Origin of the sequence: Dickeya aquatica (assembly GCF_900095885.1) — a bacterium.
In the GTDB taxonomy this organism is placed as follows: Bacteria; Pseudomonadota; Gammaproteobacteria; order Enterobacterales; family Enterobacteriaceae; genus Dickeya; species Dickeya aquatica.
Genome location: NZ_LT615367.1, coordinates 922496 through 1037838, shown reverse-complemented (window position 1 = coordinate 1037838; position 115343 = coordinate 922496). Strand labels below are relative to the sequence as shown.

105 protein-coding genes, 14 tRNA genes, 4 rRNA genes and 1 other annotated feature (2 of these 124 running past the window's edge) are annotated in these 115343 nt (G+C 52.5%); of the genes, 45 read left to right on the top strand and 78 right to left on the bottom strand.

Annotated elements, in window-relative coordinates:
- Positions 1-530 carry the 5' portion of an RNA polymerase sigma factor RpoE gene (gene rpoE / locus DAQ1742_RS04775; protein ID WP_035343631.1) on the bottom strand. It extends 46 nt beyond the left edge of the window, so only the first 530 of its 576 coding nucleotides appear in the window; it begins with the start codon at positions 528-530; its stop codon lies off the left edge, out of view.
- 349 nt (positions 531-879) lie between these two features.
- On the opposite strand from rpoE, the gene nadB reads away from it, so the two are divergent.
- A complete protein-coding gene (gene nadB, locus DAQ1742_RS04770; protein WP_035346259.1) occupies positions 880-2484 on the top strand; it encodes an L-aspartate oxidase in 1605 nt (534 codons plus the stop codon).
- Between the two features lie 56 nt (positions 2485-2540).
- Here nadB and trmN read toward each other — a convergent pair whose 3' ends face one another.
- Positions 2541-3284 carry a tRNA(1)(Val) (adenine(37)-N(6))-methyltransferase TrmN gene (gene trmN / locus DAQ1742_RS04765; RefSeq protein ID WP_180706241.1) on the bottom strand — a complete coding sequence of 248 codons (744 nt, stop codon included), beginning with the start codon at positions 3282-3284 and terminating at the stop codon, positions 2541-2543.
- Positions 3285-3418: 134 nt separating this feature from the next.
- Between trmN and srmB the strand changes: the two genes are divergently transcribed.
- Positions 3419-4765 carry an ATP-dependent RNA helicase SrmB gene (srmB, locus tag DAQ1742_RS04760; protein WP_035343634.1) on the top strand — a complete coding sequence of 449 codons (1347 nt, stop codon included), beginning with the start codon at positions 3419-3421 and terminating at the stop codon, positions 4763-4765.
- Between the two features lie 178 nt (positions 4766-4943).
- Here the strand turns inward: srmB and grcA are convergent, their stop codons facing one another.
- Positions 4944-5327, bottom strand: coding sequence for an autonomous glycyl radical cofactor GrcA (grcA, locus tag DAQ1742_RS04755; protein WP_035343637.1), 384 nt, complete (start codon positions 5325-5327; stop codon positions 4944-4946).
- Positions 5328-5730: 403 nt separating this feature from the next.
- Here grcA and ung point away from each other — a divergent pair, with 403 nt between their 5' ends.
- Positions 5731-6417: a uracil-DNA glycosylase gene (ung, locus tag DAQ1742_RS04750; protein WP_035343639.1), complete on the top strand. Its 687-nt coding sequence runs from the start codon at positions 5731-5733 to the stop codon at positions 6415-6417.
- Between the two features lie 181 nt (positions 6418-6598).
- Here ung and DAQ1742_RS04745 read toward each other — a convergent pair.
- Together DAQ1742_RS04745 and DAQ1742_RS04740 are read right to left on the bottom strand one after the other, a co-directional pair.
- Positions 6599-6674, bottom strand: a tRNA-Ala gene (locus DAQ1742_RS04745).
- 45 nt (positions 6675-6719) lie between these two features.
- A tRNA-Ala gene (locus DAQ1742_RS04740) sits at positions 6720-6795 on the bottom strand.
- A gap of 365 nt (positions 6796-7160) precedes the next feature.
- On the opposite strand from DAQ1742_RS04740, the gene DAQ1742_RS04735 reads away from it, so the two are divergent.
- Complete coding sequence (locus DAQ1742_RS04735) at positions 7161-8429, top strand: O-acetylhomoserine aminocarboxypropyltransferase/cysteine synthase family protein (protein ID WP_035343641.1); 1269 nt, start codon at positions 7161-7163, stop codon at positions 8427-8429.
- An 81-nt stretch (positions 8430-8510) separates the two neighbouring features.
- Here the strand turns inward: DAQ1742_RS04735 and gltX are convergent, their stop codons facing one another.
- Positions 8511-9926, bottom strand: coding sequence for a glutamate--tRNA ligase (gene gltX / locus DAQ1742_RS04730; protein ID WP_035343643.1), 1416 nt, complete (start codon positions 9924-9926; stop codon positions 8511-8513).
- Between the two features lie 319 nt (positions 9927-10245).
- Between gltX and DAQ1742_RS04725 the strand changes: the two genes are divergently transcribed.
- The 5 genes from DAQ1742_RS04725 (at position 10246) to DAQ1742_RS04705 (ending at position 11421) form a co-directional block, all read left to right on the top strand.
- Positions 10246-10321, top strand: a tRNA-Val gene (locus DAQ1742_RS04725).
- 49 nt (positions 10322-10370) lie between these two features.
- A tRNA-Val gene (locus tag DAQ1742_RS04720) sits at positions 10371-10446 on the top strand.
- 43 nt (positions 10447-10489) lie between these two features.
- Positions 10490-10565 (top strand) — tRNA-Val (locus DAQ1742_RS04715).
- Positions 10566-10572: 7 nt separating this feature from the next.
- A tRNA-Lys gene (locus DAQ1742_RS04710) sits at positions 10573-10648 on the top strand.
- 338 nt (positions 10649-10986) lie between these two features.
- On the top strand, positions 10987-11421 hold the full coding sequence (locus DAQ1742_RS04705; protein ID WP_035343648.1) for a DoxX family protein: 435 nt from the start codon (positions 10987-10989) through the stop codon (positions 11419-11421).
- Positions 11422-11471: 50 nt separating this feature from the next.
- Here DAQ1742_RS04705 and DAQ1742_RS04700 read toward each other — a convergent pair whose 3' ends face one another.
- The 7 genes from DAQ1742_RS04700 to dgt all read right to left on the bottom strand — a co-directional run bounded on the left by DAQ1742_RS04700 (position 11472) and on the right by dgt (position 20062).
- Positions 11472-12464: a sulfate/molybdate ABC transporter ATP-binding protein gene (locus DAQ1742_RS04700; protein ID WP_035343650.1), complete on the bottom strand. Its 993-nt coding sequence runs from the start codon at positions 12462-12464 to the stop codon at positions 11472-11474.
- Positions 12454-13335 (bottom strand): sulfate ABC transporter permease subunit CysW, encoded by an 882-nt coding sequence (gene cysW / locus DAQ1742_RS04695; protein WP_035343652.1) that lies wholly within the window; start codon positions 13333-13335, stop codon positions 12454-12456. Before cysW ends, DAQ1742_RS04700 begins: the two co-directional genes overlap by 11 nt.
- Before the next feature lie 17 nt (positions 13336-13352).
- Complete coding sequence (gene cysT, locus DAQ1742_RS04690; RefSeq protein WP_035343654.1) at positions 13353-14165, bottom strand: sulfate ABC transporter permease subunit CysT; 813 nt, start codon at positions 14163-14165, stop codon at positions 13353-13355.
- A gap of 98 nt (positions 14166-14263) precedes the next feature.
- Entirely contained in the window at positions 14264-15268 is a 1005-nt protein-coding gene (locus tag DAQ1742_RS04685) for a sulfate ABC transporter substrate-binding protein (protein ID WP_304412295.1), read from the bottom strand.
- Between the two features lie 284 nt (positions 15269-15552).
- The gene (locus DAQ1742_RS04680) at positions 15553-16710 is read right to left on the bottom strand and encodes a CdaR family transcriptional regulator (protein WP_035346264.1); all 1158 of its coding nucleotides are present in this window, start codon (positions 16708-16710) and stop codon (positions 15553-15555) included.
- Positions 16711-16902: 192 nt separating this feature from the next.
- Entirely contained in the window at positions 16903-18354 is a 1452-nt protein-coding gene (gene degP, locus DAQ1742_RS04675) for a serine endoprotease DegP (protein ID WP_035346267.1), read from the bottom strand.
- 193 nt (positions 18355-18547) lie between these two features.
- Positions 18548-20062, bottom strand: a complete 1515-nt coding sequence (gene dgt / locus DAQ1742_RS04670; RefSeq protein ID WP_035343658.1) for a dGTPase — start codon at positions 20060-20062, stop codon at positions 18548-18550.
- Positions 20063-20201: 139 nt separating this feature from the next.
- Between dgt and mtnN the strand changes: the two genes are divergently transcribed.
- Both mtnN and btuF read left to right on the top strand, forming a co-directional pair.
- Positions 20202-20912 (top strand): 5'-methylthioadenosine/S-adenosylhomocysteine nucleosidase, encoded by a 711-nt coding sequence (gene mtnN, locus DAQ1742_RS04665; RefSeq protein WP_035343660.1) that lies wholly within the window; start codon positions 20202-20204, stop codon positions 20910-20912.
- Positions 20913-20924: 12 nt separating this feature from the next.
- Positions 20925-21794 (top strand): vitamin B12 ABC transporter substrate-binding protein BtuF, encoded by an 870-nt coding sequence (gene btuF / locus DAQ1742_RS04660; RefSeq protein WP_083961091.1) that lies wholly within the window; start codon positions 20925-20927, stop codon positions 21792-21794.
- Positions 21795-21875: 81 nt separating this feature from the next.
- On the opposite strand, the gene erpA is transcribed toward btuF, so the two are convergent.
- Entirely contained in the window at positions 21876-22220 is a 345-nt protein-coding gene (gene erpA, locus DAQ1742_RS04655) for an iron-sulfur cluster insertion protein ErpA (RefSeq protein WP_035343663.1), read from the bottom strand.
- Between the two features lie 239 nt (positions 22221-22459).
- Here erpA and hemL point away from each other — a divergent pair, with 239 nt between their 5' ends.
- Positions 22460-23740, top strand: coding sequence for a glutamate-1-semialdehyde 2,1-aminomutase (hemL, locus tag DAQ1742_RS04650; RefSeq protein ID WP_035343665.1), 1281 nt, complete (start codon positions 22460-22462; stop codon positions 23738-23740).
- 84 nt (positions 23741-23824) lie between these two features.
- On the opposite strand, the gene mrcB is transcribed toward hemL, so the two are convergent.
- From mrcB to DAQ1742_RS04635, 3 genes are all read right to left on the bottom strand, one after another.
- The gene (gene mrcB / locus DAQ1742_RS04645) at positions 23825-26359 is read right to left on the bottom strand and encodes a bifunctional glycosyl transferase/transpeptidase (protein ID WP_035343667.1); all 2535 of its coding nucleotides are present in this window, start codon (positions 26357-26359) and stop codon (positions 23825-23827) included.
- A 169-nt stretch (positions 26360-26528) separates the two neighbouring features.
- On the bottom strand, positions 26529-28970 hold the full coding sequence (gene hrpB, locus DAQ1742_RS04640; protein WP_035343669.1) for an ATP-dependent helicase HrpB: 2442 nt from the start codon (positions 28968-28970) through the stop codon (positions 26529-26531).
- Positions 28971-28981: 11 nt separating this feature from the next.
- Positions 28982-29194 (bottom strand): hypothetical protein, encoded by a 213-nt coding sequence (locus DAQ1742_RS04635; RefSeq protein ID WP_035343671.1) that lies wholly within the window; start codon positions 29192-29194, stop codon positions 28982-28984.
- Positions 29195-29209: 15 nt separating this feature from the next.
- Between DAQ1742_RS04635 and thpR the strand changes: the two genes are divergently transcribed.
- The 9 genes from thpR (at position 29210) to panD (ending at position 36336) form a co-directional block, all read left to right on the top strand.
- A complete protein-coding gene (gene thpR / locus DAQ1742_RS04630; protein ID WP_035343673.1) occupies positions 29210-29743 on the top strand; it encodes an RNA 2',3'-cyclic phosphodiesterase in 534 nt (177 codons plus the stop codon).
- A 12-nt stretch (positions 29744-29755) separates the two neighbouring features.
- Complete coding sequence (sfsA, locus tag DAQ1742_RS04625; RefSeq protein ID WP_035343675.1) at positions 29756-30475, top strand: DNA/RNA nuclease SfsA; 720 nt, start codon at positions 29756-29758, stop codon at positions 30473-30475.
- 168 nt (positions 30476-30643) lie between these two features.
- Positions 30644-31099, top strand: coding sequence for an RNA polymerase-binding protein DksA (gene dksA, locus DAQ1742_RS04620; RefSeq protein ID WP_022634507.1), 456 nt, complete (start codon positions 30644-30646; stop codon positions 31097-31099).
- A 108-nt stretch (positions 31100-31207) separates the two neighbouring features.
- Positions 31208-32119: a tRNA glutamyl-Q(34) synthetase GluQRS gene (gluQRS, locus tag DAQ1742_RS04615; protein ID WP_035343677.1), complete on the top strand. Its 912-nt coding sequence runs from the start codon at positions 31208-31210 to the stop codon at positions 32117-32119.
- Between the two features lie 68 nt (positions 32120-32187).
- Entirely contained in the window at positions 32188-33591 is a 1404-nt protein-coding gene (gene pcnB / locus DAQ1742_RS04610; RefSeq protein ID WP_071604105.1) for a polynucleotide adenylyltransferase PcnB, read from the top strand.
- Entirely contained in the window at positions 33588-34076 is a 489-nt protein-coding gene (gene folK, locus DAQ1742_RS04605) for a 2-amino-4-hydroxy-6-hydroxymethyldihydropteridine diphosphokinase (RefSeq protein ID WP_145916211.1), read from the top strand. The genes pcnB and folK overlap by 4 nt, the downstream gene beginning before the upstream one ends.
- Positions 34077-34266: 190 nt before the next feature.
- The gene (gene panB / locus DAQ1742_RS04600) at positions 34267-35061 is read left to right on the top strand and encodes a 3-methyl-2-oxobutanoate hydroxymethyltransferase (protein WP_035343683.1); all 795 of its coding nucleotides are present in this window, start codon (positions 34267-34269) and stop codon (positions 35059-35061) included.
- Positions 35062-35075: 14 nt separating this feature from the next.
- Positions 35076-35930, top strand: a complete 855-nt coding sequence (gene panC / locus DAQ1742_RS04595) for a pantoate--beta-alanine ligase (RefSeq protein WP_035343685.1) — start codon at positions 35076-35078, stop codon at positions 35928-35930.
- 25 nt (positions 35931-35955) lie between these two features.
- Complete coding sequence (gene panD, locus DAQ1742_RS04590; protein ID WP_035343687.1) at positions 35956-36336, top strand: aspartate 1-decarboxylase; 381 nt, start codon at positions 35956-35958, stop codon at positions 36334-36336.
- Positions 36337-36410: 74 nt separating this feature from the next.
- Here the strand turns inward: panD and DAQ1742_RS04585 are convergent, their stop codons facing one another.
- A complete protein-coding gene (locus DAQ1742_RS04585) occupies positions 36411-37181 on the bottom strand; it encodes an ABC transporter permease (protein WP_067487269.1) in 771 nt (256 codons plus the stop codon).
- Positions 37178-38101 (bottom strand): ABC transporter ATP-binding protein, encoded by a 924-nt coding sequence (locus DAQ1742_RS04580; protein ID WP_035343689.1) that lies wholly within the window; start codon positions 38099-38101, stop codon positions 37178-37180. The genes DAQ1742_RS04585 and DAQ1742_RS04580 overlap by 4 nt, the downstream gene beginning before the upstream one ends.
- 127 nt (positions 38102-38228) lie before the next feature.
- Here DAQ1742_RS04580 and can point away from each other — a divergent pair, with 127 nt between their 5' ends.
- Positions 38229-38870, top strand: a complete 642-nt coding sequence (can, locus tag DAQ1742_RS04575) for a carbonate dehydratase (protein WP_035343691.1) — start codon at positions 38229-38231, stop codon at positions 38868-38870.
- A gap of 100 nt (positions 38871-38970) precedes the next feature.
- Here can and hpt read toward each other — a convergent pair whose 3' ends face one another.
- Positions 38971-39504, bottom strand: coding sequence for a hypoxanthine phosphoribosyltransferase (gene hpt / locus DAQ1742_RS04570; protein WP_180706240.1), 534 nt, complete (start codon positions 39502-39504; stop codon positions 38971-38973).
- 139 nt (positions 39505-39643) lie between these two features.
- Here hpt and DAQ1742_RS04565 point away from each other — a divergent pair, with 139 nt between their 5' ends.
- Together DAQ1742_RS04565 and DAQ1742_RS04560 are read left to right on the top strand one after the other, a co-directional pair.
- Complete coding sequence (locus DAQ1742_RS04565; RefSeq protein WP_051124109.1) at positions 39644-40153, top strand: GNAT family N-acetyltransferase; 510 nt, start codon at positions 39644-39646, stop codon at positions 40151-40153.
- A 135-nt stretch (positions 40154-40288) separates the two neighbouring features.
- Positions 40289-40723: a hypothetical protein gene (locus tag DAQ1742_RS04560; RefSeq protein ID WP_232046589.1), complete on the top strand. Its 435-nt coding sequence runs from the start codon at positions 40289-40291 to the stop codon at positions 40721-40723.
- Positions 40724-40729: 6 nt separating this feature from the next.
- On the opposite strand, the gene DAQ1742_RS04555 is transcribed toward DAQ1742_RS04560, so the two are convergent.
- Positions 40730-41791, bottom strand: a complete 1062-nt coding sequence (locus DAQ1742_RS04555) for an ABC transporter ATP-binding protein (RefSeq protein ID WP_083961172.1) — start codon at positions 41789-41791, stop codon at positions 40730-40732.
- 7 nt (positions 41792-41798) lie between these two features.
- The gene (locus DAQ1742_RS04550) at positions 41799-43403 is read right to left on the bottom strand and encodes an ABC transporter permease (protein ID WP_035343697.1); all 1605 of its coding nucleotides are present in this window, start codon (positions 43401-43403) and stop codon (positions 41799-41801) included.
- Positions 43404-43627: 224 nt separating this feature from the next.
- Between DAQ1742_RS04550 and DAQ1742_RS04545 the strand changes: the two genes are divergently transcribed.
- The 3 genes from DAQ1742_RS04545 (at position 43628) to speD (ending at position 45771) form a co-directional block, all read left to right on the top strand.
- Positions 43628-43972, top strand: a complete 345-nt coding sequence (locus tag DAQ1742_RS04545) for a YacC family pilotin-like protein (RefSeq protein ID WP_035343699.1) — start codon at positions 43628-43630, stop codon at positions 43970-43972.
- A 111-nt stretch (positions 43973-44083) separates the two neighbouring features.
- Complete coding sequence (gene speE / locus DAQ1742_RS04540; RefSeq protein ID WP_035343701.1) at positions 44084-44947, top strand: polyamine aminopropyltransferase; 864 nt, start codon at positions 44084-44086, stop codon at positions 44945-44947.
- Positions 44948-44976: 29 nt separating this feature from the next.
- A complete protein-coding gene (gene speD / locus DAQ1742_RS04535) occupies positions 44977-45771 on the top strand; it encodes an adenosylmethionine decarboxylase (protein WP_035343703.1) in 795 nt (264 codons plus the stop codon).
- A 136-nt stretch (positions 45772-45907) separates the two neighbouring features.
- Here the strand turns inward: speD and DAQ1742_RS04530 are convergent.
- Together DAQ1742_RS04530 and dnaQ are read right to left on the bottom strand one after the other, a co-directional pair.
- Positions 45908-45984 (bottom strand) — tRNA-Asp (locus DAQ1742_RS04530).
- A 133-nt stretch (positions 45985-46117) separates the two neighbouring features.
- Positions 46118-46852, bottom strand: coding sequence for a DNA polymerase III subunit epsilon (gene dnaQ, locus DAQ1742_RS04525; protein ID WP_035343705.1), 735 nt, complete (start codon positions 46850-46852; stop codon positions 46118-46120).
- On the opposite strand from dnaQ, the gene rnhA reads away from it, so the two are divergent.
- A complete protein-coding gene (gene rnhA / locus DAQ1742_RS04520) occupies positions 46839-47366 on the top strand; it encodes a ribonuclease HI (RefSeq protein ID WP_180706313.1) in 528 nt (175 codons plus the stop codon). The two genes, dnaQ and rnhA, sit on opposite strands and share 14 nt — an antisense overlap.
- 27 nt (positions 47367-47393) lie before the next feature.
- Here the strand turns inward: rnhA and DAQ1742_RS04515 are convergent, their stop codons facing one another.
- The gene (locus tag DAQ1742_RS04515) at positions 47394-48119 is read right to left on the bottom strand and encodes a class I SAM-dependent methyltransferase (RefSeq protein ID WP_035343709.1); all 726 of its coding nucleotides are present in this window, start codon (positions 48117-48119) and stop codon (positions 47394-47396) included.
- Between the two features lie 54 nt (positions 48120-48173).
- On the opposite strand from DAQ1742_RS04515, the gene gloB reads away from it, so the two are divergent.
- Both gloB and mltD read left to right on the top strand, forming a co-directional pair.
- Positions 48174-48953, top strand: coding sequence for a hydroxyacylglutathione hydrolase (gene gloB / locus DAQ1742_RS04510; RefSeq protein WP_067487273.1), 780 nt, complete (start codon positions 48174-48176; stop codon positions 48951-48953).
- Positions 48954-49023: 70 nt separating this feature from the next.
- Positions 49024-50418 (top strand): murein transglycosylase D, encoded by a 1395-nt coding sequence (gene mltD, locus DAQ1742_RS04505; RefSeq protein ID WP_035343711.1) that lies wholly within the window; start codon positions 49024-49026, stop codon positions 50416-50418.
- 212 nt (positions 50419-50630) lie between these two features.
- On the opposite strand, the gene DAQ1742_RS04500 is transcribed toward mltD, so the two are convergent.
- From DAQ1742_RS04500 to rluD, 11 genes are all read right to left on the bottom strand, one after another.
- Positions 50631-51428 carry an endonuclease/exonuclease/phosphatase family protein gene (locus tag DAQ1742_RS04500; protein WP_071604106.1) on the bottom strand — a complete coding sequence of 266 codons (798 nt, stop codon included), beginning with the start codon at positions 51426-51428 and terminating at the stop codon, positions 50631-50633.
- A gap of 178 nt (positions 51429-51606) precedes the next feature.
- Positions 51607-51683: transfer RNA gene (locus DAQ1742_RS04495), tRNA-Asp, on the bottom strand.
- Between the two features lie 66 nt (positions 51684-51749).
- A 5S ribosomal RNA gene (gene rrf / locus DAQ1742_RS04490) occupies positions 51750-51865 on the bottom strand.
- Positions 51866-51905: 40 nt separating this feature from the next.
- Positions 51906-51981, bottom strand: a tRNA-Thr gene (locus tag DAQ1742_RS04485).
- 14 nt (positions 51982-51995) lie between these two features.
- Positions 51996-52111, bottom strand: a 5S ribosomal RNA gene (gene rrf, locus DAQ1742_RS04480).
- 118 nt (positions 52112-52229) lie between these two features.
- Positions 52230-55138 (bottom strand): 23S ribosomal RNA (locus DAQ1742_RS04475).
- A gap of 204 nt (positions 55139-55342) precedes the next feature.
- Positions 55343-55418: transfer RNA gene (locus tag DAQ1742_RS04470), tRNA-Glu, on the bottom strand.
- Positions 55419-55503: 85 nt separating this feature from the next.
- Positions 55504-57045 (bottom strand): 16S ribosomal RNA (locus tag DAQ1742_RS04465).
- The 16S, 23S and 5S rRNA genes sit together here with 3 tRNA genes alongside, the layout of an rRNA operon.
- Before the next feature lie 462 nt (positions 57046-57507).
- Entirely contained in the window at positions 57508-60081 is a 2574-nt protein-coding gene (gene clpB, locus DAQ1742_RS04460; RefSeq protein WP_180706239.1) for an ATP-dependent chaperone ClpB, read from the bottom strand.
- Between the two features lie 135 nt (positions 60082-60216).
- Positions 60217-60957, bottom strand: coding sequence for a purine nucleoside phosphorylase YfiH (gene yfiH / locus DAQ1742_RS04455; protein ID WP_035340214.1), 741 nt, complete (start codon positions 60955-60957; stop codon positions 60217-60219).
- Positions 60958-60961: 4 nt separating this feature from the next.
- The gene (gene rluD / locus DAQ1742_RS04450) at positions 60962-61939 is read right to left on the bottom strand and encodes a 23S rRNA pseudouridine(1911/1915/1917) synthase RluD (protein ID WP_035340213.1); all 978 of its coding nucleotides are present in this window, start codon (positions 61937-61939) and stop codon (positions 60962-60964) included.
- A gap of 133 nt (positions 61940-62072) precedes the next feature.
- Between rluD and bamD the strand changes: the two genes are divergently transcribed.
- The 3 genes from bamD to pheA all read left to right on the top strand — a co-directional run bounded on the left by bamD (position 62073) and on the right by pheA (position 64921).
- The gene (gene bamD, locus DAQ1742_RS04445; protein WP_035340211.1) at positions 62073-62804 is read left to right on the top strand and encodes an outer membrane protein assembly factor BamD; all 732 of its coding nucleotides are present in this window, start codon (positions 62073-62075) and stop codon (positions 62802-62804) included.
- 291 nt (positions 62805-63095) lie between these two features.
- Positions 63096-63431, top strand: a complete 336-nt coding sequence (gene raiA / locus DAQ1742_RS04440) for a ribosome-associated translation inhibitor RaiA (RefSeq protein WP_035340209.1) — start codon at positions 63096-63098, stop codon at positions 63429-63431.
- A gap of 182 nt (positions 63432-63613) precedes the next feature.
- Positions 63614-63740: a sequence feature (Phe leader region), on the top strand.
- 23 nt (positions 63741-63763) lie between these two features.
- Entirely contained in the window at positions 63764-64921 is a 1158-nt protein-coding gene (gene pheA / locus DAQ1742_RS04435; RefSeq protein WP_035340207.1) for a bifunctional chorismate mutase/prephenate dehydratase, read from the top strand.
- A 133-nt stretch (positions 64922-65054) separates the two neighbouring features.
- On the opposite strand, the gene tyrA is transcribed toward pheA, so the two are convergent.
- Complete coding sequence (gene tyrA, locus DAQ1742_RS04430; protein WP_035340205.1) at positions 65055-66176, bottom strand: bifunctional chorismate mutase/prephenate dehydrogenase; 1122 nt, start codon at positions 66174-66176, stop codon at positions 65055-65057.
- A 12-nt stretch (positions 66177-66188) separates the two neighbouring features.
- The gene (locus DAQ1742_RS04425; protein WP_035340203.1) at positions 66189-67253 is read right to left on the bottom strand and encodes a 3-deoxy-7-phosphoheptulonate synthase; all 1065 of its coding nucleotides are present in this window, start codon (positions 67251-67253) and stop codon (positions 66189-66191) included.
- A gap of 486 nt (positions 67254-67739) precedes the next feature.
- On the opposite strand from DAQ1742_RS04425, the gene DAQ1742_RS04420 reads away from it, so the two are divergent.
- Both DAQ1742_RS04420 and DAQ1742_RS04415 read left to right on the top strand, forming a co-directional pair.
- Positions 67740-68114 (top strand): DUF2799 domain-containing protein, encoded by a 375-nt coding sequence (locus DAQ1742_RS04420; protein WP_067486611.1) that lies wholly within the window; start codon positions 67740-67742, stop codon positions 68112-68114.
- A gap of 64 nt (positions 68115-68178) precedes the next feature.
- Complete coding sequence (locus tag DAQ1742_RS04415) at positions 68179-68550, top strand: hypothetical protein (RefSeq protein ID WP_035340199.1); 372 nt, start codon at positions 68179-68181, stop codon at positions 68548-68550.
- Positions 68551-68718: 168 nt separating this feature from the next.
- Here the strand turns inward: DAQ1742_RS04415 and rplS are convergent, their stop codons facing one another.
- From rplS to ffh, 5 genes are all read right to left on the bottom strand, one after another.
- The gene (rplS, locus tag DAQ1742_RS04410; protein ID WP_035340197.1) at positions 68719-69066 is read right to left on the bottom strand and encodes a 50S ribosomal protein L19; all 348 of its coding nucleotides are present in this window, start codon (positions 69064-69066) and stop codon (positions 68719-68721) included.
- A gap of 63 nt (positions 69067-69129) precedes the next feature.
- Positions 69130-69885: a tRNA (guanosine(37)-N1)-methyltransferase TrmD gene (trmD, locus tag DAQ1742_RS04405; RefSeq protein ID WP_035340195.1), complete on the bottom strand. Its 756-nt coding sequence runs from the start codon at positions 69883-69885 to the stop codon at positions 69130-69132.
- Between the two features lie 38 nt (positions 69886-69923).
- Entirely contained in the window at positions 69924-70472 is a 549-nt protein-coding gene (gene rimM, locus DAQ1742_RS04400) for a ribosome maturation factor RimM (protein ID WP_035340194.1), read from the bottom strand.
- Between the two features lie 18 nt (positions 70473-70490).
- A complete protein-coding gene (rpsP, locus tag DAQ1742_RS04395; protein WP_035340192.1) occupies positions 70491-70739 on the bottom strand; it encodes a 30S ribosomal protein S16 in 249 nt (82 codons plus the stop codon).
- Positions 70740-70895: 156 nt separating this feature from the next.
- Positions 70896-72257 carry a signal recognition particle protein gene (gene ffh, locus DAQ1742_RS04390; protein ID WP_035340190.1) on the bottom strand — a complete coding sequence of 454 codons (1362 nt, stop codon included), beginning with the start codon at positions 72255-72257 and terminating at the stop codon, positions 70896-70898.
- 171 nt (positions 72258-72428) lie between these two features.
- On the opposite strand from ffh, the gene DAQ1742_RS04385 reads away from it, so the two are divergent.
- Positions 72429-73223 carry a cytochrome C assembly family protein gene (locus tag DAQ1742_RS04385; RefSeq protein ID WP_035340188.1) on the top strand — a complete coding sequence of 265 codons (795 nt, stop codon included), beginning with the start codon at positions 72429-72431 and terminating at the stop codon, positions 73221-73223.
- A 709-nt stretch (positions 73224-73932) separates the two neighbouring features.
- On the opposite strand, the gene luxS is transcribed toward DAQ1742_RS04385, so the two are convergent.
- The 13 genes from luxS to pncC all read right to left on the bottom strand — a co-directional run bounded on the left by luxS (position 73933) and on the right by pncC (position 83860).
- Positions 73933-74448, bottom strand: coding sequence for an S-ribosylhomocysteine lyase (gene luxS / locus DAQ1742_RS04380; protein ID WP_035340186.1), 516 nt, complete (start codon positions 74446-74448; stop codon positions 73933-73935).
- 164 nt (positions 74449-74612) lie between these two features.
- Positions 74613-76196 carry a glutamate--cysteine ligase gene (gshA, locus tag DAQ1742_RS04375; protein ID WP_035340184.1) on the bottom strand — a complete coding sequence of 528 codons (1584 nt, stop codon included), beginning with the start codon at positions 76194-76196 and terminating at the stop codon, positions 74613-74615.
- 82 nt (positions 76197-76278) lie between these two features.
- Positions 76279-76701: a YqaA family protein gene (locus DAQ1742_RS04370; RefSeq protein ID WP_035340182.1), complete on the bottom strand. Its 423-nt coding sequence runs from the start codon at positions 76699-76701 to the stop codon at positions 76279-76281.
- Complete coding sequence (yqaB, locus tag DAQ1742_RS04365) at positions 76698-77264, bottom strand: fructose-1-phosphate/6-phosphogluconate phosphatase (RefSeq protein WP_035340180.1); 567 nt, start codon at positions 77262-77264, stop codon at positions 76698-76700. The genes DAQ1742_RS04370 and yqaB overlap by 4 nt, the downstream gene beginning before the upstream one ends.
- Positions 77265-77515: 251 nt before the next feature.
- A tRNA-Arg gene (locus DAQ1742_RS04360) sits at positions 77516-77592 on the bottom strand.
- A 45-nt stretch (positions 77593-77637) separates the two neighbouring features.
- Positions 77638-77714: transfer RNA gene (locus tag DAQ1742_RS04355), tRNA-Arg, on the bottom strand.
- 66 nt (positions 77715-77780) lie between these two features.
- Positions 77781-77857: transfer RNA gene (locus DAQ1742_RS04350), tRNA-Arg, on the bottom strand.
- Positions 77858-77865: 8 nt separating this feature from the next.
- A tRNA-Ser gene (locus DAQ1742_RS04345) sits at positions 77866-77958 on the bottom strand.
- 354 nt (positions 77959-78312) lie between these two features.
- A complete protein-coding gene (gene csrA / locus DAQ1742_RS04340; protein ID WP_005972168.1) occupies positions 78313-78498 on the bottom strand; it encodes a carbon storage regulator CsrA in 186 nt (61 codons plus the stop codon).
- Positions 78499-78817: 319 nt separating this feature from the next.
- Positions 78818-81445 carry an alanine--tRNA ligase gene (gene alaS, locus DAQ1742_RS04335; RefSeq protein WP_035340176.1) on the bottom strand — a complete coding sequence of 876 codons (2628 nt, stop codon included), beginning with the start codon at positions 81443-81445 and terminating at the stop codon, positions 78818-78820.
- A gap of 139 nt (positions 81446-81584) precedes the next feature.
- The gene (locus DAQ1742_RS04330) at positions 81585-82061 is read right to left on the bottom strand and encodes a regulatory protein RecX (RefSeq protein ID WP_035340174.1); all 477 of its coding nucleotides are present in this window, start codon (positions 82059-82061) and stop codon (positions 81585-81587) included.
- Between the two features lie 88 nt (positions 82062-82149).
- The gene (recA, locus tag DAQ1742_RS04325; protein WP_035340172.1) at positions 82150-83226 is read right to left on the bottom strand and encodes a recombinase RecA; all 1077 of its coding nucleotides are present in this window, start codon (positions 83224-83226) and stop codon (positions 82150-82152) included.
- 139 nt (positions 83227-83365) lie between these two features.
- Positions 83366-83860: a nicotinamide-nucleotide amidase gene (gene pncC / locus DAQ1742_RS04320; protein ID WP_035340170.1), complete on the bottom strand. Its 495-nt coding sequence runs from the start codon at positions 83858-83860 to the stop codon at positions 83366-83368.
- Between the two features lie 323 nt (positions 83861-84183).
- On the opposite strand from pncC, the gene DAQ1742_RS04315 reads away from it, so the two are divergent.
- Both DAQ1742_RS04315 and DAQ1742_RS04310 read left to right on the top strand, forming a co-directional pair.
- Positions 84184-84717: a GNAT family N-acetyltransferase gene (locus tag DAQ1742_RS04315; protein WP_035340168.1), complete on the top strand. Its 534-nt coding sequence runs from the start codon at positions 84184-84186 to the stop codon at positions 84715-84717.
- 864 nt (positions 84718-85581) lie between these two features.
- Positions 85582-86049 (top strand): SRPBCC family protein, encoded by a 468-nt coding sequence (locus DAQ1742_RS04310; RefSeq protein WP_035340166.1) that lies wholly within the window; start codon positions 85582-85584, stop codon positions 86047-86049.
- Between the two features lie 154 nt (positions 86050-86203).
- On the opposite strand, the gene cybB is transcribed toward DAQ1742_RS04310, so the two are convergent.
- The 3 genes from cybB to DAQ1742_RS04295 form a co-directional block, all read right to left on the bottom strand.
- The gene (cybB, locus tag DAQ1742_RS04305; RefSeq protein WP_035340164.1) at positions 86204-86737 is read right to left on the bottom strand and encodes a cytochrome b561; all 534 of its coding nucleotides are present in this window, start codon (positions 86735-86737) and stop codon (positions 86204-86206) included.
- A 442-nt stretch (positions 86738-87179) separates the two neighbouring features.
- Entirely contained in the window at positions 87180-87809 is a 630-nt protein-coding gene (locus DAQ1742_RS04300; RefSeq protein WP_035340162.1) for a LysE family translocator, read from the bottom strand.
- 18 nt (positions 87810-87827) lie between these two features.
- The gene (locus DAQ1742_RS04295; RefSeq protein ID WP_035340160.1) at positions 87828-88481 is read right to left on the bottom strand and encodes a hypothetical protein; all 654 of its coding nucleotides are present in this window, start codon (positions 88479-88481) and stop codon (positions 87828-87830) included.
- 413 nt (positions 88482-88894) lie between these two features.
- Here DAQ1742_RS04295 and DAQ1742_RS04290 point away from each other — a divergent pair, with 413 nt between their 5' ends.
- Positions 88895-89668 (top strand): (S)-acetoin forming diacetyl reductase, encoded by a 774-nt coding sequence (locus tag DAQ1742_RS04290; RefSeq protein ID WP_035340157.1) that lies wholly within the window; start codon positions 88895-88897, stop codon positions 89666-89668.
- 367 nt (positions 89669-90035) lie between these two features.
- Positions 90036-91526 (top strand): catalase KatB, encoded by a 1491-nt coding sequence (gene katB / locus DAQ1742_RS04285; RefSeq protein WP_197731768.1) that lies wholly within the window; start codon positions 90036-90038, stop codon positions 91524-91526.
- On the opposite strand, the gene DAQ1742_RS04280 is transcribed toward katB, so the two are convergent.
- Positions 91482-91649 carry a hypothetical protein gene (locus tag DAQ1742_RS04280; RefSeq protein ID WP_158513805.1) on the bottom strand — a complete coding sequence of 56 codons (168 nt, stop codon included), beginning with the start codon at positions 91647-91649 and terminating at the stop codon, positions 91482-91484. The two genes, katB and DAQ1742_RS04280, sit on opposite strands and share 45 nt — an antisense overlap.
- Position 91650: 1 nt before the next feature.
- Here DAQ1742_RS04280 and DAQ1742_RS04275 point away from each other — a divergent pair, with 1 nt between their 5' ends.
- On the top strand, positions 91651-92244 hold the full coding sequence (locus DAQ1742_RS04275; protein ID WP_035340152.1) for an ankyrin repeat domain-containing protein: 594 nt from the start codon (positions 91651-91653) through the stop codon (positions 92242-92244).
- 140 nt (positions 92245-92384) lie between these two features.
- Here the strand turns inward: DAQ1742_RS04275 and mgtS are convergent, their stop codons facing one another.
- Positions 92385-92480 carry a protein MgtS gene (mgtS, locus tag DAQ1742_RS04270; protein ID WP_145916157.1) on the bottom strand — a complete coding sequence of 32 codons (96 nt, stop codon included), beginning with the start codon at positions 92478-92480 and terminating at the stop codon, positions 92385-92387.
- A 190-nt stretch (positions 92481-92670) separates the two neighbouring features.
- Here mgtS and DAQ1742_RS20455 point away from each other — a divergent pair, with 190 nt between their 5' ends.
- Positions 92671-92844 carry a hypothetical protein gene (locus tag DAQ1742_RS20455; RefSeq protein WP_158513804.1) on the top strand — a complete coding sequence of 58 codons (174 nt, stop codon included), beginning with the start codon at positions 92671-92673 and terminating at the stop codon, positions 92842-92844.
- Between the two features lie 56 nt (positions 92845-92900).
- Here DAQ1742_RS20455 and DAQ1742_RS04265 read toward each other — a convergent pair whose 3' ends face one another.
- Positions 92901-93740: a helix-turn-helix transcriptional regulator gene (locus DAQ1742_RS04265; RefSeq protein ID WP_083960992.1), complete on the bottom strand. Its 840-nt coding sequence runs from the start codon at positions 93738-93740 to the stop codon at positions 92901-92903.
- 147 nt (positions 93741-93887) lie between these two features.
- Here DAQ1742_RS04265 and DAQ1742_RS04260 point away from each other — a divergent pair, with 147 nt between their 5' ends.
- The 3 genes from DAQ1742_RS04260 (at position 93888) to eutR (ending at position 97857) form a co-directional block, all read left to right on the top strand.
- Positions 93888-94466, top strand: coding sequence for a YbhB/YbcL family Raf kinase inhibitor-like protein (locus DAQ1742_RS04260; RefSeq protein WP_083960990.1), 579 nt, complete (start codon positions 93888-93890; stop codon positions 94464-94466).
- 685 nt (positions 94467-95151) lie between these two features.
- Positions 95152-96498 carry an aldehyde dehydrogenase family protein gene (locus DAQ1742_RS04255; protein ID WP_051124187.1) on the top strand — a complete coding sequence of 449 codons (1347 nt, stop codon included), beginning with the start codon at positions 95152-95154 and terminating at the stop codon, positions 96496-96498.
- 315 nt (positions 96499-96813) lie between these two features.
- On the top strand, positions 96814-97857 hold the full coding sequence (eutR, locus tag DAQ1742_RS04250) for an HTH-type transcriptional regulator EutR (protein ID WP_067486608.1): 1044 nt from the start codon (positions 96814-96816) through the stop codon (positions 97855-97857).
- Positions 97858-97943: 86 nt separating this feature from the next.
- Here the strand turns inward: eutR and DAQ1742_RS04245 are convergent, their stop codons facing one another.
- The 16 genes from DAQ1742_RS04245 to DAQ1742_RS04170 form a co-directional block, all read right to left on the bottom strand.
- The gene (locus tag DAQ1742_RS04245) at positions 97944-98390 is read right to left on the bottom strand and encodes a hypothetical protein (RefSeq protein WP_035340145.1); all 447 of its coding nucleotides are present in this window, start codon (positions 98388-98390) and stop codon (positions 97944-97946) included.
- A gap of 184 nt (positions 98391-98574) precedes the next feature.
- Positions 98575-99540 (bottom strand): GTPase, encoded by a 966-nt coding sequence (gene yjiA, locus DAQ1742_RS04240; RefSeq protein WP_035340143.1) that lies wholly within the window; start codon positions 99538-99540, stop codon positions 98575-98577.
- Between the two features lie 44 nt (positions 99541-99584).
- On the bottom strand, positions 99585-99788 hold the full coding sequence (locus DAQ1742_RS04235; protein WP_035340142.1) for a YbdD/YjiX family protein: 204 nt from the start codon (positions 99786-99788) through the stop codon (positions 99585-99587).
- Positions 99789-99856: 68 nt separating this feature from the next.
- Entirely contained in the window at positions 99857-102004 is a 2148-nt protein-coding gene (locus DAQ1742_RS04230; RefSeq protein WP_035340139.1) for a carbon starvation CstA family protein, read from the bottom strand.
- A 303-nt stretch (positions 102005-102307) separates the two neighbouring features.
- Positions 102308-103033: a two-component system response regulator BtsR gene (gene btsR, locus DAQ1742_RS04225; RefSeq protein ID WP_035340138.1), complete on the bottom strand. Its 726-nt coding sequence runs from the start codon at positions 103031-103033 to the stop codon at positions 102308-102310.
- Positions 103034-104725 (bottom strand): sensor histidine kinase, encoded by a 1692-nt coding sequence (locus DAQ1742_RS04220; RefSeq protein ID WP_035340136.1) that lies wholly within the window; start codon positions 104723-104725, stop codon positions 103034-103036.
- Between the two features lie 224 nt (positions 104726-104949).
- Complete coding sequence (locus DAQ1742_RS04215) at positions 104950-105513, bottom strand: tyrosine-type DNA invertase (RefSeq protein ID WP_035340134.1); 564 nt, start codon at positions 105511-105513, stop codon at positions 104950-104952.
- A gap of 682 nt (positions 105514-106195) precedes the next feature.
- Entirely contained in the window at positions 106196-107689 is a 1494-nt protein-coding gene (locus DAQ1742_RS04210; protein WP_145916155.1) for an EAL domain-containing protein, read from the bottom strand.
- 149 nt (positions 107690-107838) lie between these two features.
- Positions 107839-108768 carry a fimbrial protein gene (locus DAQ1742_RS04205; RefSeq protein ID WP_051124012.1) on the bottom strand — a complete coding sequence of 310 codons (930 nt, stop codon included), beginning with the start codon at positions 108766-108768 and terminating at the stop codon, positions 107839-107841.
- A 16-nt stretch (positions 108769-108784) separates the two neighbouring features.
- On the bottom strand, positions 108785-109285 hold the full coding sequence (fimG, locus tag DAQ1742_RS04200; RefSeq protein WP_035340130.1) for a type 1 fimbrial minor subunit FimG: 501 nt from the start codon (positions 109283-109285) through the stop codon (positions 108785-108787).
- 15 nt (positions 109286-109300) lie between these two features.
- Positions 109301-109834: a type 1 fimbrial adaptor subunit FimF gene (gene fimF, locus DAQ1742_RS04195; RefSeq protein WP_035340126.1), complete on the bottom strand. Its 534-nt coding sequence runs from the start codon at positions 109832-109834 to the stop codon at positions 109301-109303.
- Positions 109835-109845: 11 nt separating this feature from the next.
- A complete protein-coding gene (locus tag DAQ1742_RS04190; RefSeq protein ID WP_180706238.1) occupies positions 109846-112482 on the bottom strand; it encodes a fimbrial biogenesis usher protein in 2637 nt (878 codons plus the stop codon).
- A gap of 148 nt (positions 112483-112630) precedes the next feature.
- Positions 112631-113314 carry a fimbria/pilus periplasmic chaperone gene (locus DAQ1742_RS04185; RefSeq protein WP_051124011.1) on the bottom strand — a complete coding sequence of 228 codons (684 nt, stop codon included), beginning with the start codon at positions 113312-113314 and terminating at the stop codon, positions 112631-112633.
- Between the two features lie 94 nt (positions 113315-113408).
- Positions 113409-113948, bottom strand: a complete 540-nt coding sequence (locus DAQ1742_RS04180) for a fimbrial protein (protein ID WP_035340122.1) — start codon at positions 113946-113948, stop codon at positions 113409-113411.
- Between the two features lie 96 nt (positions 113949-114044).
- Complete coding sequence (fimA, locus tag DAQ1742_RS04175) at positions 114045-114620, bottom strand: type 1 fimbrial major subunit FimA (RefSeq protein ID WP_035340120.1); 576 nt, start codon at positions 114618-114620, stop codon at positions 114045-114047.
- Between the two features lie 523 nt (positions 114621-115143).
- A protein-coding gene (locus tag DAQ1742_RS04170) for a tyrosine-type DNA invertase (protein ID WP_035345762.1) crosses the window boundary here: on the bottom strand, positions 115144-115343 show its 3' portion. The gene runs 382 nt beyond the window's last position; the window shows 200 of its 582 coding nt (coding positions 383-582); its start codon lies off the right edge, out of view — the gene reads right to left on this strand; the stop codon is at positions 115144-115146.

The window sequence follows — 115343 nt, the reverse complement described above, 5'->3', positions numbered from 1 at the left end:
GCGCGGAATATTCGCGAACGGACAGTACCGACCGGGCAATCCATGATGTCGGCAATTTCCTCATAGCTCAACCCATCCAGTTCACGCAACGTGATTGCCAGGCGTAAATCTTCAGGCAATGACTCGATAGTATGGAAAACGATCCGTCGTAACTCTTCAGACAACATTAAATTCTCAGGGTTCGATATTTCTTTCAACGCGCTGGCATTTTCATAATTTTCAGCGTCGTTGGCATCCACATCGCTTGATGGCGGACGCCGCCCCTGAGCCACCAGATAATTTTTTGCCGTGTTGACCGCAATACGGTACAACCAGGTATAAAAAGCGCTCTCGCCACGAAAGGACTCCAGGGCGCGATAAGCTTTTATAAATGACTCCTGCACGACATCAGGTACGTCTCCTGCGGGGACGTAACGTGACACCAGGCTCGCCACTTTATGCTGGTAGCGGACGACCAGTAAATTAAATGCCTTGCTGTCGCCTTTTTGTACCCGCTCGACCAGCACCTGATCCGCTAACTGCTCGCTCATCCGAGATAATGTCTCCCCAAAACCGTGTTTCCACGCCTAAGCTAAGTACTGCCAGCCATATCTAAAATTGAGCAAGCACCGGCTTGGAGCGTTGTTATGCCCAAAAGTTCCATCGTAAAAGGTATGTTTTACATTTTATTGCGTCGTCAGCACACCTTTAAGGAAATGATTTTGCTGCCACAACAGTAAACCTGCCTATGCCAAAATCATACGTTAAAACCCCGAGGCTGACACCCCGTATCTGTTATTTCGCCACATTTCGTTTAACAAAATAAACAAAAAATGGAATAAAAACGCAAATTACGTGCTAAATTGATTTTCATTGTTTTATAAACTAAACATCATAATCATGAGTGACTCCTCCACAACGTACCACAGTGACGTCCTTATCATCGGCAGCGGTGCCGCTGGCCTCTCGCTCGCCCTGCAACTGGCCGCTCATGCCAGGGTTTTGGTATTGAGCAAAGGCCCGTTGAGTGAAAGTGCAACATTCTATGCACAAGGCGGTATTGCCGCTGTGTTTGATGAAACGGACAGCATCGAAGCCCACATTGAAGACACCCTGATTGCCGGTGACGGTTTATGCGATCGTAACGCGGTGTCGTTTATTGCCCGTAATGCCCGCCAATGCGTGCAGTGGCTTATCGACCAGGGCGTGTTGTTCGATACCGAAACCGCCGTGCACGGCGAGGCACGCTATCACCTGACGCGCGAAGGTGGCCATAGCCATCGCCGCATTCTCCACGCCGCGGATGCCACCGGCAAAGCGGTGGAAACCACGCTAGTCAGCAAAGCACGTCAGCACCCAAACATCACGTTGCTGGAACGGTGTAATGCCGTTGACCTGATCACGTCCAGCAAGCTCGGCCTGCCGGGCCATAAACGGGTGGTGGGAGCCTATCTCTGGAACCGTGAACGCGAGCGAGTTGAAACGTGCGCGGCCAAAACGGTGGTATTGGCCACCGGCGGAGCGTCCAAAGTCTATCAGTACACCACCAACCCTGACATTTCTTCAGGCGATGGCATCGCGATGGCCTGGCGCGCAGGATGCCGGGTCGCTAACATGGAATTTAATCAGTTTCACCCGACCTGCCTTTACCACCCGCAGGCCCGTAATTTCCTGCTGACGGAAGCGCTGCGCGGCGAAGGTGCACTCCTGAAAAGACCCGATGGCAGTCGCTTTATGCCCGAATTTGATGCTCGCGCTGAGCTAGCTCCACGCGATGTAGTGGCGCGGGCGATTGATCATGAAATGAAACGCCTCGGTGCTGACTGCATGTATCTGGATATCAGTCATAAACCGGCTGATTTCATCATGCAGCATTTTCCGACCATCTATGAAAAACTGCGCTCATTGGGCATTGATTTGACGCGTGAAGCGGTGCCTATCGTCCCGGCGGCACATTACACCTGTGGCGGTGTTGTCGTTGATGAACAAGGCCGTACCGATCTTGACGGGCTCTATGCCATTGGTGAAGTTAGCTATACCGGCTTACATGGCGCTAACCGCATGGCATCAAACTCACTGCTGGAATGCCTGGTCTATGGCTGGTCTGCCAGCGAAGATATCTTGCGCTGTTTAGCGGAAAAAACGGCCGTTACCTCGCTGCCAGGCTGGGATGAAAGCCAGGTAGAAGACTCGGATGAAAAAGTAGTTATTCAGCACAACTGGCACGAATTGCGGCTGTTTATGTGGGATTATGTCGGTATCGTGCGCACCACCAAACGGCTGGAGCGTGCATTACGGCGTATTTTGCTGTTACAGCAGGAAATTCATGAGTATTACGCCCACTTTCGCATTTCCAATAATTTGCTGGAACTGCGTAACCTGGCACAGGTCGCCGAGTTAATCGTTCGCTGCGCACTGGCGCGTAAAGAAAGCCGGGGCCTGCACTACACGCTGGACTACCCGGCGCAGGCAGAGAACCCGCAACCGACGATCCTTCACCCCTGATCCTTGACCTCAACGACTCGCCCGGCGTGTTGCCGGGCGCTCTTCGCGCACCATTATTACATCGACAGATAGAACCCCTGCGTCAAGGCGCGAAATGACGCAGAGTAATGTCGCTGCGCATCCCGAATCAATAACGTGCTGCGCGTTAACAGCACCGGTTGACGCGCGAGCGACAGCAGTACCCGGTTTACCGGGCGCGCTGGGTTATCAGCCACCTCAACCCATTGTTCAGCCTGCCAGCCCTGTTGTTGTGCCAGCACCAGGAAGGAGGATGCCACCTGTATCGGCAGCACCAGACAAAACCGCCCGTCAGACATCAGTAAGCATTCGGCAGCGTGCAGCAATGCCTGATGGGTTAACGTCGTGGTATAACGCGCTGCCGTACGTTGCTCATCAGCACAAGGCACGGCCGGGTGAAAAATAGGGGGATTGCTGACAATCAGCGAATAACGCCGCTCTGTTTCGTCAGCGTATTTCAGAACGTCCTGATGATGAATGCCTATCCGATACGCCCACGCGGACGCAGCAACATTTTCACACGCCTGCTGGCAGGCAGCCTCATCAAGCTCTACGCCCTCTATGGGCACATCACTGGCGCTGCGTTGCGCCAGCATCAGCGTCATCAGCCCTGAACCACAGCCAATATCCAATATCCGCGACTCATCACGCAAAGGAGCCCAGGCCCCTAACAGCACACCGTCCGTGCCCACTTTCATCGCACAGCGATCGTGGGCGACAAAAAACTGTTTGAAAGTAAATCCCCCGGCGCGGCGTGCCGGTGTATGCTGCGAGGACATCATTGTTACACCATAGATAACCAAACCGAGGGTAGCATAGGAGAAACCCCGGTCGGGGAAAAGCGGCTAATACCGCTGAAACAGATGAACAACCCCACTAATGCGTCTATAATCAGCGCCCCGAACAGAGGTAGACCATGACTGCGACCCATTTTTCCGAGTTTGATCTTGATGACAGCCTGCTTAACGCATTAAGCGATATGGGCTTTAGCCGCCCGACCGCGATTCAGGCTGCGGCCATTCCACCGGCGATGGAAGGGCGCGATGTTTTAGGCTCCGCGCCTACCGGAACCGGTAAAACCGCCGCCTATTTACTGCCGATGCTCCAGCATTTGCTCGATTTCCCGCGTAAAAAATCCGGCCCTCCGCGAATTCTCATCCTCACCCCGACCCGGGAACTGGCGATGCAGGTGGCAGATCAGGCCCGGGCGTTAGCCGCACATACGCATCTGGATATTGCGACTATTACCGGCGGTGTGGCTTATATGAACCACGCAGAGGTGTTCAGCGAGAATCAAGATGTGGTGGTCGCCACCACTGGTCGCCTGCTGCAATACATCAAAGAAGAGAATTTTGACTGCCGGGCCGTCGAAACGCTGATTCTGGATGAGGCCGACCGCATGCTCGATATGGGCTTTGCGCAAGATATCGAACACATCGCAGGAGAAACACGCTGGCGTAAACAAACCCTGCTGTTTTCTGCCACCCTGGAAGGCGACGCCATTAAAGATTTTGCCGAGCGCCTGCTCAATGACCCGGTAGAAGTCGAGGCTGACCCTTCACGGCGCGAGCGCAAGAAAATCCTGCAATGGTACTACCGTGCTGACACCATTGAGCACAAAACTGCACTTCTTGCCCATCTCCTTAAGCAACCTGATGTCACCCGTTCAATTGTGTTCGTGCGCAAACGTGAGCGTGTCCATGAACTGGTGGGCTGGTTGCGTTCGGCAGGTATCGAACCCTGCTATCTGGAAGGCGAAATGGTGCAGGCCAAACGCAATGAGGCCATCAAACGTCTCAGCGAAGGCCGGGTTAACGTGCTGGTGGCAACTGATGTCGCTGCTCGCGGGCTGGATATCGCTGATGTCAGTCATGTTTTTAACTTCGACTTGCCTCGCACAGCGGATACCTATTTGCACCGTATTGGGCGTACCGGTCGTGCGGGCCGTAAAGGCTGTGCGATTTCACTGGTAGAAGCTCATGACCATCTGCTGCTGGAAAAAATCGGCCGTTACCTTAACGAGCCGCTCAAAGCACGCGTGATTGATGAACTACGCCCGACTACGCGAGCCCCCAGCGCCAGGACGACCGGTAAACCCTCGAAAAAAGTGCTGGCGAAACGTAAAGAGCAGAAGCAGAAAGAACAAGAAAAACAAAAAGCGAAAGTAAAAGTACGTCACCGCGACAGTAAAAACATCGGCAAACGACGCCAGCCCAGCACTAAAGCTGATGCTGTGCAGGAAAAAACGCAGCCCAAGCAATGACAGAAGCCTGGGAGCCACCGTTTTAAAACGACAAAGGGGGAATCAGCCCCCTTTTTTGCACGGCAACATACTCTTTCACCTAAAAAAAATCATGCCAGCCATATCTAATGGCTGGCATGACGATCGCCGCTAACGGCACAACTACCACGTATTATCTGCTGTTATGACAGCGCAACCTTTACAGACTTTCAGTAAAGGTACGAGCAATCACATCACGCTGCTGCTCTGAGGTCAGCGAGTTAAAGCGCACGGCATAGCCAGAGACACGAATAGTCAGCTGCGGATATTTTTCCGGGTTTTTCACCGCGTCTTCCAGGGTTTCGCGACGCAGCACATTAACATTCAGGTGCTGACCACCTTCAACACGCACCTCAGGTTTCACTTCCAGCGGCACTTCACGGTACTCGAACTGGCCCAGTTCGCTGATAGCAACGACCTGATCTTCATTGAAATCGGACTTGGCGCAAACACAACGCGCCTGCGATTTTTCCTCATCCAACAACCAGAAAGAATTAACCAGGGCATTGTTGTTTGCTTTGGTGATTTGAATACCTGTAACCATGATTACCTCCATTAAGCGGAGTCATAATGACCCGAACAAAAAACGACGGTTGGTAACAAATAGCTCATGGCATTAACGCTAACGCAAAACCAACCGAATCTGGCTACCTGTATACCAGCCATTCAGGCCATCATCATTGATGCAAATCAATTTTTGCCACCAGTCATTTGACTGCTATTTTATAATCTTTTGTTTTACATCAATTTACCGCATTCCCTGATTGCAATTTTTTTTGTAAATTTTAAAAAAAACAAGTAATGATTGGTTTATGGATGAAAGAAAAAGGGGGGAAGGATTTTCCCTGTAACAGGTTTGACGGTAAGCTTAGGCTTTGAACTGCAAATCAGGCTGCCGGGCAATAACAACCGGAATAACGCCATTGACTGGATTAGGCTCACATCTTATGACCACTTCCCTGACCTGGCACGATGTGCTGGCACAAGAGAAAGAACAACCCTATTTTGCAAACACACTGTCATTCGTTCATCAGGAGCGGGCGGCAGGAAAAGTGATTTACCCGCCACAAAAAGATGTCTTTAACGCATTTCGCTTTACCGAATTTCACGCTGTAAACGTAGTAATACTCGGCCAGGATCCCTATCACGGCCCGAATCAGGCACACGGGCTGTCATTCTCTGTCAGGCCAGGGATACCCGCGCCCCCCTCACTGGTGAATATTTATAAAGAGCTCGCCCACGATATTCCCGGTTTTAGTATTCCTGCGCATGGTTTTTTACAAAGCTGGGCGGAACAGGGAGTGTTACTGCTTAACACGGTGCTTACCGTCGAAGCGGGCAAAGCCCACTCTCATGCCAATTTAGGGTGGGAAACCTTCACGGATAAGGTGATTGATGCGCTCAATACACACCGTGAAGGAATTGTCTTTTTGTTGTGGGGATCACATGCACAGAAAAAAGGCAGCCTTATCGATACACAACGGCATCACGTACTGAAAGCCCCTCACCCGTCGCCACTTTCTGCCCACCGTGGATTTCTCGGCTGCCACCATTTTTCTATGACAAATCAATTATTAGCGCAACAGGGCAAACCACCCATTAACTGGATGCCGCAATTGCCGGACAATACCTAGTCATGAGCGCCATTGTCCTGCACAGCCAGAGAGAGTGGCGCTCTTTAGCTTGACAACAGAAGAGTGGAAATCAATGGGCAGACGGGCAAGGGTCATTGCACTCAGGCATCAACCAGGCAGGCGTGTAACTCATTGAATATGGTGTGATGTATTTGATAAATGGAATACGGAAGAGGGAATTTGGTGGAGCTAAGCGGGATCGAACCGCTGACCTCTTGCATGCCATGCAAGCGCTCTCCCAGCTGAGCTATAGCCCCACAACGCTGATACAGTACCTGCCAAATCGACGCGGGATGAAGATTTGGTGGAGCTAAGCGGGATCGAACCGCTGACCTCTTGCATGCCATGCAAGCGCTCTCCCAGCTGAGCTATAGCCCCATATCCGACACTGTATCGTGTGAACGGGTCGCATCATATGCAACCCCCTAAACCCTGTCAACGCTAAAATCTATTTATCTGACCAACCGCTGAAAAAGCCGCCAAACCATGCGGACGACATCATCACAACCCCCTGTGTTATTTGGCAGTGACACACAAAAATGTCTTTCGTCGAGGTTAATTTAGCAATTAGCTTATGACAAAAAAGTTTTTCTCACTTTTGACAAAAAACCCAACAATGCATCATCCACGATCAGACCGTTACATCGACTCGGGCAAAGCAATATCTGGTGCTGTTCGGTCGCTGACTGGCAAATATGATGCAATGAGTTTCCCTTTAATTTACCCATGGAGTGCCTAAGAGTATGAAAGACGCGACGATTGCCCTGCACCACGGTTTTAAGTCTGACCCGGTAACGAAAGCGGTAGCCGTGCCTATCTACCAAAATGTCGCCTTTGAATTTGATAATGCCCAGCATGGTGCCGACCTGTTCAATCTGGACGTCCCTGGGAATATCTACACCCGCATCATGAATCCAACCAACGACATTCTGGAGCAACGCCTTGCTGCACTCGAGGGCGGTATTGCTGCGCTGGTGGTATCAGCCGGTAGCGCAGCCATCACCTATGCGATTCAAACCCTCACCCGGCAAGGCGACAATATTGTTTCCACGCCACAGCTCTATGGCGGCACCTATACATTGTTTGCCCACATGCTGCCGAGTTTCGGGGTTGAGGTACGTTTTGCCAGCGATGACTCCCCCGAAGCGATTGCCGAACTGATTGATGATAAAACCCGGTTGGTATACTGCGAAAGTATCGGCAACCCGGCGGGTAACATTGTCGATATTGAAGGGCTGGCAAATGTTGCCCACCAGCGCGGCGTTCCACTGGTGGTCGATAATACCGTTGCCTCGCCGGTACTGTGCAAACCCATTTCATTTGGTGCTGACATCGTCGTGCACTCCATCACGAAATATGTTGGCGGCCACGGTAATTCGCTGGGTGGCGTGATTGTTGATGGCGGCACCTTCGCCTGGCATCAATACCCGGAAAAATTCCCTGGGTTGAATCAACCTGAACCGGCCTACCACGGCGTGGTGTATACCGAGACGTTTGGCCCGGCCGCCTTTATTGCCCGGGCTCGTACCGTACCATTGCGTAATACAGGGGCGGCGTTGTCTCCTATGAACGCCTTTTTACTGTTACAAGGGCTGGAAACTTTGTCGCTGCGTATGGAGCGCCATGTGGAGAATGCGCTGAAGGTGGCACACTATCTGCAAAATCACCCGAAAGTTGCGTGGGTGAGCTATGCCGGGTTGCCGGAGCATCCGCATTACGCACTGGCGCAGAAGTATATGAAAGGGACACCTTCGGCCATTTTGTCGTTTGGATTGAAAGAGGGCTACGAGGCGGGAGTTCGTTTTTATGATGCTCTGGCAATATTCAAACGGCTGGTCAATATTGGTGATGCCAAGTCACTGGCCTGCCATCCGGCATCAACCACTCACCGCCAGATGACGCCTGAAGAGCAGGCCAAAGCAGGTGTCAAACCTGAGATGATCCGTTTATCTGTCGGTATTGAGGCCATAGAAGATTTACTCGCAGATCTGGAACAGGCGTTAGGTGCGTGAGCCACGATCAAAGCAGATAAAAAACCCTGGGAAACCAGGGTTTTTTATTGAAGACCACACGGGTAATAACTGAATCAGGAATTATTGCTGGGCTTCACGCTCGCTGATAAACGCCAGTGCCCGGTCAATACGCGCCAGCGTGCGAGACTGACCAATGGCATGAACCGTCACATCGACACCCGGCGACTGGCCTGCGCCGGTCACGGCAACACGCAACGGCATGCCGACTTTCCCCATCCCTTGTTGCAGCTCATCAGCCGTACCCTGAATGGCGTGATGAATTGCTTCTGGTGTCCAGCCAGCGATAGCAGCCAGTTTGCTGCGAACCAATTCCAGCGGCTGACGGGCCACCGGGCGCAGGTGTTTCTTCGCGGCATCGGCATCAAATTCGGCAAACTCTTCATAGAAGTAGCGGCAAGCGCCCGCCATTTCTTTCAGTGTCTTGCAACGCTCGCCAAGCAATGTCACCAGCTCACTCAATTGCGGGCCGGTACGGGTATCAATACCGGCTTGCTCGATATGCCAGGACAAATGCGTTGCCACATATTCCGGCGGCAGGTGATTAATATAGTGGTGGTTCAGCCATTGCAATTTCTCGGTGTTGAATGCGCTGGCCGATTTACTGACGGCATCCAGTGAGAACAGCTGTTTCATCTCATCAATCGAGAAAATTTCCTGATCGCCGTGTGACCAACCCAAACGCACTAAATAGTTCAGCAGTGCTTCCGGCAGGTAGCCGTCATCGCGGTACTGCATGACACCGACTGCGCCATGACGTTTAGACAGTTTCTTACCATCATCGCCCAGAATCATTGATACATGAGCATATTCTGGCACGGGCGCACCCAAGGCCTTGAGGATGTTTATCTGACGTGGTGTGTTGTTGATATGATCTTCACCACGAATGACATGGGTAATTTCCATATCCCAGTCATCGATAACCACACAGAAGTTGTAAGTCGGTGAGCCATCGGTACGGCGGATAATCAAATCATCCAGCTCAAGGTTGCTAAATTCGATCGGGCCACGAATGTTGTCATTAAAGATAACCGAACCGTCCTGCGGGTTACGAAAACGCACAACATGGGGCTCATCGTGAGCATGATGCTGCTGAGAATCGCGGCAGCAACCGTCATAGCGCGGTTTCTCGCCATTTGCCATCTGCTGCTCACGCAGTGTTTCCAGCCGCTCTTTGGAGCAATAGCATTTATAAGCCGAGCCATTCTCCAGCATCTCATCAATTACCGCGTTATAGCGATCAAAGCGCTTGGTCTGGTAATACGGGCCTTCATCCCAGCCCAGATTCAGCCAGTTCATGCCATCCATGATGGCGTCAATCGCCTCTTTGGTCGAACGCTCCAAATCGGTATCTTCAATACGCAGCACGAACTCGCCGCCAAGATGGCGGGCAAACAACCAGGAATACAGCGCGGTGCGGGCACCACCTACGTGAAGATAGCCAGTCGGGCTGGGCGCAAAGCGGGTTTTGATTTTCATTGAGATTACGGCCTTCATTAGACAGCAACGGTCAGTCAATACTGACCCGGATTCCGGGCTGTGCTCCGCCATTAAGGATGAGCGCTATCAGTGCACAACACAGCCTGCATTAAAGTGGGCAATATTCTATCACTCCCCTTCGATTCCTCAACGCCATAACCGCGCCACACCGGCGTTAACACCCGTAAAATATGCAGGTAAGCGACGATAACGCCCAGAAACACGGCATATCGCCTAATTTTACAACGAACAGATGTTTTCGTTTTAAAAAGCGTTGACTCACATTCAACTATCCCTATAATGCGACTCCACACAGCGGGGGTGATTAGCTCAGCTGGGAGAGCACCTCCCTTACAAGGAGGGGGTCGGCGGTTCGATCCCGTCATCACCCACCACTCTTTAACCAAGAGTTGCTCGCTGTGTGAAGTAAGAAGAATTGAGATTGGGTGATTAGCTCAGCTGGGAGAGCACCTCCCTTACAAGGAGGGGGTCGGCGGTTCGATCCCGTCATCACCCACCAATCTCATACCAGCTGTCTTCTTACAGCAATGAAGTACAGAAGTGGGTGATTAGCTCAGCTGGGAGAGCACCTCCCTTACAAGGAGGGGGTCGGCGGTTCGATCCCGTCATCACCCACCACTTCTGCGGGTCGTTAGCTCAGTCGGTAGAGCAGTTGACTTTTAATCAATTGGTCGCAGGTTCGAATCCTGCACGACCCACCAATTACCTCGACCAACCCGGTCAATAACACCATAAGCTACGGCATACCGCCAGTATGCTTTTCTTTTTGTGAAACCTTCCTATTATTGCCCTGAATCTCCTTGCTTTTACCACTGCTAAGCTCATTTCCCCTATCTTGTTAAATTAATCGGTCGATCAACAACGCCAGCCAGCGGCCAGATGTCTTTATCTTATCCTGCACCGCACGCCTCCTTACAATACCGATTCGCCATCACGCAAAATTTTTGATAAGGAACGTCAAATGTATTGGTTTTTTATTCCGTTGCCAAAAGATGACACTAGAGCCCTAATAACATGTATTCCTAATAAGGGTAAGACGATGATAGCAAAAGCCAATAAAATTTTTATCGGTTTAACCGACCACCAGGATGGCGGCAAACTGTTGTTGCGTTTGACTGTCGGTATTCTGTTGCTATTCCACGGCGTGGCCAAAATCGAAAACGGCGTAGGCTGGATCTCAGGAATGCTGGCACAGCATGGCTTACCCGGTTTTATTGCCTACGGTGCCTACATTGGCGAAGTGTTGGCTCCCGTTTTGATTATTCTCGGCGTATTGACCCGTATTTCTGCTGCGGTGGTTGCATTTAACCTGTTGATTGCAACGCTGCTGGTTACGCTTGGCAAATTGTTCACCATCACCAATGTGGGTGCATGGGGGCTGGAAGGAGAGGCGTTCTATTTCCTGTGCAGTCTGGTTATCGTGCTGCTGGGCAGTGGCCGTTACTCTGTGGTGTCGAATGAAGACTACCGTTAACTGAGGCGTATGCCTGGAAAAAACGCCCTGACGGGCGTTTTTTTTTATGGTCAGATTTCCCAATCGTAGTTATAACGTTTCGGCTTAAACTGCACCACATCACCACGGTGCAAATCAGCCAACACCGCATCATCATGTGCGATTTCAGCTTCAATCAGTTCATTATTCCCATCGACCTTCAGCACCAGTCGTGTCAGGGCACCCAGCGGGCGAATATCCTTTACCACTACCGGCTGGTAATCATGCTGAGCCTGTTTGGATAACGACACTTCGTGCGGACGAAACTGAACGACTTTATCCTGCCCGGCCAACTTCAGCCGGTTGCTGTCGCCAAGGAAGTTATAGACAAACTCGGTTGCCGGGCGGTTATACACTTCATCCGGCGTCCCAATCTGTTCAATCACACCTTTATTCATCAGCACAATTCTGTCTGCCACTTCCATGGCTTCTTCCTGGTCATGGGTGACAAACACAGACGTGAGGTTGATCTCCTCATGCAAACGAGACAGCCAGCGGCGTAACTCTTTGCGCACCTTGGCATCCAGTGCGCCAAACGGCTCATCAAGCAGCAGAATGCGCGGCTCGACAATCAGCGCTCTGGCCAGCGCAATGCGCTGACGCTGCCCGCCGGACAACTGTTCCGGGTAACGATCCGCCAGCCAGTCCAATTGCACCATGTTCAGCAATTCATGCACTTTGCTTTCAATTTCACGCTTTGACGGGCGAATGGCTTTCGGTTTCATGCGCAGGCCAAAAGCCACATTGTCAAACACCGTCATATGGCGGAACAGCGCGTAATGCTGGAAGACAAAACCGACATGCCGGTCACGTACATCCTGCCCGGAGACATCTTCACCGTGAAATACGATGTTGCCGCTGTCTGGCGTCTCCAGCCCGGCGATAATGCGCAGTAACGTGGTTTTGCCACAACCCGATGGCCCCAGCAGGGCGACCAATTCACCGCTCTGAATCGACAGGTTTATCTGGTTGAGCGCACGGAACTGACCAAACTGCTTGTTAACGTTTTGAACCTCAATGCTCATTTCCGCTCAACTCCTGCTGTTTCTCGATTTGTTTCGTCAAATGCGCTTCGCTCCACTGGCGAAGCAGCAGCACCACCAGCGACATGATGAGCAACAAGATGGCGACACTAAACGCCGCCACAATATTGTATTCGTTATAGAGAATTTCGATATGCAGCGGCAACGTATTGGTCAGGCCACGAATATGGCCAGACACAACCGATACCGCGCCAAATTCCCCCATGGCACGCGCTGTACACAGCACCACCCCATATACCAACGCCCATTTCACATTCGGCAAGGTAATATACCGGAACATCTGCCAGCCATTTGCCCCCAGCAAACGTGCCGCCTCTTCTTCCTGGCTGCCTTGCTGTTCCATCAACGGGATAAGCTCACGAGCGACATACGGCAAGGTGACAAACATCGTTGCCAGCACAATGCCCGGCACCGCATAGACGATTTCCAGATGATGCTCGGTCAGAAAAGGGTATAGCTTGCTTTGTGCGCCAAACAGCAGCACATACATCAGGCCGGTCACCACCGGCGAAACGGAAAACGGTAAATCCAGTAGCGCCAGCAACAGCGATTTACCGCGAAACTCGAATTTGGTCACGCACCAGGCGATAGCAAGGCCAAATAACATATTGAGTGGCACGGAAATGACGGTCGCCAACAGCGTCAGTTTAAGTGCAGATAATGCATCCGGCTCGCTGATAGCCCGCCAGAACGCACCCAGACCATTGTGCAATCCTTGCGCAACCACCATGATAAGCGGCAGTACCAAAATCAGCACAAACACCAGCCACGCCAGCGATGTCAGCACATAAAAGGCTATCGGACGCTGTGCCGAGTCGGGGCGCACCGATGACACGGAAAGACTCTGATCCATAGACATCCTTTAAACGCCTATAACTTAGGTTGAATACGACGCTGCAACAGATTAATCAGTAACAGCATGATAAATGACACCACCAGCATGAATACCCCGATGCCGGTTGCCCCTTTGTAATCGTACTGATCGAGTTTCGAGACAATCAGCAGCGGCAAAATTTCGGTCTTAAACGGAATGTTACCGGCAATGAACACCACCGAACCGTACTCCCCCACACCACGGGCAAACGCTAACGCAAACCCGGTCAGCCAGGCAGGCAGAATCGCCGGCAACAGCACATGGCGGAAGGTTTGCGACGGGCTGGCCCCCAGACAAGCGGAGGCTTCTTCAATTTCTTTGGGAATATCGGCCAGTACCGGTTGTAGTGTTCGCACCACAAACGGCAAGGTGACAAAAATCAACGCCAGCGTAATACCAAGCCCGGTATAGGCGATGCGAAACGGAAACAGTGAACCGACCAAGCCGTGAGGGGCATACAATGACGTCAAAGCGATGCCCGCCACCGCTGTCGGCAACGCAAATGGCATATCGATCATCGCATCAATAATTTTGCGACCGGGAAAGGTGTAGCGCACCAGCACCCACGCCAACAGCGTGCCCAGCACGCCATTGACAAAAGCTGCCAATAACGCCGTGCCAAAAGACAAACGCAGCGAAAACAGTACCTGGCGGCTGGTAATGAGCTCCCAAAACTGAGGAAGCGTCAGTTGGCTGGCGTATAAAAACATCGCCCCTAACGGAATGAGCACAATCAGCCCCAGATAGCTAAGGCTGAACCCCAGAGTAAGACCAAAACCGGGCATCACCGGTGAAGCACGTCGTGACATAACAAGCCTTTCAATCAAGAAACACCAGTTGCCACACAGGCAACCTACGTGGCAAAACCGCCCCGAAGTGGTGGCGGTTTTGCTGATTAACTCGTTGTTTATTTATTAATTTGCTTAAAGATAGTATCGAAAACACCACCGTCATCGAAGAACTTCGGTTGCGCACTTTTCCAGCCGCCAAACTCGCCATCAATCGTCACCAGTTTGACCGGCGCAAACTGCGATTTAAACTCTTCGGCAATTTTGGCATTACGTGGGCGGTAGAAATTCTGCGCGATGATCCGTTGCCCTTCATCGCTGTACAGATAATTCAAATAAGCATCAGCCTGTTTACGGGTGCCTTTGCGCTCGGCAATTTTGTCTACCACCGCCACCGGGGGTTCCGCCAGAATCGACAGTGAAGGCGTCACGATTTCCAGTTGGTCGCCACCTTGCTCTTTCAGCGACAGATAGGCTTCGTTTTCCCAGGCTATCAGCACATCGCCCAACTGGCGCTGGACAAAGCTAATAGTGGCACCACGGGCACCGGTATCAAGCACCGGCGCATGTTTGTAAAGCTCTGTGACGAATTTCTGTGCGCTTTCATCCGTTCCACCCGGCAAATGGCGGGCATAAGCCCAGGCTGCCAGGAAGTTCCAGCGCGCCCCACCAGAGGTTTTCGGGTTTGGCGTAATGACTTGCACATCCGGTTTTATCAGGTCATCCCAGTCTTTGATATGTTTCGGATTGCCTTTACGTACCAGAAATACAATGGTGGAAGTATAAGGTGTGCTGTTGTCTGGCAGTCTGGCCTGCCATTGCGGGTCAATCAGTTGCTGGTTGAGGTTCAATGCATCAATGTCACCGGCTAATGCCAGCGTCACCACATCAGCCTGCAACCCGTCAATCACCGAACGCGCCTGTTTACCGGAACCACCGTGCGAATTCTTAATACTCAGTTCCTCGCCCGTGGTCTGTTTCCAGTGTTTGATGAAGGCGGCATTATATTGCTGATAAAATTCACGGGTTGGATCATAAGAGACGTTCAACAATTCGGTAGCAGCAGAGGCGGCCCCTGCAAACAATAATGCTGCGCTAGCCAGCGATAATCCCAGACGACGCATTGACATACTTATCACTCCCCTCAAAGTCATTTGCCCGTTGTATCGTCGGGCGAATATGGCACCAGAACCAGCGGCCAGCAATTGTATACCCTGATAATGCAGGTGACCCCATGTTTGGTACCACACATCAGGTTTTATCTCTGAGGCTGACAATAGAGGATAAGGGAGGAGTAAAAAAATACTGTTTCGAGATAATTTATATTATCAGGTTATATTATTTATCACTTATCATCGCATTTGAATCTAAGATGACCGGCAGGCAATAGCGTAGCCGGTCAGCACCATTAATGATCTTCATCAAGTTGCAACGCGACATACAGCAGCAGGCGATCGTCAAAGTTTGCCAGATCCAGGCCGGTCAACTCAGAAATACGATTCAACCGATATTCCAGCGTATTACGATGAACAAACAGCGCTTTGGCTGTCGCTCCGGGCTGTACATTGTGACGAAACCAGGCATGAAGGGTACGACGCAGCAAACCATTGCTGTCCATCGCCTTCAAACGGGCCAGCGGGCGCACCAGCTCATTGGCTTGCCAGCCGCCGCGCAGGCTGTCGAGCAGTACAGGCAACATCAAGTCCTGATAAAAATAGCTGCGCTGTGATGGCATACGCTGTTTACCGACACTCATGGTGGTTCGCGCGGTACGATAAGAGCGGGCAATACTACCCGGGCCGGTAAAATAGTTGCCAAGCGCAACGCGCACCCGTAATCGACTGCTCTCCTCCATACGCGATAACAGGCTGTCAATGCGCCGGCGATGCTCTTCAGCATCCCAGCGGCCGTGGCTATTGAGCGCTGGTTTTAACACCACCATTTCGGTCAGTGACACAATGGCAATCAGGTTGTTACGCTCCGGTGTTGTCAGCAATGTTTGCAGTTGCTGTAACTCGGCCATCGCACTATCAACACCGAGCTGGCCGCTATCCACTTCCACGACGGCAACAACACGCGGCTGATTAAGATCAATCCCCAGGCGTTGCGCCCATTCCATTAATGCCGCTGGTAACTCGTCGGTGCGAATCAGGTTCAGCACCAGTTCCTCACGTAACCGGCTATCCTGCGCCAGCATGTGCAACAGACGAGCCTGCTCCAGCATCATCTCTGCGGTCATGCAGACCAGTTCACCGTATTGGCGCAATTGGCCGGGGTTGCCTGTCAGGCCGATGACCCCGACAATATCACCATCAATCTTTAACGGTAAATTGACCCCTGGCCGCACGCCGTGCAGATGGCGCGCCACGGCATCGTCAATGTCCACCACCCGACCTTGCGATAGCACCAGCAGCGCCCCTTCGTGCAACTCACCAATACGCTCACGATCGCCGCTACCGATAATTCGGCCGCGAGCATCCATCACATTGATATTACTATCAATAATCTTCATGGTACGCGCGACAATTTCCTGCGCCAGCTTGTCATTCAGGTGGTATGACGCCATTTCAACCTCAGAGGATAGTGACAACCGCACCAGCATAACGCGGGATATTGCCTTAGACATTGTGCAATTGAACTAAAATCCGGCTCTCTCACCGGATATGCGGAAGAACTCACAAAAATGGCAGAACGCACCAGACCGGGTGTAAGACCGTATCCAGCCTGGTGCTCAGGCGTCTGTTCTACAAGCAATAGGTTACTGAATCAACAGATAAAGATCGCTATCACCCCGGCGAATATTCAGTGCCATTACCGGGGGCTTACTGTCGATAATTTTGCGCAGTTCCCCCAGATTCTCTATCGGTTGTTGATTTACCCCCAGAATGATATCACCCGGTTTAAGGCCGATGCTCGCTGCGGCAGAATCCGGTTTGACGTTATCGACTTTCACGCCCTTGTGGCCATTTACCTCGGTATTACTCAACCCGGCTCCGGCAATCGCGGAATTAAGGTTGCCTGAGGCCACAGGTGACGGGCTGTTTTGCGCCAGCGTCACCTCAACGGATAACGGTTTCCCTTCACGAATCAGCCCCAGCGTCAATTTACTGCCCACTGGTAAAGAACCAATCTGAGCCCGTAATGCAGAGAAACTGCCTACCGATTTACCATTCATCGACACAATGACGTCACCGGCTTTAATACCGGCTTTTGCCGCAGCAGACTCGGGCCGTATCTGGCTGACAAACGCGCCACGCTGGGCGTCCACTTTCATGGCGCGGGCGAGATCGGAATTCAGTTCCGTGCCCATAATGCCAAGCTCACCACGTTTCACTTCGCCAAATTCCACCATCTGGCTGGTCAGATTTTTCACAATATTGCTGGGGATCGCGAAACCGATACCAATGTTGCCACCGCCCGGTGCCAGAATGGCGGTATTCAGGCCAATTAACTCGCCACTTAAATTCACCAGCGCACCACCGGAGTTGCCGCGGTTAATGGCGGCATCGGTCTGAATGAAGTCTTCGTAGTTTTCGATATTAAGGCCACTGCGACCCAATGCCGAGATGATGCCGGAGGTAGCGGTTTCGCCCAAGCCGTAAGGATTGCCGATGGCAACGGCGTAATCGCCTACCCGGAGTTGATCGGAGTCGGCCAGTTTCATTTCCGTCAAATTGCCGAAATCCTGCAATTGGATCAGCGCCACATCGGAGCGCGGATCTTTACCGATTATCTTTGCCTCATACTTGCGGCCATCGCTCAAACGCACCTGAATCTTATCGGCGTTGTCCACCACATGGTTGTTGGTGACAACATAACCTTTGGCAGCATTGATGATGACCCCGGCCCCCAGCGCCTGAAAGGTCTGCTGTGGCGCACTCCCAGCGGCATCGTCCTGTGTCTCATCATCCTCTGCACCCTGGCACATCGGCGAAGACTGGAAAGGCGACCCTTCCTGACAAAACGGAGAGTTCTCACCCGAAAGCGGCGGTAATGGTGGCTGTGCATGCGCTTGCGAAGACGCTGCATGGCCTTCAACAGAGATATTGACCACCGAGGGCATCACTTTTTCCAGCATCGGAGCCAGGCTCGGCAATTGAGAAGAGGACGACGAAACGGTTTGTGCCGCAACTGCCACACCGGGCACGCTGCCTGCCGCTATCGCCAGACTGAGTGCCAGTGCACTGAGCATCAAGGGTTTTCTTTTCATCGTAATATTCATCGCAAAGTGTCTCACATTCAGTGAATCTCAGAGTCTCAACCGGCCGGTGCTGACCACCGCGTGCGGCCATCAGCCCGTATTGACTCACTATGCTCAACAGCACCGACTTCGCGCAATACGGTGAAGAGTAAGGAAATATTGAGCCTGTTTACAAAACACAGGCCCATACTTACCCGGTAAATCAGTTGACTGCCATCAACCGACGGTACTCATCATAGGCATACAAATCGGTCATTCCACTGATGTAATCGAGTATCAGGCGGGCGCGATAATAGTATTCCCAGATAGCCTGTTCAGCCCCGGACAACGCAGACAAGGTGCGAGTTGCCTCACGATAAGCGTGGCAATGCTTGCTGGAAAGTTTGTGGTATAAGCGCGTTTCAATCGGGTAGCGCGGGTGGGTGTCATCGGCAACCAGTTGGCAGAAATCGGCATACGGCATGTGCAACAACGGGCTGTAAATATCCAGTAATCCGCTGATAATGCGGTCACCCTGCAACTCCAGTTGCTCCACCTCATGGTGGTTAAAAACGAACTTTCTGGCGACATCTTTAAAAATCTTTAATAATCGCCCGTAGTCATCTTTGTTCTCTTCTAACAGCGAATGATTGAAACTGCCGTCATACAGGGCGGGCAGATGTTCAATAAAACGCCGGGTGACATACCCCACCAATGTGTTGACCACGTTCACCCGCAGTTTCATAAAAAACTGGTCGCTGTCACTGCGCCCTTGCATGTGCTGGCGCTCGGCATAGGCCCGTTCAATGGTGCGGCTAAAGACATCTTTTTCCGAGCGAGCGCCCCAGGCCTGCTCCAGCCGCTCATACAATTGCGGATAGGTCACGATTTTCTTCTCTACCGCATCTTCCAGATCGGCAATGCAGTACGAGATATCATCCGCCGCCTCCATAATGTACGTCAGCGGGTGGCGATGAAACTCCCCCATTCCCAGTTCGCGGCGCAGCTGGTTTACAAACACTTCCTCTGAAAGATAGAAACCCGGCTTTTTCATCAGGTAGCTGTACTGTTCCGGTACAGGCTGTGCCCAATAGGCCGGACGGGTGTATTTCAGGATGCAGGCAACCTGCGCGTAAGTCAGGTTCAGTTTCAGCAACGAATGCACCAGCCGAATGGCCTGTGCGTTACCTTCAAAATGGCTTAAGTCGTGGCGAATCTGGCTGCGCAGTGCATTTAACGGGTCTTGCGCATCATCGCACCGCAGGCAGTCCACCTGGCAGCCGTCCTTTCGCCCCGATAACAATGCATTTTCAGGAACCAGTCGCTGACGAAACCACTTGTTAATCGCTGCTTCGCCAAAATGCCCGAACGGCGGGTTGCCGATGTCATGCATCAGGCACGCCATCTCTATCAGGCTCTCAAACGGTGACTCCAGGCCGCTTAACCCTAGCGCCTCAAGCCTGCCGCTTTTGCGCAGTTGCCCTAAAACCTCTTTAGCGATATAGCGCCCGACCTGTTGCACCTCCATCGAGTGTGTCAGACGTGAGCGCACTGCTGCATTGCGCTCTAGCGGGAACACCTGCGTTTTTTGCTGTAAGCGGCGAATGGCCGCTGAATTGATAATGCGCCCGCGGTCGCTTTCAAACTCCCGCTCAATGGCACTGGCCTCGGTTTTTTCTTTCGGCTTACTAAACGGCCGTTGAAAACGGATTTTTTTCGCGAAATCGATATCAGGCATACTGCTCTCCCTGTTATGCCCCGATTAAGGCGGGAAGCCTCAGTGATAGCATGTCGCCATCGCAGGCACAATCGCCGCTCACCCCAAGCCATGCTAGACTGGATGTTTGTTACTGTTCATCTATTCGGTGGGGAATTCTATGAAAGTTGGCATTATTGGCGCAATGGAGCAAGAGGTAACGCTGTTAAGAGAGCAAATCCAGCACCGCCAGACGCTTCAACGCGCAGGGTGTGAAATCTACAGCGGCCAGTTGCATGGCGTTGAGGTCGCGCTGCTGAAATCCGGTATCGGCAAAGTGTCTGCTGCGCTTGGTACAACTCTGCTGCTTGAACACTGCCAGCCGGACGTGGTTATCAATACCGGCTCTGCCGGAGGCCTTGCCGCGTCACTGCGTGTTGGCGATATCGTTGTCTCTGATGAAGTGCGCTATCACGATGCCGATGTCACCGCTTTCGGCTACGAACCCGGCCAGATGGCCGGCTGCCCGGCGGCCTTTAGCGCAGATGAAAAACTCATCACGCTGGCGCAAAACGCCATTGCGCATTTACAGCTTAATGCGGTACGCGGGCTGGTGGTAAGCGGGGATGCCTTTATCAACGGTAAAGAGCCGCTGGCACGCATCCGCCAGACCTTCCCACAGGCTATCGCCGTTGAGATGGAAGCCACTGCTATCGGCCATGTTTGCCACCAGTTTGGCGTGCCGTTTGTGGTGGTACGCGCCATTTCCGACGTGGCGGATCAAGCATCTCATTTGAGCTTCGATGAGTTTCTGGCAACGGCGGCACAACAATCCTCTCGTATGGTGGAAACGATGCTGCAAGCGCTGGCACAACCGCACACCGCTGGCTGATAAGCGTACATCATGTGGCAAAAGCCGTCCCGGCAACAACCCGGTATTATCTCTGCGCTCTTGTTTGCGGTGCTGGTGTTATGCCAGAGCGCCGCACACGCACAATTCATTGCACAGCGGGTGGTAAGCCTGGCCCCTCATGCGACAGAAATGGCGTTCGCCGCCGGGCTGGGGGAGCAGTTAGTCGGCGTCAGCGCCTGGTCGGATTATCCTGCCGCAGCAGCGAATATTGAACAGATCGCAAACTGGCAAGGGATTAATCTGGAACGCATTGTGGCACTCAAGCCTGATTTGGTGCTGGCATGGCGTGAAGGTAACGCGCGGCGGCCGCTGGAGCAGTTGGCCGCCCAGGGCATCACCATCCGCTATCTTGACCCGGTTACGCTTGACGATATTCCCCGCGAACTTGAAGAACTGGCACAATACAGCGCCCACCCTGAGCAGGCCAGACAAGCCGCACAGCGCTTTCGTGAACAGCAGCAAATGCTGGCACAGCGTTATCAAAACAGGCAAAACGGTACAGCCGCTGAACCGCTAAGGGTGTTCCTGCAATTTGGCAGCCAGCCACTGTTTACCTCGTCTGGCGCAACGCTGCAAAGCCAACTGGTCAGCCTGTGTGGTGGCCGCAATATTTTTGCAGACAGCCCGGTCGCCTGGCCGCAGGTCAGCCGTGAGCAGGTCATCCGCCGTCAGCCACAGGCGATTATCGTCAGCGGCACGCCGGAGATGGCCGCTCAGGTCCGCACCTTCTGGCAACCGCAATTGAACGCCCGTCTGGTCGCTGTTAATCAGGATTGGTTTAGCCGCACCGGCCCAAGGCTGATGCTGGCCGCCGCCGACCTGTGCTCGCAGTTAGCGGCATTATCGCCCTCTTCGCCATAAAGCGACCAAAGACAAAATTCATCCAATAAAAAACCCGTGCAGCCAAGGCACGGGTTTTCTCCACGTCAACGGGGTGGCGAGTCAGATACTGAATGAAGAGCCACAGCCGCAGGTGGTTTTCGCATTCGGGTTACTCACCACGAAGCGGGAGCCTTCCAGCCCTTCGGTATAATCCACCGAGCCACCAATCAGATATTGCAGGCTCATGGGGTCAACCACCAGAGACACACCTTGTTTCTCGATGGTCATATCCCCGTCATTCACCTTGTCGTCAAAAGTGAAGCCGTACTGAAAACCGCTGCAACCGCCGCCGGTGATATAAACCCGCAGTTTCAGTTCAGGATTTTCTTCATCGGCAATCAGGAGTTTCACCTTATTCGCCGCCGCTTCGGTAAATTGCAGAGGCAGTGCTACGTCATCGCTCATCTTCTTACTCCCAATTATCAGGCGCGGTTTAGCGCCCTGGTTATCGGTTTATTATCCAACAGCACCCGACAACGTTCAAGATTTGATCCCAATGCCAGCGGAAACTGGATGACCCGACACCAGCGAGCACCGTTATCATCCACCGCAACAGGCATAATGTCTGCACAGCGATTTCACAACCGTTGCCAGATGATTAGAATGAACGCCTTTCGCTATGCCCATCGAATCAGGAAGCTGCAATGAACAAATCAGAACGTCTGTATGCCGAAGCCCGGCAGGTTATCCCCGGCGGCGTGAACTCGCCGGTGCGTGCGTTTAACGGTGTCGGCGGCGTGCCGCTGTTCATCGAACGGGCCGAAGGGGCCAGACTCTACGATGCAGACGGCAACGCCTATATCGACTATGTTGGCTCGTGGGGGCCGATGATCCTCGGGCATAATCATCCGGCGATTCGTGATGCGGTAGTGGCCGCCGCCGAACGCGGCCTGAGCTTCGGTGCACCAACCGAAATGGAAGTGAAAATGGCGCAATTGGTGACATCGCTGATGCCTGGCATGGACATGGTACGCATGGTGAACTCCGGTACTGAAGCCACCATGAGCGCCATCCGTCTGGCGCGCGGGTTTACCGGGCGCGATAAAATCATCAAATTCGAAGGCTGTTACCACGGCCATGCCGACTGCCTGCTGGTCAAAGCCGGTTCCGGCGCGCTGACGCTTGGCCAGCCCAACTCACCGGGCGTTCCGGCGGATTTCGCCCGTCACACGCTCACCTGCGTCTACAACGATCTGGATTCCGTGCGCGCCGCCTTTGAGCAGTACCCGAAAGAGGTCGCCGCCATCATCGTCGAACCGGTGGCCGGTAACATGAATTGCATTCCGCCACTACCGGCGTTTCTGCCGGGGTTACGTGCGCTGTGCGATGAGTTCGGTGCGCTGCTGATCATCGATGAAGTGATGACCGGTTTTCGCGTCGCGTTAAACGGCGCGCAGGGGCATTATGGCGTGCAGCCGGATCTCACCTGTCTGGGTAAAATCATCGGCGGCGGCATGCCGGTTGGCGCATTTGGCGGCCGCCGGGATGTGATGCAAGCGCTGGCACCGACAGGGCCGGTCTATCAGGCCGGTACGCTCTCCGGCAACCCGGTTGCCATGGCCGCCGGGTTTGCCTGCCTGAGCGAAGTGGCCAAACCGGGTGTGCATCAGCAGTTGACGGCGCTGACCACCCGGCTTGCCGAAGGGTTGCTGGCCGCTGCGCGCGAGCAGCACATTGCGCTGGTGGTGAACCATGTCGGCGGCATGTTCGGTATTTTCTTTACCGATTCCGCCAGCGTGACCTGCTATCAGGACGTGCTGAAATGCGATGTGGAACGCTTTAAACGCTTCTTCCATCTGATGCTGGCAGAAGGCGTCTACCTCGCACCGTCTGCTTTTGAAGCCGGGTTTATGTCACTTGCGCACAGTACACAAGACATTGATGCCACCATTGAAGCGGCCCGCCGCTGTTTTGCCCAACTCTAATTCGCACATCAGCAATAAAAAAACGCCCGGCGAATCGCCCGGGCGTTTATCTGGCACAACACAGGAAAATACGGAAAACCGGCGTTATTTGCCAAACATCTTCCTGATCCAGTCCGGTACGCTGTCGCTGTCTTGCGGCGTCTCCTGATGATTATCCTGCGGCGTTTCCTGCATCGTTTCCGGCGTTTCCTGCCACTGCCCGTCGGACATCGGCGTCGGTGCTGGCGCAGGCTGGCTGGCCTGACACAAGGCTTGCGGATTATCAGCCCATACCGGCAAGGCACGGCCCGCGCTGCCGTTACAGATAACATTGCCGCTGCCATCCACCGTCATGGTGGTGATGCCCTCTGGCGGCGTTAACATCAGCGCCAGCGGCGTCTGGTTTTCCAGATAGCGGCGATACAGCGTCAGTGCGCCGTTAGCGCCGGTCAGCTTCGCCGGGCCGTTGTTATCACGCCCGACCCAGGTAATCACCACCTCTTTACCGTCCACACCAGCAAACCAGCTGTCACGCAAATCATTGGTGGTACCGGTTTTTCCCGCCAGATGGTATTTGCCGAATTTCGCCATCAGCGAGCGCGACGTACCACGTTCAACCACCTGCTGCATACCATATAACGTCAGGTAGGCCGCCTGAGCGGGAACGGCGCGTTGTGCCTGCGGAAAGCTCTGAAACAGCGCTTTGCCATCTTCGGCAATCACCGAACGCAGCGCAGACAGCGACGCCCGGTTGCCGCCGCTGGCAATGGTCTGATATTCCTGTGCGACCTCCATCGGCGTCAGGCTAATGGCACCGAGCAGCATCGAGGGAACCGGCTGAATCTGGTTTGCGGGGATCCCGAGCTTTTGTAAGGTATCGCTGACCTGATCCAGCCCAACCGCCAGCCCTAAATTCACCGTCGGCACGTTAAGTGAATTTGCCAGTGCATCCACCAGCATCACCCGACCACGAAACTCGCGATCGTAGTTTTTCGGCTCCCACACGCTGCCGTTAGCTTGTTTGAGCGCAATCGGCTCATCGGCCAGCAGGGTATTAAGGCGATAGCGATCCGGCATACTGAGCGCCGTCAGGTATGTGGGCGGTTTTGCCAGCGAGCCCACCGAGCGCCGCGCCTGCATCGCGCGGTTAAACCCGGCAAACTGAGAATCAGAGCCGCCGACCATCGCCCGCACTTCGCCACTGAAGCGATCAACGATAACCATTGCCGATTCCAAATCGTTCACCCCACGCGCCGTCCGCAGCGCGGGAATCCCCTCTTCCACCGCTTTTTCTGCCGCATCCTGCGAAACCGGGTCCAGGGTGGTGAAGATCTTCACGCCAGACAAATCGCTGGCTTTCTCACCCAGACGCTGTTGCAGTTCCTGACGCACCATCTGCATAAACGCCGGTTGCGGGCTTATCACGCCGCCTTTCGGCTGCACGCCAAGCGGACGGGCACTCAGCATGTTATAGAGATCGTCGTCAATCACCTGCTGGTTTTGCAGCAGTTTCAGCACCAGATTACGCCGCTCCAGCGTGACCTGTGGGTTACGCCACGGGTTATAGAGCGACGCGCCTTTCACCATGCCGACCAGCATCGCCTGTTGATCCAGACTCAGTTCATTCACCGGACGACCAAAATAGTACAGGCTGGCCAGCGGGAAGCCCCGGATCTGATCGTTACCGCTCTGCCCGAGGTACACCTCGTTAAGGTACAGCTCCAGAATGCGATCTTTGCTGTAGCGGTAATCCATGATCAGCGCCATATAGGCTTCATTCGCTTTACGCCACAGCGATCGCTCATTGGTCAAAAACAGATTTTTCACCAATTGCTGGGTCAGGGTGCTGCCGCCCTGCACCGCACGGCCTGCCGTCAGGTTGGCAATCAGGGCACGCCCAATGGAATAAAAGCTAATACCATCATGCTCATAAAAATGACGATCTTCGGTCGCCACCAGGGTTTGTACCAGCAGATCGGGAAAGCCCGAGCGCTGAACAAACAGCCGCTGCTCCCCATTAGGGGACTGCAACATGGTAATCAGCTTCGGATCGAGCCGGAAAAAGCCAAAATTACGCTGGTTATCCATGTTCTGGATCTGCGATAGCCGGTCATTACTGAAGATCAGTTTGGCGTGGATCTGCCCTTCTTTGCCATCGGGAAAATCAAACGGCCGCCGCAGGATCTCAATACTGTTGGCTTGCAGCGTAAACTCGCCCGGCCGGGTAATGCGGCTCACTTCGCGGTACTGCATCCCCTCAAGCAAGCTCGCCATCTCTTTTTTGCTATAGGGCATACCGGGTTCAAGGTTGACCATGCGGCCATAAACAGCCGCTGGCAGTTGCCACACCTTTCCGTCAATGCGGCTGCGAATTTCGCCATCCAGGTAAACGCCGTAAATTGACATCACCACGGCAAAAATCAAAAACAGGCGAATAAACAGCCCCAGCCAGCGCCGCTTTTTGCGCGGCCGTTTGCTCATGGCTTTATCCTCATCCGGTGTGTCATCGTCATGTTCATACTCTTCATAATCGTCGTAGTCATCTTCCTCCCTGCGACGGCGTGCCGCCGGCCTGCGAGGGGGAGCAGGGCGCAACGCGTTGCGTTTACGCCCAATAGGTTCGCGGTCATCCCGAGACATTACAATGACATCTCCATCAGGTTACTGACAGCCGTCGGCACCCCTGCCTGGCCATCTACTGTGTGTTTCCCCCGCATGACAAAGAAGAGGGAAACGTCTGAAAAACCGAGTGCTGATATGACGCACACCGGAGGGGTGGCGGCGTTCACCGCTCACCGGCTTTATCCCTTCAGGTGTTTTGATATTTCCGGGTACGTCGGGTCGGCTGGGCGCAGGCCGGGTCATCCGGCCAGACATGCTTGGGATAGCGCCCTTTCATCTCTTTTTGCACCTCGCGATACGCGCCTTGCCAGAACGCCGACAGATCGCGCGTGATTTGCAATGGCCGCATTGCGGGTGACAGCAACTCCAGCACCAGCGCCACCCGCCCTTCGGCCAGCATCGGGCTGGCTTGCTCGCCAAACATTTCCTGCAAGCGCACCGCCAGTACCGGCGCGCTATCCTCGGCATAACGAATCGGCAAGCGGCTGCCCCCCGGTGCGGTGTAATGGCTGGGCAATGCGCTGTCCAGACGCTGGCGTAACGGCCAGTCCAGCAGACGCGCCAGTGCCTCACTCAGGTTGATTTGATGCAGCGAGCGGCGATCGCGCACGCCGCTCAGCGAAGGCAGCAGCCACTGTTCCAGCGACGCTAACAGCGCGTCATCATCCACCGAAGGCCAGTCCACTTCCGGCAGCCACTGCCGGGCGCACAGCAAACGCTGGCGTAGCTGCACCGCAGGTTCATCCCAGTTCAGTACCGATAGCCCCTGCTCACGCAGCCAATTGAGCATCGCCTGCAATAAGACCTCATCAGACGGTTTGGCCAGCGGGCGGGAGGTCAGCGTCAGGCAGCCTATCTGCGTACGCTGACTGGCGCGCAGGGTACCTTTTTCTTCGTCCCAGTGCATCAGATTCTGTTGCGTCACCAGGTGCGGGCACTGCCTGACCAGTTCGTCTATCTCCAGCGGCAAGGCCAGCAAAATACGGGCATCGGCGCTATTTGGGCTTTGCATTAATACCGGAGCCAACAGCCATGGCGCAGCAGTTAATGCCTCTTCCGGCGGCAGGCTGGCACCGCTGCCGTTCGCCAGTTGATAGCGTCCATCCTGCGCGCGCTGGCGAGCCAGCCTGTCGCCAAAGCCAGCCACCAGCAGTTTTGCTGCAACGCGCTCGTCCACATTCCCGGCACGTTGCCCCAGACGGCGCACCAGTTGCTGTGCGCGCTGTTGCCACTGCGCCGTCGGGCGATGTAATGCCAGCAGCAGATTGACCGGGCCATGACGCGGCGGCTCTTCGATGATGGCCGCCAGCAGCGCCGCCGTCGCTACCGCCGATGCGTCGTGCCCGGCTGCGTGTAATATGGCGGCAATCCGAGGCTCGCAGCCGAGTGCGGCCATTTTCCGGCCTTCCGGTGTCAGTTGTTGTTGGGCATCGCTGATGCCCAGAGTATTCAGTAAGCGACACGCCGCCAGCCTGGCCGGTTTCGGCGGTGCATCAAGCCAGTTGAGTTGCGTGGCATCACGGCAGCCCCATTGCAGCAAATCGAGCCACAGCCCGGACAGGTCACTGTGCAGAATTTCAGGCTCGCTCTGCGCCGCCGCTCGCTCGGCCTGCTCGCGGGAAAACAGGTGCCAGCACACGCCCGGCTCCAGCCGCCCGGCGCGTCCGGCACGCTGCGTCATCGACGCCTGGCTGATGCGTTGCGTCGTCAGGCGCGTCAGGCCGGTTTTGACATCAAACAGCGCCACCCGCTCAAGCCCGGCATCAATCACCACCCGAATGCCTTCAATGGTCAGGCTGGTTTCGGCAATATTGGTCGCCAGCACCACTTTGCGCAGGCCCGGCGCGGGCGCAACTATCGCCTGCTGTTGTGCACTGAGCGTCAGTGCGCCATACAGCGGGCAAACCGCCACCTCAGTTGGCACATTTCCTTCCAGCAACGCCTGCACCCGCTTGATTTCCGCTACACCCGGCAAGAACACCAGCAGCGAGCCGTGCTCTTGTTGCAGCACGCGCCCCACCAGCCGCGCCAGTGCCTCCTCTAGCCGCTCTTGTGCGCCAACCGGCAGGTAGTGACGCTCAACCGGCCAACTGCGCCCCTGCGACGACACGCTTATCGCTTGCGGCAATAAAGAAGACAATCGTGTGTCATCCAGCGTGGCGGACATAATCAGCAGTTTCAAATCCTCACGCAGCCCCTGCTGTACATCCAGCAAGAGCGCGAGCGCCAGGTCAGCCTGCAAACTACGCTCATGAAATTCATCGAGAATCACCAGCGACACACCCGTCAGTTCCGGGTCATGCTGCAACATACGGGTCAATATCCCTTCAGTGACCACTTCAAGCCGGGTATGAGCACTCACCCGGCTTTCCGAACGCATGCGGTAGCCCACCGTCTGCCCCGGCGTTTCACCCAGCCATTCGGCCAGCCGAAAGGCCACCGTTTTCGCCGCCAGCCGACGCGGTTCCAGCATAATAATACGACCGGGCCATGCGCCCCGTTGCAACAGTTGCAACGGCAACCAGGTGGATTTCCCGGCACCGGTTGGCGCATGTAACAGCACCTGTGGCGCAGCAACCAGTGAACGAATCACCTCATCGAGTACAACACTGACGGGCGGTAAACTCACACAACACTCCATCACTCAGGCCAGAGTGGCACGGCACACCACGACACTCTGGCAATCAATACATCAATCGGATAACCATAAAATAGCGCAAAGACATCCCCCGCCAGCGCAGAGCCAGAGGAATGACTCGGCTGGTGGGCTGCACGCAGGCCTGATTGTGCCTTAACTTTATCTGGCGGGCATTGTAGCATCAGGGGCGATGCAACCGTAGCGCCCACCTGCATAATAAGAGAGCCATCATGCCTGCCACCCGCCGCCTGTTTTTTGCCCTACCTCTGCCTGAATCGATTAGCGAGCAGATAGTGCAATGGCGCGCAGCCTATTTTCCAGCGCATATCGGGCGTCCGGTATTGGGGGCTAACCTGCACCTGACACTGGCATTTTTGGGTGAGGTGAGCGACCAGAAAGCGCAAGTGCTACAAACACTCGCCGGTCGTATCCGCCAGCCCGCATTTACCCTCACACTTAATGATGCCGGTCACTGGCCCCGTCCCGGTGTGGTGTGGCTGGGTTGTCGCCAGGCCCCACGGGGGTTATTGCAATTGGCCAACATGCTGCGTTCACAGGCTGCGCGTAACGGTTGCTACCAGAGCCCACAGCCGTTTCATCCGCATATCACGTTGCTGCGTGGCGTGGATAGCCCATTGGCGCTGCCTGCCGCTACATTTCGCTGGACGGTGCAGGCCGAGCAATTCCTGCTTTATGAATCACACACCGGTGCCGGTCGCACCCGGTATCACCCGATAGCCTGCTGGCCGTTACTGACCGCCTGAGAGACATTATTCATGCAATTTTCACCGCCCCTGCAACCCGCCACGCTCATAAAACGCTATAAACGGTTCCTGGCCGATGTGGTCACGCCCCACGGTGAAACACTGACATTGCATTGCCCGAATACCGGAGCGATGACCGGGTGTGGTGCGCCGGGCGACACCATCTGGTATTCCACCTCTGATAATCCCCGGCGCAAATACCCGCATACCTGGGAACTGACCCATACCGCGCAGGGGCACTGGATAGCGGTTAATACGCTACGCGCGAACCCACTGGTAACAGAAGCGTTGCAGGCGCACAGGATTCGAGAATGTCTGGGATACAGTAATATTCGTACCGAAGTGCGATACGGCTCGGAAAACAGCAGGATAGATCTTCTGTTACAGGCCAGCGACCGGGTTGACTGCTATATTGAAGTTAAATCCGTCACATTATTGCAACATGAGTGTGGTTATTTTCCCGATGCCGTGACGCTCAGGGGGCAAAAACACCTGCGTGAACTGCAACAGGTTGCCGCACAAGGCCATCGCGCTATCTTGTGCTTTGCTGTTTTGCATTCGGGTATCCATGAGGTTTGTGTCGCGCAACATATTGACCGACATTACGCCGAATTATTACAACGCGCACAGCAGAATGGGGTTGAAATTCTGTGTTACGGTACCCATATAACGCCTGATGGCATGATATTGGGGCAGCGGCTGGCATTTAAGAACGTGACGACAGCGAGCTAATTTTGCCAGCTGTTCTGTATTATTTGATGGAATTATACCGTTCCTCACACTTTGTCAGGCCAGTGTCAGGAATCATTGCCAACCCAACCTCCATCTGTTATTTATAGCGGCCTGTTTTTCCCCCCTGTGGGGTCGATACTGCGTGTCGTGTTATGTAGGAGAAGCAACATGCAAGAAGGGCAAAACCGTAAGACATCCTCTCTGAGCATTCTCGCAATTGCCGGAGTGGAGCCGTACCAGGAGAAGCCGGGCGAAGAATACATGAACGACGCTCAGCTGGCTCATTTCAGACGTATTCTGGAAGCATGGCGCAATCAGCTCAGGGACGAAGTCGATCGCACCGTATCACATATGCAAGATGAAGCCGCTAACTTCCCCGATCCGGTAGACCGTGCCGCACAGGAAGAGGAGTTCAGCCTTGAACTGCGTAACCGCGATCGCGAGCGTAAGCTGATTAAGAAAATTGCCAAGACATTGCAGAAAATTGAGGACGAGGACTTTGGTTACTGCGATTCCTGTGGTGTGGAAATCGGTATCCGCCGTCTGGAAGCGCGTCCCACCGCCGATTTGTGCATTGATTGTAAAACGCTGGCTGAAATCCGCGAAAAGCAGATGGCTGGCTAAACGCCCCCGGCGGGAAAGCGCCTTGCCCTACCGCCGGGCTTTCGCTTGTGCATAAATAAACACCTCGCTACCTTATCGCCTAACCAACATTCATTTGCCCTCAACCTTATGTCTGGATCACGCCCTTACGTCGGACGTTTTGCACCGTCTCCGTCTGGCGATTTACATTTTGGTTCACTGATTGCCGCGCTCGGCAGTTACCTTCAGGCACGCGCCTGTCGCGGTCGCTGGCTGGTTCGTATCGAAGACATTGACCCTCCGCGCGAAGTCCCCGGTGCCGCAAGCCGTATTTTGCGCCAGCTTGAGTATTATGGCCTGTGCTGGGACGGCGAGGTGATGTATCAATCCCGGCGTCATGCGCGTTATCGGGAGGTGCTGGAACAGTTGCAACAGCAAGGGGATTGCTATTACTGCACCTGTACGCGCCAGCGTATCCAGCAACTCGGCGGGCACTATGACGGCCATTGCCGTGACAGCCACCTGCCGCCAGAGAATGCCGCACGCCGGTTGCGTCAGCGCCATCCGGTGCCCGGCTTCCATGACCGGTTACACGGCTGGATAAGCGCTGACCCGGCACTGGCACAAGAAGATTTTATTATTCACCGCCGTGACGGGCTGTTTGCCTACAATCTGGCCGTGGTGGTCGATGATAACGATCAGGGCGTCACGGAAATCGTGCGCGGTGCTGATTTAATTGAACCGACGGTGCGTCAGCTAGCGTTGTACTGCATGTTAGGCTACGCTGCGCCCGCTTACGCGCATTTACCTCTGGCGCTTGACCCGCACGGCAATAAGCTCTCCAAACAAAATCACGCCCCTGCTCTGCCCGAGGGTGACCCACGCCTGACACTGGCACAGGCACTCACATTTTTACACCAGCCATTGCCGCCCGAATGGCGGTCATTCTCGCGTGATGACTTGCTGTGCTGGGCCATCACGCACTGGTCACTCACAAAAATTCCCTCAGTTGCCACCGCTATCTCACTGTCGGAAATAACATCAGCATTCTCAAAGGGCTGAGGGTGAGCTATGATTAGCCGCTATTTTTTGTTGTGCTGTTAATTCTCCAATGATTATCGAGGTGTATTATCTTTACCCGGGTAGCTAATTTTTGCCGCAAGGTACTGAATCGCGAGCATGAACCCGCCAGGGCGGATAGTCCGTCACAGGCGATGACGGTCATTCCCCGTGACCAGCATTCTATTTCACGCAGCGACATCAGTGAGAATGCGCTGAAAGTGCTCTATCGCCTGAATAAAGCAGGCTATGAGGCTTATCTGGTTGGCGGCGGTGTGCGCGATCTCCTGTTGGGCAAAAAACCCAAAGACTTCGATATCACCACCAACGCCACACCGGAGCAGGTACGTAAACTGTTTCGTAATTGCCGACTGGTGGGACGCCGGTTTCGTCTGGCGCATGTGATGTTTGGCCCGGAAGTCATCGAAGTGGCCACCTTCCGTGGGCATCACGAACAGCATCAGGAGCAGGAAACCAAACAGGCCGCCCAGCAAGGGCAAAATGGCATGCTGTTGCGCGACAATATTTTCGGCACCATCGAAGAAGACGCCCAGCGACGTGACTTCTCTATCAATAGCCTGTATTACAGCATCGCTGACTTTACCGTGCGTGATTACACCGAAGGTCTGGCCGACTTGCGTCAAGGCGTTATCCGCATGATTGGTGAGCCTGAAACCCGTTACCGTGAAGATCCGGTGCGCATGCTGCGCGCGGTTCGATTCGCCGCCAAGCTGGATATGCGCATCAGCCCGGAAACGGCTGAGCCTATTCCTCGTCTGGCTTCACTGCTGCACGATATCCCGCCCGCGCGCCTGTTTGAAGAGTCGCTAAAACTGTTGCAAGCCGGCTACGGCTGCCCAACCTATCGGCTGTTATGTGAATACCAGTTGTTCCAACCGCTGTTTCCGCTTATCAGCCGCTACTTTACGGCGTCAGGTGAAACGACAATGGAGCGGATGATTGTTCAGGTGCTGAAAAACACCGATCAACGCATCCATAACGATATGCGGGTCAACCCGGCGTTTCTGTTTTCTGCCATGCTGTGGTATCCGTTAGTCGAGCACGCCCAGAAACTGACGCAGGAAAGCGGGCTGGCCTATTTTGAGGCGTTTGCGCTGGCAATGAACGACGTGCTGGATGAACAGTGCCGTTCACTGGCCATTCCCAAGCGCATTACATCGCTGATTCGCGACATCTGGCAACTTCAGTTACGCCTGTCTCGCCGGCAAGGGAAACGGGCGTTCAAACTGATGGAGCACCCGAAATTCCGCGCTGCCTATGACCTGCTGGCTCTGCGTGCCGAAATCGAGAATCATCACGAATTATTACGTCTGGCTCAATGGTGGGGAGAATTTCAGGTCGCTCCGCCCCCTCGCCAGCAGGCCATGCTCAACACCCTGGATGATGGCCCGACACCTCACCGACGCTCACGCCGCCCGCGTAAGCGCCCGCAACCACGGGACAATGCACGGTGATGCGCGTTTATCTGGCGCTGGGCAGCAATTTAGCCCAGCCGCTTACGCAAGTACAAACGGCGCTGGCAGCCCTTGATGACATTGCTGACACCCGCCTGGTGCGCTGTTCGTCGTTTTATCGCAGCCGCCCGCTTGGCCCGCAAGATCAACCCGATTACCTTAACGCCGTGGCGGAACTGGAAACCACATTACCTGCGCACTCGCTGCTGGAGAACACCCAGCGCATTGAACTAGAGCACGGTCGGGAGCGAAAAGCCGAGCGCTGGGGGCCACGCACGCTCGATCTGGATATTTTGCTTTTTGGTCATCAGGTGATAAATACCGAGCGCCTGACGGTGCCTCATTACGATATGAAAAACCGCGAATTCATGCTCTATCCGCTGGCAGAGATTGCCCCTGAGCTGATCTTTCCTGATGGAGAACCCCTTCGTGAACGTTTACAGCTCATTCCACGAAATGGCCTGAGCCTGTGGGATACTCCTTAGCGTTACGCACCATGCGGTCTGGCCACATTCCCCCTGATGCACAAAAATCGCGCAGCCGAGCTTCACTCGGCTACACCATCCTTTCAACACTTTGTTTTTAAATAAAAAACAGAGTGCTGTTCCTGACGCTTTGCATCCATTAGAATGGCTTTCCCTTAACTGCCCTTGACGTTGAATCAGGAAGGTTGCCATGAAAGCGACTACCATTTCTCATCTGCGCCAGTGGAAACAGGAACAGAAAAAGTTCGCCACGATCACCGCATATGACGCCAGTTTTGCCCGTTTGTTCTACGAGCAGGGTATTCATGTCATGCTGGTGGGCGATTCGCTGGGTATGACCGTACAGGGGCAAGATTCCACCTTGCCCGTCACGCTGGATGATATGGTCTACCATACCCGCTGTGTACGACGCGGAGCTCCCCATTGCCTGCTGCTCTCCGACCTGCCCTTTATGGGCTGCGCCACGCCTGAACAGGCTTGCTTACAGGCCGCAGACCTGATGCGCGCCGGAGCCAATATGGTCAAAATCGAAGGCGGGAGCTGGCTTGCTCCCACCGTGCGAATGTTGACAGAGCGGGCCGTCCCCGTTTGTGGCCATCTGGGGCTCACGCCTCAGTCGGTCAATATTTTCGGCGGTTATAAAGTACAGGGGCGTGACGAAGCCGCCGCGGCCCAATTACTCGATGATGCGCTGGCACTGCAACACGCCGGGGCCCAGTTACTGGTACTGGAATGTGTGCCGGTGTCTCTGGCGCAGCGTGTCACCGAAGCGCTGGATATCCCGGTCATCGGCATCGGTGCTGGCAACGTCACCGACGGGCAAATTCTGGTGATGCACGATGCGCTTGGCGTGACTGGCGGCCATACCCCTAAATTTGCCCGCAATTTCATGGCGCAGGCCACCGACATCCGTGCGGCAATCCGTCTGTATGTGCAGGAAGTCGAGCAAGGCAAATTCCCTGATGCGCAATACAGCTTTGTTTAACACAGGAGATACGAGTGTTAATTATTGAAACACCAATACTGCTGCGCCGTGAACTGCGCCGCTGGCGTCAGGAAGGACTGCGTATTGCGCTGATCCCCACCATGGGAAACTTGCATGACGGGCATATGACGCTGGTTGATGAGGCCAGAGCGCGAGCCGACCGGGTGGTGGTCAGTATCTTCGTCAATCCGTTGCAATTTGAGCGTGCCGATGACCTGAAGCGCTACCCGCGCACGCTTCAGGAAGATTGCGAAAAACTGACGCGTCGCGGCGTTGACGTGGTGTTTGCGCCGTCGCCTGAAACCTTCTATCCCAACGGTTTGCAGCAGCAAACATTCGTCGAAGTCCCAGAGTTATCGCAGATGCTCGAAGGAGCAAGCCGCCCCGGCCATTTCCGCGGCGTGGCTACCGTGGTCAGTAAATTGTTCAATCTGGTACAACCGGATATCGCCTGCTTTGGCGAGAAAGACTATCAGCAACTGGCGCTGATTCGCCGCCTGGTGTCTGACATGAATTATGACATCAGTATCATTGGTGTACCGACGGTGCGTGCGCAAGACAACCTGGCCCTCAGTTCACGTAACGGCTATTTGAGTGCTGAGGAGCGCCAGCAGGCACCGCAGCTTTATCGCATCATGAATGAGGTGGTGGCGCAATTATCCAACGGCGACCGCCAGATTGATGATATGCTCGCCCGGGCGTCAGAGGCTTTGCGTGAAGCGGGCTTCACGCCGGATGAGCTGTTTATTCGCGATGCCGACAGCCTGGCACCACTGACTACCGATAGCACCCGCGCGGTGGTACTGATGGCCGCCTGGCTTGGCAAGGCACGTTTGATTGATAACCAACAGGTAGATTTAACCTGCTGATTTTTCTAACCAGAGTGACAGACCGATGATTCGAACCATGCTGCAAGGTAAGCTGCACCGGGTAAAAGTGACCCAGGCAGATTTGCATTACGAAGGCTCCTGCGCCATCGATCAAGACTTTATGGATGCCGCCGGTATTCTGGAATACGAGGCGATTGATATTTATAACGTGGACAACGGCCACCGTTTTTCCACCTACGCGATAGCTGCCGAACGCGGCTCACGCATTATTTCCGTCAACGGTGCTGCCGCACGTTGCGCCTGTGTTGGTGATAAGCTCATCATCTGCTCCTACGTACAGATGCCTGATGAGCAAGCCCGTTCACACCATCCGAAAGTGGCCTATTTTGGCGAGAATAATCAGTTACAACGCACCGCCAAAGCGATTCCGGTACAGATAGCCTGACAGGGGCAAAAAATAAGGCGGAGCACCCGCCTTATTTTTCCAGGTTGTCACACCTGCCACACGGTTCACCGCGTTTAACTGCGCAGCCCGCGCCCACGCTCAATCAGCCACCAGCTCAGGGCGTAAAACACCACAATAAATGCCAGCAGCACGCTCATGGTAAACGCCAGCGGCACATCGTGAATGCCGAGAAAACCGAAACGAAAACCGCTTATCATATAAACGATAGGATTCAGTTTCGACACCCACTGCCAGAAGGGTGGCAGCAGCGAGAGCGAGTAAAACACGCCACCGAGATAGGTCAGCGGCGTGAGCACAAAGGTCGGGATTAGGCTGATGTCGTCAAAGGTTTTGGCAAACACGGCGTTGATCAGCCCGGCCAGAGAAAACAGCATGGCGGTGAGCAACAGCGTGATAACCACCATCCACCAGGCATGAACCTGTAGCGGCACGAAAAACAGCGACACCGCCGTCACCAACACCCCGACACAGATGCCGCGCGCCATGCCACCGCCAATATAACCGGCGATAATGATGTGTGTAGGCACCGGTGCAACCAGCAGCTCTTCAATGTTGCGCTGGAACTTGGCGCTAAAAAAGGAAGAAGCCACATTGGCATAGGAGTTGGTGATAACCGACATCATGATGAGGCCCGGTACAATAAACTGCATGTAAGTAAAGCCGTTCATCTCGCCAATACGGTTGCCGATGAGGTTGCCGAAGATAATAAAATAGAGCGACATGGTGATAACCGGCGGCAACAACGTTTGTATCCAGATACGGGCAAAACGGTTGATCTCTTTAATCCAGATACTTTGTAACGCTACCCAATACAGCCCGATCATGCTTTATCTCCGTGATTATTCAGAAGTGTGACAAACAACTCCTCCAGACGATTCGCCTTATTGCGCATACTGAGCACCTGAATACCCTGCGCACTGAGCTGACTAAAAATTCCGTTTAGCCCCTGCTCACGTTTGACATCCACTTCCAGTGTTGAGGTGTCTACCAGCCGATGTTGATAGCCTTCGAGCCTCGGTAAGGCACTTTTCGCTGCCAAATCAAAAATAAAGGTTTCCGATTGCAATTTGGCCAGCAGCGCCTTCATTGAGGTGTTTTCCACCAACTGCCCGGACTGGATAATGCCGATATTACGGCACAGCATTTCGGCTTCTTCGAGATAGTGGGTAGTGAGAATAATGGTGGTGCCCTGGCTATTAAGTTCTTTTAAGAACCCCCACATGGAGCGGCGCAGCTCAATATCCACCCCAGCCGTCGGCTCATCCAGAATTAATAATCTGGGTTCATGCATCAGGGCGCGCGCTATCATCAACCGGCGTTTCATGCCGCCGGAAAGCATCCGGGCACGTTCGTTACGTTTTCCCCACAAATCAAGCTGAGTGAGGTATTTCTCCGCGCGCTGTAACGCCTGCTGGCGGGGAACACCATAATAACCGGCCTGGTTCACTACAATTTGCATCACCGTCTCGAACGGATTGAAGTTAAACTCCTGCGGCACCAGCCCTAACTGCCGCTTGGCATTGACGATATCCCGGTCCAGATCATGACCGAACACCCGCACCTTGCCATCCGTTTTATTCACCAGTGAGCTGATGATACCGATGCTGGTTGATTTACCCGCACCATTCGGGCCAAGCAGTGCGTAGAAATCCCCGGCCTCGACGCACAGATCGATGCCGCGCAATGCGCGAACGCCGCCGGGATACGTTTTGGTTACATTCACCAATTCCAGTGCATATGTCATAGCTAAAAGTATGCCTTCTTGTGTGTTAAGCGGGCCCTGGTCGGACCCCGTTTTCGATTTCAAAACGCGTGTGATTGCTCTATATTACCCTGCACCGCCCTTTTGTTGTTACAGGTCATTTACTTTCATGAAAACGATAGAAACGCTGATCGCCAATAACCAGTTATGGTCTGAAACGATAGTCAAAGAAGACCCGGAATACTTTAAACGGCTGGCACTGGCCCAGCGCCCCCGCTTTTTGTGGATCGGGTGCGCCGATAGCCGGGTTCCGGCTGAAAGCCTCACCAGCCTCGAACCGGGAGAACTGTTCGTTCATCGTAATGTTGCCAACCTGGTGATTCACACCGATCTCAACTGCCTGTCCGTGGTGCAATACGCGGTGGAAGTGCTGGAAGTTGAGCACATCATCATCTGTGGTCACTATGGTTGCGGCGGGGTACAGGCGGCGGTAGAGAACCCGGAGCTGGGCCTTATCAATAACTGGCTGCTGCATATCCGTGATTTATGGTACAAGCATAGCTCAATGCTTGGCGAGTTACCGCCAGAAGAGAGAATTAACAAACTGTGTGAAATCAACGTGGTTGAACAGGTGTACAACCTGGGTCATTCGACCATCATGCAGTCAGCCTGGAAGCGCGGTCAGAAAGCGACCATTCACGGTTGGGTTTACGGCATTCAGGATGGCCGTCTGCGCGATCTGGAAGTCACCGCCACCAGCCGTGAAACGCTGGAACAACGCTACCGCCGTGCGGTGTCATCTCTGCTCTAATCACGCTTTTCACGCCCATAACCGTATGGGCGTGAAAGTGATCAAACCTGACCGGCAATCGCAGTACGCGCTATCCGGTTTGCCAGACCGTTAAATCGCGTTACTGCGCAATAACTTTGCCGATGAATGGCAGATGGCGATAATGTTGCGCATAATCAATGCCATACCCCACCACAAACTCATCAGGAATAGAAAAGCCCACCCATTCCACCGGAACCGGAACTTCACGGCGTGAAGGTTTGTCCAGCAGAGTACAGATAGCCAGTGATTTCGGCCCACGCAGTTGCAAAATCTCGCGCACTTTGCTGAGGGTATTGCCCGAATCGATAATATCCTCAACGATCAGCACATCTTTACCACGAATATCTTCATCGAGATCTTTGAGTATTTTCACATCGCGCGAGGAGTTCATGCTGCTGCCATAGCTCGAAGCTGTCATAAAATCGACCTCGTGGGACAGGTCGATTGAACGGCACAGATCGGCCATAAAGACAAAAGAACCGCGCAAGAGGCCCACTAATACCATGTCGCTGCCGCTGCTGCGGTAATGTTCGCTGATTTGACGTCCGAGTTCAGCCACCCGAGCCTTGATCTCCGTTTCAGGGATCATGACGTCCACCGTATGTTTCATCATACTGATAACTCATAGAAAAAAGACATTCAGTATCGGCCAGACAGGCCATACTCCAGTGCAGACACACCATCAGGATGGTGTCGCAATTCATCACGGCACGCAGTATAACAGAAGCCCCCCCACCCATATCGGAGAAAACATGGTGGCCTTATCCTCTGCAACGGCTGATGCTCTTATTACCTACCACGTCAATCACGCCATCACCGTCGAGCAGTTTATTCACCTGCTCAAACGCACTTCATTAGGCCCTCGCCGCCCGCTAGACAGACGTGACACGCTGGCGGGCATGCTAAATGAGGCTGACCTGTTGGTCAGCGCATGGCATGACGATACGCTGGTGGGCGTCGCTCGCAGCGTGACGGACTACCACTACTGCTGCTATCTGTCTGACCTGGCGGTGGACGAAACGTATCAACATCGCGGTATTGGCCACGCGCTGATTGCGCATACCGCACAGCAACTCAAACCGGAATGCCGCCTGATTTTAATTGCTGCGCCACAGGCCGTCGGCTATTACCCGAAAATCGGCTTTGAAGCACACCCCAGCGCCTGGCATAGGCTCGCGGGCGACATCAACGTGCCAGCGAGCGGAAAAGATACATTCAGCGGCGAAAATAGCAACAATCAGGATAGTGTTAATGACGCATAGATTCTGTTAACGACGCGCAGATAGTGTCATCAGCGAATAAAAGAGGGTAAAGCGCATTGCACCAACGCAGTACAAGGTTTTTCATATGACGTGAACACCCCATTACGTCATGAACAACCTATGGAGAGGTGCAACATGAAGAGATTACGCAACGTCTGTACTACCGCGGCGCTCGTCGCCGGAATATCGCTTCTTTCAGCTATCTCGCTGGCATCAGCGCATCCCGAAGGGGCAGAACCACCGGCGTTCGGTAAGCAAGGGGCTTTTGCACCACCTCCGGGCTTCCCGCCGCCAGTCCCGGCGCTGTACCATGCTTCACTGCAAGCCACCGACCCGATACAAGCCGTGAACAAGCTGGTCGCAAATGTGCCGCAAGGCAATGGCAAAACCTATGAAGTGAGTATCACCGTGCGTGAAATCCCCCGGCAATCCAGCCAGATCTACACACGCCAAACACCGCAAAGTAACACATTCACCACCATCTGTGCCCGCCACCACGGCACAGACATCAGGACTGAACAAGGCCGAGTGCTGATACCCGGCGAATACCACGCAAGCCAGCGGGCCTGACGCCCGCTAGTTTGTTTCGTTCACCGGTTCAGTGGCAAACAGTACGGGTTGATCGGTACGAATGCTCAGTCTCACCGGTTGACCCGGCTCAAACCAGTTGCCGCTTTGCACCTGCAATTCCCATTCATTCACATGTACGCGGTAGCTGTGGCTATTGCCCATAAAAAGCCTGTCTGCAATGATGCCTGGGCCTTCTTCATCCAGCGCCAGAGCAATTTCCTGCGGCCTGACCAGCCAGTCATAACGTGCACCGTGCGCCAGCTTCAATGCCCGGGTTGCCTGATGCTCGCCAAGAAAACTCTGCCACTGCCTGTCACCGCTAATCTTCACCGGGAGATAGTTCGCATTTCCCATAAAATTGGCCACGTAACGGTTTACCGGCCGGTAATACAAATCCGCAGAGAACCCCTGCTGCACCACGCCACCCTCGTGGATCAAAATCAAATGATCGGCAAAGGCGAATGCATCTTCCCTGTCAGAGGTCGCAAACAGCGCCGCAATCTGACGCTGGCGTAAAATATGGCGCAGTTCACTGATCAGGCGATAACGAATTTGGCTATCCACATTCGCAAACGGCTCATCGAGCAGCAGTAACTTAGGCTGACCGGCCAGTGAACGGGCAATCGCCGCACGCTGATGCTGCTCTCTGGATAATTCATGGGGGTAACAGCGGGTCACCACTTCCAGTTTCATTAGCGCCACGGCATCCATTGCCATGGTGCTTATCTCTTCTGCCGATTTGCCACGCAGCCCGAAGGTAATGTTCTCCATTACCGTCAAATGCGGGAACAGAACATCATCCTGAAACACCATGCCTACTGGCCGAGGCGAGGTATCCTGCTGCGCGGGGAGCGCACTGATTCGCTGCCCGGCAATGGTGACATTGCCCTTATCCAGCGGCAATAACCCCGCTATCGATTTCAGTAGCGTGGTTTTACCATCGCCACTGGCTCCCAGCAAGCAGACCATTTCCCCGGCGTGGATCGAAAAGCTCACATTGTCCAGCACGTCATGTTGCGGATAACGGCAACTGAGCGAAGCAACGCTCAGGATCTCTGGCGTCGTCATCATTTCCCTAGCCCTCCATTCTCATCAATCGGGTTATCCCAAACAGCGGGATCATGCCCACGCCAACCAGCATCAGTGCCGGTGTGGCGACGAGTGGCAATCGCTCGTCCATGATGAAGCGAAATACATAGGTCGCCATGGTTTCGACTTCAAAAGGCTGCAACAACAGCGACACATTTAGCTCACGCAGGCTTTCAGTAAAGACCAGAAATACCCCGACAATCAGGCAGTAGCGAACCTGTGGCAGATAGACCCACAAGACCTGCTGCAAGCGGGTATACCCCATCGACTGGCTAACGTGGTTCATGGCTAACGGCAGCCTGGACAGATGAATTTGCAACCGGTCTAACAGCAGAGCCCCAAAACGCATACAGTAGGCCAGAATCAGCACCCATATTGAACCGGCCCAGGGTTCATCATTGACCCCACCTGACGATGCTCGCCAGGCATCCAACCCCAGAAAAGGGAGCAGCAGCCCCATCCCCAACAGCGTTGGCGGCAACAAGCGATTCAGGTTAAGCCAGCGCAACGGATTACGGTAGGCCGGGTTGCCAACTGCTTGCAGATCAAACACGCACACCAGTGCCAGACCAATAACCAGCAACGTGGCGCTGGAAGACGCCAATACGCTACTGATAAATGCCAGCAGAAAAGGCAGGCTCCAGGTTGGTGCTTCAGACACCACCGCCCAACCGATTAATCGCCCGACAGGCACCACAAACGCCACCATCACCGGCACCATGCCGCAGCATAACGCCGCCAGACGCGGCCAACCGTGCAGCTCGGGTAAACTGCTCGATGACACACTGCCAGTCTGATAGCGCAATTGGCGTTCACGGCTATGACGCCCCTGCCACCAGAGAAGCAGGCTCAATGGCATCAGCAATGACATCAGTAGTGCAGCGCTGGCATGCTGCGCTTTATCGCGCCACAAATCCAAACCAGCCGTGGTGACAGAACGTAAAGAGAAATACGAAGAAATGCCATAGTCGCCCAAGGCCTCTGCCGTCATCAGTACCACACCGAGCGCTATTGCCGGACGCGCCATCGGAAACACGACCCGCCAAAACACCTGAATGCGGGAATGGTTCATCAGATGAGCGGCATGTTTAAAGCCAATCGGTTGTGACATCAATGCCGTACGCGCCAGCAAATAGACATAGGGAAACAGCACCAACGCCAGGCACAGGCTGGCACAGGCAACCCTGACCCCCTGTTGCCAGGGCATTTGTGGTATGGTTTCAACATCAAACGACAACGCATAAAGCGTTTGTTTCACCGGGCCTTCATACCCAAGGACATCACCGTATACCGCAGCCAGCACATACCCAGGAACAGCCAACGGTAGTAACAACGCCCGATGCAGCCATCGCTGACCGGAAAAGCGGTAATTCGACATCAGCCAGGCCAGCGGCAGCGCCAACAACAGGCTAAACAGCACGCAACCGGACACCAGCATCAATGATGTCATGCTATAGATGGGCAACGTGCGCCACATTACCGCGATAGCATCGCCTGGCGCACTAAACGCCATCCCGACTATTGCCACCACCGGGAACAAGAGTATTCCCGCCAACAGCACACTGCTGATGCGCCAGATACCTGAAGTCATTGGAATATCGGTACGTTAAATTTAAACTCCACTATTAATATCAAAGCCGGATGCCGACGTCATGACATCAAGCGCTGATAAATAGCCGGTAATTAAGCCATTGGCACAAAAAGCGCACCCGTTGCCCCGCTTCTTCTGTTGATACACGCTGATTCAATAAAACTTGAAATATCGGCTGGTAACTGTAATAACGTCAGCTAATGGAAGATGAAACAGGTTGAATTATGAAACACTCCGCGCTGGTGCTGCTCTTGCTCTCGCTGTTGGGCTTCTCCTCCGCCAGTCAGGCATTGAATGATTTTGAGGCTGAAGACTTGGCTGACCTGACTGCTATTTTTGTCTATCTGAAAAACAACTGCGGCTATAAAGATCTTCCCAACGATCAAATTCGCCATGCGCTGGTCGGTTTTGCCCAGCAAAATCGCTGGGATTTAAGTAACTATAGCCAATTTGACATGATAGCGCTGGGCGAAGCCAGCTACCGGGACTTAAGCGGTATCGCGATTGCCACGCCGAAAAAATGTCAGTCACTGGCGCGCAACTCACTGAGTCTGCTCGCAACCCCGTAATAAAGCGAAAAATCCTCCGTGCTGCCTGAAATTTGACCGTGCAAGCCCCCTGAGAGTTAGCTATCATAGCGCGCCAATTTTCATGGCTGTTATCGCGGAGGAAGCCCTAACATGGCCCGAAAAGAAATTTGGTATGAAACCCTGCATGCCAACTTTGGTCAGTATTTCTCAATAGACCAGGTGCTCTATCACGAAAAGACCGACCATCAGGATCTGATCATTTTCGACAATGCAGCGCTTGGCCGGGTGATGGCGTTAGACGGCGTGGTGCAGACCACGGAACGTGACGAATTTATCTATCACGAGATGATGACCCATGTGCCAATACTGGCGCACGGCAATGCCAAACGCGTGCTGATTATCGGTGGCGGAGATGGCGGCATGTTGCGTGAAGTCTGCCGCCACCAGAGCATTGAACAGATAACAATGGTTGAAATTGATGCCAGCGTAGTTGGATTCTGCCGCCAATATCTGCCCAATCATAGTGCTGGCGCTTACGACGACCCACGTTTGCAGCTCGTCATTGATGATGGTGTCAATTTTGTTAATGCCTGTCAGGAAAAATTTGACGTTATTATTTCTGATTGCACCGATCCGATTGGCCCCGGTGAAAGCCTGTTTACGTCAGATTTCTATCAAGGCTGCGCGCGTTGCCTGAATGAAGATGGCATTTTCGTCGCTCAAAACGGCGTTTGCTTTCTGCAACAAGATGAGGCCGTCAACAGTCACCAGAAACTGACGTCATATTTCAGCGACGTAAGCTTCTACCAAACGGCTATTCCAACCTACTATGGCGGTATAATGACCTTTGCCTGGGCCAGTCATCACCCAGCGCTTCGCGCCATTGAGCCACATACGCTGCAACAGCGTTTTAACGCCGCAGGCATCACATGCCGTTATTATAATCCGGCCATTCATATCGGCAGCTTTGCTCTGCCACAATATCTACTGAATGCCCTGTCAGCCGAGTGCTGATGACTGGCATCATAAGGGGGTGAGTTAAATTGCAAAAGCTGAAGCTACACGGCTTTAACAACCTGACCAAAAGCCTGAGTTTTTGTATCTACGATATCTGCTACGCAAAAACGCCTGCTGACCGCGATGGCTATATTGCGTACATTGATGAGCAGTACAACGCCAACCGTCTGACCGAAATTCTCAGTGAAACCTGCTCGATTATCGGTGCCAATATTTTAAATATTGCCCGTCAAGACTATGAACCGCAGGGAGCCAGCGTCACCATACTGGTCAGCGAAGAACCGATGGACCCGCGTGATGTGGATACATCCGAGCATCCCGGCCCATTACCCAGTGCTGTGGTGGCCCATCTCGACAAAAGCCACATCTGTGTACACACCTATCCAGAAAGCCACCCCGGCGGTGGACTGTGTACATTCCGTGCGGACATTGAAGTGTCTACCTGTGGTGTCATCTCCCCGCTTAAAGCGCTTAACTATCTGATTCATCAGTTAGAGTCAGATATTGTCACCATAGACTACCGGGTACGCGGCTTTACCCGTGATATCAATGGCATCAAACATTTCATCGACCATAAAATCAACTCTATTCAAAACTTTATGTCGGATGATATGAAATCGCTCTATCACTTAATGGACGTCAATGTTTACCAGGAAAACATGTTCCACACCAAAATGTTGCTGAAAGATTTTGATCTCAGGCACTACCTGTTTAACGTCAATCCAGAAGAACTGAGCCCGCAAGAGCGTAAGCGCATTACCGATTTGCTCTATCGCGAAATGCAGGAAATCTACTACGGCAGAAATATCGCTACGGTTTGACATCGTTATCGCCTGGGGCCCACCCAGGCATCTCACATCCCAGCACTGCACCGCAGAGCGACTGTCAGGCAGGGATTAACGATGAACGCCAAAAAGACGAAGCCCCGAATCTTTCGATTCAGGGCTTCTGAATAGTTGGCGGTGCGGACGGGACTCGAACCCGCGACCCCCGGCGTGACAGGCCGGTATTCTAACCGACTGAACTACCGCACCGCGCTGTGCTCTGTGAGAGCGAGATGGATATTACGGGTGGCTATCGTTTGCGTCAACGTTTTTTATCACTAACTGCTTCTGTTTGCTTACATTTTCAGCATGGCATTATCCCATTGGCGTGATGCCATACCGATTAACTACGCCACAGGCAGCTTCCACTTTTTTTCATGATCAAATCCAGCCGCTGCTCATGGGCTATCAGTTCCTCATCACCGGCATACACAACCGTCAGTGATGAGGCTGGGCGAGTAATTCGCTGAATACTTTCACTTTGCGCCACCTGTTGCTGGTTTTCCCCTTCGCTGGAGAAGGCAAGAGATGTTTGCCCACCGGTCATCGCCAGATAGACTTCAGCCAGTATTTCGGCATCAAGCAATGCGCCGTGCAGCGTACGCTTGCTGTTATCTATCAGGTAACGGTCACACAACGCATCAAGGTTGTTACGCTTGCCGGGAAACAGGCGGCGCGCCATCAACAGGCTATCAGTGATAGTGCAGAAAGTTTCTGTTTTCGGAATATCGCGTCCCAGCAACCGGAACTCGTAATCCATGAAACCGATATCAAAGGTCGCGTTATGAATGACTAACTCAGCGCCGCGAATGAAGGCGAGAAAATCATCCGCAACCTCGGCATAGGTCGGTTTGTCAACCAGAAACTCATCGCTGATACCATGAACATTATACGCTTCAGGATCAACCAACCGGTCTGGCTTAAGGTAAACATGGAAGTGACGACCAGTCAGGCGGCGATTGACCACCTCAACTGCACCAATTTCAATGATCTTATGTCCTTCATAGTGCACCCCCAGTTTGTTCATACCGGTGGTTTCTGTATCAAGAACGATTTGACGTGTAATTCCAGTGCTCATCGGTTTCGTTTATGTCAGACTTGTGCTTTTGAACAAGAGTCTACCAGAGATGCGAAAACAGGTAGAGATTTTCACCGATGGTTCTTGCCTCGGAAATCCTGGCCCCGGTGGTTATGGAGCCTTGCTGCGTTACAAACAGCATGAAAAAGCCTTGAGCGCGGGCTATCACCTGACAACCAATAACCGTATGGAGTTAATGGCGGCCATCGTCGCGCTCGAGACACTCACTACCCCCTGTGATGTCACACTCAGCACCGATAGCCAATATGTACGCCAGGGGATTACCCAGTGGATCCATAACTGGAAAAAGCGTGGCTGGAAAACCACAGAGAAAAAACCCGTAAAGAATGTGGATCTCTGGCAACGCCTGGACGATGCCATTCAACGTCACACCCTGAACTGGCTATGGGTCAAAGGCCATGCTGGTCACCCGGAAAATGAACGCTGCGATGAACTGGCTCGCCAGGCGGCAGGTGCACCAACACTTGATGACACAGGATATCAGCCAGAATGAGGACAACCGGCATCAAACCGCCGTTTGTCACTTATCCTGACGCGGATGGTAACTCTTCATCACGCCCAAGGGGCGATGTAATGATGACTGACGCAATCGGGCTTTCATGGGCGTCATCGTCAACGGAATAGTGCGTTTGCGAGCGACAATCAAGCTCAGGCATCCCAGAAAGGGTAACGTGTTATTCCACTGCCCCTGATCAGGCACTCGCCACGGTAGCACCTGTAAGCTGCCGTGATACAACACTTCATAATTGAGCAAACTTAGCCAATCCATCACTCGCATCTGGCTAAACATCCGGCTGCAATAAGGCTGGCGCTTGCGTATTCCCGGTAGCAAGCGCCCGAGCCCAATCAGGCTGACTGGGTTAAATCCACTCAAAATCATCCACCCATCGTTAATCAATATGCGATCAACCTCGCGGATAACACGATGTGGGTCTGATGAATACGACAAAACATGGGCAAGCAGGCAGGCATCGACTGATTTTTCGGCAAACGGAAGCTGACAGGGACTGGCAATAACATGAGCATCATGAAGCATCTGGCCAACATTAATTTGATGTGGGATCGTACACATCTGACTATCAACCGCATAACTCAATGCGCCAATCTTCAACAAGTGAAAACCGAAGATCTTACTCCACCATGGGACCAGCGACTCGTTTAAGGTATGCCGATAGTGCTCTCCCCAGGGAATATGTTCCCATGAATCGGGCGTCACTATTTTTTGAGATATTTGTGCTGGTTTCATGTTCTGGTATCTTCCTCGGCTAAGTGCAAAGACATGCAAGAATGAGGATGCATCATGAATCTTATCAGCGTTTCTGCCTTTCAGGACAATTACATCTGGCTGCTGGTCAATGATGACCCGGCTGAGCGCCGCTCAGGGCAAAAACCTTGTGTGATTGTAGACCCGGGTGACGCCGCACCGGTGCTACATGCGTTGAAACAGCATCAGTTATTTCCATGCGCCATTTTATTGACTCATCATCATCACGATCACACCGGTGGTGTTCAGCAGTTAGCCACGCATTATCCTGACAGCAAAATTTATGGCCCGCAGGAAACTCAACGCTGTGGCGCAACACATATCATACAGGAGGGGGATATCATCAGCGTGGCTGGACTGAAATTTTCTATTTTTTCTATTCCAGGACACACGGCTGGCCATGTTGCCTACTATAGCGCCCCTTACCTATTCTGTGGCGATACGCTATTTTCTGCCGGGTGTGGTCGCATTTTTGAAGGCACAGCACAGCAGATGTTCGAATCGTTACTCCGTCTGGCGGATTTACCCGATGAAACCCAGATATGCTGTGCTCATGAATACACATTATCCAATCTGGAGTTCGCTCATCACGTTTGGCCTGAAAACACTGAAATTCACGATTATCTACTAAAAATCAGGCAATTACGTACAAAAGGAGAAACATCACTTCCCTCAACACTGGGGCTGGAACGAAAAATAAATATTTTTTTACGTTACCATGACACTGATTTAAAAAGAAAATTGTCCATTAACTCAGAAACCAAGGGCGATTGGCAAATTTTTGCACACTTACGCACAATGAAAGACCTCTTCTGACGGTTTTTGTTGTACTGAATGGCCAATCAAAGTATTATTGTCTGTCTTTTAAGCAACTATTGACACAGATATGAAGACTAAAGCGATTATCGTCGCCTCGGTCTTGCTGTCCGGTTGCCAGGTGGCTAACGACACCTCACAATCCAAACAGCATGCACAGAGTCTGTCTTCGGCAGGTCAAGGTGAAGCAGGAAAGTACACAGATGGTCGAGAGACCGGCGCGCGGTGGTTGGATGACGACAGCATCGCGCAACGAGATCTGTGGAACTTCATTGGCGACGAGCTGAAGATGGAGGTTCCGGAAAACACCCGGATCCGCGAGCAAAAACAGCGTTACCTGAAAAATAAGAGCTATCTCCACGATGTAACATTACGGGCAGAGCCGTACATGTACTGGATAGTCGAGCAGATTAAAGCACGTAAGATGCCGATGGAACTAGTACTACTACCCATAGTGGAGAGCGCTTTTGACCCAAACGCCAGATCGTCTGCCAATGCCGTAGGGCTTTGGCAAATCGTTCCTGGCACCGGGCGTAATTATGGGTTGAAACATACCCAATGGTATGACGGGCGTCGTGATGTGGTTGCATCTACGACGGCTGCATTGGACATCATGCAGCGCCTGAACCGCATGTTTGATGGCGATTGGTTACTCACGATCGCAGCATACAATGGGGGTGAAGGCCGGATCATGCAGGCTGTTAAAGCGAATAAAGCAAAAGGTCGCCCCACCAATTACTGGGCACTGGCGCTACCTTATGAGACGTCAACGTATGTTCCTAAAATGTTGGCCCTCAGCGATATTCTAAAAAACAGCAAAAAATACGGTATTGATCTGCCCAAATCAAATGAAGGTCGTGCTCTGGCGCGGGTTGATTTAGGTCAGCAGATGGAGTTAACTCAGGCCGCAGAGCTGGCAGGCTTGTCTGTTACCAGGCTCAAGAGCTACAACTCGGGTTATACCCGTAATGTGACAGATCCAAATGGTCCACATTACATTATGGTACCCAAGTCTCATGTGGGACAGTTGAAAGGCTCTTTGGCTGAAACTGACATAGCAGACATTCAACCAGCTAAAACGGTACAACCCAAAACGGCCGTTCGCGCTACAGAATATAAGGTACGTGTGGGTGATACGTTGTCCAGTATTGCAAAGCGCATGAATGTTCGTGCTCAAGACTTACAAAACTGGAACCATCTTAAAGGTAGTGCACTGAAAGTAGGGCAGACGTTACAAGTTGCTAAATCCATTACACCGGCACTTCCCGGTATAGCGGGTAGTAACAAACAGAACCCGATTGTTTATCAGGTTCGCAAGGGCGACTCGCTTGCCAGTATTGCAAAACGTCATGGCGTAAACATCAATGACGTAATGCGCTGGAATACAGTGATGAAGGATAACAATATCCAGCCAGGCGATCGATTGACGCTCTTCGTTACACGCAGAGAGTCTCCCGGCTCCTGATTAGCACAGTGAAAAATCACCGATAGTTTGTCACGGCAACGCATCAGACTATCGGTATACCCTGTCAGGGATTATCCTCGACAGGGTTCTCCTCCTGCCATCATGTTGTATCACATACCATCCCCCAACTTCTGGATTACGCGACTCGCCTGATAGCACAGAGCTATTTAGGTGAAGGGATACGCTGCGTACTCATGGCAAAAAGCATTTGCCTAAAGTGAGGACATATCAAATTCAACCAACAAGGGGTTATGATCTGAAGCCTCCGTAGCGAATACGGATGCACCAGCCACATCCAGTTCCCTGTAGAAGACAAAATCCAGTGGACGACCAAATGTTCGTCGTCTCTGGTCATCAGAAAACATCACCTCTTTCAGCGCCATGCAATGAGCAAATCGGTACAATGCACTCACCCGCTGTTGGCTCCAGGCATTAAAATCCCCAGCCATAATAACCGGGCCATGATGTTGAGCTAATTGTTCACCAACACGGCTAAGCTGCTTTTTATATGATTCAACACCCAGACTAAAATTCACCGCATGAATATTAACCACCATAAGCAAGCGTTTATCACTCAATGAATAAACAGTGATAAGTGCCGATTTTGACAACCGAATCAATGGCTCTCGCTCTCGCAATGGGAAACAGTACATCGGCTGCGCATTGGACAACGTCATCACCCCAGAAGGATGCTCGGGCAGAATAAAGGCTGGAACTTGCTCTGTTGAAAGATAATGTGTTGTTGCAAAACGAATCAGTTCGGGGGTGGATTGTGCTTCTTGTAACAAGACTAATTGAGCATTGTGACTGAATGCTTTCAATACAGAAAGCCAATTGGTTCGTTGTTGCTTAAAAATATTCCAAACCATAACCCGCAGTACATCGGCTGAGGGAATTAACGGAGTCAAAGAGAACGATGGCTGATTTAAATAGTGCATTGTCTGAGGTGGCAAGACTCTCTCTGCTGGTTGCCCGGCAACATACCTCATTGCATAGGTTTTTTTGCGCACATCATTCCCGCTATATCCAATGTCCTGTTCATGTTATAGGGATTTTTTTTGTAAGTTTCAAGATATTGCCACTATCAGAACAAGGGCATTGAGACAGAACGGGATAGAAAACCATTTCCCATGCACATTGATAACATATGCAAAAAAGCCCTGAGCTTATACTCAGGGCTTGATTAGTTGGCGGTGCGGACGGGACTCGAACCCGCGACCCCCGGCGTGACAGGCCGGTATTCTAACCGACTGAACTACCGCACCACCGATTCTGTATGTCATCAGAGAGGTCATTCTGATAACCGGTGCTTTCTTACACCACAATTTGATGCCTGGCAGTTCCCTACTCTCGCATGGGGAGACCCCACACTACCATCGGCGCTACGGTGTTTCACTTCTGAGTTCGGCATGGGGTCAGGTGGGACCACCGCGCTGTCGCCGCCAGGCAAATTCTTCTACTTCGCCGAACTTTAACCATAACTAGACTGGTGCTGATACCCAGAGTCGAACTGGGGACCTCACCCTTACCAAGGGTGCGCTCTACCAACTGAGCCATATCAGCACACACAATTTGATGCCTGGCAGTTCCCTACTCTCGCATGGGGAGACCCCACACTACCATCGGCGCTACGGCGTTTCACTTCTGAGTTCGGCATGGGGTCAGGTGGGACCACCGCGCTGTCGCCGCCAGGCAAATTCGTTTCATTCCGGCCGTCATGCTCCGCTTTCGCTTACACACAACCACCCGAACCAATCTCTGAACAAGCTGAATCTCTTCTTTCCGTCTCTCTAAAACACCTTCGGTGTTGTAAGGTTAAGCCTCTCGGGTCATTAGTACTGGTTAGCTCAACGCATCGCTGCGCTTACACACCCAGCCTATCAACGTCTTCGTCTTAAACGTCCCTTCAGGGGAATCAAGTTCCCAGGGAAGACTCATCTCGGGGCAAGTTTCCCGCTTAGATGCTTTCAGCGGTTATCTCTTCCGCACGTAGCTACCGGGCAGTGCCATTGGCATGACAACCCGAACACCAGTGGTGCGTTCACTCCGGTCCTCTCGTACTAGGAGCAACCCCCCTCAATCTTCCAACGCCCACGGCAGATAGGGACCGAACTGTCTCACGACGTTCTAAACCCAGCTCGCGTACCACTTTAAATGGCGAACAGCCATACCCTTGGGACCTACTTCAGCCCCAGGATGTGATGAGCCGACATCGAGGTGCCAAACACCGCCGTCGATATGAACTCTTGGGCGGTATCAGCCTGTTATCCCCGGAGTACCTTTTATCCGTTGAGCGATGGCCCTTCCATTCAGAACCACCGGATCACTAAGACCTGCTTTCGCACCTGCTCGAGCCGTCACTCTCGCAGTCAAGCTAGCTTATGCCTTTGCACTAACCTCCTGATGTCCGACCAGGATTAGCTAACCTTCGTGCTCCTCCGTTACTCTTTGGGAGGAGACCGCCCCAGTCAAACTACCCACCAGACACTGTCCCCAGTCCGGATTACGGACCCAGGTTAGAACATCAAACATTAAAGGGTGGTATTTCAAGGTCGGCTCCATGCAGACTGGCGTCCACACTTCAAAGCCTCCCACCTATCCTACACATCAAGGCTCAAGGTTCAGTGTCAAGCTATAGTAAAGGTTCACGGGGTCTTTCCGTCTTGCCGCGGGTACACTGCATCTTCACAGCGAGTTCAATTTCACTGAGTCTCGGGTGGAGACAGCCTGGCCATCATTACGCCATTCGTGCAGGTCGGAACTTACCCGACAAGGAATTTCGCTACCTTAGGACCGTTATAGTTACGGCCGCCGTTTACCGGGGCTTCGATCAAGAGCTTCGCCTTGCGGCTGACCCCATCAATTAACCTTCCGGCACCGGGCAGGCGTCACACCGTATACGTCCACTTTCGTGTTTGCACAGTGCTGTGTTTTTATTAAACAGTTGCAGCCAGCTGGTATCTGCGACTCCCGTCAGCTCCGTCCGCGAGGGACTTCACCCACAGGAGCGTGCCTTCTCCCGAAGTTACGGCACCATTTTGCCTAGTTCCTTCACCCGAGTTCTCTCAAGCGCCTGAGTATTCTCTACCTGACCACCTGTGTCGGTTTGGGGTACGATTTAATGTTACCTGATGCTTAGAGGCTTTTCCTGGAAGCAGGGCATCTGTCACTTCAGCACCGTAGTGCCTCGTCATCACGCCTCAGTGTTGACAGCAGACCGGATTTGCCTGGTCCACCCACCTTCACGCTTAAACCGGGACAACCGTCGCCCGGATGACATAGCCTTCTCCGTCCCCCCTTCGCAGTAACACCAAGTACAGGAATATTAACCTGTTTCCCATCGACTACGCTTTTCAGCCTCGCCTTAGGGGTCGACTCACCCTGCCCCGATTAACGTTGGACAGGAACCCTTGGTCTTCCGGCGTGCGGGTTTTTCACCCGCATTATCGTTACTTATGTCAGCATTCGCACTTCTGATACCTCCAGCAGCCCTCACAGGCCACCTTCACAGGCTTACAGAACGCTCCCCTACCCAACAACACATAGTGTCGCTGCCGCAGCTTCGGTGCATGGTTTTAGCCCCGTTACATCTTCCGCGCAGGCCGACTCGACCAGTGAGCTATTACGCTTTCTTTAAATGATGGCTGCTTCTAAGCCAACATCCTGGCTGTCTGGGCCTTCCCACATCGTTTCCCACTTAACCATGACTTTGGGACCTTAGCTGGCGGTCTGGGTTGTTTCCCTCTTCACGACGGACGTTAGCACCCGCCGTGTGTCTCCCGTGATAACATTCTTCGGTATTCGCAGTTTGCATCGGGTTGGTAAGCCGGGATGGCCCCCTAGCCGAAACAGTGCTCTACCCCCGAAGATGAATTCACGAGGCGCTACCTAAATAGCTTTCGGGGAGAACCAGCTATCTCCCGGTTTGATTGGCCTTTCACCCCCAGCCACAAGTCATCCGCTAATTTTTCAACATTAGTCGGTTCGGTCCTCCAGTTAGTGTTACCCAACCTTCAACCTGCCCATGGCTAGATCACCGGGTTTCGGGTCTATACCCTGCAACTTAACGCCCAGTTAAGACTCGGTTTCCCTGCGGCTCCCCTATTCGGTTAACCTTGCTACAGAATATAAGTCGCTGACCCATTATACAAAAGGTACGCAGTCACCCTGATAAATCAAGGCTCCCACTGCTTGTACGTACACGGTTTCAGGTTCTATTTCACTCCCCTCGCCGGGGTTCTTTTCGCCTTTCCCTCACGGTACTGGTTCACTATCGGTCAGTCAGGAGTATTTAGCCTTGGAGGATGGTCCCCCCATGTTCAGACAGGATACCACGTGTCCCGCCCTACTCGTCGAACTCACGGCCTGTGCATCTTCGTGTACGGGACTGTCACCCTGTACCGTGCGCCTTTCCAGACGCTTCCACTGACACACACGCCGATGATGGTTCTGGGCTCCTCCCCGTTCGCTCGCCGCTACTGGGGGAATCTCGGTTGATTTCTTTTCCTCGGGGTACTGAGATGTTTCAGTTCCCCCGGTTCGCCTCACACACCTATGAATTCAGTGTGTGATAGTGTGTCGAAACACACTGGGTTTCCCCATTCGGGTATCGTCGGGTATAACGGCTCATATCGCCTTGCCGACGCTTATCGCAGATTAGCACGCCCTTCATCGCCTCTGACTGCCTAGGCATCCACCGTGTACGCTTAGTCGCTTAACCTCACAACCCGAAGGTGTTTCGGGATGCAAGTTTTTGAGAGACTCGAACAACACATGCATTCTCATACACATGCTGTCGTTTCAATTTTTCAGCTTGTTCCAGATTGTTAAAGAGCAAGATAACGTAAACCTGACTATTGCTAATCAGCTTTAGGTTATCTTCGGGATATCCCTGACCGTGACTTTCACTCACCTGTCTTGTCATTGGCGTCCCCTAGGGGATTCGAACCCCTGTTACCGCCGTGAAAGGGCGGTGTCCTGGGCCTCTAGACGAAGGGGACATCTCTTGTCAGCTTCGCAAGACGCTTTTGACTCTTTTACTTCATCAGACAATCTGTGTGGACACCACGCAGGCTCTTCACTCGGTAAGGAGGTGATCCAACCGCAGGTTCCCCTACGGTTACCTTGTTACGACTTCACCCCAGTCATGAATCACAAAGTGGTAAGCGCCCTCCCGAAGGTTAAGCTACCTACTTCTTTTGCAACCCACTCCCATGGTGTGACGGGCGGTGTGTACAAGGCCCGGGAACGTATTCACCGTAGCATTCTGATCTACGATTACTAGCGATTCCGACTTCATGGAGTCGAGTTGCAGACTCCAATCCGGACTACGACGTACTTTATGAGGTCCGCTTGCTCTCGCGAGGTCGCTTCTCTTTGTATACGCCATTGTAGCACGTGTGTAGCCCTACTCGTAAGGGCCATGATGACTTGACGTCATCCCCACCTTCCTCCGGTTTATCACCGGCAGTCTCCCCTGAGTTCCCACCCGAAGTGCTGGCAACAGAGGATAAGGGTTGCGCTCGTTGCGGGACTTAACCCAACATTTCACAACACGAGCTGACGACAGCCATGCAGCACCTGTCTCAGCGTTCCCGAAGGCACCCTCGTATCTCTACAAGGTTCGCTGGATGTCAAGAGTAGGTAAGGTTCTTCGCGTTGCATCGAATTAAACCACATGCTCCACCGCTTGTGCGGGCCCCCGTCAATTCATTTGAGTTTTAACCTTGCGGCCGTACTCCCCAGGCGGTCGATTTAACGCGTTAGCTCCGGAAGCCACGCCTCAAGGGCACAACCTCCAAATCGACATCGTTTACAGCGTGGACTACCAGGGTATCTAATCCTGTTTGCTCCCCACGCTTTCGCACCTGAGCGTCAGTCTTCGTCCAGGGGGCCGCCTTCGCCACCGGTATTCCTCCAGATCTCTACGCATTTCACCGCTACACCTGGAATTCTACCCCCCTCTACGAGACTCTAGCCTGTCAGTTTTGAATGCAGTTCCCAGGTTAAGCCCGGGGATTTCACATCCAACTTAACAGACCGCCTGCGTGCGCTTTACGCCCAGTCATTCCGATTAACGCTTGCACCCTCCGTATTACCGCGGCTGCTGGCACGGAGTTAGCCGGTGCTTCTTCTGCGGGTAACGTCAATGAACAGACGTATTAAGCCTGTTCCCTTCCTCCCCGCTGAAAGTGCTTTACAACCCGAAGGCCTTCTTCACACACGCGGCATGGCTGCATCAGGCTTGCGCCCATTGTGCAATATTCCCCACTGCTGCCTCCCGTAGGAGTCTGGACCGTGTCTCAGTTCCAGTGTGGCTGGTCATCCTCTCAGACCAGCTAGGGATCGTCGCCTAGGTGAGCCTTTACCCCACCTACTAGCTAATCCCATCTGGGCACATCCGATGGCAAGAGGCCCGAAGGTCCCCCTCTTTGGTCCGAAGACGTTATGCGGTATTAGCTACCGTTTCCAGTAGTTATCCCCCTCCATCAGGCAGTTTCCCAGACATTACTCACCCGTCCGCCGCTCGTCACCCAGGGAGCAAGCTCCCTTGTGCTACCGCCCGACTTGCATGTGTTAGGCCTGCCGCCAGCGTTCAATCTGAGCCATGATCAAACTCTTCAATTTAAGTTTGATTGTGTTTTCCGAAGAAAACGGTGCTCAAAGAATTTACTGTTATTTCGTAATGAATTAACTGTTGTCACTCTTCAAGACTTTCACAAAAGTTTTTTGCGAAGTGTCCTGCGAGTGCCCACACAGATTGTCTGATTAATTGTTAAAGAGCAGTGCGACCGGCCTGAGCCTGCTGTCGCGAGGTGGCGTATACTACGCTTTCCTCATGAAGAGTCAACGCTTTTTTTCGTTTCTTCTTCGCTGACACCGCGTTGCGTTACCGCTGTTGCCGTGTCAGTGGAGGCGCATTATAGGGACTTCCTGCGGGCTGACAAGCCCTAATTGCAAAAAAAATCACAACAGCTCACTTATCATCCATAACCAGTAATTATCGATTAATAAACAAGCCGGTTGACTATAAAAAAACCGAAAGCCAGCGGTAGCTGGATTTCGGTTATCAGTAGAACTCACCTATATTCACTGGTGTGCAACGATATTATCGTGCTCGACTTCCAGTGTGATCGGTTTGCCGGGGAGTAAAATGCCTGACAAGATCTGCTGCGCCAGCGGGTTTTCTATCATCTGCTGGATAGCGCGCTTCAGTGGACGAGCACCATATACGGGGTCGAAACCTGACTTACCGAGCAACGCCAGAGCTGCATCAGAGATTGACAATGTATAACCACGCGCCTCCATTCTCTGGTAAAGACGCTGTAATTGGATCTGGGCAATGGATGCAATGTGACCTTGGCCTAATGGATGGAACACGACGACTTCATCAATACGGTTAATGAACTCTGGGCGGAAATGATGGCTGACAACATTCAACACTGTATCACGCATCTGGCTATAATTCATTTCACCAAACCGCTCTTGAATCAGGTCTGAACCCAGGTTAGACGTCATGATAACCACCGTATTGCGAAAATCCACCGTGCGGCCTTGCCCGTCAGTCAAGCGCCCGTCGTCCAACACCTGCAACAGAATGTTAAACACATCAGGGTGCGCTTTTTCTGCCTCATCCAGCAAGATGACAGAATAAGGACGACGACGCACCGCTTCCGTCAAATACCCCCCTTCTTCATAACCAACGTATCCCGGGGGGGCACCAACAAGACGGGAGACCGAATGTTTTTCCATAAACTCGGACATATCAATACGCACCATAGCTTCATCGCTGTCAAACAGGAATGAGGCCAGCGTTTTGCACAGTTCCGTTTTGCCAACCCCGGTAGGCCCCAAAAACAGAAATGACCCAATAGGGCGATTGGGATCAGAGAGCCCAGCCCGACTGCGACGAATAGAATTGGCAACAGCTTCCACGGCTTCATTCTGCCCAATGACGCGCTGGTGTAGCTCCTGCTCCATACGCAGCAATTTTTCCCGTTCGCTTTCCAGCATCCGTGACACCGGAATGCCGGTCCAGCGCGCAAGGACTTCGGCAATCTCAGCATCCGTTACCCGATTACGCAGAAGGTGCATGGTTTTGCCTTCAGTCTGTGTGGCAGCCGCGAGTTGTTTTTCCAGCTCAGGGATTTTGCCATACTGCAATTCCGACATTCGGCCTAAATCCCCTTGCCGCCGGGCCTGCTCCAGAGAGAGTTTTGCCTGTTCCAGTGCCGCTTTAATATTTTGCGTACCCGTCAGCGACGCTTTTTCTGCTTTCCACTCTTCTTCCAGTTTCGAGTATTCGCGTTCTTTCTGCTCCAGCTCAGTGTTCAGAATATCCAGACGTTTGAGACTGGCTTCATCCGACTCTTTCTTTAACGCCTGCTGTTCGAGTTTCAGTTGGATAATCCGGCGCTCAAGGCGGTCCAACGGTTCTGGTTTAGAATCGATCTGCATACGGATACTGGAGGCAGCTTCATCAATTAGATCAATGGCTTTGTCCGGTAGTTTGCGATCGGAAATATAGCGATGTGACAACATGGCTGCGGCAACAATTGCCGGATCGGTGATTTGCACATGATGATGCAGCTCGTAGCGCTCTTTCAGCCCACGCAGAATAGCAATGGTATCTTCAACGGTCGGTTCGGCGACAAACACTTTCTGAAAACGTCGCTCAAGGGCGGCATCTTTCTCAATATATTGCCGATACTCATCAAGCGTAGTTGCGCCTACACAATGTAACTCGCCGCGCGCCAATGCGGGCTTGAGCATATTCCCCGCATCCATCGCGCCATCAGCCTTACCGGCCCCCACCATCGTATGCAGTTCGTCGATAAAGAGAATGACATTGCCTTCCTGTTTGGAAAGGTCGTTCAGAACGCCTTTCAGGCGCTCTTCAAACTCACCGCGATATTTGGCACCTGCCACTAATGCTCCCATATCAAGCGCCAGCACACGTTTATTCTTGAGCCCTTCAGGAACTTCACCATTCACGATACGCTGTGCCAGCCCTTCGACAATCGCGGTTTTCCCAACGCCGGGCTCGCCAATCAAAACCGGATTGTTTTTGGTTCTGCGTTGCAATACCTGAATCGTACGGCGGATTTCTTCGTCACGACCAATAACCGGATCCAGCTTGCCTTGTTCAGCCCGCTCAGTCAGATCAATGGTGAATTTTTTCAGCGCCTGACGGCTATCTTCAGCACTCTGATCATTAACCTGCTGCCCGCCGCGAACTTGCTCAATAGCCTGAATGACGCTCTGCTGCGTAGCGCCTGCATTCTTTAACAAATCCGCCAGCGCACTGCGCGATTCAAATACCGCCAGCACAAATAATTCAGAAGAAATGAAAGTGTCGCCCTTTTTCTGCGCCAGTTTGTCGCAGAGATTAAGCATCCGCAGCAACTCGCTGGGAGGGCTGTACATCCCCCCCGTCCCTTCTACCTGAGGTAAGCGGCTAATAGCCTGATCAATTTCATGTTTAAGACGGCTAACATTCGCCCCGGCAGCCGTTAACAGCGGACGGACGGTGCCCCCTTCCTGACCCAAAAGAGAACTCATCAAATGAAGCGGTTCGATAAATTGATGGTCCCGGCCAAGGGCGAGAGATTGGGCATCAGCGAGAGCAAGCTGGAATTTGTGGGTAAGACGATCCAGACGCATAACTCCTCCCATACATACTGGTCAAAATTGCTACTGGAGATTAAATGAGGTCATCCCTCAAAAATTCAAGATTATTTTGCCAGTAATAATAGGAGGAAAAACGTTAATCCCTCCGGATCGCCTTAATTCAATAGGTTATATCAGCCAGATTAAAGTTGCCATACGTCCGGTCGTTCTATCTCGACGGTAAGAGAAAAAACGCTCGCGCTCACTGACCGTGCACGCATCACCACCAAACACGCGGCTAACCCCTGCTGCCTGTAAGCGCAGACGCGCTAACTGATAAATATCGGCGAGGAATTTACCATTATGCGCAACGAAAGCGCAATCCGCAGCGGGATCAACATGGATAAAAGCCTCCCGGACTTCAGCGCCTACCTCAAACTGCAATGGCCCGATAGCAGGCCCCATCCATGCCATAATATCTGCCGGGCTGGCACGAAAATGACATAACGTTTTCTCAAGCACGCCTGCCTGTAACCCGCGCCAGCCAGCATGTGCTGCGGCAACTTCCTTACCATCGGATGAGCAGAATAACACCGGTAAACAATCTGCGGTCATCACGGCACACACCTGACCTCTGCGACGGGTATAAACAGCATCACCTGTCAATGATTCAGGCGGCTCTGCGTCAAGATTGATGACCTGCGTGCCATGCACCTGATTAAGCCAGTAGGGCATCGCCGGTAATGCAGCTCTGCTGACCAGCAGTCGCCGGTTTTCCTGTACGCTTTCGGGATTATCACCCACATGAGCACCAAGATTGAACGCGTCATAAGGTGCATGACTGACACCGCCAATACGCGTGGTGCTACATGCCATCACTGTCTGTGGCGCGGGCCAATCAGGCGTTAACAGCGGGTTATCAAACGGCATAACATCACCAGTCAAGTTGATCTTTAAATGCCTCTGTATCCGCCTTGAGTGCATTAATCAGGCAGACCATATCCTGTGGCAGAGGCGCATGCCACTCCATTTGGATGCCACTGATAGGGTGATACAAGCGCAACATGGTGGCATGCAAGGCTTGTCGGTCAAAGTTGCGCAGCGCCTCGATAAATTCGGCGGACGCGCCTTTTGGCAAACGCGGGCGGCCACCATACAGAGGATCCCCCACCAAGGGATGGTTAATGTGCGCCATATGCACACGAATCTGATGCGTTCTGCCGGTTTCGAGCCGCAGGCGCAGGCGGGTGTGTGCACGGAAATGCTCCATGATGCGATAATGCGTAACGGCAGGCTTCCCCATTGGGTGCACCGACATATGCGTACGTTTGGTGGAATGACGCGCAATCGGCTCATCTACCGTACCACCGGCGGTCATGGTACCAATCGCGACCGCTTCATATTCGCGTGTAATCTCGCGTGCCTGCAATGCTTCCACCAATCGGGTCTGAGCGGGAACCGTTTTGGCAACCACCATCAACCCGGTGGTGTCTTTATCCAGGCGATGCACAATACCGGCGCGTGGCACATCGGCAATCGCCGGGTAATGATGCAACAGCGCGTTGAGTACCGTGCCATCCGGGTTGCCTGCTCCGGGGTGCACAACCAAATCACGCGGTTTGTTAATCACCAGGATATCGTCGTCTTCATACACAATATCCAGTTCAATATGCTGCGCTTCCCAGCGTTCTTCTTCTTCAATCAAGGCATCAATGGCGACAGATTCCCCGCCAAGCACTTTCTCTTTTGGTCTATCGACCATATTGCCGTTAATCTGTACGCGTTGATCCAGAATCCACGTTTTTATGCGAGAACGAGAATAATCAGGGAACAATTCGGCTAAAGCCTGATCTAAACGTTGTCCGAGCTGAGATTCGGCCACCGTCGCGGTGAGTTGTACTTGTTGGGACATAGTATGTTGCTTCTTATTAACGTTGGGTTTTAACGGCGACGCCGTTTAAAATAATGTACCATTGTAGCTGGTCTTAATCGGGAGCTTAACGGACAGTTTCCCGGAAACACACTCTGAGGATAATCAAATCGTCATGAAGCGTATGAAATACCTGGTGGCTGCTGCCACGTTGAGCCTGACGCTGGCTGGTTGCTCCAATTCCAAAGATGCGGTTCCCGACCGTCCACCATCAGAACTGTATGCCACTGCACAGCAAAAACTACAGGATGGCAACTTTAAGGCAGCCATCACGCAGTTGGAAGCACTGGATAACCGTTATCCGTTTGGGCCTTACGCCCAGCAGGTTCAGTTAGACCTTATCTATGCGTATTACAAATCCTCCGAGCTGCCGTTAGCTCAGGCATCCATTGACCGGTTTATACGCCTCAATCCAACGCATCCAAATGTCGATTACGTCCTGTATATGCGCGGGCTAACCAACATGGCGCAGGACGAAAGCGCATTACAAAATTTCTTTGGTGTTGACCGCTCAGACCGTGATCCCCAGTATTCACGCGCGGCTTTCAAAGCCTTTAGTCAGCTACTTCAGAGCTACCCGAACAGCCAGTACTCAACTGACGCCAGCAAGCGTCTGGCGTTCCTGAAAGAAAGACTGGCCAAGTATGAGCTTTCTGTCGCGCAGTATTATACGAAACGCGGTGCTTATGTTGCCGTGGTCAACCGTGTAGAGCAAATGTTGAAGGATTATCCTGACACCCAAGCGACGCGTGTTGCGCTACCGTTGATGGAAAGAGCCTATAAGGAACTCCAGTTAACCGCGCAGGCAGATAAGGTTGCCAAAATTATCGCGGCAAACCCTTCCTGATAAAGACCTCGGCGTTTTGACGTAAGACGGCAGCTTCGGTTGCCGTTTTTTTATGTCCCCGCTTTCTGTCTGCCACGGCTTTTGGTGCAATTTGTATCCAATACATCTGGTAGATAATGGCACAGCCATAACCAGGCGACAAGCCTAGGCTAGCGGTTCCCGAATACGCCTCACAAATCAATTCAGATGACGGAAAAGTGACCAGAAAAGGTGATCAAAATCACCCACTTTGTATCGACTCGGGGTATGCTGAAATCACCAAAGACGGAAAAGGCAGAGAGGTAAGTTTTTATGACTATCAACATTACCAGCAAGCAAATGGATATTACTCCCGCAATACGTCAGCATGTCGAAGACCGTCTCAGCAAACTGGATAAGTGGCAAGCCAATCTAATTAATCCGCACATAGTTCTGTCTAAGGAACCACAAGGGTTCGTTGTAGATGCAACCATTGGCACCCCCAATGGCCCGCTGGTGGCTACGGCAAAGCATGACGATATGTATGCCGCCGTTAATGAACTGATTGCCAAACTTGAGCGGCAGTTGAATAAAGTCCAGCATAAGGCTGAAGCACGCCGTGCTGATAGCGGCATTAAAGATGTGAACCTCCAGGCATCAGAAGAGTAAAAATCGATTAATAACCGACTCTGAGTGTTGCCTGAAACGCGCCGCAAGGCGCGTTTTCTATAAAACCCCCCACGGTATCTCTGCTATCAGACCATTTCGACCGGCAACGCACCGATTTTGTATTGACAGGGTGAAAAGGCAACAGTTACTTTAAATGGCCATCTGACAAGGAAACCCGCAAACATGGCGTTCAGAGTGTTTTTCTTCGTATTTTTCTTTACTCTCCCCAATGCGGGGGGCATTTTGTCGTGTGAGTAAAAATACAAAGACGAACAAAAAAAGCCCCCTCACTCAGGGGGCTTTTTTTATTGGACAGCCAACAGGTAGACATTATGACCGATAACCCATTACTGGCGTTGCGCGAACGTATTACTGCATTAGATATGCAACTCATCGAACTACTGGCGCAACGCCGCGCTTTAGCGCTGGATGTGGCTCATGCCAAACAGCACACACACCGCCCAATCCGTGATAAGGATCGCGAGCGGGATTTACTGTCCTATCTGGTCGAAGAGGGTAAAAAACATCATCTTGACGGCCATTATGTTACCCGCCTGTTCCAGTTGATTATTGAAGACTCCGTACTGACCCAACAGGCGCTGTTGCAGCACCACCTTAACCCCGGAGCGTCACATTCTGCCCGCATTGCCTTTCTTGGCCCCAAAGGTTCGTATTCCCATCTGGCCGCACGTCAGTATGCCGCGCGGCATTTTGAACAGATGGTTGAATGTGGTTGCCAGCGTTTTCAGGATATCGTCAATCTTGTGGAAACCGGCCAGGCTGACTATGCCGTGTTACCTATCGAAAACACCAGTTCCGGCTCTATTAATGAGGTTTATGACCTATTGCAACATACCAGTTTGTCACTTGTTGGCGAGCTGACCAACCCTATCGATCATTGTGTACTCGTTGCAGCAGACACCACGCTTGACCAAATCCAAACCGTTTATAGTCATCCGCAACCATTCCAGCAATGCAGCAATTTCATTAACCACTTCCCCCATTGGCGCATTGAATATTGTGAAAGCACCGCGGCGGCCATGGCAAAAGTCGCAGAGATTAACTCGCCCCATGCTGCCGCGCTAGGCAGTGAGGCAGGCGGCATGCTCTACCAGCTACAGGTACTGGAGCATAATCTGGCCAACCAGGCACAGAACATTACCCGCTTTATCGTGCTGGCCCGTAAACCGATTGATGTGACTGAGCAGGTTCCCGCCAAAACTACGCTGTTAATGGCAACCGGACAGCAATCCGGCGCACTGGTTGAAGCATTGCTGGTATTGCGTGAACACAACATCGTCATGACCAAGCTGGAGTCACGGCCAATACACGGAAATCCATGGGAAGAGATGTTTTATATTGATGTGCAGGCTAATCTGCGCAATGAAAATACCCGTAAAGCCATACAAGAACTGGCGGCTATCACCCGTTCTCTCAAAGTATTAGGTTGCTACCCTAGCGAAAATGTCATCCCGGTGAATCCCGAGTAAACTTTACCAGTAGCATCATGGTGTTGCACCAAAAACGCCATGATGCTAAACCCGCCAGTCTACCTTCAAGTGCAAACAACAAAAAAGCCACCGCGTATTACACAGGTGGCTTAGATCCGCTGATAGCAGTGAGTTACTGGCGAATATCGTTCGCCTGACGTAGCAACGTGCGGCTCTCAGCCATAAAGCGACGAGCATAATCACCAAACCAGTGCTCAACCTTTTTAAAGCTGCTGACAAACGCTGCCTTATCACCACTCTCCAGTAGCGAAATCGCTTCACCAAAACGCTGATAATAACGCTTAATTAATGCCAGATTATCCGCTGATGACATAATGATATCCGCGTAAAGCTGAGGGTCTTGTGCAAACAAGCGCCCAATCATCGCCAGCTCAAGCCGGTAGATGGGCGAAGAAAGCGCCAGCAATTGCTCCAGCTGTACATTTTCCTCAGCTAAATGAACGCCATAGGCAAACGTGGCAAAGTGACGCAACGCCTGAATAAATGCCATGTTCTGATCATGCTCAACGGCACTGGTGCGATGTAATCTCGCGCCCCAAACCTGAATCTGCTCCAGGAGCCACTGATAAGCCTCCGGCTGCCGACCATCACAATACACAACAACCTGCTTGGCAAGGCTGCCGATATCCGGGCCAAACATGGGATGCAAGCCTACAACAGGCCCATGATGCGCCGCCAGCATGGCCTGTAATGGGCCGTTCTTTACCGAAGCCAAGTCCACCAGAATGCAATCATCCGGCAGGCGGGGAAGACGGGCTATCACCTGTTCTGTGATATGAATCGGTACACTGACAATCACCATGCCGGCATCTGCCAGCAGCATTTCTGCCTGAGGCCAGTCTTCAGGCTCCAGAATACGTACCTGGTAACCCGATAACGTTAACATTCGGTCAAACAGTTTCCCCATCTGACCTCGGCCACCGACGATAACGACAGGGCGTAAAGACGGATATAACGTTTTAAACCCCTTGTCATTTTCACTGGCATACGACTCCCGCATCACGCGGCGCAGGACATCTTCTATCAAATCGGGAGGAACCCCCAGCGCCTGCGCCTCTTCGCGTCGTGAACTCAACATCGCAGCTTCCCGATCAGGCGCATAAATAGGCAGACCATAACGGCTTTTTACTTCACCGACCTCAGCCACCAGGCGTAACCGGCGCGACAACAAAGCCAGCAATGCCTTGTCTACCTCGTCAATCTGATCTCGCAATGCGGTCAGTTCAGCGACCATCGATTCTTCTCCTTACTGATTGGTGCTTAGTGCACTGAGTTCCTGATGAACTGAGCGCAGCAATGTCTCTGTACTTTCCCAACTGATGCAGGCGTCGGTCACCGATACCCCGTAGCGCATCTCAGAGCGTGGCTGCTCTGAAGATTGATTGCCCTCGTGGATGTGACTTTCCAGCATCAAGCCTATGATGGAACGGTTGCCTGCCTTAATTTGCTCAAGCGCAGACTCAACAACCAGCGGCTGCCGACGATAATCTTTGTTCGAATTACCGTGGCTACAATCTATCATTAGGGCCGGATTCAGTCCCGCATCACGCATCTGTTTTTCACATTCCGCGACATGCTCAGGGCCGTAGTTCGGTTTTTTACCGCCACGTAAAATGACGTGCCCGTCCGGGTTGCCCTGGGTTTGTAACAGGCAAACCTGACCACTCTGATTAATGCCAACAAAACGGTGTGGCATTGATGCCGCTTTCATTGCATTAATCGCCGTTCCCAGGCTGCCATCCGTACCATTTTTGAAACCGACCGGCATTGATAAACCAGATGCCATTTCGCGGTGCGTTTGCGACTCCGTGGTTCTGGCACCAATTGCCGACCAACTGAACAAGTCACCCAGATACTGCGGGCTATTAGGATCTAACGCTTCAGTCGCCAGCGGTAATCCCATATTGACCAGCTTGACCAGCAAGTCGCGGGCAATATGTAGCCCCGCTTCCACATCAAAGGAACCATCCATATAAGGATCATTAATCAGGCCTTTCCAGCCGACAGTGGTACGAGGTTTCTCAAAATAGACACGCATAACAATATATAGCCGGTCGCTCAACTCGGCAGACAAGGATTTCAGGCGACGCGCATACTCCAGTGCAGCATCGGTATCATGGATGGAGCACGGCCCGCACACCACCAGCAAGCGCCGGTCATTACCATGGATGATATCGGCAATGGTTTGACGCGATAACGCAATCGCCTGTTGTTCCGGCTCATTGAGTGGAAACTTGGCTTTCAATTCATCCGGGGTAATCAGTACCTGTTCGTCACTGATGTGAATGTTATTGAGCGTGTCTTTTTGCATGATGACAGTCCTGTATATTCCTTTGGTATGAGAGCGATGACGTCACATTGGGTGACAGCTTCACACCTTAACATAAGGCGTAAATTTATCAACCCACATATGTAAAGAAAAAACACCACTAACAGTATGCAAAACAGGGTGAAAAGCGCACGTAGAATGCCAAAAACCTCACACAAAAAACACTCCCGGAAGACAAGAATACAAATCTTTTTTAATAAAATCATTAAATTAAAAAAAACCCAAAAGTGAGTAGATGTTAGGTTGTCCTCTTCGCAAATAAGTAGTGTAAAATTAAATATACACCACGTATACCAGGCAACGAAATCCTTGTCTTCATGAACGCAAGTAGAGGCTCACGCTCAACAGAGGATCAGTGCGCTGTAGTTCATGATGAGTAAGAAGATTGAAATTATTAAAGAAAAATGGAATATCGCGTAATATCTGAAACCTTACGCCAATCAGTGATCGTTCCAGAAAGGAGCAACCATGACAAAGGTGATGGTTTTGACAGCATTGATATTATCACTTACAGGCTGCCAGACAGCCCCTGACATCACATGCAATAACGATGGCAACCGTTTCTGGTACGAAGCCGGTTACAACGATGCCACCAGCGGGGCTATCGTTAAAGATAATGAAACATTATCCGAATGGTCTGGCAGACCGGAAATTGATCGCCATGCTTACCTGGCAGGATATCGCGCCGGACAAATGGAGTTATGTCATACAGACACTTTGGCAAACTGGGGCAGTTCAGGAAAACCGTTCCCTTCGGGATGCGATAGCGTACAGGATACTGAAAAATTAAGGAAAATATGGCAATCTGCTATTGATCAAACGCATATATCAGCCAAAAGCTAATACGCTAAAATCACGCGCCCCTTGCTTTGTGATACACATTTTATTGATTAAGGAATAAACATAAATGAAAAAAACACTGGGACTGGCTACGCTGTTAATTATTCTTCCGCTGACTTCTCTGGCGGCTCCCGCCGGGTTTGTTGACCCATTAACGTTCAAAGGATCTGAAGCAGAAAAGGCCTCTGTCATTAAGTATATTCAGACGCGTGTTCAGAATGAAATGAAAGTGACCGGAATGAACAATGCCTCAACGGCCAGAATGATGGAAGAAAGCAACCTGCAAGCCTTTAAAACCCTCACCAGCGCGGAGAGTAAAGATACGCTTAAGAAGGTGATTGATAACTACTGCAACCGCATCGATATGTGTGGCTATGCAACACTGAAACTCATGTACGAGAAAGAGTTGAAAGACAGCAAAAAATCACTGAGCTGGTAATCTACTACACGCCGTAAAGACACTGACAGAGCCCTATGGCCGAACGATGTTAACCGTCAACAGACTCGTTGACGCTCACCACGATACTATTGGTTTTATTGCTCACAAAATAGTAAGGGGCGGCCAATGCCACCCCTTATTCGCTTTCGGATGTTGCGAAAGCCGCTATTAGTTAAGACGCTCTTTAATACGAGCAGCCTTACCAGTACGCTCACGCAGGTAGTACAGTTTGGCTTTACGTACAGCACCACGGCGCTTAACGGTAATGCTGTCCACTACCGGAGAGTGCGTCTGGAATACGCGCTCAACACCTTCGCCGTTAGAAATTTTGCGAACAGTGAATGCAGAGTGCAGACCGCGGTTACGAATTGCGATAACCACGCCCTCGAATGCCTGCAGACGTTTTTTGGAACCTTCAACGACCCATACCTTCACTTCCACGGTGTCACCCGGACGGAATGCAGGTACGTCTTGCTTCATCTGCTCTTGTTCAAGCTGCTTAATAATGTTGCTCATAATATGTCTCTTACCCTAGGTAAACTGATATTTGGGTTCGCACGGCATCGCCGTCACGTCCCCCTAATATTCATGTTGTTCAGACGGATATTCCTGCTGGAATTCAGCCAACAACGTTGCTTGCTCGTCAGTCAGAGCTAGGCTTTTCAGAAGTTCAGGTCTTCTAAGCCAGGTTCGGCCAAGCGACTGCTTCAAACGCCAGCGGCGTATTTGTGCATGATTGCCCGATAGCAACACTGCCGGAACATTCATGCCTTCCAACACTTCAGGACGGGTATAATGCGGACAATCCAGCAATCCATCGGCAAAGGAATCTTCCTCAGCCGAAGCTTCATGACCCAGCACACCAGGGATAAACCGGGATACTGAATCAATCAGCGTCATTGCAGGTAATTCACCGCCACTAAGAACGTAATCACCGATTGACCACTCTTCGTCAATTTCGGTTTTAATGACACGTTCATCAATGCCCTCGTACCTTCCGCAAACCAAAATCATCTTTTGATTTGCTGCGAGTTGACGTACGCCTTGCTGATCTAATTTGCGGCCCTGCGGTGACAGATAAATCACCCGGGCACCTTCGCCTGCCGCTGCTTTTGCTGCGTGGATAGCATCCCGCAAGGGTTGCACCATCATCAGCATACCGGGGCCACCGCCATAAGGGCGATCATCCACGGTACGATGCCGATCGTAAGCAAAGTCCCGAGGACTCCAATACTGTACGTTCAGCAGGCCTTTTTTAACTGCCCGGCCAGTGACTCCGTAATCAGTAATGGCGCGGAACATCTCAGGAAACAGGCTGATAACCCCAATCCACATAACACCGTTCCACTCATTAACTGCGTGTTTTACAGAGTTCAAAAACCAGGATCCCAGTCTACGTCAATACGATGAGTAGACAGGTCAACATGCTTGATAACCTGTTCGGTCAGAAACGGAATTAACCGTTCCTTCACCCCGTAAGCATCTTTCAGGTTGGCTCTCACGACCAGCACATCATTTGAACCGGTTTCCATCATGTCGATGACTTTACCCAGTTCATAGCCACCGACAGTGGTGACTGTGCAGCCGATAAGATCCTTCCAGTAGTAATCGCCCTCTTCCAGCTCAGGCAATTCGGCAGAATCCACCACAATTTCACAATTGGTGAATAAATTCGCCGCTTCCCGATCGTCAACATTTTTTATCTTGATGACCAGGTCCTGATTATGATGCCGCCAGCTCTCGATCTCGATCGATTGCCACTGGCCCTTGTTCTGGATAAACCAAGGTTGATAATCAAAAATACTTTCGGCGTCTTCGGTGGAGGAAAATACTCTGAGCCACCCTCTGATGCCGTACGTGGACCCCATTTTCCCCAATACAACCGGGTTTACCGGGATTTTCGGGCTGAGTTGCTTGCTCATTGCCACCACCGCAACAGATTACGCTGCTTTTTTAGCGTCTTTGATCAGCGCAGATACGCGATCAGAAACAGTTGCGCCCTGGCCAACCCAGTGCTCGATACGGTCAAGATCCAGACGCAGCTCTTCAGCCTTGCCTGTTGCGATCGGGTTGAAGAAACCTACGCGCTCAATGAAACGACCGTCGCGCGCATTGCGGCTATCGGTCACAACGACTTGATAGAACGGGCGTTTTTTAGCGCCGCCACGTGCCAAACGAATTGTTACCATAACATCCTCTTTAGTTAATAAAACAACCGGGCCCCATCGAGGAACGGGGCCCAGTGTCATATAAAAAGCCCGAAGATTTTACTCATTTTGGTGCAAAAAGCAATCTAAAACCCAGCCTTTGCGCCGTTACTTTCCCGGACCACTTCACATAAAGGCTCAACGCCCCGGAAAGCCCGGTGGCATCATCCCTTTCATACTGCGCATCATTTTAGCCAGACCGCCATTCTTCATCTTCTTCATCATGCGCTGCATATCATCAAACTGCTTCAGCAGACGGTTAACGTCCTGCACCTGCATGCCTGACCCCATCGCAATACGACGCTTACGAGAACCCTTGATAATCTCCGGTCTGGCACGCTCTTGCAGGGTCATTGAATGAATAATAGCCTCCATTCGTACCAGCACTTTGTCATCCATTTGTGACTTCACATTATCGGGAAGCTGTCCCACGCCGGGTAGCTTACTCATCATGCTGGCCATGCCGCCCATATTGCGCATTTGCTTGAGCTGATCGAGAAAATCGGTTAAATCAAACCCATCGCCTTTTTTCAGTTTTTTCGCCAGCTTTTCAGCCTGAGAGCGATCAACCTTACTCTCCAGCTCTTCGATAAGCGACAGCACATCGCCCATGCCAAGAATACGTGAGGCAATACGGTCAGGATAAAAGGGCTCCAGCGCATCGGTTTTTTCACCGACACCCAGGAACTTAATAGGTTTACCGGTAATGTGGCGAATAGACAGCGCTGCACCACCGCGGGCATCACCATCAATTTTGGTCAGGATAACCCCGGTCAGCGGTAGGGCTTCATTGAAAGCTTTGGCCGTATTCGCTGCATCCTGCCCTGTCATGGCATCAACCACAAACAGCGTTTCTACCGGGTTGATGGAAGCGTGCACCTGCTTGATTTCATCCATCATTGCGTCATCAACATGCAGACGCCCTGCGGTATCGACTAACAACACGTCATAGAATTTGAGTCTGGCATGTTGCAAGGCACGATTAACGATATCGATGGGCTTTTCATGCGCATCAGAAGGAAAAAAATCAACGTCAACGGTTTGTGCCAGCGTCTCTAACTGCTTGATTGCCGCTGGACGATACACGTCGGCAGAAACCACCAACACCTTTTTCTTCTGCTTCTCACGCAGGAATTTCCCAAGCTTAGCGACACTGGTGGTCTTACCGGCACCTTGCAAGCCCGCCATCAAGACGACCGCAGGCGGTTGCGCGGCCAAATTCAACGACTGGTTGACTTCGCCCATGGCGACTACCAGCTCATTTTGCACAATCTTGACGAACTCTTGCCCCGGCGTCAGGCTTTTATTGACTTCATGCCCCACCGCCTGCTCTTTCACGCGGCTGATGAAATCACGCACCACCGGCAACGCCACATCGGCTTCCAGCAGCGCCATGCGAACTTCACGCAGCGTCTCTTTAATATTGTCTTCCGTCAGCCGCCCACGGCCGCTGATATTGCGCAGAGTGCGCGATAGTCGATCGGTTAAATTTTCAAACATATCTCATGCTCAATGTGAAACGGGCCGCTACCGCGACGCAAACGGCAACAAGTATAACACGAAAGCCAGACCAATCTGCGTGCGCCAGCACGGATAACGGTTTGGTGCCACTGGCGACTAAGGCTATACTGGCCGTCAATTTTACTGAGTTGGTATGAATACCCTATCGCTATGTCTGCCTTCGCCATTGTCGCTTTAGCGGCCTATTTCCTCAGCCTTGGGCTTATTATTCCAAGTATCGTGAGGAAAAATGGGGCCTATCGTCGCCTTGCCGTGGTTTCTGCCACTGTTGCCCTGGCCTGCCATGCTGTGGCGTTGTATCAACGGATCTTCGATGTGCAAGTCGGTCAGAACCTCAGCCTGCTGAATATGGGCTCACTCATCAGCCTGATAATCTGTACGGTGATGACTATCGTGGCCTCACGTAATCGAGGCTGGTTTCTGCTACCTATCGTCTACACATTTGCATTGATCAATCTGGCTTTCGCCAGTTTCATGCCAGGCGAATTTATTACTCATCTTGAAGCCCTGCCGGGTTTGATGGTGCACATTGGGTTAGCGCTATTTGCCTATGCCACCCTGATGATAGCCGCATTGTATGCCTTGCAACTGGCGTTGTTGGATTACCTGCTCAAAACCAAGCGACTGGGTTTCACCGCTGATATGCCGCCTTTGCTCGGCATTGAGCGCAAGATGTTTCACATTACCCAGATAGGCGTCATTTTACTGACGTTAACCTTGTGCACAGGCCTGATTTACATGAATGACCTGCTCAGTAATAAGGATAACCTGCACAAAGCCCTGTTCTCTTTGCTGGCGTGGTTTGTCTATATCCTGCTGCTTTGGGGACACTACCATGAAGGGTGGCGAGGTCGTCGGGTGGTGCATTTTAATCTGATTGGCGCAATACTGCTGACACTGGCTTATTTTGGTAGCAGGGTTATCCAAAACTTTTTGGTTCAATAACCTGAGATGAAATGTGTTAGATGAAAAAAGAGAGCCCATGCTCTAATGCTTGTCAGTTAAGCCTTTGAAGGAGGCCGCAACGGATAACGTTGCGGCCTCTTTTTTACCGCTCTGGAGTAATGACGTGCTCTTCGTTCCGGCAGGACCGACCCTGGGGCCATTACCATTATCGCTTTCATTATTCACGGGATTTTTCCCGGTGCCACACCCGATAACAGGCTCAACTGACTTTTCGCTATCTGTGCCATCATGAACTTGTAGTGGTTTACAGAATCTGGCACACCATACGCAGTTGTGGCCACTCTGAGCATTTATCGGCATTGGAAGTGCGTCCGAAGGCGGCATCATTTTCTGGGTGTCGGGCGTTCACCATAGCGTGCCATCTACGGCCATCAGCGTCAGCCTGTTCCAGTGAGACAGGGGTGTTTTCTCAAACATTAACCGGACGACGTCTTCACCGGGTCGCTGGCCAATCAGTTCAGAAGAAAGGAGGTCTGAACGGGCCGCGAACGCCTTAGGAGTAAACGGGTGGATGGTGTCCAAAGCCTGACTGAGAAGCGTAAAAAATCCGTAATCCTTGAGAGATTACGGATTCTTGCAGAACTGCCGGATCGTTCAACCGATCATTTTTGTCTTAACCGATCGGCATTAGGCCCACGCTCTCTTTTTTATTGCAACACTGCGGCGATGACGATTGGATGCGAGAAAACTAAATGTGCAGTTCGGCCAGTTTTTCTTTTGGCAGAGCCAGATCATCGTTTTTATTGACAGCAACACCCAGCTCAAGAGTATGACGAGCAATATCTTGCGCCTCTTCCAGGGAGTGCATGGCATAAGTGCCACACTGGTATTCATTCAGCTCTGGAATTTTGCGCTGATCTGTCACTTTCAGCACATCTTCCATCGCTGCTTTCCAGGCCGCGGCAACGCGTGACTCTTCAGGTGTACCTATCAGGCTCATATAAAACCCTGTACGGCAGCCCATCGGAGAGATATCAATGATTTCCACGCCCTCACCATTGAGGTGATCGCGCATGAAACCAGCAAACAGGTGCTCCAGAGTATGGATACCGCGCTCCGGCATAATTTCGCTGTTAGGACGACAAAAGCGTAAATCAAATACGGTAATCGTATCCCCATGAGGGGTTGTCATGGTTTTAGCAACCCGCACAGCAGGGGCCGCCATACGTGTGTGATCGACAGTAAAACTATCTAGTAATGGCATATTGCCACCTCCTCATGAAAATTTATTTTTCGTTGTCAGGAAACTTTTCTTACAGCAACCGGTCATAACTAATGAAAGACGCGCATTTATTATCATCATCCCTATTATCAGAGATGTTCTTTTGGCCACCCACATATGGGGGTGGCCTTTTCTTTTTGCCTTGCTTATTCGCCAGAAGATGAGCGGTCGACAGCGAACTGTCTGGCAAGATAAGCATCAAAACTCAGCGAATCCTCTGCTTCAAGCTGGCGCTGGTGCTGCCAGGAGCGCTCACATTCAGAGACAAACTGGGTATCAGATAATATCTCTAACGGCTCTTGCAGCAGTTGCTCACGGTATTGTGCAGCCAAACGCAACCCAACGCCGCCACTGCCGCTTTCCAGCATCATAGACAGCACACGGGCAGAGAACGTCAGCTCTGGGTTATCAAATGCCTCAACCAGTTGGTCACAAACCTGTTGATAGGTGGGTTTCTCTTGTTCGCTATCCAGTAATTCTGCCACCCGGCGCAAGTCGGCAAATAATTCACGCCCGACCTCTGCAATAGTCTGACGTGTGGTATCGCACCCTATACCAACGGTTTGTCCGGGCTTACGTCCTTCCAGAATCACCCGGTTCCAGTTTTTACGCGTACAGAGCAGTTCTTCCTCGGTCATTTCGGGCGCATCAGCCAGCGCACACCAGATAAGGAACAGGTCAAGGAAATGCACCTGCTCGGCACTCACCCCGGTTGGAGAGAACGGGTTGATGTCCAGCGAGCGGACTTCAATGTACTCAATACCCCCACGCAACAATGCATCTGAAGGTGATTCACCAGGATGGGTCACCCGTTTCGGGCGAATCGGCGCATAGAGTTCATTTTCTATCTGCAACACATTCGTATTCAGTTGCAGATAATGCTCACCGCGCTTTAAACCGATGCGGGCATACTCTTGCGATGGCGTCTGAATCGCACGCTTAAGCGCTGCCACGTAAGTTTCAAGGTTGTTAAAGGTGATACCGAGATTACTTTGAGATTTATTGGTATAACCCAGATCGCTTAACCGCAGTGATGTGGCATAAGGCAAATAGAGCATGCCTTTTTGCGAGCGCTCAAATGGCAAGTGCGTCTCTTTGCCTTGCAAGAAAGAAGAACAGATGGCCGGAGAGGCACCAAACAAGTACGGGATCACCCAGCCAAAACGATAATAGTTCCGGATCAGTTGAAAATATCCGGCAGAAATAGCCTTTTTCCCCTCCATGGCATCGGTAATTCCCGTGCGCGCCTGCCAGAATGCCAGCGGCAAAGAGAAATTATAATGCACGCCGGAAATCGTCTGCATCAATGCGCCATAGCGGTTCTTTAACCCTTCGCGATATAGCGTTTTAAAACGCCCGATATTGGAAGAACCATACTGCGCCAACTCAATCGCTTCTTCAGCCTCAATAAAACAAGGCATACTCAGCGGCCACATCCGCTCATCACCAAGATGACGCGCTACATGGCGATGAATATCGCGCAAAAAAGCCAGTAACTGGTCAATGTCCTTGTGAACCGGAGTAATAAACTCCAGCAATGTTTCGGCAAAATCTGTCGTAATCCAGGGGTGGGTCAAGGCTGCGCCCAATGACTCTGGATGTCCCGATTTTGACAGATGGCCGTTTGCCATTACACGCAGTGTTTCACGCTCAATACCTCGCTGGATCCCTTTTATCGCTTGGGGATGCATTTCCAGCCAGGATAGCGCATGTGATACGTCAGGGATCAAATTGACCTCCCGCTATAAATAGATAGTCATGTTAATAAGAATAATGGAGGGTATATGGGGCCAACAACTGCAATTACAACGCTTACCCCATCCCCCATTTCAGAGTCAGGCCAACGACAACCAGATAACGCAGCACTTTTCCAATCAAGATACACAGTATCGTGCTCATCCAGGGCATTCTAAGCCACCCTGCCAGAACACATAGCACATCACCGATGACGGGAACCCAGCTCAGTAATAACGCAGCACAACCATAGCGCTGCAACCAGCGGCGGGCAGTATCCAGCCCCGTTTGCGGTTTTAACTCAGGCAACAGTCGACCTATCACGATATTGGTCAGTCCTCCAAGCGTATTGCCTGCTGACGCAACCACAATCAGCACCCAGGATTGAGCCTGGCTCCCTAATAGCAGCGCAATCAACACCACTTCAGAGCTCCCTGGCAGCAAGGTCGCGCTGAGAAAACTGCTCCAGAATAGGGAAAATGCCGCCCAAAAGTCAGTCACAGTGTTCTTACATCAATCACGTCCATGCCTGCGCGGCTGGCCGCCTGTAAACCGAAATCAGCATCTTCAAAGACAACACAATCAGCAGGATTAACCCGAAGTAACGTGGCGCAGCGTAAAAAGGTGTCAGGAAAAGGCTTGTGCTCTAGCACATCGTCTGCACCAACCACAGCAGTAAAATAGTCACGCAACCCCAAATGGCGAAGCAAGCGTTCTGCAAGATAACGGGTGCTGCCCGTCCCCACAGCCATAGGACGGCGACCATGGTAAGCTTTAACGACATCAATCAAAGGAAGAGGTTTTACCGTATCCATCAGCATCACATCAGCGAGTACCGCCTTTTCTGCCGCCAAACGCTGGGGATCCACATCAGACTGGTGATGCGCCACAATCGCCTGCGCAATTTTCCAGGTTGGCGCACCATTTAATGCGGCCATCGCCTCCCTGTCGTAACGCATTCCATATTTTGACAGCACTTGTTGCCAGGCCTGATTATGGGTTGGTTCGGTATCCAGAATCGTGCCATCCATATCAAAAATGAGGCCCTGATAGCGATCGTACATCATGACTCCATGCTTGCCGAAAGTAGGCAATTACTGTATCGCAAAGTCAAAAGGTTGTCGCTCACTCAATAACCCCATAAAAAACAGCTGAATAAGCTGTACTTTATCGGAGTACGTTAACATCATGATGAGAATCGATAGTATGAATTCACGCTATCTATAGGGCGTGAGGTGAATCATGGAGCGAATGATAGGACAGATGGAATGGGTGATTGTTCTGATCTGATGGGAAGTGAACAAGGAACGATTAATGGTGCATCCGGGAGGATTCGAACCTCCGACCGCTCGGTTCGTAGCCGAGTACTCTATCCAGCTGAGCTACGGATGCATTGATTAAATTTTTGGACTGAAAAGAGGATAAACAGCATTTTGATGGTGCATCCGGGAGGATTCGAACCTCCGACCGCTCGGTTCGTAGCCGAGTACTCTATCCAGCTGAGCTACGGATGCATTTCACGACGTACTGATAACTTCTTTTATAAAACATTTGTCTGTTACGCTTAGCATTGCATTAAATGGTGCATCCGGGAGGATTCGAACCTCCGACCGCTCGGTTCGTAGCCGAGTACTCTATCCAGCTGAGCTACGGATGCATATTTAATGGCGGTGAGGGAGGGATTCGAACCCTCGATGCAGCTTTTGACCGCATACTCCCTTAGCAGGGGAGCGCCTTCAGCCTCTCGGCCACCTCACCATCCTGACTTGTGGTTGCTAATCTTTTTCACTAGCGCTCACCTGTCTGCGTGGCGCACATATTACTTTCCCGGTCTTATAAGTCAAACAATTTTTCCGAGTTCGAACTCATTTGCACACTTCACACCCAACAAGAGTAGATTTACAGCAAAAAGCACATTTTACCATCAGTAAAACAATCAGTTATTTCTATAACACCGTGGAAATAAAATGCCGTGAAGATAATCACGAGAATAGAAACAACAGGAAAATATTGGGGGGATAGGCATATCAGACAAGGAAAAGAGAAATGCTTAAGCTCAGGCACAGTTGCCTGAATGGCAACAGCGCCTCGCCAATACGAGACGCCATTCAATCAATAAGACGTAGGCTGAGATTTTTCTGCCTGAATACGCTGGTAAATCTCTTCACGGTGTACAGAGACTTCTTTCGGTGCATTGACACCAATACGAACCTGATTGCCCTTTACTCCTAGTACGGTAACCGTAACCTCATCGCCAATCATGAGGGTTTCGCCAACTCGACGAGTCAAAATAAGCATTCTTTGCTCCTTGAAAGATTATAAAGAGTCAGGTCTCTGCGTTCTCCCATCATTATCCATCATGCCTGGGGAAAACGTAAACCTGGATGACAAAAACATCTCATCATCGCACTCATTGTTTGTTACTGATGTTCAGTTTAGTCGATATAAGACAGCTTGCGTTTTTTGTTATCACAACCTGGCTGCCATCATACAGCATCTTTGGGAAACCCAACGTATCAGCGGCGCAGCCTTGTTTACGGCATCCTTACCGCAGGCCAAAAACGCCAAAACCACTTACAGTCATGGCGTTTTTGCCGCGATAACATCTGTTAAGTATTTATAGCTTATCCGCGACCCAGGCTTCAATGCTGGCTAGTGCTGATGGCAACGCATCGACATCATTTCCACCTGCCTGCGCCATATCGGGACGGCCACCGCCCTTACCACCAACCTGGTTTGCGACAAAACCGATAAGCTCACCTGCTTTCACTCGGTCGGTCAATTCTTTGGTGACGCCAGCAATCAGGCTGACTTTATCATCAGCGATGGTTGAAAGCACAATGATAGCGGAACCCAGTTGATTCTTCAGGTCGTCGACCATCGTTCTCAATAGTTTAGGCTCGACATTGCTAAGTTGCGTCACTAATAATTTGACGCCTTTCACCTCTTTTGCCTTACCTGACAGAGAAGAGCTTTCCTGTGCAGCCTGCTGCTCTTTTAGCTGCTGTAACTCCTTCTCAAGGCCGCGCGCCCGCTCCAGCAACACGCGAACTTTCTCTGCTAATGTATGGCTGTCTCCTTTCACCAGTTGCGACACTTCCTGCAACACGTCACTCTGATGATGCAATGCTGCAATAGCCCCTTCACCGGTTACCGCTTCTATACGACGCACACCCGCAGCTGTACCCGACTCAGAGGTAATACGGAACAATCCGATATCACCAGTACGCTGAGCATGGGTGCCACCGCACAGTTCTATCGAAAACTCGCCCATCGACAGCACACGTACCCGGTCGTCATACTTTTCGCCAAAAAGCGCCATCGCGCCTTTTTCACGGGCGGCATCCAGAGCCATAACCTGCGTCTCTATCGGCAGGTTTTGACGGATCTGGGTGTTGACAATATCTTCAACCTGGCGAATCTGGACGGGCTTCATCGCTTCAGGATGAGAGAAGTCAAAACGAAGATAGTTGTCATTGACCAGCGAACCTTTCTGCGCGACATGTTCACCCAGCACCTGACGCAGCGCTGCGTGCAGCAGGTGTGTGGCTGAGTGATTAAGGCGAATGCGATCGCGACGAACCTGATCGACAACGGCATTCAGGCTATCCCCAACGCGCAGCACGCCTTGTTCTAGTTTACCGATATGCCCAACTGCCTGGCCATATTTTTGGGTATCTGTCACCGAAAAACGAACCGACGCCGACAACAACAGCCCCTGATCGCCTACCTGACCACCGGACTCACCATAAAATGGCGTCTCATTGAGGATGACGACAGCATCTTCACCCGCCAGGACTTCTTCAACCAACTCGCCCTGACGATAAAGCGCAACCACTTGCGATGCTTGCTCAGTACGTTCGTATCCTGAGAACGATGTTGAAGATTCAACGCGGATAAGGCTGTTGTAGTCGGCACCGAACCCACTGGCCTCGCGCGCACGCTGACGCTGCTCATCCATCGCACGCTCAAAACCGGCTTCATCAACCTTAAGATTGCGCTCGCGGCATACGTCGGCTGTCAAATCCACCGGGAAACCATAGGTATCATAGAGACGGAAAGCCGCTTCACCACTCAGTGTATCGCCTTTAAGTTGCTTGATTTCTTCATCCAGCAACAACAGACCACGTTCCAGAGTCCGGGCAAACTGCTCTTCTTCATTTTTAAGCGCTTGCTCAACCTGAGTCTGCTGGCGTTTAAGTTCTTCCGCAGCAGGCCCCATCACCTCTATCAGGGTTTCAACCAGTTTGTAGAAGAACGTATCCTTCGCTCCCAGCATGTTCCCATGACGGATAGCACGGCGAATAATACGACGCAGTACATAGCCACGGTTCTCGTTCGATGGCATCACGCCATCGGCAATCAGAAAAGCACAAGAACGAATATGGTCGGCAATCACTCGCAACGATTTATTATTCAGGTCATCGGTGCCGACAACCCTGGCTGCCTGAGCGATAAGCGTCTTGAACAGGTCAATTTCATAGTTGGAGTTCACATGCTGTAAGACAGCTGAAATACGTTCCAGCCCCATCCCCGTGTCTACCGAAGGCTTCGGTAGCGGCAACAGCGTTCCGTCAGCCTGACGGTTGAACTGCATGAACACCAGGTTCCAGATTTCGATATAACGATCGCCATCTTCCTCCGGACTTCCTGGCGGCCCACCCCAAATGTGATCGCCGTGATCGTAGAAAATCTCAGAGCAAGGGCCGCAAGGACCCGTGTCACCCATTTGCCAGAAGTTATCTGACGCATAGGGGGCACCTTTGTTATCACCAATGCGGATAATGCGCTCGCGAGGCACCCCGACTTCATTGGCCCAAATGTCATAAGCTTCGTCATCGGTAGCGTAGACCGTGACCCAAAGCTTTTCTTTCGGCAAACTAAACCATTGCGGGCTGGTTAATAGTTCCCAGGCATGAGCAATGGCGTCTCGCTTGAAATAATCGCCGAAACTGAAATTACCCAGCATCTCAAAGAATGTGTGGTGACGAGCGGTATAGCCAACATTCTCTAAATCGTTATGCTTGCCGCCAGCACGAACGCAGCGCTGAGAGGTGGTAGCCCGCGCATAGTTGCGTTTATCCAGCCCCAGGAATACATCCTTGAACTGGTTCATCCCGGCATTAGTAAACAGCAAGGTGGGATCGTTGTTGGGCACCAGAGAGCTACTGGCGACAACCTGATGTCCTTTACTATGAAAAAAATCGAGAAACGCTTGACGGATCTCAGCGGTGCTCTTGCTCATAATTGTCCCGATTAATGAAGCGAAAAGAACAGTCGCGGGCAAGGCGGATGCAGCATGCTGATGCGACCAAGCCAAACGCGAACAAAAAAGTGGGAATAAGATAAATTTTCTTAGGTGGGAAGTAAAATCCCGTATGCGTTCAATCGGAAAAATTCATATACATCGACTGAATGTCATCGTGAGAAAAACCACGATAAAGCAAGTAGCGCTGCACTTTGAGACGTGATGACCAGTCGGTCGGCAGAGTGGTGCCAAATTTACGGCTTGCGACAGTTTTAGCCTGTAATTGCCAGTCGATATCACATGATATGACTGCCAGATGTTGTGTTGACTTATCAATCCCTCGCTGATTCAGTTCAGCAACAATGCGCTGTAGCCCATAACCTTTACGGCAACGACTGGTAATATAACGACAGGCATAACGGTGATCATCTAACCACCCTTGCTGACGACAGTGGGTCAAAACGTGCTCCACTTGTTCGTTCAATGCACCCGGCTCTGTATCAGCACTGTCATATGCCGACTGCGCATAGACGGCCATTTTACGACGTAGTTCTCGTTCACTATGATCTCGTACTGCCAGCACATTCATTGCATAACGCAGTATTTTCGACATACCTGTCACTTAAATAAATACCCCGGCAGTACGTTTTTCATCAGTGAACATCACTCAGACATTGATGACAGACACAGCGGATGATGAATTAAAAATCATCATTAACGTCGCTACCTGCTTCTGCATTGTATTCAGCCACATCACCAGCGACAGTCGGTACCAGCTCATTACCTTTGTTTAGCAACAGCTCTCGTAATTTTTTATCAAGCTCAGCACAAATAGTCGTGTTCTCTTTCAAGAAATTACAGGCATTCGCCTTACCCTGACCTATTTTGTCACCATTATAGCTGTACCAGGCACCGGCTTTTTCAATCAGCTTGAACTTAACGCCAAGATCAACCAGCTCACCGTAAGTGTTAATCCCTTCACCGTACAGAATCTGGAACTCCGCCTGTTTGAACGGGGCGGCGACTTTGTTTTTCACCACTTTGACGCGGGTTTCACTGCCAACAACCTCTTCCCCTTCCTTGATGGCACCAATGCGGCGGATATCAAGACGTACGGAAGCATAGAACTTCAACGCATTCCCACCGGTCGTGGTTTCAGGATTACCAAACATCACCCCGATCTTCATGCGGATCTGGTTGATAAAAATCAGTAACGTATTGGACTGTTTAAGATTCCCGGCAAGTTTACGCATTGCCTGACTCATCATGCGTGCTGCCAGCCCCATGTGAGAGTCACCAATTTCACCCTCAATTTCCGCTTTCGGTGTCAGCGCTGCGACGGAGTCAACAATAATGACATCCACGGCACCGGAGCGAGCCAGCGCATCACAGATTTCCAACGCCTGCTCACCGGTATCTGGCTGAGAACACAATAGATTATCGATGTCTACGCCCAGTTTTTTCGCATAGATAGGATCAAGCGCATGTTCTGCATCAATAAACGCGCAGGTTTTGCCTTTACGCTGGGCAGCCGCAATAACCTGCAAGGTCAGCGTTGTTTTCCCCGAAGACTCTGGGCCATAAATCTCAACAATACGTCCCATCGGCAGACCGCCCACGCCCAAAGCGATATCCAGCGACAAAGAACCCGTAGAGATAGTTTCAACATCCATTGAGCGGTCTTCACCCAAACGCATGATAGAACCTTTACCGAATTGCTTTTCGATCTGACCCAGCGCTGCCGCCAGAGCCTTTTGTTTGTTCTCATCAATAGCCATTTCTACTCCTGTCGCGCGCTATCGCATTGTGCTGCGTTTTACCGAAAAATCTGTGTGGTTTTCACGCAGTTGCCGATTCATACATTACGAACTGATGAAACGCATTATACTGTATACGCATACAGCATCAAGCCCATTTTTATAAAAAGTGTTCCAGCAGGAACGTCAGGGCAAATGCCACCGCCTGTAGCCTGACCGCATCGCGATCGCCCTTAAATTGCATAACGCAGGTCGCCACGTCAGCCGAATCCGTTGCAAAGCCAAACCACACGGTTCCCACCGGCTTGTCTGGCGTTCCCCCATCAGGCCCGGCGATCCCGCTTATCGACACGGCAATATTTGCTCTGGCACGGTGTCGTGCTCCCGCTGCCATTTCAGCAACCACATTTTGGCTGACAGCACCGTACTGAGCCAACGTCTGAGGCTGCACGCCGATCAAGTCCTGTTTTGCCTGATTACTGTAAGTGACAAAACCATAATCAAACCAGGCCGAGCTACCGGCGATATCCGTTATGGCTTTCGCCAGCCAGCCACCGGTACATGATTCTGCACAGGTGATTTTTTCCCGTCTGGCGTTTAGACGCTCGCCGACCTGCCTGCTCAATTGCTTTATCTCTATTTCTGCCTCAGTCATCTCTCGTTTCCTCAAATGGGCTAGCCCGCAAGGCCGATGGCCCATCATCATAATGAACCACCGATCTGGCAGGGTAGCCTTTTTGCTATTATCACTGGAGTGTTTGTCGGGAATGCGAGGCAACACGCAACATAAAAGATTTACCTGCCGTATTATCGGTAATGAGCCAATATAACGTGTGACAGACAACAATAACGGCGATAGCGTTTTACGACATGCATGCCCCGCCTCGGGGCTTTTTTTATGCCTGATGTGCTTGTGGTGCCGGTTACAGCAATGTTATGACTACCCCCTTGTTGATGTAGCACACGGAGTAAGGCTCCATGCAGATTCGTAAGCTCACGACTGCCGACTTGAGCGAATTTCGCCGCATACGGCTTGAAGGGTTGCGACTGTCCCCGGCCGCGTTTGGTAGCCGGTGGGAAAAAGAACAGGCAGAAAGCGATGATTATTTCCTCTCCCGTCTGAGAAATCATCAGGTCTGGGGTATTTTTGTACCCGATGATGAATTAAGTGGTATTGCCGCATTTTATATGCCGTCGCCAGATGAAGGGGTGGTTTGTAGTGTTTATCTCAGCACCAGTCTGCGTGGGAGCGGTGCAGCCGAGCGGCTTATGCGTTCATTAATTAATGATGCAACAAATCAGGTATCCCGGCTCTCATTAATGGTTAACGCAGATAATGTTCGTGCCATTCGGTTATATAAGAAACTGGGTTTTAATCTCGATAAGAGTACGTTACCACATGCAATAATAAGCCCCCCATCAACAATACCCCAAGTGACCATTACTGATAATACGCAGAATAATACACAGAAATGGGCTTTAGTATTAAAGCCACGACAAGTTAAAAATTAAAATCCATTTAATATCAATTTATTGGGAAAGATCCTCATATTTCACCGCAAAAAAAAGCCCACCGCGAGGGTGGGCAAAAGACACTATTCTCTGGCATGAAGCATCCTGAAGACACAGGTTGGCGGCTTTCACCGCCTGAGATAAATACTATGATATAAAGATTAAGCCAACATTAGGAAAAATAAAAAATCACTATTTTTATAAAATCACATACAAATAAAATAAAAAAAAGCCCACCTTTCGGTGGGCGTAAACTTATAATAATAATGAAGCACTACCCTGGTGTTTGACGCGTTAGAGAGGATGTCTTGATAACAACAATACATGACATAGATTAAACCAACCTTAATTAATAAACTCAAACCCATTATTTACGTAAGAAAGATGGCACAATGATAAATTAATAAAAAACCACATGATAATCCCTCTGTTTATTATCATTATGATATTTATTGGCATAAAAAAAAGCCCATCATCCGATGGGCCTAACGAGAATAAAGTCGAAAATATATTTCTTGCTAAATAACATGGCACGACAGTCAATAACACTGATTAGAAGTGTAACAGATACTCTGGCATTTTCCCGGCTATCGCTGATTATTCTTCACTTTTGCGATCGCACGCCTGATTGCCCCCGTCATGCTATGGCGCTTTTTTCTTCATGCTGACAACCCGTTTATTCATGCGACATTTGCAGCAGACCACAGGCATCACGTAAACTTTCCTAAAACGCCTGACATCATCCGATACGGTTTACGCGCCATTCAGCCAGGATATTCATGCGTAACACCTTACATAGCGGGTCACCCGCTAAACAGTGATAAGGAGAAGCAGCACTTGCCACCTTTTATACCCACCACAGGCATGGCGGATCGGTTTACGGATAACATCAGCAGCAGTCTGTTTATTCCACAACCGGCTTCGCTGCTTTTCGATCTCTGGCGTGATCCCAAAACACTGCCTGTGCTGATGGATCATGTCGCACACATCGACATCATCAATTACACCGACTCACTGTGGCGGATGAAAGCCCCTCTCGGGCAATATATTGAATGGCGGGCGCGGATTATGGACGAGCAACCGGGCCAGTTCATTTATTGGCACTCGCTGCCGGGAGCCAGGATCCCTAATGATGGTCGACTGACATTTCGTCCGATAAGTGAGCACGGTGGCACAGAGGTGACACTCAGCATCCGCTTCGCGCCTCCTGGGGGATTTTTTGGCAGAACCTTGAGCCAGATGTTTCAGCTGTTGCCAAAAGAGATGCTACATAAAACGCTGTTACGTTTTCGCGATATGGCCGAGCATAGTCATTCAGAACCGGGGACGTAGCCCACCTTCAGCGCTGACAGTCAGCCCCCAAGTCACCGTTTACGTCGAAGAAAGCCTCACGGCTCACCAAAAGGTGAAGGCGAAAAAGAACAACAGGCGATGGTGATGCCATCGCCTGTTATGAGTACCGCAACCTGAGCTGGCAGTGTATGGCCTATTTTTTGCCCGGCATCATGCGCAATAAGGTGTCATCACGCACCACATAATGGTGGTACAGCGCCGCTATTGCATGTATCCCGACCAAAAAGTATCCAAGATTAGCCAGGAGTTCATGGATTTCTTTTAACGTATGGGCCATGTCATCATGGGTTTCGACAGCAACCGGCATGGCAATACCAAAAGCTGACCACTCAATGCCACGGTAGTACATCGACAACACGCCAAGCAGCGGCAAGGCCAAAAACATCAGGTACAAAAAGCCATGCACAGCATGGGAGGCAATAGAAACCAGCCGTCCGGGTTGCGGCGTAATCGGCGGCGTCGGGTAAATAAAGCGGATGACAACCCGTAAAATCATCAGCCCCCATACCGCTACCCCACAGCTATAGTGGGTGGCAGACATCAGCGCACGGGCACTGCTTCCTCGTGGCGTAAAACCACGTAACTCCATCGCAGCATAAGTGATAATCACCAGCAGCAGCATTAACCAGTGCAATGCAATCTGAGATGAGTGGTATTTGGTCTTCATGGAATTCCCTCTCTGTATAAACGTACAACATATGAACGTACAAAAAACATCTTCCCCCACCTCTATACCGCAGGTGACGGGGAATGCCAACCGATTGAGTTCTCGTCTGCCTGCCGAAACCCTGCGACAAGAGCTCCTCTACGCCAGCGAGAATCAGCGCAGCCAAAACACCGCTAGCTTAATTTCACAATATTAAGCCAGCATTAGTTTTTCACCTTAGTAGTGGTGAATCCCGCTTACGGGCAAAAAAAATCCCGCCGGAGTGGGCGGGAAACATAACAATTCTCTGACAGGGATGAATAACACAACATCAACAAGGGTTGAGACAAACATTACCAGTTGCTGTGTATAGAACTGTCATCCGTCAGTAAGGTTGATTCGCAGGTTGTAAGTCGAATTTGATGGCCGTCACACTTACCGGACAACGCAGACGGAGGGAGGATCAGCGCCTTCCCTCCATCAGTATCCGTGTTGCCAGCGCGGCCAGAACCGTGCCCATTAGCCAGCGCTGAAGCTGCTGCCAGCGAGGGCGGGCGGCCAGAAAAACCGCGATATATCCCGCCATCATCACCAGTGTGGCATTTACCGACATGCTGATGATAATTTGAGTCAACCCAAGCGTGAGAGACTGCACCAGCACCGCCCCCTGTTCCGGGTGAATAAACTGTGGCAATAGCGATAAATAGAGTACAGCGGCTTTGGGGTTCAACAAGTTTGTGACCAACCCCATGAAAAACAGGCGGCGATCACTATCGGGGTGCAGCGTGCGCAGTTGAAAAGGGGAACCCCCACCTTGCAGCGCTTGCCAGGCAAGCCACAACAAATAAACCGCCCCGGCAATGCGCAGGGCATCATAGGCCATGGGTACAGCCATCACTATCGCGGTAATCCCTAACGCAGCAGCCAGCATGTAAAACAAAAACCCCAGCCCCACTCCGGCCAGTGATATCAGGCCCGCACGCCGGCCCTGACACACGGTGCGAGAAATCAGATAGACCATATTAGGGCCAGGCGTTAATACCAGACCCAAAGCAATAGCGGCAAACGGCAATAACTGCGAGACACTGAGCATCTCTTCTCCTGAGTGCGATTATTCTTGCGGCGGGTAGTGGTAGTCCCAGCGGAAAAAGCCGTGTTCCTGAAACGCACCCGACAACAGCGACTGCTTGCGGGTTTTGACATAATTTGGCGGCGGACAGGTCACATTGCACATCCAGTAACCGGGAAACCAGGTCCCCATGCCGGGCAGTGAGGCAATTTCAGCATCCAGCGGGTTTAATTCCGGCAGCGAATAGTAAACAAACTCCCCAATAGAGTGTTCCACCCACTCTTCGGCACTCCCCGATTCCGCTAGCGGATTCGGATGCAGCGGCGAGCACGCCAGATTGACGAACTCTTTGACATGGTTCATTGACCAGCCACAGAACTCCAGCGGTCGCTGGCGCTCTGACATTTCAAACAGCCGGTCAACCGACAAGGCAGGCAACGGGTCAGGTTGATCGGGAAAAAATTCATTGTGTTTTTGCAGGCAAAGCAGCAGATAAGAGGCGACCAATGCCCCAAGTTGATGGATGACCAGTGCCGGATGTTCACCCGCACCGCCCCCAATAATCAGGTTCTCCGGTGTGCAGGAGAAATCCTCCGCCCCCCAGGGAGAATCCGTCACGTCTTCAAGAGGATGGTAGATGGGCAATCCATTCAAAAAACCCACCAGCTCGTGTTTGATGGTATCGATATAGCTCATGGTTTCCGGCTTTTACAGGTCTTCAGCGGCAAGACATCAGACGTAAGAAACAAAAAAATAATACACCAATAACAATACAGCAACCGAGTGAATAATGGCTGACATCCACATCAGCGGGCATATGACGATTATCACTCCGCCCTTGTACCTTGACAACTTACCCTATCCTGACAGGTTTTTTTCCGTTATCCACCGCATGCTTTTTCACTGGATATTTAGCCCGGTTTGCTTTTACAGATAACCTCTCTTATCTAAAAAAGAATGGCAGTGTTAATGAGTACATTTGTTTTTAATACTAAAAAGTTAATCTATTAAACTGATAGTTTTCGATATTTACTATAAGTTTCCATTCCTGTGACAGCGCGCTAGCCTGCAAATCAACCCCATACTCATTCACAACACAGGAGCAGGTTATGAAACAGAAAGTCGCGTTGGTCACAGGCGCAGGTCAGGGTATTGGCCGGGCGATTGCTCACCGGCTGGCAAAAGATGGCTTTGCCGTCGCTGTCGTCGACTATAACGGTGATACCGCAGGTCAGGTGGCACGGGAGATAACACAGCAGGGGGGCCGCGCCATCGCGCTCACGGCAGATGTTGCCGAACGCGAGCACGTCTTTGAGGCGGTACGCCACGCTCGCCAGCAGTTGGGCAGCTTTGATGTCATCGTCAATAACGCTGGCATAGCCCCGACAACGCTGATTGAAGACATCACGCCAGAAATTGTTGATAAGGTATACAACATTAACGTTAAAGGGGTCATCTGGGGTATTCAGGCGGCTGTGGAAGCGTTTAAGGCACAGGGGCACGGCGGAAAAATCATTAATGCCGCGTCACAAGCCGGCCATGTTGGCAACCCGGAACTGGCGGTCTACAGCTCCAGCAAATTCGCCGTACGCGGATTGACGCAGACGGCCGCTCGTGACCTGGCTCCGCTCGGTATTACGGTCAATGCGTATTGCCCTGGCATCGTCAACACCCCGATGTGGGCGGAGATAGACCGTCAAATCTCAGAAGCCGCCGGTAAGCCTCTGGGTTATGGCACAGCGGAATTCGCCAAACGCATCACCCTCGGCCGCCTGTCTGAACCGCAAGACGTGGCCGCGTGTGTCTCTTATCTTGCCAGCCCGGACTCTGACTATATGACTGGCCAATCCCTGCTGATTGACGGCGGAATGGTATTTAATTAACCCTATCGGGTGGGGGCTCCCCCGCCCTGTCACCTGCTCGGGCCACTACCGATGGTGTTATCCGGTATGTTGTCTGTGGGCTGGCTCACTGTTCTTGCCTTTACCCTACTCAGGGTATGCCTATTAATTCAATAGAAACAACAGCCATTCTCTGTGCCAATAAAACCGCTACAGTAACGCTGTTGTCATCTCGCCTGATGGCGATAACACAGATTTTCTGCTGATGACGTTAGGTACGTGTAATAAAAATGGACCCACAGCAATAACCCAATCCTATTGTTGTTCAATGACATGGAAGATGAGGAAAGTTATGAGCATTCAACGCGCTATTCCCTTGATTAACCGCTGGAAAAAACCACTGGCTGCGATGATTTCACTGCTGGTTGCCAGCGCCGTGCAGGCAGACACCCTGACGCGAGATAACGGTGCACCGGTCGGTGATAACCAAAACTCGCAAACCGCAGGCCCCAACGGCCCGGTGCTGTTACAAGATGTGCAGCTTTTGCAAAAATTGCAGCGTTTTGACCGGGAACGCATTCCTGAACGCGTCGTGCATGCGCGGGGAACCGGTGCTCATGGTGAGTTCACCGCCACCGAGGACATCTCAGCGTTAAGCGTCGCCGACGTGTTTAAAAAAGGCAGTAAAACGCCGGTGTTTGTGCGTTTTTCAAGCGTCGTGCACGGTAACCATTCGCCAGAAACGCTGCGTGACCCACGCGGTTTTGCCACCAAGTTCTACACCTCACAAGGGAATTGGGATCTGGTAGGTAACAACTTCCCCACCTTTTTTATCCGCGATGCGATTAAATTCCCGGATATGGTGCACGCGTTTAAACCCGACCCTCGCACCAATCTGGATGATGACAGCCGCCGCTTTGACTTTTTCTCCCATGTGCCGGAGTCCATCCGCACCTTAACGCTGCTTTACTCCAATGAAGGAACGCCAGCCAGCTACCGCAATATGGAGGGTAACGGCGTACATGCCTATAAACTGGTGAACGCCAAGGGTGAAGTCCATTACGTCAAGTTCCACTGGAAAACCTTACAGGGTGTGAAAAACCTCGATCCGAAACAAGTCGAAGCAGTGCAAGGCAAAGACTACAGCCACATGACAAACGATCTGGTGGCGGCAATTCAGCGCGGCGATTACCCGAAATGGGATCTGTATATTCAGGTTATCACCCCGCAAGATCTGCAAAAATTTGATTTTGACCCGCTGGATGCCACCAAAATCTGGCCTGGGGTGCCGGAGCGTAAAATTGGCCAGATAGTGTTAAACAAAAACCCGGATAACGTCTTTCAGGAAACCGAACAGGTCGCTATGGCACCAGCCAACCTGGTACCGGGTATCGAACCCTCGGAAGACCGCCTGTTACAAGGCCGCCTGTTCTCCTACGCCGACACACAGATGTATCGGCTGGGGGCAAACGGCTTAAACCTGCCGATTAATGCGCCGCTGAAACCGGCCAATAATGTGAATCAGGACGGCAGCCTGAACAGTGGCCATAGCCAGAATAAAGGGGTGAACTACCAGCCCAGCCGACTCTATCCGCGTGAAGAGCTGGTTTCGGCACGTTATAGCCAGACACCGTTAAACGGCACCACTCAGCAGAAAAAAATTTACAAAGAACAGAATTTCAAACAGACCGGCGAACTGTATCGTTCGTATAGCGCTAAAGATCAGGATGATCTGGTAACAAGTCTCGGTACTGCTCTGGCAACAGCAGATAATGACAGCAAACACATCATGCTGTCCTATTTCTACAAAGCCGATGCGACCTACGGCACCCGGCTGACCGCCGTGGCCAAAGGTTCACTGGATAAAGTTCAGGCGCTGGCAGGCAAGCTCACCGACTAACGCCTCACCACCACACCCGGCCATGCCATTCGCCTGATAACGCGCAATGGCATGGTTTACAGGCGACACCGGTTCAGATAGCCGGACGATAAAGCACACCAGACATGATAAGGGAACTATCATTATGAAACCGCTTTTACCCCTTCTTTTACTGCTGGCGCTCACCTCTGCGCTGGCGCAATTGCCCGCCAGTCCGCCCGCACTCACGCCACCAACGCAGGCAACAGCGTCTGTCGCCGTGCCCGTTGACAACGAGCAGGCGCTCCAGACACAGCTCAACCGCTATTTATGGGATGCCGCCCGCAGCGGTAACAATGCCATGATTGAAGAGTTCATCCATGCGGGTTACAACCTCAATACCCCGGATGAAAAAGGCTATACCGCGGTCATTCTGGCCGCCTACCACGGCCGTGATGACACGCTGGCGTTGCTGCTTGCCAACGGTGCAGACCCGTGCCAGCAGGATAAACGGGGCAATAGCGCCTTGATGGGGGCTGTTTTCAAAGGTGAACTCAAGATAGCCCAGCGGCTGATGGCCGCGAAATGTAACCCGAATCTGCGCAACCATGCCGGGCAAACGGCGGCGATGTATGCCTCGCTGTTTCAGCGCAGCGAAATCCTGAGCGCATTACAGGAAAAAGGGGCCGACATGAACGCGACAGATGCCTTCGGTAACAGCGTACAAACGCTGGCGCAAGGGGATGTTCGCGGGCACTAGTTTCTGCGGGTAACGCGCACCATTTGCGCAGCGGCACTTGCCACGGTGCTGAAAGCAGAACACTCCCCGCGCAGAACCAACCGTATCTGGCGGGGAGTGTCGCAGGCAAGATAACATTATCGGGTCATTTCCCTTTAGGGTTAGTCATTCCATCTGGGGCTAAGAAATGCAGCCAGAAACCCCGGAATGACGATGACAGCCAGCACAGCAAGATAAATAGAGACGGGTTCAAACATCACTTCCTCCTGTGGTTACATCATGTAAAAAAACCACACTTTCCAGCCACCGTTGCAGCAGGTCAATGACCGCAGGCTGACGGACGGGGCGGCCCTTTTCACTGCATCAGGCATTGCTTACACCTTCATCATATCGGCCAAAAGTTAAACAAACATTAATATCACCGGTGAAACAAAGCCTGAGTGCAGGATGAAAAGCGCTCGCAACCAGCGGGTCATATTGATGTTACACGGCAATAATCAGGGTAACGTCATGGTAAGTAGAGCAGATGAAAAAAAATGGCAGGTAATGTCAGCGACGGCCAGCGAATCTACATCACTCGCTGTAAAGATGAAAAAGCACCTGAAAACAAAAAGCATCTGAAAACATAGAGAAAAGGCCGAAAAATGTCATCTGGCGTTAGCGGTTGTGACACCGCATCAGTCGCGTAACGCCGAAGGCACCACCCCGAAACGGCGGCGAAATGCCGCGCTAAATTTGCTGTGAGAGGCATACCCGACATCCCTTGCGATAGCCGCAACCGGACGGTCTGATGACTGTAACAGCATCATTGCCGCTTCCAGCCGGGTGTCGCGTACACAGGCGGTGATGGTGCATGACTCCTGCGCCAGACGTCGGTTCAGGGTGCCAGGCGTAGTGGCGAGTACCTGCGCTACCCGGCTTGCCGACCAGTCATCATAAGGGCGTTGAGACACCAGTCGCCGCACCCGCTCACGCCAGCTCATGGCTCCCGGTGGAGCCAGCACTGTCGCGGTCTGTTCAGCCAACAGCAATAGCACCTCCATGAGCCGGTGCTCACGTAACGCCGCCGAACAGCGTTCATCAGCCAGTGCGTCGGCCGCCCGTAAAAAAGCCTCCTGCATCACGGCGGTATGCGTGAGGCGGGCAAAACTGCGCACAGCAGGCAAGGCGGCGAACTGGCCGAACTGATGATGAAAACGGGCTATCGTTTCTGGTTGCAGGCTTAACACCCGGGCGATGTACCGCCCGTGCGGCGCGGGGTCATTGACCACATCCCAGTGTGTGCCGCGCGGTAAAATAAAATACTCACCGGTCGCAAACACACAGCGGCCTTGCGGGGTCAACAGATGTTTGGTGCCGGATAACACCAGCCCGATGAGATCGGTATGCATCACCACCGTGCGCAGCACATACTGGTTACGCGCGACAATCTGGTGTGAGTGCGCCAGTGCATCAGGCAAAGCAGGCAGTCTGGATTGCGCCGCGAGCGGTGCAGAAACAGCGGGATGGCGCGTCATAACGTATCTCTGATGAAAATGGAACAGAGGTTGCGCCAATTGGAGCACTCCTCGCCTCCGGCACCGGCTACAGTCATGCACTCACATGCATAATGAAGCGTAAGCCTGCACGCGGGCAAGCCTACCATGAGACACAGGAAAACCGATATGAAAAGAGAGTTACGCATTGGGTTTATCACCGCCACCCTGCTGTGTGGCGGGCCGCTGGCTGTGAGCGCGCAAGCCAGCCCCCTGACGCTATCAAGCCCGGAAATAGCAGCGCAAAGCACGCTGCCAAAACGCTTTGAAGCCAACAGTTTTGGCTGTCAGGGTGAAAACCAGTCGCCGGTGCTACGCTGGCAAGGCGCACCAGCAGGCACGCAAAGTTTCGCCGTCACCGTCTATGACCCGGATGCACCAACCGGCTCGGGCTGGTGGCACTGGATGGTTATCAACATTCCGGCATCCGTCAATCAGTTAGCAAGCAATGCTGGAGAAGCGGGCGGCAAGCACCTGCCGACAGGGGCTCGTCAGTTACACATTGATTATGGCGTGGAAGCCTGGGGCGGTGTCTGCCCGCCGCCGGGAGATAAGCCGCATCGCTATATCTTCACCGTTTACGCGCTGAAAACCCCGACACTGGATATTCCTAAAGAGGCCAATCCGGCGCTCGGCGGGTACATGATCAACGCCAACACCCTGGCTAAAGCCAGTTTCACTGCCTATTACGGCCGCCCGGCCAAATAAGGGTGCAGCTGTCTGCAACGTTTGCAGGCAGCCTTTCTCAGTGCCCCAATCAGCGCAATGCAGTTGCAATTGTTCCATCGCGTGTTCCATCACGGCCAATATCGCCTCAATGTCCACCGCATGCGGTAATACGGGTCGCGCGATCGCCACCGCGCTGGCTGGCAAAGGCCAATGAGTGCCCGCTCCGGGCACCGGCTACGCTCGGGCTTGTTTCTCCGTGAGGCACCCCTTCCCCCCGACCATGTCTTTTCTGTTAATCGACGGTTCTTTTTTCGTGATCGCTTTCAACCTTTACGCCGACTTGCCGAATTTTGTTATTCGCTTTGACCTGCCGTTGCCACAATAACCGCAAGTCAACACAGGAAACACCGGGCCGCCGCCATCAGAACAGGCGCGGCATGAAAGAATGGAAGGGTTCTCTCAAGGATGAGATTTCCCCCTGGCGCAATACAGACAATCCGTCTGTCGCCTCATGCTGGGATAGTCGTCTCTGTGCGTACCGAGCCGACCCCAGCCCGACCTGAACAAGACACCGAATTCGCATCCGTACTTTTAACCACAACATGGTTTTTACCACAACCTGCCTGTTCACCCTGATGAAGACGGTGATCAATGTGGTTTAAACAGGTGACATAACTAGAGGATAAACCCTATGGAACACTCCGTGATCGAACCGACTGTACCGATGCCCATGCCCGCAATGTTTGACGCACCAAGCGGCATTTTCGACTCGCTTGACGACGCCGTTCAGGCCGCCGTGTACGCGCAACAACAGTTGAACAGCGTCGAGCTGTGTCAACAGGTGATTAAAGCCATTCGGGTCGCTGGCGAGCGTTATGCACAGGTGCTGGCGGAAATGGCCGTGGCCGAAACCGGCATGGGCCGCGTGGTCGATAAGTACATCAAAAACGTGTCACAGGCGCGCCATACACCAGGGATCGAATGCCTGTCGGCGGAAGTATTAACCGGCGATAACGGTCTGACGCTGATTGAAAATGCCCCCTGGGGTGTGGTTGCCTCGGTGACGCCCTCAACCAACCCGGCAGCGACCGTTATCAATAACGCTATCAGTATGATAGCTGCCGGTAACAGCGTAGTGTTCGCCCCGCATCCGTCAGCGAAAAACGTCTCGCTACGCACCATCAGCCTGCTCAATAAGGCCATTGTCGCCACCGGCGGCCCGGAGAACCTGTTGGTCAGCGTTTGCGACCCTAACATCGAAACCGCGCAACGTCTGTTTCGCTACCCCGGTATCGGGCTGTTGGTGGTCACTGGCGGCGAAGCGGTGGTGGAAGCGGCGCGCAAACATACCGACAAACGGCTGATCGCCGCCGGCGCAGGCAACCCGCCGGTAGTGGTGGATGAAACGGCGGATATTCCGAAAGCCGCCCGCGCGATTGTTAAAGGGGCCTCATTCGACAACAACATTATCTGTGCCGATGAGAAGGTGCTGATCGTGGTAGACAGTGTGGCCGATGCCCTGCTGGCAGAAATGCAACGCAATCATGCCGTGCTGCTCACGCCAGCACAAACCGAACAGCTGCTGCCGGCACTGTTGAGCGACATCGACGAACAGGGTAAAGGTCGCGTCAACCGCGATTATGTCGGCCGTGATGCCACGAAACTGGCTGAAGCCATTGGGCTTGAAGTCAACGAATATACCCGTTTGCTGCTGGCTGAAACCGACGCCAGCCACCCGTTTGCCGTCACCGAGCTGATGATGCCGGTACTGCCGGTGGTGCGGGTGAAAAACGTCGATGAAGCCATTGCGCTGGCACTCAAACTGGAAAATGGTTGCCGCCACACCGCCGCGATGCACTCCACCAATATCAGGAACTTAAATCGCATGGCTAACGCCATCAACACCAGTATTTTCGTCAAAAATGGCCCTTGTATCGCCGGGTTGGGGCTGGGTGGCGAAGGCTGGACGTCCATGACCATCTCGACGCCGACCGGCGAAGGTGTCACCTCCGCTCGTACCTTTGTGCGCCTGCGACGCTGTGTGCTGGTGGATATGTTCCGTATCGCCTGACGATGGTGTATTACCCAAACAGGTTTGCCGCGCGGTTGCCGTTGGTTCATGACCAGCGGCAATCACAACGCAACAGCCGCTTAAGGAGAGAAGCAGGGGTCAGGGGATGAAGGAGTAAACCGTACCGCGATGGGAGAAACCTGAAATTAGGTCGTACCAGAGAGAAGGAAAAGTGTGCTTTAGCGCCTGTTCCTCCCCGGCTGAATACCGTATAACGGGGAATGCTTTGGTCTGTCTACGCTTCATCCATCGATATGGTGTGACCATCACGCTCTGGCAGACCCCGCCCGACATGGTCAAGGAGGTGAGCTGACGATGAAACACAATCCAGTTAACCTGCATCATCTGGATACAGAGCACCGGCTTGCGGCCACAACGCTGATGCCGCCGGATGACAGTGTGCACCAGCGCCAGACACAGGATGTTTACGCCCAATCCCGCACCATTACAGACTGGCAGCAGATTTACGATCAGGTATCACCGGGACATTTCAAAGGGGAATTACACGAAATCCTGCTCGACGGTATCCAGATTTGCCACGAATACACCAATCTGGCCTTGCGCCAGTCCTGCATGATATGGCCCGACGCTTTCTGGTTCGGTATTCCGGCCCGCCATGCCGGGACCGGCTTTATCGGCTCCCACCCCATCAGCGACAACGCCATCGCGGTCAGCCCAGGGGGGAAGGAGTTCGAACTGAATACGCCAGATGACTACGCCATTCTGGGGGTCGCTATCTCACGTGACGAGCTGTTGCAGTACACCGATGTGCTGGAAGAGCCGGAACAGCTGACGCGGTTGCTGGCACAAAGCACCACGTTGCTGGTAGAACCCCACAGGCGGGAAATCCTCTGGTCGTTTGTACGTGAAGCGCTGTGGTATGGCTGCAACGAACCGCAACGTTTGCAGCACAGCAACGCGGCCAGGGTACTGAAACACAACGTGCTGACCACCGTGATTTCGTTTCTGGAAAGCGCCCAGCCCGCCGATGTCAGCCCATCCCATACCAACAAACGTATCGGTTATCGCAGTCTGATCGGTCGCGCCAGAGAATATGTGCTCAGCCAGCAGTCGGAACCGGTCACGGTACTTGACCTGTGCCGTCGCCTGCATGTCAGCCGCCGCACGCTGCAAAATGCCTTTTGTGATGTCATGGGTTGCGGCCCCAACGCCTGGCTGAAGATGATCCGCCTCAATGCAGTACGCCGCGAGTTAGTCAGCCCTTACTCCCATCATCACACCGTACAGGATGCCGCCATGCAATGGGGCTTCTGGCACCTGAGCCAGTTCGCCAGTGATTACCAACGGCTGTTTAATGAAAAGCCATCGGTGACACTCAAGGCTCGATTAGCAGGGTAAAAAAGAGAAGCAGATGTGGTGAAATGGTGAATATCAGGCTGATGAGTTCAATGGGCCGACGTGCGTCGGCCCTTTATTTCACGTAATTAGTCTTTCCATTTTTCAATGATGACTTTCACCGTGCCCGAATTGTCAGAGCGTTGCCAATCCTGAAGGTACAAATCGAAGCCCCCGGTTTGAGGAAATGCGTGAATGATCGCGGCAGCATGCATACCATCATCATTCAGACCGTAGTAGCTGACTGCTGCCGTTTTATCAGCGGTACTCGTTCGATCATACACCATCAGTGCCGCAGATTTTGAACGGGTATTGCCGCCCTGCCCTGTTGCGTAGTCAACACCATCGGAAGTCGGATCAATGCGGAAACGGTACACTCCCGATGCAATCGTTGTTTCATTGTAAGCATTTCCCCCGGGGACAGTATTGTTATATCCATCCAGTGTCACTGTTTTATACGGCTGCCAGCCCGCCAATGCTGAGTAAGAGGCTAATAGCGAGGCCGTAGCCACTAAAATTTTTGTCACGTTCTTCACGATTCAACATCCTTATAAATAAGATTAAACAGCCGTCAGATGATTATATAAATACCATTTAAAATCAAATCATTGGATATAACGATTCGTTTTAACCAGACATTATTGATAAGCAATACTGGTGATTAGGCGATTAGTGCCAGGAAAGGTAGGTATTGCCGGATTTTCACCCGGCAAATCGGGATCACGCATTCAGTGCAGCAAACGCGCGGCGGATATCGTCTTCTGGCAGACGAATACCGATAAACACCATCACGCACTCGCGCGCTTCATCGTCACGCCATTGCCTGTCCCAGTCGGCGCTGTAGAGCCGTTGTACGCCCTGAAACAGCAGGCGTCGGTCATCGCCATCTATCGCCAGCACACCTTTATAGCGCAAAAGGTTATCGGCACACTTTAGCAGCAGTTGTTCCATCACGGCGGATACCGCCTCAATGTCCACCGCATGCGGCAACGTGACAACCAGCGAACTGATGGCGTTATCCGGCTCAATCAGCGGGCGAAAACGCGGTAAAGACACCTGTAGCCGATCGTCTAGCATGAAACCATCGACACCGAAGATCTGACGGTGATCTATCTGCCCGCTCACCACCCGGTGCAGCGTCGCGCGGGCGTTGATACGAGCAAGCCGTGCTTCCAGCGCCGTGGTGTCTTGCACCAGATCGGTTTTGGTCAGCAAGAGCCGGTCAGCATAACCAACCTGCGCCTGCGCGACGGTATGGCGGGTTAGCTGTTCATCGGCATGTACCGCGTCTACCAGCGCAATCACACCATCGAGGACAAAACGCTCGCTCAGGCGTTCGTCAGCAAAGAACGTCTGAATCACCGGCCCAGGGTCGGCCATGCCGGTACATTCAATCACCAGCCGGTCAACTATCAGCTCGCCGCTGTCGATACCGTCCAGCAGGTCATGCAGCGCATCAGACAATTCATTGGCGCTGCTACAGCAAATACATCCGTTACTTAACGTGGTAATACGGGTAGCGCGATCGCCCAGCAAGGCATCATCAATGGCGACCGCGCCAAATTCATTTTCAATAACGGCGATTTTCTCGCCGTGATCGGCATGCAACAGATGCCGCAGTAAGGTGGTTTTTCCGGCCCCGAGAAAGCCGGTGAGGATGGTTGCGGGCAGTGCCGTGGTGGTCACAAGGGTCTCCTGATTGTGTATTCACGCTAAAGCGCGGTGGATACCTAACAACAGCGAAAACCGCCTTTGCCGCTGCCGCCGTAACGGGCCTGCTGGCGCTCGCGGAAAAATTCCTCGTAGCTCATCACATCCTGATCGGGGTGGTTGGCCTGCATGTGTTGCACATAGGTGTCGTAGTCGGGGATCCCCACCAGCATTCTGGCGGCCTGGCCCAAATATTTGCCCGCTTTACCCAGATTTCCGAACATATCGCCCTCTCTTTGCATTCACGCCGACAGGCTCTTGCCAGAGCCTGTCGGCGATATCCTCCCGGCTATCAGTGATGGGAGGAGATCTTCACGCCACCTTCCGGCACCGGCACATACGGGGTTTCCCTGTCACTGCGCGCCGGACGGTTACGCACAGCCAGCGCGGTGCGGATACCGTAGAAGATTATGCTATACACCACCACCAGGAACAAAACGCTCAGTACGGCATTGGTGTAGTTATTCACCACGATGTGATGCATGTTGGCAATCTGCTGTTCGCTCAAATCGGTGCCTTCAGCGATGCGCTGTTTGTAAGCCCGCGCCAGATACAAAAAGCCTTCCAGTTGCGGGTTGTTACTAAACAGCTTCAGCCCCAGCGCCCAGGTGGTGCAGATAAGCAACCAAATCGCTGGCAGCAGCGTGACCCAGATATAACGTGTGCGCTTCATCTTGATAAGCACCACGGTACCCAGCACCAGCGCCACGGCGGCCAGCATCTGGTTGGAGATACCAAACAGCGGCCACAGGCTCTTGACGCCGCCGAGCGGATCGACCACGCCCTGATACAACAGGTAGCCCCACAGCCCCACACAACCGGCGGTACCAACCATACCGGCAACCAGCGAGTCGGTTTTTTTCAGGAATGGCACGAAATTACCCAGCAAATCCTGCAACATGAAGCGGCCAGAACGCGTGCCGGCATCCAGCGCGGTCAGGATGAACAGCGCTTCGAACAGGATACCGAAGTGATACCAGAAGCCCATGTTGGCGCTCGGGATTATCTGATGGAACACATGGGCAATGCCCACCGCCAGCGTCGGCGCACCACCGGCGCGGTTCAGTACCGACGGCTCGCCAATATCTTTCGCGGTTTGCAAAATCTGCTCCGGGGAAATCACAAAACCCCAGGCACTGACGGTCGCCGCGGCCTGCGCGGTCACATCATGCAGTTGTGCCATAATAGCAGGGGCATTCGCGCCGCCGAGCTCATGCAGGTTCGGCATGGTGATACCCAGACCGACCGGCGGGGTGTTCATGGCGAAATACAAACCCGGCTCGATAATCGATGCCGCCACCAGCGCCATAATGGCGACAAATGACTCCATCAGCATCGCACCGTAGCCGATAAAGCGGGCATCGGTTTCGTTCGCCAGCAGTTTTGGCGTGGTGCCGGAGGCTATCAGCGCATGGAAACCCGACACAGCACCACAGGCGATGGTAATAAACAGGAACGGGAACAGCGCACCTTTCCACACCGGGCCAGTACCGTCGATAAACTGGGTCATGGACGGCATTTTCAGCTCAGGGTTGATGATGACGATGCCGATAGCCAGACCGACGATCACCCCGATTTTCAGGAACGTCGCCAGATAGTCGCGCGGTGCCAGAATCAGCCATACCGGCAACAGCGCGGAGACAAACGCATAGCCAATCAGCGCAAAGGTGATGGTGGTGTCTTTAAAGGTCAGCGCCGGGCCCCAGTACGGATCATGGGCGATGACGCCACCCAGCCAGATAGCCAGCAGCAACAGCACGATGCCGATGACAGACACTTCCCCCACCCGGCCGGGGCGCAGAAAGCGCATATAAATGCCCATAAACAGCGCAATCGGCACGGTGGAGCAGACGGTAAACACGCCCCACGGACTTTCCGCCAGCGCTTTCACCACGATCAACGCCAGCACCGCCAGGATGATTATCATAATCAGGAAGCAACCGAACAGCGCGATGGTGCCGGGCACCGGCCCCATTTCCTCTTTGATCATCTCGCCGAGCGACACCCCGTTGCGACGCGTGGACATAAACAGCACCATGAAGTCCTGCACCGCACCCGCCAGCACCACACCGGCCAGCAGCCACAGCGTGCCGGGCAAGTAACCCATCTGGGCGGCCAGCACCGGCCCTACCAGCGGGCCTGCACCGGCAATAGCCGCAAAGTGGTGGCCGAACAACACGTTGCGGTTGGTCGGCACATAGTTAAGGCCGTCGTTATTGACCACGGCCGGTGTCGCCCGGCTGGCATCCAGTTGCATCACCCGGCGGGCGATATACAGGCTGTAATAGCGGTAGGCAACGAGGTAGACGGCCACCGAGGCAACCACTATCCACATGGCGCTAACGTGCTCGCCGCGGCGCAGCGCGACCACCCCCAGACAGCACGCCCCGATGAATCCCAGTAATCCCCAGGGAAGATGTTTAAGTAGTTTATCCTTCATCACGCTCTCTCTTCTTGTCGTGTCGTTATCGATGATGTAGTTACGTAGAGTGACTGTAATCAGCCCATCAGTCGCATGACAGGGAATTTTGGATAAGTGGTCGGATAAGCGCATGACCGGTCATATAGCGGAATAAGCGGTGGCACCGCTGGGCGCAACCGCCGGAAAGTCACGAACGAGAAAATCACGAACGAAGAGAGAGGCTATGGCCACAGACCCGGCAATGCCTGGCCTGATAAGAATACATAGATAGCCGGATGAAAAATGATGGCCCGAGTGCCCCGTCTCGCCATCACGCGCAACTCAGCCTTTCAGGCCAAGCAGCTGCTTGAGGGTTTTCAGATAACGGCGGCTGACCGGCAGCGTCTGACCGCTTTTCAGTAAAATCTCGGCATGACCGCTTTCTTCAAGCCGAATCTCACGCAGGCAATCCATATTCACCAGATATTGACGGTGACAGCGCACCAGCGTGGTTCGGCTCTCCAGCGTTTTGAGCGTCAGCTCGGTAAAGCACTCTTCACCCTGCGGCCCGGTGACATAGACGCCACTCTGGCGCGAACTGGCGTATTGCACTTCACTGCTTTTCATCAGGTAAATGCGGCTGTGGCCGGTGCAAGGGATATAGTCCAGCCCGGCCTGCTTTGACGGCAAGCGATCCAGCGCTTGCGCGGGCCGCTCACGGTGTAAATTACGCAGGGTTTTCGCCAGTCGCTGCGGGTCGATGGGCTTGAGTAAATAGTCAAACGCCTGCTCTTCAAACGCCTTGATGGCATACTCATCATAGGCAGTGATAAACACGATATAGGGCATGTTATCCGGGTCAATCATGCCTATCATTTCCAGCCCGCTGATGCGCGGCATCTGAATATCCAAAAACACCACATCGGGGTGCAGGCGGTGAATCGCACTAATGGCTTCCAGCGCATTGGCGCACTCGCCGGCCAGCGCCAGCTCGTCATCCTGCTCCAGCAGGCAACGCAGATTATCGCGCGCCAGCGGTTCATCATCGACAATCAACACACTCAACATCTATACAGCTTCCTCACAAGGCAAGGTGACGAGTACATGGGTGTAACAGTCCGGTTCGCAGGTCACGCTTAATCCATATTCTTCGCCGTAACGACTGCGGATACGCTTATCCACCAGGTTCATACCCAGTCCGGTGCTATTGGTGTTCGCGTCCGGCTGGTAAAGCCCGGCGTTATCCTCAATGCCCAGCAGCAGGCGCTGGCCTTGCTGACGCGCACTCAGCGTGATAATGCCGGTGCCAAGCAAATGTGCCGTACCGTGCTTGATGGCATTCTCAACCAGCGGTTGCAGCGAAAAGGCCGGTAAACGCATCGTCATCAGTTCAGGCGGCAGTTCAAAGCGTACCTGTAGTCGCTCCTGAAAACGCGCTTTTTCAATTTGCAGGTAAGCATTAACGTGCTCAATTTCATCCGCCAGCGTGACAACCTCGGCAGAGCGCTTGAGGTTTTTACGGAAAAACGTTGACAGCGATTGCACCAGTTTTCCGGCCTGCTCGCTGTCACGGCGGATAACCGCCAGCAAGGTATTGAGCGCATTAAACAAAAAGTGGGGATTCACCTGGGCATGCAGCAATTTGATTTCCGATTGCGTCAGCAACTGCTTACTGCGCTCATACTGCCCGGCGAGGATCTGTGCCGCCAGCAGGCTGGCAATGCCTTCGCCAAAGGTGCGGTTAATCGAACTAAACAGCCGGTTTTTCGCCTCGTAGAGCTTAATCGTGCCGATCACCTGCTGATTCTCGCCGCACAGCGGGATAACCAGCGTCGAGCCAAGCCGACAACTGGTGCGTAGCGAGCACTGATACGGAATTTCGTTACCATCGGCATACACCACCTCGTTGTGCTCAATGGCACGCCGGGTATGGCGCGAGGCAATCGGCGTGCCGGGCAGATGGTGATCGTCACCCAGGCCGATAAACGCCAGCAGCTTTTCCCGATCAGTGATGGCCACCGCACCGATATCCATCTCCTGATAGATAACCTGCGCGACCCGCATGCTGTTTTCTTCGTTAAATCCCTGATGCAAAATGCCTTCGGTGCAGGCGGCTATCTTGAGCGCCCGGGCGGAAAACGCCGAGGTGTATTTCTCAAACATGGCGCGCCTGTCCAGCAGGATACGCATAAACATCGCCGCACCCACGCTGTTGGTCACTATCATCGGCACGGCAATATCGTTGACCAGCGTTAAGGCATCCTCAAAGGGGCGCGCCAGCAATAGAATGATGCTCATCTGCAACAGTTCGGCGATGAACGTCACCCCCGCGACGGTAAACGGGTTAAACAGGCGATCGACCCGGCCACGACGCATCAGCAGGCGGTGTGCCATCCCGCCCAGCAAGCCTTCAACGATGGTCGAAACCATACAACTAAAGGCCGTCATACCGCCGAGCGAATAGCGATGCAGCCCGCCGGTCATGCCCACCAGTACGCCGACACCCGGCCCACCCAGCAAGCCACCCAGCACAGCGCCAATCGCCCGGGTGTTGGCAATTGAGTCCTGCACATGCAACCCGAAATAGGTGCCCATAATGCAGAACATGGAAAACATGGCATAGCACAGCAACTTGTGCGGCAGGCGCACCGTGACTTGCATCAGGGGAATAAATAGCGGCGTTTTACTGAGCAAATAGGCAATCACCAGATACACGCACATCTGCTGGAGCAACAGTAAAACCAGTTTGAATTCATACATGATAACAACCCAGATGAGGCAACTGCACGGCAAACCAGACCTGTTTTTAGGAAACTTACCCTACCACAAAAGCATACCGGTACATTGATGCGCTTCACTGATTTGATGGTTTCATCAAGTTGACGCGTTATCAGAGGGACTCACAAATGGCCTGTCTGGCACGCAGGATCAGGCCATACCGTGATGTTCGATAGTGGGTACGTCTCCCCTGTCAGTGCGTCACATCAGAGTAAAATATGGGTAAATTCAGCAAATCTTGCCGGGTTGCATTTGGTGTAATGTACGGTGTGGCGGATATTTCTATGGCCAAGATAATCCTGAATTAAGCGGGTGTCAGCCCCGCCATTGGCGAGAGCATAACCACAAGAATGACGAAGCATATGGGGGTAGGAAGGGATCGGGATATCCGCTTTGCGGCCACACTCTTTGATGATGAACCAGGCCTGTTTGCGCGACAGGCTGCCACTGCGTTCAGTGATGAAAATCCTGTTGCTATGCTGGGACGGCCCGTAACTTTTCCTTATATCCAGCCAGGTTAACAGACAACTGTATTCACTGGGCTCCAGCGGGTGGATAGAGGAAAAGCCATTCTTTTTTCTCCTGATATAAATTTGTCTGGACATCATATCGACATCGGAAATTTTCAGTGAAAGTAACTCACTTATCCGATAACCATGTAGAAAGGACATGAGAATCATGCAGTAATTTCTGGCAGCGTGCTTTCCAGCTTGCGCTGCATCCAACAACGAATGCACTTCTTCCCGGGTAAGATATCGCCTGTTTTTCATCATGTACTCCATACCAGCGATTGTGTGAAAAGTACTTTTTAATGAACTACACTGCTTTTTTAACCCGGAATGTAGTGTTTTGTTAAAAAACGATCATTCCATCATCAAATGTCATGCCCTGAATCGGCAGGGATACACACCTTTTCTTACTTTAAAAGAGGCACTTAGGACACGTTTTTTACAGAGTCGCCCCTGGCACATGGCGACAACGCCAAGACCTGGTTTTCCCTGGTTTCACCGATGGTAAGTTAAAGAGCAGGCAGCCTGATGTGTTCCATCCTATTCCAGCGCCTCAATCATGAAACAATATAACATAACAATCTTTGCCTCCCCAATCAGTCCCCCCCTGCCAGAACCGTATCCGTCGTGCTCAGTTGCGGAAAAAAAATTCACCGCGTAATTGTTACCGTTGCAGCATAAAGGATGAAAAAATAAAAAATAACTTTAAATCAAAATATTAAGAAAAATCTAACACCATAACAGTTGTAAACTATAATTTACATTACAGTATCACCGTGTAATAACTCACTGATAAAAAAGGTCACGCTGATAAAACACCGATGCCACCTGCCGGTGATGACGTGGTATTGGCAAATACCGTTTGATCCGACGGGGGTGGTGTTGCCCGTCAGGTAATCCGCCAGAATTTTGCCCCTCGGCCACCTTGCGTTACTGACTGACATCACCGCCTGCTGAAACACTGCACCTGGCTGGCGAACGCCTCTTGCGAAACTGGCCGTGAGATGATATTGCCCTGAAACCCCTCGACACCGAGCAGTACCAGTGCATCAAACTGCTCCCAGGTATCCACGCCTTCAGCAATACAGAGGCTGCCTGATAACTGGCAGGAATAGACAAGGCTTTTGATCAGCACCCGGTCGTGCGTTTCGGACAAAAAACCATTCACCACAGCAATATTGAGCTTATAGCCACTGAGTGCCATCGGCCTTGGCGCAGCACTCATGCTCTTCTGAGAAAACGTGTTTTCCAGCATGATACGGGCCCCCATCATCAGCAGCCGTTTCAGCGGGGGAATAACCAACGTATTGCCGCTCATCGCCACCGACTCCGAGAGCTCCAGCACCAGACACGCCGCCCAGTCAGCCTGATGTAATTGCCGGCGGGCGGCCTCAATCAGGTGCATTAACGCCCGGGTTTCTATCGCGCCATCGGGAATTTTGAACGAAAAATAGAGCCGCCCCTCATAGCGGTTAATGGCACGCACCGTTTCATACAACATCAAAGCAATCCAGTACCGCCAGGCAAGACGGGAGTGTAACGGCGGGAAATACTCTCCGGGCGATAACGCGTGCCCACCATCGCCCCCGTGTATGAAGATCTCCGCGCCCTGAATAGTCATATATCGGTCAATCACCGCCTGAAACACCGGAAAAACCTGACGGCAATAGATTGCCTGAATAAATTCTCTGTCCTGCGGCGCGGTGATAGCCTCTGTGGCATCGGCGAGCGGGGCTTTACGGTATGCTCCCGGCAGTTGAGCGGCAAACAGCGGGATCTGCCCGGCCAGTTTCCTGAGCCCGAAACGTCGTTGATGATAAAGGGTTTTCTCACTCAAGCACTGCATGGCAGACTGCGCGCGGATAGTGTGGCCGTGAAACAAGCCCAGCAGAACGGAAAACTCACGCGGTGTCAGCGCCACCGGCGGCTTACCCACAAACACGGTATCAATATCAGCCTGTTGCAAAATAGAGGGCAGCGTCGCCCAGTCCTCACACAACAGGCGGGCAAGAGAGTGGCATGTAATATCCGGGCGGGCGACATGCACATTATCAAGACACGCCGCATTATCCAGCAGTGCAGCCAGCGTCGCGCACAGCCAGGCGGGAGAATAGCGGCTCAATATCATGATGTGGCCGGGTGCGGGTTTCTGGTTCAATATAACAACCAGTTGTTGCAGGCTAAAAAATAAATAGCGTAAATCTTCCGGCAAGAAAATAACCACCCGGTCATTCTGGCCAAAAGACGGTAATGACGGAGTGAGCGGTGCTGCCGCATATCTGTCACTTTCCGGTAATTCAGGCGCGAGCTGCCTCACTTCCTTCCCCCCTTCACTCAGTAATACGGAAATACCACGGGCGGTGGCAAAACAGGCAGAATAAATATAATTCACCGCACAGCCATTCAGGACGGCGGCAGAATTTTCGGTTGCGCTCATAAAACTGGTCACGTCATGATTCTCACTTTATGTGAAAACAACACCCGCTCAGGCAAATAAAACGCCGCGATATTAAAACCGACCCTGTCACCCTAAAGTTTTAAATATATTTACGGTTTTTTATTTCCAAATACCCCACATGATAAAAATCATAAATAAACGAAGGTAACACCAATAACCGATTGCACATTTCCGGCGCTAACATGCCCTGCGATACGGGCATAAGACGCCTTCAGCCCAAGATTAACCGGCGATGGACCAACCTGCCCGAGAGAGATATTTTGGTTAGCGGTAATCACCCCGCTGGCACCAGATAACTGCACGCCAATGCCTGCCGCCGGTGAAGCGGCGGTGTTGGCAAACACCGAGCCGGATGCATCGGCAGTCGTGCCCGTCAGGTAATACGCCAGTTGCTGGCTCTGCGCACAGTGCACGCTCAGTGGCACGGCTGCCGTGCCGGGGTAATCAGGCAAGGTCACGGTAATATTACGGCTGGAGACATCGCATCCACCGACAGGCACCACCACGGAATGATTGGCATAAATATTCCAGGTGAAATGTGCTGCGTCACCATAAAATTTATTGAACTTATACATACTCAGCGTAGCAATCAGCGAGCCGTTATTTATAACCACGCCACCTGCACCACCCATAGGCGTTAAATAGAGTCTGACCGGCCAGGGTTTATAGACATTGTCATGATTAGAGTAAATAAGAGCCGAAGTATCACCTGACAATGGAAAAGGGTAAGTCGCACCATTAAAGTACACTGACCCCGCAAAAGATTTTAAGCTACCACCAAATAGCGATCCCGACTTAAGATTAATTACATCCTCCTGATTAATCTCCTTCACATCATTTTTACAAAATATCTCCTTAGATAAATCCACCACCAAATTTTGCCCAACTCCGATTGAAGGTTGTAAATTGACATAAATATTCTTGCTCCCGCCCGTAATACCAGACTGATTAGCGGTTCGGCATGAAAATGCCTGGCTGTTGAGTGGATATAAAAAAACAAACAATAACAGTAGTGCGAACCGTTGACTGATTAAAACGCAGATATGGGCTGTTTGCATGTTTCATTCTCCTGATTCAGGCATAGGTGTAGGTAATGTTAATCACTGCCTGAATACGGCCTTGCGTCACGTTCCCATTTACGGTGAAGGCCCTCACTCGCAGGGGAAAATGGGCTGATTGCGTCTGGTTGTCCACCGTCACCGCTTTTTGCGCCCCGTTGTTCAACACACGCCCATCGGTATCCTGCAACTGAAGTGAAATATTCTGTGCATCACCGTCATTTCGGTAATTTCCCGAGCGGTCTGCCACACCACTGAAGGTCGCAGTCACGCGGGAGGTGCCAACCGGGCAGTTATCGAGCGATAAAGTGATCTCGTGCCAGGGCGAGGATGCGCCAGCATGGATCAGATTGAAGGTATACAATTCGCCCAAATCCACCGCCGCCTGCGGCGTTGATACCGTACAGGGTTTCGCCACCACCCGCCCGTTCACCGTGATGGTCACATCGGCAGCCCTGGCGACACTCATCACGACAAGCAGCAGTAATACCGCCTGCCAGCCTTGTTTTATCGACATGATTGCGCCCTCCGGTTACTGAAACTCAAGGGTGAATGTGGCCGTCGCCGACACCAGCCCGGCAGCAACCGGTATGCGGGTGGCGACAAGCCGGGCATAAAACGCCAGCGTGTTTGCCGGGCGCGGTGTGAGCGCTACCCACGCAAGCTGCGCCGGGGCGGAATTCAGCCTGACCGGCTGCCTGTGGTGGTCGAGTATCTGTATCGCCACGCCCGATGCCGCCTGCGGATGACTATCTATCCCCAGCAACATGGGGTTATCGCTGTCGGCAACACCGGAAAACCCGATTCTGACGGCCTTCACAGCACTGCCACACGGTGATAGCACGATGCTAAATGGCACCGGCGGCGTCGCGCCACCCGGTGTATTCAACTGCCTGGCTGAGTTGCTCATCAGGTCTACCGTGAAGTCTTTTGACGTTGTTGATACCGTGCAGGCGTTGTCTTTCACATACCCTTTAATGGTGATGGTGCTGCCCGCCGCCCCTGCCCTGGTGCCCACCAGCAGTAAGGCAAGAAGCAGGCATCGGATACAGTCAGGTTGTCTCATGCTGATACCCCTCATTGGCATACCGCCGTGAGCTGGCGTAAGGCCGGTGCCGGGTTGCCGGTCGGCAGGCGATAGGCGGCGACACACTGCTCACCGGGCCCATCACCCCATTTTGCTTTCACTTTGCCAACGGGCAGCAGCCCCGTCAGGTAGACCTGGCCGTTATCCGCCACTATGCTGCCCGCCGCGTTACTGTCAGACATCACCATGGCACCAAAGGGAACGGGCTTGCCGTTAACGCGCAGCGTCATCAGCGCTTTCGACCCTACCCTGGCCTGGAAATCGGCACGAACCACCGCGCCATGTGTCGGGACAACGTTCACCACGGTTTCATCGATATCGACATCATCGGCCAGCGTGCGGGTATCAAGCGCCACCCGGTTTTCCCGGTAATCGGTGGCATAGGGCAACACGGCATACCCGCGCCAGTCGGTTTTCACCCCGGTCTGATTCTCAACCTTGACGTTGCCTGCGCCCGGCGCTTTGACCAGTACCGCGGTGTCTCCCAGCGGTTGGCTCAGCGTCACCCCATCTTCATGCGCCAACACACCGCCGCTTAAGCCATAGTAGAGTTGGTTATAGCCATCACTGCGGCTGTATCCCAGGTTGGCATACCCTGCCCTGCCGCGATAATTTGAGGGCTGCATACCCGGTCCCCCCCGCTGTTTCGCATCACCTCGGGTATAGCCTGACTGCACGCTGTAGCTGAGATTATTGTCATCCAGCAGCGTGCCGTGGATGCCCGCCAGGTGGGTGCTTCGCCCCTTAATATCGTTTGACGTGCTGTAAGTGGCACTGGCGTTACGCCACGCCGAGGTACTGTCCGTGCGCTGCCAGTGGCTAAAGGGTACCGTCACACTGAGCGCCAGCATCTGATCGCGCCCCTTCTGCCAGGCGCTTTTGGTCAGGCTGTAGCTCAGTGTCCAGGTTATATCCTTGAGCGCACCGCTAATGCCGGTTTGCCATTGATCATCCCGGCGCGACGTCCCCCAGTAGGTCTGCTGGCTCCCGGTAAAATAGAGCGTGGATTGCCGCCCCAGTTGTTGCGTCACGCTCAATTGCAAACGCCCCCGGCGGCTATAGGCCAGATTCCAGTAATCGGTAAATCGCGGTGTGACCTGCATAACACCGTCCTGCGTCACCACCCGATACCCGCTCATGCGCTCATAGGTGGTATCCGCCAGATTGAAGTAACCCTGAGTGGAATAGCGATAGCCCGCCAGTTGCAGATGCGTGCCCCACTCTGTCAGCGACTTGTTGTAGAGAAAACGCAGTGATTGCCCGTGATGGATACTGTCATCCGGCAGTTGTGCGCGCGCACCGGTCACATCCAGTGACAATGCCCCAAGTTGCCCCATGTTTTTCCCCACCCCCAGATTCAGCGCCCGGTAGCGCCCGGAGAGTTGTGTCCCGCCGTATACCGTCCAGCCCCGCGGCAGCCCTTGCATCAACGTCCCCTGAAGGAAAGAGGGCGTATTCTGATGGCGATTGCCGCTGCGATATTGCCCCGCCGTTACGGCATACTTGCGCTGCCATTCGCGCTGCAAAACCGGGACAGACGCATACGGCACGCTGAAGACCTGAGCACGCCCATTCGCTTCTTTGACACTCACCTGAAGATCGCCACTGCTGCCTGCGGCATACAGATCATCAATGGTGAAAGGGCCGGGCGGTACGGTAGTCTGATAAATTTCGTAGCCATTCTGCTTTATCGAGACTTGCGCCGTGCCACGGGCAATACCATGAATAACGGGTGCAAACCCTTTGCGACTGTCTGGCAGCATGTTGTCATCAGTGGCCATTTGCGCGCCGCGAAAGTTAATCCCATCGAAAATGTTCCCCTGGGTATAGCTGTCACCCAACGTCATACGCGTACGAAATGGCACAATATCTCGCTCCAGATAAGTGTTAATGTGCTGCCAGCGACTCTGGCGAGCACCGCGCTGCCCGCCACTGTGGTAATGCCATGCGGTGTTATCGCGCAAACGCCATGCCCCGAGGTTCAGACCACTTTGTACATTCATATAGGCGTAATTACGGCTGACACCATTGCGACTCTTCACCTGATTTCCGCTGATGCTGTAGTTCAAAAGGCCGGCGGTGATGCCGTTATCCCAAAGCTCTGGCGGAATATATCCACGCCCCCGGTTTTCCATATAAACCTGGGGGATACTGATGTACAGACGCTGCTGCCCGACATCAAACCGCGTGCTGGCGGCCTTTATCAGCGACTCCACCGGAACACAAGCCTGTGGCGACAGCGGTGCGATGCCCGCAATCGATAGCGTATTCACCCCCATCGCACCGAGTTGGTTACGCGTCAGGCAGGGCAACAGCCGCCCGCTCACATCATCGGTGTGAAATGTCACGTCCCGGCTGCTCACCAACCCCTCATTTAAATAAATATCCACCAGATAGGTTCCGGGTGGGGCTTCCAGACCCCGCTCAAAACGGGACAAATCAGCCACCGCGGAGGGATCGTCGGCCAGAAAACGCGGGTTAAAATAGAGTTCGGCTCTGGCAGCCTGGCTCAATAACGCCACTGTGAACAGCAGTGCTATCCGCGTCTGCGGCACAGCGCATCCCCATCGGATAGGTTTACTTTTCAGCCCGTCACGATGGCTCGTGCGGTATTTCAGGTATGACATATCCCCTCCGGCTCGATATCGCTCGTCCGGTTATCGTTTATTCGCAGGAACGTGATTGGTGGCCGTACATTCATCAGTGACAAGTCTTTTATTGCCACCTCTGACACCGCACATGACCTGGCGATACCGATTAACCCCGGTTTTGTGTCTACTCGGTAACACCCGTTAACCGTGGCGTCAGCGCGCCATAATCGTTAATCGTGCGATAAGTCACCTTCCCTTCGGCCCCCGCTGGCAGCGCAACAGAAACCTGCCCCTCAGCAGGCACCAGCGCATTGTCCAGCGCTCTCGCCCCCATACTCAGTTCGGTTATCGTCAAAAAATAGGGCGTAGGGTTAGACAAAACCAGTTGATTGCCCTGACGTTTAAAGCGCAGCTTCGCCGCTGCCTGCTCAGGGGGAATCGATAAATTCACCGGCCGGTAAATCAATTTGATACGACTGATGATCGCCAGTTGCAGGGTATTCGCCTGCTGCTTGCTCTTATCAAGAGAGGGGATCGCTTTGACGTTAATCCAGAACAGGCTCTCTTTGTTCTGCGGCAACTGCTGATTCGTGGCATCGATAATACGCAGGGTATTCTCTTTCTTACCCTGCATAACAAACAGGGGCGGGGTGACGACAAACTGCCCGTCTTTTTGCCCGTTAACGTTCTCCACCCATGACTGAATCAGGTAGGTGTTTTCATCGTTGCTGCTCACAGCCAGTTGCACCTGCTTGTGATTTGCCGGGTAGATAACCCGTGTCGCCCCCAATGCAACCCCCGCCTGAACCTGACAGGTCAGCACCATCCCCGCCAACACCAGCATCCCTGCCATCAGCCTGTGTATCATGACGTTTCTCTCTCTTCTCACGTTATCTCCTGGTCGCCCAAAGCATTATCTGGCGTCGAATGTCAGCGGTATGTCTCACACGAACCGGTGTTGATTACGGGTACGTCAGCGAAAACCAGGCCTGAGCGTTAGCCACACCACCGCTTATTTCATGACGGGTGGCGCGATATTTGGCGACAAAATGCAAATCTACGGATCCCGGGGATAACCGGGCCCATGTCTGTGGCTCCCGATTAAGCGCAATCAATCGGTTTTCGGCATTAAATAGCGCCACACCAACGCCACGGGCGGCTTGTGGCCCATCAGCAATCGCCAGAACGTCAGGGTTCGCGCTGTCAGCCACCCCCTGAAAAGCCACCCCCACCCGTTCACGCACCGTGGGGTTACAATCCAGAAGGTGGATAACAAAAGGTACGGCCCCGGCATCAGAGCCAATACCCTGCAAGCGGTTATCCGGCATTTGCCCCATCAGCACCGTCATGTGCTGGTCTGCGGCTTCCACCCGGCATGACTCGGCAATAATTTCCCCCTGAAACCGCATGTTGCCGCCCGGCAGCACCACGTTCCAGTGATGGCCTGCAACAACGGCTGGCGAAAACAGGATAATCAACAGCACGGCGTTCACTCCCCGCATCTCACCGCCTCCTTATATTGCGCTGTTGTAAACGGGCCCTCCTGGCTGGCCCGATATCGCCTCCGTTGCCTTTAACTTCATGATGGGCACGGCACCTTATTGGTATTGCACCTTAAAGGTGGCATCGGCATTAGCGACCCCGGCCGTTGCTGCACCGGTTGCGTAATAACGAGCCTGAAACGGCAGGGTATTGGTGCCGTCGTTGAGCTTGATGGGGGCGCTAAACGCTTCGCCATTTAGCGCTAACGGTGTGCCGCTGCTGTCAAGAATTTGAACCCCTACATTGGTCGCGCCCCCGGCAGCAGAGCTTTGCAGGGCAAGCACGTTGCCATGGGTCGCGCTCACGGCTGAACCGGAAAACGCCACAGACGCCTTGCCAGCAACCGTGGTATCGCAATCATTAAGCTTGATGTTGAAGCCCACCGCGGAACTGGTGTTGCCCGCTGATGCTAATTTGGTACTACGCACCTGCCCCAGTTGTACCGTCTGGTCAACGGAACCGGCATCCACCGCACAGGCAGCGTTAACCACCTCGCCTTTGAAATGCACCGTCCCGCCATTGACCGTGACCACCGAGGCTTTCGGCGGAGCCGGATTGTCGCCCGCTGCATGAGCGGCTGAACTCAATACCAATGCAGATGCAACCACGATTGCCAGCGATTTAATACGCATATTATTTCCTTAATAAACAATTGATTATATTCAAAAAAAACGCTCAGGAAGCCCCTGTTTGCAGAACCAATCAGAAATGTGTTTTAGCCTATTTCCGAACGCCAAAACCGGCTTCATTTAGCCCATTCAGATGAGACACTTGGGACCATTTTGTCTTATAGATTTTTAATCCATATAATTGATTAAATATGGAATAAAAATCCAAAAAAAAGACAATGGGTTCTGGCTATAAACATGAAAAAACCTTGCAAGATAGCGGCTAAAATGCCTAAAACACGATGTCGGGCAAGGAGGAACGACGGGGATATGCAGGGAGTAACAGAGTGTAAAAACCAGCAAATATGTTTACCAGTAAAAATAAATTACTTTTTAATCATATAGTTATTTAATATAAAGTATTAATAAGTATGAAGAGATGTTGCAATGAGCGAGAGGTGATTTTATAGTACAGACAGTTTGGTCCCAAATGTCTTAAAGATGCTTATTATTTGCCCAAAAATTAGCATTTTATTCTTCCCCAAATTTACCCAACGAGCCCTGTGCGATTGTCCCTTTCCCAGATGCCAAAAAAACGCGCGGCGTTGCTTGCCGTATAACTGACGGTATGACGAATATTGCGATGCCCCAGATAATCCTGAATCAACCGGGTGTCCGTACCGCGCTCTGCCAGCTCATAGCCACAGGCATGACGCAACATATGCGGATGGGTCACCGTCGCAATCC

Bases quoted from the DNA above. Each gene is read 5' to 3' on its own strand.
- bamD (WP_035340211.1), top strand. From the start codon at position 62,073: ATGAAGCGTATGAAATACCTGGTGGCTGCTGCCACGTTGAGCCTGACG.
- cysW (WP_035343652.1), bottom strand. From the start codon at position 13,335: ATGGATCAGAGTCTTTCCGTGTCATCGGTGCGCCCCGACTCGGCACAG.
- panD (WP_035343687.1), top strand. From the start codon at position 35,956: ATGATTCGAACCATGCTGCAAGGTAAGCTGCACCGGGTAAAAGTGACC.
- DAQ1742_RS04515 (WP_035343709.1), bottom strand. From the start codon at position 48,119: ATGAAACCAGCACAAATATCTCAAAAAATAGTGACGCCCGATTCATGG.
- DAQ1742_RS04205 (WP_051124012.1), bottom strand. From the start codon at position 108,768: ATGCAAACAGCCCATATCTGCGTTTTAATCAGTCAACGGTTCGCACTA.
- hemL (WP_035343665.1), top strand. From the start codon at position 22,460: ATGAACAAATCAGAACGTCTGTATGCCGAAGCCCGGCAGGTTATCCCC.
- pheA (WP_035340207.1), top strand. From the start codon at position 63,764: ATGACCGATAACCCATTACTGGCGTTGCGCGAACGTATTACTGCATTA.
- DAQ1742_RS04185 (WP_051124011.1), bottom strand. From the start codon at position 113,314: ATGATACACAGGCTGATGGCAGGGATGCTGGTGTTGGCGGGGATGGTG.
- luxS (WP_035340186.1), bottom strand. From the start codon at position 74,448: ATGCCATTACTAGATAGTTTTACTGTCGATCACACACGTATGGCGGCC.
- ung (WP_035343639.1), top strand. From the start codon at position 5,731: ATGACCACTTCCCTGACCTGGCACGATGTGCTGGCACAAGAGAAAGAA.
- can (WP_035343691.1), top strand. From the start codon at position 38,229: ATGAAAACGATAGAAACGCTGATCGCCAATAACCAGTTATGGTCTGAA.
- fimG (WP_035340130.1), bottom strand. From the start codon at position 109,285: ATGTCGATAAAACAAGGCTGGCAGGCGGTATTACTGCTGCTTGTCGTG.
- ffh (WP_035340190.1), bottom strand. From the start codon at position 72,257: ATGTTTGAAAATTTAACCGATCGACTATCGCGCACTCTGCGCAATATC.
- mrcB (WP_035343667.1), bottom strand. From the start codon at position 26,359: ATGTCTCGGGATGACCGCGAACCTATTGGGCGTAAACGCAACGCGTTG.
- btuF (WP_083961091.1), top strand. From the start codon at position 20,925: ATGTGGCAAAAGCCGTCCCGGCAACAACCCGGTATTATCTCTGCGCTC.
- DAQ1742_RS04550 (WP_035343697.1), bottom strand. From the start codon at position 43,403: ATGACTTCAGGTATCTGGCGCATCAGCAGTGTGCTGTTGGCGGGAATA.
- trmD (WP_035340195.1), bottom strand. From the start codon at position 69,885: ATGTGGATTGGGGTTATCAGCCTGTTTCCTGAGATGTTCCGCGCCATT.
- degP (WP_035346267.1), bottom strand. From the start codon at position 18,354: ATGAAAAGAAAACCCTTGATGCTCAGTGCACTGGCACTCAGTCTGGCG.
- DAQ1742_RS04300 (WP_035340162.1), bottom strand. From the start codon at position 87,809: ATGCTCAGTGTCTCGCAGTTATTGCCGTTTGCCGCTATTGCTTTGGGT.
- DAQ1742_RS04735 (WP_035343641.1), top strand. From the start codon at position 7,161: ATGAAAGACGCGACGATTGCCCTGCACCACGGTTTTAAGTCTGACCCG.
- thpR (WP_035343673.1), top strand. From the start codon at position 29,210: ATGCCTGCCACCCGCCGCCTGTTTTTTGCCCTACCTCTGCCTGAATCG.
- DAQ1742_RS04180 (WP_035340122.1), bottom strand. From the start codon at position 113,948: ATGCGGGGAGTGAACGCCGTGCTGTTGATTATCCTGTTTTCGCCAGCC.
- dgt (WP_035343658.1), bottom strand. From the start codon at position 20,062: ATGCCTGATATCGATTTCGCGAAAAAAATCCGTTTTCAACGGCCGTTT.
- grcA (WP_035343637.1), bottom strand. From the start codon at position 5,327: ATGGTTACAGGTATTCAAATCACCAAAGCAAACAACAATGCCCTGGTT.
- speE (WP_035343701.1), top strand. From the start codon at position 44,084: ATGGCCCGAAAAGAAATTTGGTATGAAACCCTGCATGCCAACTTTGGT.
- DAQ1742_RS20455 (WP_158513804.1), top strand. From the start codon at position 92,671: ATGAAAAGCGCTCGCAACCAGCGGGTCATATTGATGTTACACGGCAAT.
- DAQ1742_RS04210 (WP_145916155.1), bottom strand. From the start codon at position 107,689: ATGAGCGCAACCGAAAATTCTGCCGCCGTCCTGAATGGCTGTGCGGTG.
- yfiH (WP_035340214.1), bottom strand. From the start codon at position 60,957: ATGCCGTTTGATAACCCGCTGTTAACGCCTGATTGGCCCGCGCCACAG.
- DAQ1742_RS04700 (WP_035343650.1), bottom strand. From the start codon at position 12,464: ATGAGCATTGAGGTTCAAAACGTTAACAAGCAGTTTGGTCAGTTCCGT.
- rplS (WP_035340197.1), bottom strand. From the start codon at position 69,066: ATGAGCAACATTATTAAGCAGCTTGAACAAGAGCAGATGAAGCAAGAC.
- csrA (WP_005972168.1), bottom strand. From the start codon at position 78,498: ATGCTTATTTTGACTCGTCGAGTTGGCGAAACCCTCATGATTGGCGAT.
- panB (WP_035343683.1), top strand. From the start codon at position 34,267: ATGAAAGCGACTACCATTTCTCATCTGCGCCAGTGGAAACAGGAACAG.
- rluD (WP_035340213.1), bottom strand. From the start codon at position 61,939: ATGTCCCAACAAGTACAACTCACCGCGACGGTGGCCGAATCTCAGCTC.
- dnaQ (WP_035343705.1), bottom strand. From the start codon at position 46,852: ATGAGCACTGGAATTACACGTCAAATCGTTCTTGATACAGAAACCACC.
- DAQ1742_RS04585 (WP_067487269.1), bottom strand. From the start codon at position 37,181: ATGATCGGGCTGTATTGGGTAGCGTTACAAAGTATCTGGATTAAAGAG.
- DAQ1742_RS04315 (WP_035340168.1), top strand. From the start codon at position 84,184: ATGCAGATTCGTAAGCTCACGACTGCCGACTTGAGCGAATTTCGCCGC.
- DAQ1742_RS04565 (WP_051124109.1), top strand. From the start codon at position 39,644: ATGGTGGCCTTATCCTCTGCAACGGCTGATGCTCTTATTACCTACCAC.
- alaS (WP_035340176.1), bottom strand. From the start codon at position 81,445: ATGAGCAAGAGCACCGCTGAGATCCGTCAAGCGTTTCTCGATTTTTTT.
- DAQ1742_RS04680 (WP_035346264.1), bottom strand. From the start codon at position 16,710: ATGGCGTCATACCACCTGAATGACAAGCTGGCGCAGGAAATTGTCGCG.
- DAQ1742_RS04705 (WP_035343648.1), top strand. From the start codon at position 10,987: ATGATAGCAAAAGCCAATAAAATTTTTATCGGTTTAACCGACCACCAG.
- gluQRS (WP_035343677.1), top strand. From the start codon at position 31,208: ATGTCTGGATCACGCCCTTACGTCGGACGTTTTGCACCGTCTCCGTCT.
- erpA (WP_035343663.1), bottom strand. From the start codon at position 22,220: ATGAGCGATGACGTAGCACTGCCTCTGCAATTTACCGAAGCGGCGGCG.
- mltD (WP_035343711.1), top strand. From the start codon at position 49,024: ATGAAGACTAAAGCGATTATCGTCGCCTCGGTCTTGCTGTCCGGTTGC.
- nadB (WP_035346259.1), top strand. From the start codon at position 880: ATGAGTGACTCCTCCACAACGTACCACAGTGACGTCCTTATCATCGGC.
- DAQ1742_RS04230 (WP_035340139.1), bottom strand. From the start codon at position 102,004: ATGAAGGATAAACTACTTAAACATCTTCCCTGGGGATTACTGGGATTC.
- DAQ1742_RS04235 (WP_035340142.1), bottom strand. From the start codon at position 99,788: ATGTTCGGAAATCTGGGTAAAGCGGGCAAATATTTGGGCCAGGCCGCC.
- DAQ1742_RS04415 (WP_035340199.1), top strand. From the start codon at position 68,179: ATGAAAAAAACACTGGGACTGGCTACGCTGTTAATTATTCTTCCGCTG.
- DAQ1742_RS04420 (WP_067486611.1), top strand. From the start codon at position 67,740: ATGACAAAGGTGATGGTTTTGACAGCATTGATATTATCACTTACAGGC.
- DAQ1742_RS04560 (WP_232046589.1), top strand. From the start codon at position 40,289: ATGAAGAGATTACGCAACGTCTGTACTACCGCGGCGCTCGTCGCCGGA.
- DAQ1742_RS04555 (WP_083961172.1), bottom strand. From the start codon at position 41,791: ATGACGACGCCAGAGATCCTGAGCGTTGCTTCGCTCAGTTGCCGTTAT.
- fimA (WP_035340120.1), bottom strand. From the start codon at position 114,620: ATGCGTATTAAATCGCTGGCAATCGTGGTTGCATCTGCATTGGTATTG.
- DAQ1742_RS04255 (WP_051124187.1), top strand. From the start codon at position 95,152: ATGCCCATGCCCGCAATGTTTGACGCACCAAGCGGCATTTTCGACTCG.
- trmN (WP_180706241.1), bottom strand. From the start codon at position 3,284: ATGATGTCCTCGCAGCATACACCGGCACGCCGCGCCGGGGGATTTACT.
- DAQ1742_RS04310 (WP_035340166.1), top strand. From the start codon at position 85,582: ATGGCGGATCGGTTTACGGATAACATCAGCAGCAGTCTGTTTATTCCA.
- cybB (WP_035340164.1), bottom strand. From the start codon at position 86,737: ATGAAGACCAAATACCACTCATCTCAGATTGCATTGCACTGGTTAATG.
- mgtS (WP_145916157.1), bottom strand. From the start codon at position 92,480: ATGTTTGAACCCGTCTCTATTTATCTTGCTGTGCTGGCTGTCATCGTC.
- DAQ1742_RS04280 (WP_158513805.1), bottom strand. From the start codon at position 91,649: ATGATAGTTCCCTTATCATGTCTGGTGTGCTTTATCGTCCGGCTATCT.
- cysT (WP_035343654.1), bottom strand. From the start codon at position 14,165: ATGTCACGACGTGCTTCACCGGTGATGCCCGGTTTTGGTCTTACTCTG.
- tyrA (WP_035340205.1), bottom strand. From the start codon at position 66,176: ATGGTCGCTGAACTGACCGCATTGCGAGATCAGATTGACGAGGTAGAC.
- fimF (WP_035340126.1), bottom strand. From the start codon at position 109,834: ATGAGACAACCTGACTGTATCCGATGCCTGCTTCTTGCCTTACTGCTG.
- rpsP (WP_035340192.1), bottom strand. From the start codon at position 70,739: ATGGTAACAATTCGTTTGGCACGTGGCGGCGCTAAAAAACGCCCGTTC.
- btsR (WP_035340138.1), bottom strand. From the start codon at position 103,033: ATGTTGAGTGTGTTGATTGTCGATGATGAACCGCTGGCGCGCGATAAT.
- DAQ1742_RS04265 (WP_083960992.1), bottom strand. From the start codon at position 93,740: ATGACGCGCCATCCCGCTGTTTCTGCACCGCTCGCGGCGCAATCCAGA.
- DAQ1742_RS04215 (WP_035340134.1), bottom strand. From the start codon at position 105,513: ATGAAAAACAGGCGATATCTTACCCGGGAAGAAGTGCATTCGTTGTTG.
- hpt (WP_180706240.1), bottom strand. From the start codon at position 39,504: ATGATGAAACATACGGTGGACGTCATGATCCCTGAAACGGAGATCAAG.
- pncC (WP_035340170.1), bottom strand. From the start codon at position 83,860: ATGACTGAGGCAGAAATAGAGATAAAGCAATTGAGCAGGCAGGTCGGC.
- DAQ1742_RS04545 (WP_035343699.1), top strand. From the start codon at position 43,628: ATGAAACACTCCGCGCTGGTGCTGCTCTTGCTCTCGCTGTTGGGCTTC.
- clpB (WP_180706239.1), bottom strand. From the start codon at position 60,081: ATGCGTCTGGATCGTCTTACCCACAAATTCCAGCTTGCTCTCGCTGAT.
- DAQ1742_RS04220 (WP_035340136.1), bottom strand. From the start codon at position 104,725: ATGTATGAATTCAAACTGGTTTTACTGTTGCTCCAGCAGATGTGCGTG.
- srmB (WP_035343634.1), top strand. From the start codon at position 3,419: ATGACTGCGACCCATTTTTCCGAGTTTGATCTTGATGACAGCCTGCTT.
- DAQ1742_RS04295 (WP_035340160.1), bottom strand. From the start codon at position 88,481: ATGAGCTATATCGATACCATCAAACACGAGCTGGTGGGTTTTTTGAAT.
- mtnN (WP_035343660.1), top strand. From the start codon at position 20,202: ATGAAAGTTGGCATTATTGGCGCAATGGAGCAAGAGGTAACGCTGTTA.
- DAQ1742_RS04635 (WP_035343671.1), bottom strand. From the start codon at position 29,194: ATGCAGGTGGGCGCTACGGTTGCATCGCCCCTGATGCTACAATGCCCG.
- DAQ1742_RS04580 (WP_035343689.1), bottom strand. From the start codon at position 38,101: ATGACATATGCACTGGAATTGGTGAATGTAACCAAAACGTATCCCGGC.
- katB (WP_197731768.1), top strand. From the start codon at position 90,036: ATGATTTCACTGCTGGTTGCCAGCGCCGTGCAGGCAGACACCCTGACG.
- eutR (WP_067486608.1), top strand. From the start codon at position 96,814: ATGAAACACAATCCAGTTAACCTGCATCATCTGGATACAGAGCACCGG.
- DAQ1742_RS04685 (WP_304412295.1), bottom strand. From the start codon at position 15,268: ATGCGTCGTCTGGGATTATCGCTGGCTAGCGCAGCATTATTGTTTGCA.
- sfsA (WP_035343675.1), top strand. From the start codon at position 29,756: ATGCAATTTTCACCGCCCCTGCAACCCGCCACGCTCATAAAACGCTAT.
- DAQ1742_RS04275 (WP_035340152.1), top strand. From the start codon at position 91,651: ATGAAACCGCTTTTACCCCTTCTTTTACTGCTGGCGCTCACCTCTGCG.
- DAQ1742_RS04385 (WP_035340188.1), top strand. From the start codon at position 72,429: ATGTCTGCCTTCGCCATTGTCGCTTTAGCGGCCTATTTCCTCAGCCTT.
- dksA (WP_022634507.1), top strand. From the start codon at position 30,644: ATGCAAGAAGGGCAAAACCGTAAGACATCCTCTCTGAGCATTCTCGCA.
- DAQ1742_RS04290 (WP_035340157.1), top strand. From the start codon at position 88,895: ATGAAACAGAAAGTCGCGTTGGTCACAGGCGCAGGTCAGGGTATTGGC.
- gltX (WP_035343643.1), bottom strand. From the start codon at position 9,926: ATGAAAATCAAAACCCGCTTTGCGCCCAGCCCGACTGGCTATCTTCAC.
- yqaB (WP_035340180.1), bottom strand. From the start codon at position 77,264: ATGTACGATCGCTATCAGGGCCTCATTTTTGATATGGATGGCACGATT.
- DAQ1742_RS04330 (WP_035340174.1), bottom strand. From the start codon at position 82,061: ATGTCGAAAATACTGCGTTATGCAATGAATGTGCTGGCAGTACGAGAT.
- recA (WP_035340172.1), bottom strand. From the start codon at position 83,226: ATGGCTATTGATGAGAACAAACAAAAGGCTCTGGCGGCAGCGCTGGGT.
- gloB (WP_067487273.1), top strand. From the start codon at position 48,174: ATGAATCTTATCAGCGTTTCTGCCTTTCAGGACAATTACATCTGGCTG.
- DAQ1742_RS04190 (WP_180706238.1), bottom strand. From the start codon at position 112,482: ATGTCATACCTGAAATACCGCACGAGCCATCGTGACGGGCTGAAAAGT.
- DAQ1742_RS04425 (WP_035340203.1), bottom strand. From the start codon at position 67,253: ATGCAAAAAGACACGCTCAATAACATTCACATCAGTGACGAACAGGTA.
- DAQ1742_RS04260 (WP_083960990.1), top strand. From the start codon at position 93,888: ATGAAAAGAGAGTTACGCATTGGGTTTATCACCGCCACCCTGCTGTGT.
- raiA (WP_035340209.1), top strand. From the start codon at position 63,096: ATGACTATCAACATTACCAGCAAGCAAATGGATATTACTCCCGCAATA.
- rimM (WP_035340194.1), bottom strand. From the start codon at position 70,472: ATGAGCAAGCAACTCAGCCCGAAAATCCCGGTAAACCCGGTTGTATTG.